Origin of the sequence: Martelella lutilitoris (genome assembly GCF_016598595.1) — a bacterium.
Classification (GTDB): domain Bacteria; phylum Pseudomonadota; class Alphaproteobacteria; order Rhizobiales; family Rhizobiaceae; genus Martelella; species Martelella lutilitoris_A.
The window spans coordinates 2,612,016-2,726,409 of the sequence record NZ_CP066786.1 but is presented as its reverse complement, the minus strand read 5'-3'; the positions used below and the strand labels follow the sequence as shown (position 1 = coordinate 2,726,409).

General features: G+C 63.6%; 106 protein-coding genes (2 of these 106 only partly in view). 57 read left to right on the top strand and 49 right to left on the bottom strand.

The genetic code is table 11. The features are described from left to right. From JET14_RS12915 to JET14_RS12775, 29 genes are all read left to right on the top strand, one after another. Positions 1-1,130, top strand: partial view of a DNA-packaging protein gene (locus JET14_RS12915; protein WP_200334030.1) — the 3' portion only. 196 nt of this gene lie to the left of the window's left edge; only the last 1,130 of its 1,326 coding nucleotides appear in the window; its start codon lies off the left edge, out of view; it ends in the stop codon at positions 1,128-1,130. Positions 1,131-1,214: 84 nt separating this feature from the next. Next, positions 1,215-1,532 (top strand): Dabb family protein, encoded by a 318-nt coding sequence (locus JET14_RS12910; protein WP_200334028.1) that lies wholly within the window; start codon positions 1,215-1,217, stop codon positions 1,530-1,532. Positions 1,533-1,612: 80 nt separating this feature from the next. Then, the gene (locus JET14_RS12905) at positions 1,613-2,770 is read left to right on the top strand and encodes a phage portal protein (protein ID WP_200334027.1); all 1,158 of its coding nucleotides are present in this window, start codon (positions 1,613-1,615) and stop codon (positions 2,768-2,770) included. A 30-nt stretch (positions 2,771-2,800) separates the two neighbouring features. Continuing rightward, complete coding sequence (locus JET14_RS12900) at positions 2,801-3,487, top strand: HK97 family phage prohead protease (RefSeq protein ID WP_200334026.1); 687 nt, start codon at positions 2,801-2,803, stop codon at positions 3,485-3,487. A 40-nt stretch (positions 3,488-3,527) separates the two neighbouring features. Next, positions 3,528-4,757, top strand: a complete 1,230-nt coding sequence (locus JET14_RS12895; protein WP_200338089.1) for a phage major capsid protein — start codon at positions 3,528-3,530, stop codon at positions 4,755-4,757. A gap of 75 nt (positions 4,758-4,832) precedes the next feature. After that, positions 4,833-5,399 (top strand): head-tail connector protein, encoded by a 567-nt coding sequence (locus tag JET14_RS12890; RefSeq protein ID WP_200334025.1) that lies wholly within the window; start codon positions 4,833-4,835, stop codon positions 5,397-5,399. Then, complete coding sequence (locus JET14_RS12885) at positions 5,399-5,728, top strand: phage head closure protein (protein ID WP_200334024.1); 330 nt, start codon at positions 5,399-5,401, stop codon at positions 5,726-5,728. Before JET14_RS12890 ends, JET14_RS12885 begins: the two co-directional genes overlap by 1 nt. Beyond that, positions 5,725-6,132, top strand: coding sequence for a DUF3168 domain-containing protein (locus tag JET14_RS12880; protein WP_200334023.1), 408 nt, complete (start codon positions 5,725-5,727; stop codon positions 6,130-6,132). Before JET14_RS12885 ends, JET14_RS12880 begins: the two co-directional genes overlap by 4 nt. A 34-nt stretch (positions 6,133-6,166) precedes the next feature. Next, positions 6,167-6,577 (top strand): phage major tail protein, TP901-1 family, encoded by a 411-nt coding sequence (locus tag JET14_RS12875; protein ID WP_200334022.1) that lies wholly within the window; start codon positions 6,167-6,169, stop codon positions 6,575-6,577. Continuing rightward, positions 6,574-6,954 carry a gene transfer agent family protein gene (locus JET14_RS12870; protein WP_200334021.1) on the top strand — a complete coding sequence of 127 codons (381 nt, stop codon included), beginning with the start codon at positions 6,574-6,576 and terminating at the stop codon, positions 6,952-6,954. Before JET14_RS12875 ends, JET14_RS12870 begins: the two co-directional genes overlap by 4 nt. Further along, on the top strand, positions 6,879-7,181 hold the full coding sequence (locus tag JET14_RS22965; RefSeq protein ID WP_200338088.1) for a rcc01693 family protein: 303 nt from the start codon (positions 6,879-6,881) through the stop codon (positions 7,179-7,181). Before JET14_RS12870 ends, JET14_RS22965 begins: the two co-directional genes overlap by 76 nt. Continuing rightward, entirely contained in the window at positions 7,181-7,759 is a 579-nt protein-coding gene (locus JET14_RS12860) for a phage tail tape measure protein (RefSeq protein WP_200334020.1), read from the top strand. Before JET14_RS22965 ends, JET14_RS12860 begins: the two co-directional genes overlap by 1 nt. A 10-nt stretch (positions 7,760-7,769) precedes the next feature. Then, on the top strand, positions 7,770-8,411 hold the full coding sequence (locus JET14_RS12855) for a DUF2460 domain-containing protein (protein WP_200334019.1): 642 nt from the start codon (positions 7,770-7,772) through the stop codon (positions 8,409-8,411). Further along, positions 8,408-9,298 (top strand): DUF2163 domain-containing protein, encoded by an 891-nt coding sequence (locus JET14_RS12850; RefSeq protein ID WP_200334018.1) that lies wholly within the window; start codon positions 8,408-8,410, stop codon positions 9,296-9,298. Before JET14_RS12855 ends, JET14_RS12850 begins: the two co-directional genes overlap by 4 nt. Further along, a complete protein-coding gene (locus JET14_RS12845; RefSeq protein ID WP_200334017.1) occupies positions 9,295-9,729 on the top strand; it encodes an NlpC/P60 family protein in 435 nt (144 codons plus the stop codon). Before JET14_RS12850 ends, JET14_RS12845 begins: the two co-directional genes overlap by 4 nt. A gap of 110 nt (positions 9,730-9,839) precedes the next feature. Then, positions 9,840-13,694: a baseplate multidomain protein megatron gene (locus JET14_RS12840; RefSeq protein WP_200334016.1), complete on the top strand. Its 3,855-nt coding sequence runs from the start codon at positions 9,840-9,842 to the stop codon at positions 13,692-13,694. A 16-nt stretch (positions 13,695-13,710) separates the two neighbouring features. Beyond that, entirely contained in the window at positions 13,711-13,920 is a 210-nt protein-coding gene (locus JET14_RS12835; RefSeq protein ID WP_024706489.1) for a hypothetical protein, read from the top strand. A 142-nt stretch (positions 13,921-14,062) separates the two neighbouring features. After that, positions 14,063-14,308, top strand: coding sequence for a hypothetical protein (locus JET14_RS12830; protein WP_246750653.1), 246 nt, complete (start codon positions 14,063-14,065; stop codon positions 14,306-14,308). A gap of 60 nt (positions 14,309-14,368) precedes the next feature. Next, on the top strand, positions 14,369-15,031 hold the full coding sequence (locus JET14_RS12825; protein WP_200334015.1) for a response regulator transcription factor: 663 nt from the start codon (positions 14,369-14,371) through the stop codon (positions 15,029-15,031). Then, positions 15,028-16,407, top strand: coding sequence for a sensor histidine kinase (locus JET14_RS12820; RefSeq protein WP_200334013.1), 1,380 nt, complete (start codon positions 15,028-15,030; stop codon positions 16,405-16,407). Before JET14_RS12825 ends, JET14_RS12820 begins: the two co-directional genes overlap by 4 nt. A 164-nt stretch (positions 16,408-16,571) precedes the next feature. Beyond that, complete coding sequence (locus JET14_RS12815; protein ID WP_246750308.1) at positions 16,572-16,982, top strand: hypothetical protein; 411 nt, start codon at positions 16,572-16,574, stop codon at positions 16,980-16,982. 106 nt (positions 16,983-17,088) lie between these two features. Beyond that, positions 17,089-18,225, top strand: coding sequence for a c-type cytochrome biogenesis protein CcmI (gene ccmI / locus JET14_RS12810; protein WP_200334011.1), 1,137 nt, complete (start codon positions 17,089-17,091; stop codon positions 18,223-18,225). Further along, positions 18,222-18,665 (top strand): cytochrome c maturation protein CcmE, encoded by a 444-nt coding sequence (ccmE, locus tag JET14_RS12805; RefSeq protein WP_200334009.1) that lies wholly within the window; start codon positions 18,222-18,224, stop codon positions 18,663-18,665. Before ccmI ends, ccmE begins: the two co-directional genes overlap by 4 nt. Next, positions 18,662-20,659, top strand: a complete 1,998-nt coding sequence (locus JET14_RS12800) for a heme lyase CcmF/NrfE family subunit (protein WP_200334007.1) — start codon at positions 18,662-18,664, stop codon at positions 20,657-20,659. Before ccmE ends, JET14_RS12800 begins: the two co-directional genes overlap by 4 nt. Next, on the top strand, positions 20,656-21,120 hold the full coding sequence (locus JET14_RS12795) for a cytochrome c-type biogenesis protein (protein WP_200334006.1): 465 nt from the start codon (positions 20,656-20,658) through the stop codon (positions 21,118-21,120). Before JET14_RS12800 ends, JET14_RS12795 begins: the two co-directional genes overlap by 4 nt. A 108-nt stretch (positions 21,121-21,228) precedes the next feature. After that, positions 21,229-22,767 carry a Do family serine endopeptidase gene (locus JET14_RS12790; protein ID WP_200334005.1) on the top strand — a complete coding sequence of 513 codons (1,539 nt, stop codon included), beginning with the start codon at positions 21,229-21,231 and terminating at the stop codon, positions 22,765-22,767. 146 nt (positions 22,768-22,913) lie between these two features. Next, positions 22,914-23,591: a response regulator transcription factor gene (locus tag JET14_RS12785; RefSeq protein ID WP_200338085.1), complete on the top strand. Its 678-nt coding sequence runs from the start codon at positions 22,914-22,916 to the stop codon at positions 23,589-23,591. Positions 23,592-23,710: 119 nt separating this feature from the next. Continuing rightward, entirely contained in the window at positions 23,711-25,135 is a 1,425-nt protein-coding gene (locus JET14_RS12780; protein ID WP_200334004.1) for a sensor histidine kinase, read from the top strand. A 76-nt stretch (positions 25,136-25,211) separates the two neighbouring features. After that, on the top strand, positions 25,212-28,181 hold the full coding sequence (locus tag JET14_RS12775) for a bifunctional [glutamine synthetase] adenylyltransferase/[glutamine synthetase]-adenylyl-L-tyrosine phosphorylase (RefSeq protein ID WP_200334003.1): 2,970 nt from the start codon (positions 25,212-25,214) through the stop codon (positions 28,179-28,181). 5 nt (positions 28,182-28,186) lie between these two features. On the opposite strand, the gene JET14_RS12770 is transcribed toward JET14_RS12775, so the two are convergent. After that, entirely contained in the window at positions 28,187-30,040 is a 1,854-nt protein-coding gene (locus tag JET14_RS12770) for a hypothetical protein (protein WP_200334002.1), read from the bottom strand. A gap of 226 nt (positions 30,041-30,266) precedes the next feature. Beyond that, positions 30,267-32,915 carry an aminopeptidase N gene (gene pepN, locus JET14_RS12765; RefSeq protein ID WP_200334000.1) on the bottom strand — a complete coding sequence of 883 codons (2,649 nt, stop codon included), beginning with the start codon at positions 32,913-32,915 and terminating at the stop codon, positions 30,267-30,269. Between the two features lie 188 nt (positions 32,916-33,103). Between pepN and JET14_RS12760 the strand changes: the two genes are divergently transcribed. Continuing rightward, positions 33,104-34,051 carry a DMT family transporter gene (locus JET14_RS12760; protein WP_200333998.1) on the top strand — a complete coding sequence of 316 codons (948 nt, stop codon included), beginning with the start codon at positions 33,104-33,106 and terminating at the stop codon, positions 34,049-34,051. A 5-nt stretch (positions 34,052-34,056) separates the two neighbouring features. On the opposite strand, the gene JET14_RS12755 is transcribed toward JET14_RS12760, so the two are convergent. Further along, positions 34,057-35,322: an MFS transporter gene (locus JET14_RS12755; RefSeq protein WP_200333996.1), complete on the bottom strand. Its 1,266-nt coding sequence runs from the start codon at positions 35,320-35,322 to the stop codon at positions 34,057-34,059. Between the two features lie 226 nt (positions 35,323-35,548). On the opposite strand from JET14_RS12755, the gene JET14_RS12750 reads away from it, so the two are divergent. Together JET14_RS12750 and JET14_RS12745 are read left to right on the top strand one after the other, a co-directional pair. Further along, positions 35,549-36,430 carry a hypothetical protein gene (locus tag JET14_RS12750; protein ID WP_200333994.1) on the top strand — a complete coding sequence of 294 codons (882 nt, stop codon included), beginning with the start codon at positions 35,549-35,551 and terminating at the stop codon, positions 36,428-36,430. Between the two features lie 187 nt (positions 36,431-36,617). Continuing rightward, a complete protein-coding gene (locus JET14_RS12745) occupies positions 36,618-37,895 on the top strand; it encodes a PAS domain-containing protein (RefSeq protein WP_200333993.1) in 1,278 nt (425 codons plus the stop codon). Positions 37,896-38,002: 107 nt separating this feature from the next. Here JET14_RS12745 and JET14_RS12740 read toward each other — a convergent pair whose 3' ends face one another. The 3 genes from JET14_RS12740 to JET14_RS12730 form a co-directional block, all read right to left on the bottom strand. Continuing rightward, positions 38,003-38,194 carry a hypothetical protein gene (locus tag JET14_RS12740; RefSeq protein WP_200333990.1) on the bottom strand — a complete coding sequence of 64 codons (192 nt, stop codon included), beginning with the start codon at positions 38,192-38,194 and terminating at the stop codon, positions 38,003-38,005. Positions 38,195-38,372: 178 nt separating this feature from the next. Next, positions 38,373-39,206 carry a uracil-DNA glycosylase gene (locus tag JET14_RS12735; RefSeq protein WP_200333988.1) on the bottom strand — a complete coding sequence of 278 codons (834 nt, stop codon included), beginning with the start codon at positions 39,204-39,206 and terminating at the stop codon, positions 38,373-38,375. A 49-nt stretch (positions 39,207-39,255) separates the two neighbouring features. Then, the gene (locus JET14_RS12730; RefSeq protein WP_200333986.1) at positions 39,256-40,044 is read right to left on the bottom strand and encodes an SDR family oxidoreductase; all 789 of its coding nucleotides are present in this window, start codon (positions 40,042-40,044) and stop codon (positions 39,256-39,258) included. Positions 40,045-40,325: 281 nt separating this feature from the next. Here JET14_RS12730 and JET14_RS12725 point away from each other — a divergent pair, with 281 nt between their 5' ends. Next, positions 40,326-41,984: an electron transfer flavoprotein-ubiquinone oxidoreductase gene (locus JET14_RS12725; RefSeq protein ID WP_200333984.1), complete on the top strand. Its 1,659-nt coding sequence runs from the start codon at positions 40,326-40,328 to the stop codon at positions 41,982-41,984. Between the two features lie 73 nt (positions 41,985-42,057). Further along, positions 42,058-42,963: a diacylglycerol/lipid kinase family protein gene (locus tag JET14_RS12720; RefSeq protein ID WP_200333982.1), complete on the top strand. Its 906-nt coding sequence runs from the start codon at positions 42,058-42,060 to the stop codon at positions 42,961-42,963. A gap of 244 nt (positions 42,964-43,207) precedes the next feature. On the opposite strand, the gene JET14_RS12715 is transcribed toward JET14_RS12720, so the two are convergent. Next, positions 43,208-44,704 carry an AMP nucleosidase gene (locus JET14_RS12715; protein WP_200333980.1) on the bottom strand — a complete coding sequence of 499 codons (1,497 nt, stop codon included), beginning with the start codon at positions 44,702-44,704 and terminating at the stop codon, positions 43,208-43,210. Positions 44,705-44,834: 130 nt separating this feature from the next. Here JET14_RS12715 and JET14_RS12710 point away from each other — a divergent pair, with 130 nt between their 5' ends. Beyond that, entirely contained in the window at positions 44,835-45,533 is a 699-nt protein-coding gene (locus tag JET14_RS12710) for a glutathione S-transferase N-terminal domain-containing protein (protein ID WP_200333978.1), read from the top strand. A 38-nt stretch (positions 45,534-45,571) separates the two neighbouring features. Here the strand turns inward: JET14_RS12710 and JET14_RS12705 are convergent, their stop codons facing one another. The 6 genes from JET14_RS12705 to JET14_RS12680 all read right to left on the bottom strand — a co-directional run bounded on the left by JET14_RS12705 (position 45,572) and on the right by JET14_RS12680 (position 53,461). Next, a complete protein-coding gene (locus tag JET14_RS12705; RefSeq protein ID WP_200333976.1) occupies positions 45,572-46,684 on the bottom strand; it encodes a pyridoxal phosphate-dependent aminotransferase in 1,113 nt (370 codons plus the stop codon). A gap of 137 nt (positions 46,685-46,821) precedes the next feature. After that, a complete protein-coding gene (locus JET14_RS12700; protein WP_152534493.1) occupies positions 46,822-46,965 on the bottom strand; it encodes a DUF1127 domain-containing protein in 144 nt (47 codons plus the stop codon). A gap of 280 nt (positions 46,966-47,245) precedes the next feature. Further along, a complete protein-coding gene (locus JET14_RS12695; protein ID WP_081725736.1) occupies positions 47,246-47,389 on the bottom strand; it encodes a DUF1127 domain-containing protein in 144 nt (47 codons plus the stop codon). Positions 47,390-48,019: 630 nt separating this feature from the next. Then, entirely contained in the window at positions 48,020-50,605 is a 2,586-nt protein-coding gene (locus JET14_RS12690) for a putative bifunctional diguanylate cyclase/phosphodiesterase (RefSeq protein WP_200333974.1), read from the bottom strand. A 262-nt stretch (positions 50,606-50,867) separates the two neighbouring features. Further along, positions 50,868-51,164, bottom strand: coding sequence for a hypothetical protein (locus JET14_RS12685; protein WP_200333972.1), 297 nt, complete (start codon positions 51,162-51,164; stop codon positions 50,868-50,870). Further along, complete coding sequence (locus tag JET14_RS12680) at positions 51,161-53,461, bottom strand: FdhF/YdeP family oxidoreductase (protein ID WP_200333971.1); 2,301 nt, start codon at positions 53,459-53,461, stop codon at positions 51,161-51,163. Before JET14_RS12680 ends, JET14_RS12685 begins: the two co-directional genes overlap by 4 nt. 249 nt (positions 53,462-53,710) lie before the next feature. On the opposite strand from JET14_RS12680, the gene mgtE reads away from it, so the two are divergent. Together mgtE and JET14_RS12670 are read left to right on the top strand one after the other, a co-directional pair. After that, positions 53,711-55,126 (top strand): magnesium transporter, encoded by a 1,416-nt coding sequence (gene mgtE, locus JET14_RS12675; protein WP_200333970.1) that lies wholly within the window; start codon positions 53,711-53,713, stop codon positions 55,124-55,126. Positions 55,127-55,173: 47 nt separating this feature from the next. After that, positions 55,174-55,566 carry a MerR family transcriptional regulator gene (locus JET14_RS12670; protein ID WP_200338084.1) on the top strand — a complete coding sequence of 131 codons (393 nt, stop codon included), beginning with the start codon at positions 55,174-55,176 and terminating at the stop codon, positions 55,564-55,566. Positions 55,567-55,583: 17 nt separating this feature from the next. On the opposite strand, the gene JET14_RS12665 is transcribed toward JET14_RS12670, so the two are convergent. Together JET14_RS12665 and JET14_RS12660 are read right to left on the bottom strand one after the other, a co-directional pair. After that, entirely contained in the window at positions 55,584-56,519 is a 936-nt protein-coding gene (locus JET14_RS12665) for a heparan-alpha-glucosaminide N-acetyltransferase (protein ID WP_200333969.1), read from the bottom strand. Next, complete coding sequence (locus JET14_RS12660) at positions 56,516-57,226, bottom strand: DUF599 domain-containing protein (protein WP_200333968.1); 711 nt, start codon at positions 57,224-57,226, stop codon at positions 56,516-56,518. Before JET14_RS12660 ends, JET14_RS12665 begins: the two co-directional genes overlap by 4 nt. A gap of 534 nt (positions 57,227-57,760) precedes the next feature. On the opposite strand from JET14_RS12660, the gene JET14_RS12655 reads away from it, so the two are divergent. Further along, the gene (locus tag JET14_RS12655; protein WP_200333967.1) at positions 57,761-59,173 is read left to right on the top strand and encodes an L-serine ammonia-lyase; all 1,413 of its coding nucleotides are present in this window, start codon (positions 57,761-57,763) and stop codon (positions 59,171-59,173) included. 56 nt (positions 59,174-59,229) lie between these two features. Continuing rightward, complete coding sequence (locus tag JET14_RS12650; protein WP_200333965.1) at positions 59,230-59,664, top strand: DUF1489 family protein; 435 nt, start codon at positions 59,230-59,232, stop codon at positions 59,662-59,664. Between the two features lie 293 nt (positions 59,665-59,957). Here JET14_RS12650 and JET14_RS12645 read toward each other — a convergent pair whose 3' ends face one another. The 4 genes from JET14_RS12645 to JET14_RS12630 all read right to left on the bottom strand — a co-directional run bounded on the left by JET14_RS12645 (position 59,958) and on the right by JET14_RS12630 (position 64,243). Continuing rightward, entirely contained in the window at positions 59,958-60,740 is a 783-nt protein-coding gene (locus JET14_RS12645) for an amino acid ABC transporter ATP-binding protein (protein WP_024707479.1), read from the bottom strand. 18 nt (positions 60,741-60,758) lie between these two features. Next, complete coding sequence (locus tag JET14_RS12640) at positions 60,759-61,913, bottom strand: amino acid ABC transporter permease (protein ID WP_200333963.1); 1,155 nt, start codon at positions 61,911-61,913, stop codon at positions 60,759-60,761. Between the two features lies 1 nt (position 61,914). Then, positions 61,915-63,108, bottom strand: a complete 1,194-nt coding sequence (locus JET14_RS12635) for an amino acid ABC transporter permease (RefSeq protein WP_200333961.1) — start codon at positions 63,106-63,108, stop codon at positions 61,915-61,917. A 106-nt stretch (positions 63,109-63,214) separates the two neighbouring features. Continuing rightward, the gene (locus JET14_RS12630) at positions 63,215-64,243 is read right to left on the bottom strand and encodes an amino acid ABC transporter substrate-binding protein (RefSeq protein WP_200333959.1); all 1,029 of its coding nucleotides are present in this window, start codon (positions 64,241-64,243) and stop codon (positions 63,215-63,217) included. Between the two features lie 368 nt (positions 64,244-64,611). Between JET14_RS12630 and JET14_RS12625 the strand changes: the two genes are divergently transcribed. Beyond that, positions 64,612-65,799: a cystathionine beta-lyase gene (locus JET14_RS12625; protein WP_200333957.1), complete on the top strand. Its 1,188-nt coding sequence runs from the start codon at positions 64,612-64,614 to the stop codon at positions 65,797-65,799. A 58-nt stretch (positions 65,800-65,857) separates the two neighbouring features. Here JET14_RS12625 and JET14_RS12620 read toward each other — a convergent pair whose 3' ends face one another. From JET14_RS12620 to JET14_RS12610, 3 genes are all read right to left on the bottom strand, one after another. Beyond that, a complete protein-coding gene (locus tag JET14_RS12620; RefSeq protein ID WP_200333956.1) occupies positions 65,858-66,538 on the bottom strand; it encodes an SH3 domain-containing protein in 681 nt (226 codons plus the stop codon). A 95-nt stretch (positions 66,539-66,633) separates the two neighbouring features. Continuing rightward, positions 66,634-67,803 (bottom strand): FAD-dependent monooxygenase, encoded by a 1,170-nt coding sequence (locus JET14_RS12615; RefSeq protein ID WP_200333955.1) that lies wholly within the window; start codon positions 67,801-67,803, stop codon positions 66,634-66,636. 58 nt (positions 67,804-67,861) lie between these two features. Next, on the bottom strand, positions 67,862-68,107 hold the full coding sequence (locus JET14_RS12610) for a zinc-finger domain-containing protein (RefSeq protein WP_200333954.1): 246 nt from the start codon (positions 68,105-68,107) through the stop codon (positions 67,862-67,864). Positions 68,108-68,254: 147 nt separating this feature from the next. On the opposite strand from JET14_RS12610, the gene JET14_RS12605 reads away from it, so the two are divergent. From JET14_RS12605 to JET14_RS12590, 4 genes are all read left to right on the top strand, one after another. Further along, positions 68,255-69,034, top strand: a complete 780-nt coding sequence (locus JET14_RS12605) for an alpha/beta fold hydrolase (RefSeq protein WP_200333953.1) — start codon at positions 68,255-68,257, stop codon at positions 69,032-69,034. A 121-nt stretch (positions 69,035-69,155) separates the two neighbouring features. Beyond that, positions 69,156-69,983 (top strand): serine O-acetyltransferase, encoded by an 828-nt coding sequence (cysE, locus tag JET14_RS12600; protein ID WP_200333952.1) that lies wholly within the window; start codon positions 69,156-69,158, stop codon positions 69,981-69,983. 99 nt (positions 69,984-70,082) lie between these two features. After that, a complete protein-coding gene (locus JET14_RS12595; protein WP_024707469.1) occupies positions 70,083-70,292 on the top strand; it encodes a DUF3126 family protein in 210 nt (69 codons plus the stop codon). A gap of 373 nt (positions 70,293-70,665) precedes the next feature. After that, positions 70,666-71,487, top strand: coding sequence for a sulfite exporter TauE/SafE family protein (locus JET14_RS12590; RefSeq protein ID WP_200333951.1), 822 nt, complete (start codon positions 70,666-70,668; stop codon positions 71,485-71,487). A gap of 4 nt (positions 71,488-71,491) precedes the next feature. On the opposite strand, the gene JET14_RS12585 is transcribed toward JET14_RS12590, so the two are convergent. Both JET14_RS12585 and JET14_RS12580 read right to left on the bottom strand, forming a co-directional pair. After that, a complete protein-coding gene (locus tag JET14_RS12585) occupies positions 71,492-72,202 on the bottom strand; it encodes a TIGR02281 family clan AA aspartic protease (protein ID WP_246750307.1) in 711 nt (236 codons plus the stop codon). A 67-nt stretch (positions 72,203-72,269) separates the two neighbouring features. Next, positions 72,270-73,049: an adenosylcobinamide-GDP ribazoletransferase gene (locus JET14_RS12580; RefSeq protein WP_200333948.1), complete on the bottom strand. Its 780-nt coding sequence runs from the start codon at positions 73,047-73,049 to the stop codon at positions 72,270-72,272. A 107-nt stretch (positions 73,050-73,156) separates the two neighbouring features. Between JET14_RS12580 and cobT the strand changes: the two genes are divergently transcribed. Next, positions 73,157-74,173, top strand: coding sequence for a nicotinate-nucleotide--dimethylbenzimidazole phosphoribosyltransferase (gene cobT / locus JET14_RS12575; protein ID WP_200333946.1), 1,017 nt, complete (start codon positions 73,157-73,159; stop codon positions 74,171-74,173). 125 nt (positions 74,174-74,298) lie between these two features. After that, positions 74,299-74,667 carry a diacylglycerol kinase gene (locus JET14_RS12570; RefSeq protein ID WP_200333944.1) on the top strand — a complete coding sequence of 123 codons (369 nt, stop codon included), beginning with the start codon at positions 74,299-74,301 and terminating at the stop codon, positions 74,665-74,667. An 11-nt stretch (positions 74,668-74,678) separates the two neighbouring features. Here JET14_RS12570 and JET14_RS12565 read toward each other — a convergent pair whose 3' ends face one another. Both JET14_RS12565 and JET14_RS12560 read right to left on the bottom strand, forming a co-directional pair. Further along, entirely contained in the window at positions 74,679-75,200 is a 522-nt protein-coding gene (locus JET14_RS12565; protein WP_200333942.1) for a GNAT family N-acetyltransferase, read from the bottom strand. Further along, the gene (locus JET14_RS12560; RefSeq protein WP_210342044.1) at positions 75,197-76,924 is read right to left on the bottom strand and encodes a sensor histidine kinase; all 1,728 of its coding nucleotides are present in this window, start codon (positions 76,922-76,924) and stop codon (positions 75,197-75,199) included. Before JET14_RS12560 ends, JET14_RS12565 begins: the two co-directional genes overlap by 4 nt. Positions 76,925-77,094: 170 nt before the next feature. Between JET14_RS12560 and JET14_RS12555 the strand changes: the two genes are divergently transcribed. The 4 genes from JET14_RS12555 (at position 77,095) to thrS (ending at position 81,190) form a co-directional block, all read left to right on the top strand. Next, positions 77,095-77,721 (top strand): uracil-DNA glycosylase family protein, encoded by a 627-nt coding sequence (locus tag JET14_RS12555; RefSeq protein WP_200333940.1) that lies wholly within the window; start codon positions 77,095-77,097, stop codon positions 77,719-77,721. A 64-nt stretch (positions 77,722-77,785) separates the two neighbouring features. Further along, on the top strand, positions 77,786-78,271 hold the full coding sequence (locus JET14_RS12550; RefSeq protein ID WP_200333939.1) for an Lrp/AsnC family transcriptional regulator: 486 nt from the start codon (positions 77,786-77,788) through the stop codon (positions 78,269-78,271). A gap of 113 nt (positions 78,272-78,384) precedes the next feature. Further along, entirely contained in the window at positions 78,385-79,068 is a 684-nt protein-coding gene (locus tag JET14_RS12545; protein ID WP_200333938.1) for an outer membrane protein, read from the top strand. Between the two features lie 148 nt (positions 79,069-79,216). Next, on the top strand, positions 79,217-81,190 hold the full coding sequence (thrS, locus tag JET14_RS12540) for a threonine--tRNA ligase (RefSeq protein ID WP_200333937.1): 1,974 nt from the start codon (positions 79,217-79,219) through the stop codon (positions 81,188-81,190). Between the two features lie 45 nt (positions 81,191-81,235). On the opposite strand, the gene JET14_RS12535 is transcribed toward thrS, so the two are convergent. From JET14_RS12535 to JET14_RS12525, 3 genes are all read right to left on the bottom strand, one after another. Next, entirely contained in the window at positions 81,236-82,036 is an 801-nt protein-coding gene (locus JET14_RS12535; RefSeq protein ID WP_200333936.1) for a glycosyltransferase family 25 protein, read from the bottom strand. A 113-nt stretch (positions 82,037-82,149) separates the two neighbouring features. Further along, positions 82,150-82,947: a glycosyltransferase family 25 protein gene (locus JET14_RS12530; protein WP_200333934.1), complete on the bottom strand. Its 798-nt coding sequence runs from the start codon at positions 82,945-82,947 to the stop codon at positions 82,150-82,152. Positions 82,948-82,975: 28 nt separating this feature from the next. Further along, positions 82,976-83,920 (bottom strand): hypothetical protein, encoded by a 945-nt coding sequence (locus tag JET14_RS12525; protein ID WP_200333932.1) that lies wholly within the window; start codon positions 83,918-83,920, stop codon positions 82,976-82,978. Positions 83,921-84,044: 124 nt separating this feature from the next. Between JET14_RS12525 and JET14_RS12520 the strand changes: the two genes are divergently transcribed. Then, complete coding sequence (locus tag JET14_RS12520) at positions 84,045-84,629, top strand: nitroreductase family protein (RefSeq protein ID WP_246750306.1); 585 nt, start codon at positions 84,045-84,047, stop codon at positions 84,627-84,629. Position 84,630: 1 nt separating this feature from the next. Further along, positions 84,631-85,233, top strand: coding sequence for a flavin reductase family protein (locus JET14_RS12515; protein ID WP_200333928.1), 603 nt, complete (start codon positions 84,631-84,633; stop codon positions 85,231-85,233). A 12-nt stretch (positions 85,234-85,245) separates the two neighbouring features. On the opposite strand, the gene JET14_RS12510 is transcribed toward JET14_RS12515, so the two are convergent. The 8 genes from JET14_RS12510 to parE all read right to left on the bottom strand — a co-directional run bounded on the left by JET14_RS12510 (position 85,246) and on the right by parE (position 94,569). Further along, positions 85,246-85,668: a hypothetical protein gene (locus tag JET14_RS12510; RefSeq protein ID WP_200333926.1), complete on the bottom strand. Its 423-nt coding sequence runs from the start codon at positions 85,666-85,668 to the stop codon at positions 85,246-85,248. Continuing rightward, positions 85,665-86,903: a cation:proton antiporter gene (locus JET14_RS12505; RefSeq protein ID WP_200333925.1), complete on the bottom strand. Its 1,239-nt coding sequence runs from the start codon at positions 86,901-86,903 to the stop codon at positions 85,665-85,667. Before JET14_RS12505 ends, JET14_RS12510 begins: the two co-directional genes overlap by 4 nt. Positions 86,904-86,985: 82 nt before the next feature. Further along, complete coding sequence (locus JET14_RS12500; protein WP_200333924.1) at positions 86,986-87,660, bottom strand: hypothetical protein; 675 nt, start codon at positions 87,658-87,660, stop codon at positions 86,986-86,988. Positions 87,661-87,814: 154 nt separating this feature from the next. Next, on the bottom strand, positions 87,815-88,381 hold the full coding sequence (locus JET14_RS12495) for an NADPH-dependent FMN reductase (RefSeq protein WP_200333923.1): 567 nt from the start codon (positions 88,379-88,381) through the stop codon (positions 87,815-87,817). Positions 88,382-88,644: 263 nt separating this feature from the next. Then, complete coding sequence (locus JET14_RS12490; protein WP_200333922.1) at positions 88,645-89,346, bottom strand: L,D-transpeptidase; 702 nt, start codon at positions 89,344-89,346, stop codon at positions 88,645-88,647. A gap of 163 nt (positions 89,347-89,509) precedes the next feature. Next, complete coding sequence (locus JET14_RS12485) at positions 89,510-91,183, bottom strand: alpha/beta hydrolase (RefSeq protein ID WP_200338083.1); 1,674 nt, start codon at positions 91,181-91,183, stop codon at positions 89,510-89,512. A gap of 42 nt (positions 91,184-91,225) precedes the next feature. Beyond that, positions 91,226-92,167 carry a patatin-like phospholipase family protein gene (locus JET14_RS12480; protein ID WP_200333921.1) on the bottom strand — a complete coding sequence of 314 codons (942 nt, stop codon included), beginning with the start codon at positions 92,165-92,167 and terminating at the stop codon, positions 91,226-91,228. Positions 92,168-92,511: 344 nt separating this feature from the next. Further along, positions 92,512-94,569 (bottom strand): DNA topoisomerase IV subunit B, encoded by a 2,058-nt coding sequence (gene parE / locus JET14_RS12475; protein ID WP_200333920.1) that lies wholly within the window; start codon positions 94,567-94,569, stop codon positions 92,512-92,514. Positions 94,570-94,964: 395 nt separating this feature from the next. On the opposite strand from parE, the gene tpiA reads away from it, so the two are divergent. The 3 genes from tpiA to JET14_RS12460 all read left to right on the top strand — a co-directional run bounded on the left by tpiA (position 94,965) and on the right by JET14_RS12460 (position 98,322). Continuing rightward, on the top strand, positions 94,965-95,735 hold the full coding sequence (gene tpiA / locus JET14_RS12470; RefSeq protein ID WP_200333918.1) for a triose-phosphate isomerase: 771 nt from the start codon (positions 94,965-94,967) through the stop codon (positions 95,733-95,735). A gap of 309 nt (positions 95,736-96,044) precedes the next feature. After that, positions 96,045-96,500, top strand: coding sequence for a preprotein translocase subunit SecG (gene secG, locus JET14_RS12465; protein ID WP_200333916.1), 456 nt, complete (start codon positions 96,045-96,047; stop codon positions 96,498-96,500). A 190-nt stretch (positions 96,501-96,690) separates the two neighbouring features. Continuing rightward, positions 96,691-98,322, top strand: coding sequence for a CTP synthase (locus JET14_RS12460; protein ID WP_200333914.1), 1,632 nt, complete (start codon positions 96,691-96,693; stop codon positions 98,320-98,322). A 37-nt stretch (positions 98,323-98,359) separates the two neighbouring features. On the opposite strand, the gene JET14_RS12455 is transcribed toward JET14_RS12460, so the two are convergent. From JET14_RS12455 to JET14_RS12430, 6 genes are all read right to left on the bottom strand, one after another. Next, on the bottom strand, positions 98,360-100,891 hold the full coding sequence (locus JET14_RS12455) for a sensor domain-containing protein (RefSeq protein WP_200333912.1): 2,532 nt from the start codon (positions 100,889-100,891) through the stop codon (positions 98,360-98,362). A 277-nt stretch (positions 100,892-101,168) separates the two neighbouring features. Further along, entirely contained in the window at positions 101,169-101,720 is a 552-nt protein-coding gene (locus JET14_RS12450) for an RBBP9/YdeN family alpha/beta hydrolase (RefSeq protein WP_200333910.1), read from the bottom strand. Positions 101,721-101,803: 83 nt separating this feature from the next. Beyond that, positions 101,804-103,111, bottom strand: a complete 1,308-nt coding sequence (gene purB, locus JET14_RS12445) for an adenylosuccinate lyase (RefSeq protein WP_138749385.1) — start codon at positions 103,109-103,111, stop codon at positions 101,804-101,806. A 205-nt stretch (positions 103,112-103,316) separates the two neighbouring features. Beyond that, complete coding sequence (locus tag JET14_RS12440) at positions 103,317-104,036, bottom strand: DUF2259 domain-containing protein (protein WP_246750305.1); 720 nt, start codon at positions 104,034-104,036, stop codon at positions 103,317-103,319. A gap of 35 nt (positions 104,037-104,071) precedes the next feature. After that, positions 104,072-104,737 (bottom strand): ribulose-phosphate 3-epimerase, encoded by a 666-nt coding sequence (gene rpe / locus JET14_RS12435; protein WP_024707440.1) that lies wholly within the window; start codon positions 104,735-104,737, stop codon positions 104,072-104,074. Between the two features lie 75 nt (positions 104,738-104,812). Further along, entirely contained in the window at positions 104,813-105,892 is a 1,080-nt protein-coding gene (locus tag JET14_RS12430; protein ID WP_200333909.1) for an ABC transporter substrate-binding protein, read from the bottom strand. Positions 105,893-106,035: 143 nt separating this feature from the next. On the opposite strand from JET14_RS12430, the gene JET14_RS12425 reads away from it, so the two are divergent. Beyond that, entirely contained in the window at positions 106,036-106,527 is a 492-nt protein-coding gene (locus tag JET14_RS12425) for a flavin reductase family protein (RefSeq protein ID WP_200333908.1), read from the top strand. Between the two features lie 398 nt (positions 106,528-106,925). Here the strand turns inward: JET14_RS12425 and JET14_RS12420 are convergent, their stop codons facing one another. Together JET14_RS12420 and JET14_RS12415 are read right to left on the bottom strand one after the other, a co-directional pair. Continuing rightward, positions 106,926-108,365, bottom strand: a complete 1,440-nt coding sequence (locus JET14_RS12420; protein ID WP_200333907.1) for a DEAD/DEAH box helicase — start codon at positions 108,363-108,365, stop codon at positions 106,926-106,928. A 169-nt stretch (positions 108,366-108,534) separates the two neighbouring features. After that, positions 108,535-109,005 carry a peroxiredoxin gene (locus JET14_RS12415; protein ID WP_200333906.1) on the bottom strand — a complete coding sequence of 157 codons (471 nt, stop codon included), beginning with the start codon at positions 109,003-109,005 and terminating at the stop codon, positions 108,535-108,537. 153 nt (positions 109,006-109,158) lie between these two features. Between JET14_RS12415 and JET14_RS12410 the strand changes: the two genes are divergently transcribed. After that, positions 109,159-112,614 (top strand): DUF3971 domain-containing protein, encoded by a 3,456-nt coding sequence (locus JET14_RS12410; protein WP_200333905.1) that lies wholly within the window; start codon positions 109,159-109,161, stop codon positions 112,612-112,614. A 56-nt stretch (positions 112,615-112,670) separates the two neighbouring features. On the opposite strand, the gene JET14_RS12405 is transcribed toward JET14_RS12410, so the two are convergent. From JET14_RS12405 to pgsA, 4 genes are all read right to left on the bottom strand, one after another. Continuing rightward, the gene (locus tag JET14_RS12405) at positions 112,671-113,381 is read right to left on the bottom strand and encodes a DJ-1/PfpI family protein (protein WP_024707434.1); all 711 of its coding nucleotides are present in this window, start codon (positions 113,379-113,381) and stop codon (positions 112,671-112,673) included. Positions 113,382-113,494: 113 nt separating this feature from the next. Beyond that, positions 113,495-113,956 carry a molybdenum cofactor biosynthesis protein MoaE gene (locus tag JET14_RS12400; protein ID WP_200338081.1) on the bottom strand — a complete coding sequence of 154 codons (462 nt, stop codon included), beginning with the start codon at positions 113,954-113,956 and terminating at the stop codon, positions 113,495-113,497. A gap of 16 nt (positions 113,957-113,972) precedes the next feature. Continuing rightward, positions 113,973-114,227 (bottom strand): molybdopterin converting factor subunit 1, encoded by a 255-nt coding sequence (moaD, locus tag JET14_RS12395; protein ID WP_200333904.1) that lies wholly within the window; start codon positions 114,225-114,227, stop codon positions 113,973-113,975. Next, a protein-coding gene (pgsA, locus tag JET14_RS12390) for a CDP-diacylglycerol--glycerol-3-phosphate 3-phosphatidyltransferase (RefSeq protein WP_200333903.1) crosses the window boundary here: on the bottom strand, positions 114,224-114,394 show its 3' end. 426 nt of this gene lie beyond the right edge of the window; only the last 171 of its 597 coding nucleotides appear in the window; the start codon falls outside the window, past its right edge — the gene reads right to left on this strand; the stop codon is at positions 114,224-114,226. Before pgsA ends, moaD begins: the two co-directional genes overlap by 4 nt.

The following is a 114,394-nucleotide window of genomic DNA, read 5'->3' as shown; positions in this document are numbered from 1 at the left end:
GCGGTTCCGGCAAGACGCGGGCCGGCGCGGAATGGGTGCACGCACTGGCGCTTTCAGGCGGAGCGAAATGCGACCTGCGCATTGCCCTGGTGGCCGAGACGCTCGGGGATGCGCGCGAGGTGATGATCGACGGCGTCTCCGGCATCTGCCGGATCGCGCGGCGGATGGCGCCGGTGCTGGAGATCACCCGCCGCCGGCTGGTCTGGCCGAATGGCGCGGTGGCCTATCTTTTTTCCTCTGAAGATCCGGAGGCGCTGCGCGGGCCGCAATTCCACTTCGCCTGGTGCGACGAATTGGCGAAATGGCGTTATGGCCAGGAATGCTGGGACATGTTGCAGTTCGGCTTGAGGCTGGGCGCGCGGCCGCGCCAGATGGTGACGACGACGCCGCGCGCCGTACCGCTTTTGAAGAAGCTGATGGCGGAGAGCGACACGACGCTGACGCGGATTTCGACGGCGGACAATCATGCCAATCTGGCTCCGGGTTTCCTGAAGACGCTCGCAAGCCGCTATGGCGGCACGCGTCTCGGCCGGCAGGAACTCGAAGGGGAAATGATCGAGGACCGCGAGGACGGTTTGTGGCGGCGGGGAGAGCTTGAGACTGTCGTCTCCCGCAACGCGATGGCAACCGGGCGTATCGTGGTTGCCGTCGATCCGCCTTCCGGTTCCGGCCGCCGTTCGGTCTGCGGCATCGTGGTCGCGGGCGGCATGGAAAACGGCGGCGCGCTGGTACTGGCCGACTGCTCGGTCGAGGGCGGCACGCCGGCCGAGTGGGCCCGCGCCGTTGTCGAGGCCTATCGTCGGTTTGATGCCGACCGCGTGGTTGCGGAGATCAATCAGGGCGGCGACATGGTGACGGCGATGCTGAAAAGCGTCGATGAGCGCCTGCCGGTGTCAACGGTGAGGGCGCGGCGCGGCAAGTTTCTGCGCGCCGAGCCGGTTGCCGCGCTTTATGAGCAGGGCAGGGTGCGCCATGCGGGGCATTTTGCCCGGCTTGTCGACCAGATGTGCGATTTCGGGCCGGACGGACTTTCCGGCGGCCGCTCGCCGGACCGGCTCGACGCGCTGGTGTGGGCGCTGACGGCGCTGCTTCTGGAGGGCGACGGCGTGCCGCGCGTGCGGGGCGTATGAAAGGCCATTGGCGCTTGCACCGCACAATGGCCCATGCTAGCCGAATGCCGCAACCGGCCTTTCAGGGCGCAACGAGGTTTTCGCATGATCAGACATATCGTTTTCTTCTCGGTGCCCGAGGGCGGCGACGCCGATCAGATCGAGGCCGGCCTTTCGATCCTGACGGAAAACCCGCATGCGACGCTTCTGGAGATCGGCCGCAACACGCGCAGCGATCTTTATGACGAGAAGGTCGATTTCGTCGTCTATGGCGAGTTCGAGGACGAGGCGGCGCTTGCTGCCTATCGCGAACACCCGCTCTACAAGAAGTCGACGGCGCTTGTCCGTCCACTCCGCGAGATGCGCATTGCCGCCGATTACGACACGGCAAAGGCCGTGCGGCATGCGCGTCCGACGGACTGATGTCCGATCTGCATTCCGACTGACAGGCCTCGGTTTTCCGGGGCCTTTTTCGTTTCAAAGCAAGAATAAGGGGAGGCGGCATGAAAATGCCCTTTCATCTGCCGGGCAGGCGCCCGGCCGAGCCCGTCGGCGTGCCCGACAAAAAGGCGGCGACGATGCTCTCCGCCATCGCCTTCAGCGGCGAGGCGCGCTGGTCCGGCCGGTCCTATGCCGCCCTTGCCCGCGAGGGGTTCATGAGGAACCCGGTGGCCCACCGCGCCGTGCGTCTGATCGCGGAAGCCGCAAGCGCCATGCCCTGGCAATTGTTCGACAACGGCACGCTCGTTTCCGATCACCCGCTTCTGTCGCTTCTGAAGCGTCCGAACCGGCGCATGTGCGGCGCGGATTTTCTGGAGGCGCTGTTCGGCGTGCTCCTGCTTTCGGGCAACGCCTATATCGAACCCATCATACTGGGTGAGGATTTGCGCGAGCTGCACCTGCTGCGGCCGGACCGCGTCCGCGTGATCGAGGGCCGCGACGGTTGGCCGGAGGCCTATGAATATCGCGCCGGAAACCATGTGACCCGTTTCGCGGCGGAGGGCAAAGGGCTGACGCTGCTGCATATGCGGCTGTTCCACCCGCTCGACGACCACACGGGGTTTTCGCCGCTTGCCGCCGCGCAGATGGCGCTCGACCTGCACAACGCCGCTTCCGTCTGGAACAAGGCGCTGCTCGACAATTCGGCAAGGCCTTCGGGCGCGCTGGTCTATCAGCCGAGGGATGGCGGCAATCTGACCGAGGAACAGTATGAGCGGCTGAAACAGGAGCTGGAGGAAGGCTATGCGGGCCCGGTGCGCGCCGGCCGACCGTTGCTTCTGGAGGGCGGGCTCGACTGGAAGGCAATGGGGCTGACGCCGCGCGACATGGATTTCACCGAGGCGCGCAATGGTGCTGCCCGCGACATTGCGCTTTCCATCGGCGTGCCGCCGATGATGCTCGGGATTCCCGGCGACAATACCTATTCCAATTATCAGGAGGCCAACCGCGCCTTCTACCGGCTGACCGTCTTGCCGCTGATTGCCCGCACGGCCGCTTCGCTGACGGCCTGGCTGGAGCCGGTTTACGGCGCTGGGCTGCAGCTCGAGCCGGATCTCGACCAGGTTCCGGCGCTTGCCGCCGAGCGCGATGCGCTCTGGGCGCGGGTCGGGGCTGCCGAATTCCTGACCGACGAAGAGAAGCGCGCGGCCGTGGGGTACTGACACATGCAAGAGCATTCAGGAGGAGCCGCGATGGGCGAGGGATCGATGCTGGCCGATGAACTGAAATATGCCGATCTGTCGCTGACAGACCTTGCCGGGGACGGCTCGTTTTCCGGCTATGCGAGCCTCTTCGGCGAGGTCGACCTGGGCAAGGACATGATCGAGCGCGGGGCGTTTTCACGCTCGCTGCAAAAGCGCGGCGCCGAGGGCGTGCGCATGCTCTTCCAGCACGATCCTTCCGAGCCGATCGGGGCCTGGCGCAGGATTCGCGAGGACGGGCGCGGCCTTTATGTCGAGGGCGTGCTTTCCCCGGACGTGGCGCGGGCCCGCGAGGTGCACGCGCTGATGAAATCCGGCGGCCTCGACGGACTTTCGATCGGCTTTCAGACCGTGCGCGCCAAGACGGATGCGAAGACCGGCGTGCGCCGGGTGCTGGAAGCGGACCTCTGGGAAATATCGATCGTCACCTTTCCGATGCTGCCGTCGGCACGCATTGCCAGCGTGAAGCAGGCCGGTGACGCATTTCCCACCATCCGGGAATTCGAGCGATGGCTGACGCGGGATGCCGGCCTTAGCCGAAAGGCGGCGCGCCGGCTTCTTGCCGGCGGCTACGAGGCGCTGGTCGGCGGGCGGGATGCGGCCGGCGGCGATGACGAGATGGACAACGAACGCCTGCTCGGCCTGCTTCGCCGGGCACGGCGGATGATGTCGTCCTGAAGTTTTTCAAAGAGAGGAATTCATCGTGACCGATGCGAAGATGAAAGCGGCGCCCGAGATCAAGAGCGCGCCCGCGAGTATTGCCGAGGCCTTCGAGGCCTTCATGTCGAGCTTCGAGGCGTTCAAGGACGCCAATGACCGAAGGCTGGGCGAGATCGAGAGCAAGATGGGCGAGGATGTGCTGACCCGCGAAAAGGTCGACCGCATCAACCGCGCCATGGATGCCCAGGCCCGCCAGCTCGACGAGATGCAGCTGAAGCGGGCGCGACCGGCGCTTGGACGCGGAACGGGCCTTGCGGCTGCCGAGCACAAACAGGCCTTCGAGAACTATATCCGCCGCGGCGACGACCACGGCCTTCGTGCGCTGGAGGCCAAGGCGATCTCGACGACCGAAAGCGACGGCGGCTATCTGGTGCCGGAGGAAACGGATACGGAAATCGGCCGCAGGCTTTCCGCCGTTTCGCCGATCCGCCGGCTGGCAACGGTGCGCCAGGTTTCCGGCGCGGTGCTGAAGAAGCCGTTCATCGCGTCCGGCTTCACCGCCGGCTGGGTCGGCGAGATCGCCGACCGCGACCAGACGGCAACGCCCGATATTTCCGAGCTGTCGTTCCCGACCATGGAGCTTTACGCCATGCCGGCGGCGAGTGCATCGCTGCTTGACGATGCGGCGGTTGATGTCGAGAACTGGATTGCCTCGGAGATCGACATCGCCTTTGCCGAGCAGGAGGGCGCGGCCTTCGTGAACGGCAATACAGCGAATACGCCCAAGGGGTTCCTGAGCTACGCGACGGTCGCCGACAACGCCTGGGAATGGGAGAAGATCGGCTATATCGCCACCGGCGTCGATGGCGGCTTCAAGGCGGCCGATCCCTCCGACACGCTGATCGAGACGATCTATGCGTTGAAGGCGGCCCACCGCCAGAACGCTCATTTCGTCATGAACCGGAAGACGCAAGGGACGATCCGCAAGTTCAAGGATGATGACGGCAATTATCTCTGGCAGCCGCCGGCGAGCCTCGGCCAGCCGGCCTCGCTGATGGGCTTTCCCGTGACCGAAGCGGAGGACATGCCCGATATCGGCGTTGATTCCATGTCGATCGCGTTCGGCGATTTCGCTGCCGGTTATCTGGTGGTCGATCGCGCCGGCGTGCGGATCCTGCGCGATCCCTATTCCGCCAAGCCCTATGTGCTGTTCTACACGACCAAGCGCGTCGGCGGTGGGGTTCAGAACTTCGAGGCGATCAAGCTGGTGAAGTTCGGCGACATGTGATCCGCCACGACGGGAGCAATGCGCGCCCCGGCAGTTTCTGCCGGGGTTTTTAAATGGCAGAAGGACGATTTCGCGATGAGCTATGCCCTGATCACGCCGGCCGCCGAAGAGCCGGTGACCCTTGCCGAGGCCAAGGCGTTTCTGCGTCTCGACGGCAGCCATGAGGATGCGCTTCTCGGCGACCTTATCGCCACGGCCCGCGACTATCTGGAGATGGTGAGCGGGCTTTCGCTTGTCACGCAAGAATGGCGGCTCTACCGCGATGACTGGCCGGCGAGCGGAATGGTGTCGCTTGCCCACGGGCCGGTGCAGTCGGTCGGGACGGTGACGGTCTATGACCGCGAGGGCGCTGCTTCGGCGGTGCCGCAGGATCAGGCGCGGCTGGACGGCCGCGCGCGTCCGGCCCGCTTCTATATGCCGGGACTTGCCGGCCGGAAGACGGGGCTCAACGGCATCGAGGTTGATTTCACGGCCGGTTTTGGTTCCGCGGCCGATGTGCCGGATGTCGCCAAACAGGCGATCCTGCGGCACGTCGCCCATATGTTTTCCTTTCGCGGCGTCATTGCCGCCGATCAGCAGCCCGCCGGCGCACCGGAGGGCTATGACCGGCTGATCGCGCCGCTGAAGGCCTGGAGGCTGTGATGGTGACGCTTGATCCCGGCGCCTTCTCCCACCGCCTTGACCTGATGACGCCTGTGGCGACGCCGGACGGACAGGGCGGCGCTACCATCACTTATGCGTTTCTCGCCCGGGCCTGGGCCAGGGTCGAGCCGCTTTCGGTCTCCTCCAGCGAAGAGGCCAATGGCGAAACCTTTCGGGTGACGCACGAAATCTGGCTTCGGGCGCGCGGCGATCTCGTGCCGGGCATGCGGTTGGTGCGGGGCGGGCGCATCTTCAGGCTCGCGGGCTTTCGCGATCCCGACGAGACGGGCCGCTACACCGTCTGCCGCTGCGAGGAGGAGAGGCCATGAGTTCGGCAGAAAACGCGCTCCTGAGCGCAATCCACGCGCAGCTTGCAAATGACGCCGCGCTGACGGTGCTGATCGGGCCGGATGCCATCTTCGATCGGTTGCTGAGCCGGCCGCAACTGCCGGCGATCGTCTTCGGCGAGTGCGAGACGCGCGACTATTCGACGGCAACCGAGGCCGGCTGCGAGCACCTTCTCACGCTCGAGATCTGGTCGGAGGCGCATGGACGCAAGGCGGTGCAGGCGATCGAGGCGCGGGTCAGGGCGCTGCTGCACGATGCGGCGCTTTCGCTCTCCGGCTTCGCTCTCGTCAGCCTGCTGCACCGCGCGAGCCGGGTGCGGCGGGTGGCGCGGACCGGCTATTTCCTTGCCGAGATGCGCTTTCGCGCCGTGACCGAGCCTGTTTGAGACAAATCCTTTTCGATTGACCACGGAGATCACGATGACAGCCCAGAAGGCAAAGGACCTGCTGCTGAAGCTGCATAACGGAGCCGCCTACGAGACGGTCGCCGGCCTCAGGTCGAAGGCGTTGCGCTTCAACGCCGAGACTGTGGATATAACCGATTCTGAAAGTGCGGGGCGCTGGCGCGAACTGCTTGGCGGTGCCGGTATTCAACGCGCCTCGCTGACGGCAAGCGGCATCTTCAAGGACGCGGCCTCCGATGAGACGGTGCGCGCGGCCTTTTTTGCCGGGGCGCTTGTGAGCACTGAGATCGTCATTCCCGGCTTCGGCACGCTCTCCGGCCCCTTCCAGTTCACCTCGCTCGAATATTCGGGCCAGCACAACGGCGAACTGCAGTTCGACGTCGCGCTGGAATCGGCCGGAGCGATCAGCTTTGGAGCGCTCTCGTGACGATCGGCGGAAAGGGCGGGCGCGCCAACCGTCATCGCGGCGAGGTGGAGGCGGTGATCGACGGAGAACGCCGCATTCTGTGCCTGACGCTCGGCGCGCTGGCGGAGCTCGAGACGGCGTTTTCGGCGGATGGCCTCGGCGACCTCGGCGGGCGTCTCGGGGCCGGACGTCTGCGGGCGAAGGACCTGATCGCCATCATCGGCGCCGGTCTTCGCGGCGGCGGCAACGCCATCGATGACGACGAGGTGGCGGCGATGAGCATGGAGGGCGGCGTGGCCGCCTATGCGAAACTGGTCGGCGAATTGCTGACCGTGACCTTTTCTGGAGGGGAGGCCGGGCGCGCGCCAGCGAGTGCGACACGGCCGGACCCTTCCTAGCCGCAGCGGCAGGTCCCGAACCTCCCGGCGCCGAGCCTTTCCCCTGGCGCTCGGCGCTGCATACGGGACTTTGCCTGCTGCGGCTGAAACCTGAGGACTTCTGGTCCCTGACGCCCGTCGAGTTTGCGGCCATGAGCGGCGCCTTCGCGCCGGCAGGACCTTATCCGACGCGCGCGGGGCTGGAAGAGATGATGATGCGCTATCCCGACGATGCGAGGAAAACGTGATGGAACCAGGCGACGATTATGCAGAGGCGGTGCACGGGGCGAGCGCGCTCTATGACGTGCTTGTCGACCTGGAAGCGCAGTCCGACCGGTTTTCGACAGCGATCACCGGCGCGCTCAAGGATGCGACGCTTTCCGGCAAGGGGCTGCAGAGCGTTCTCGGCGACCTCGGTCGGCGACTTTCGGAACTCGCGCTGAGCTCGGCGCTGAAGCCGCTTGAGAACGCGATCTCCGGCCAGATCGGCAATCTCGCCGATGGCCTGATCCAGGTCGTCGCCCATGCCAATGGCGGCGTGCCGGGCCGGATCACGCCCTTTGCCGATGGCGGCGTCGTTTCGCGCCCGACCTATTTTCCGATGAGCGGCGGGCTCGGGCTGATGGGCGAGGCCGGCAGCGAGGCGATCCTGCCGCTGAAACGCGGGCCGGACGGCGCGCTCGGCGTATCGGCATCCGGGGGCGGCGGCGGGCCGCAGATCGTCTTCAACGTCACGGCCCAGGACGCCGCGAGCTTCCAGAAAAGCCAGGGGCAGATTTCCGCGATGCTGGCAAGGGCGGTGCGCACCGGCCAGCGCAATCTTTGAAGGAGGCATGATGAGCGCGAGCTTTCACGAGGTGCGCTTTCCGCTGCGGCTGTCGCTTTCCGTCAGCGGCGGCCCGGTGCGGCGCACGGATATCGTCAGCCTGTCCAACGGACGGGAGAACCGCAACCAGCGCTGGCGGAATTCCAGGCGGTCCTATGATGCGGGCTCGGCCCTGCGTTCGGTTGCGGACCTTTACGAACTGACGGCGTTCTTCGAGGCGCGCGGCGGCGAGCTTTACGGCTTCCGCTTCCGCGATCCGGTGGATTTCAAGTCCTGCGGCCCTCTGGCCGACCCCGGACCGACGGACCAGCGGATCGCAAGCGGCGACGGATCCACGGCAACCTTTCAACTGGTCAAGACTTACGGCGATCCTGCGGCTTCGTTCGTCAGGACGATCGAAAAGCCCGTGGCGGGGTCTGTCCGGGTGTCCGTCGACGGCGTCGAGGTCCCCGGCTCCGACTTCTCCGTCGATACGACGACCGGCATCGTGACCTTTACAGCCGCCGCAATACCGGCTGCGGGAACGGAGATATTCGCCGGCTTCTCCTTCGATGTTCCGGTCCGCTTTTCGATCGACCGGATCGACATCAACATGAAGGCCTTCAATGCGGGGAGCGTGCCTTCGGTTCCGCTGACGGAGATCATGCCATGAGAACACTGGACGCGGCGCTCGCAGCCCATCTTGGGCAGGATGCGACAACGGTCTGCCACTGCTGGCGGCTGACGCTTCGGAACGGAAGCGTGCTTGGTTTTACCGAGCATGACCGGGATCTTGTGTTTGCGGCAACACAGTTTCAGGCGGCAAGCGGTTTTCTCTCCTCGGGCTTCGAGGCAGAAGAAGGGCTCGCCGCGAGCACCAACGAAGTCGTTGGCGGCTTTTCCAGTGACGCGATTTCCCAGGAGGCGCTGGCCCGGGGCGATTATGACGGCGCTCGGGTCGAGGTCTTTCTCGCCAACTGGCAGGCGCCCGAACAGCATCAGCAGCTTCAGGTTCTGGAGATTGGCGAGGTGTCGCGCGAAGGCGGCGGTTTCAAGGCCGAACTGCGTTCGCGCGCGCATCGCCTGTCGCAACCGCAGGGGCGCAGTTTCACGCGGCGCTGTGACGCGGTTTTCGGTGATGCCGCCTGCGGATTCGATCCCGACAGCGCCGGCTTTTTCGCCACGGGGACGGTTCTGGCCGTCGAAAGCGAAACCCGGCTGGTGATCGCCGGGACGGGCGCTTTCGCCGAGGGATATTTCGCCCACGGCACGGCGCGTCTCGAAAGCGGCGACCTTGCCGGCCGCAGCTTCGACATCGACGGGAATGCGCCCGTTGCCGCCGGCATGCGCGTCGATCTCTGGCTGCCGCTCGAGCATCTGCCCGAGACCGGCGATCAGGTGCGCCTGACGGCTGGGTGCGACAAGGCCTTCTCCACCTGCCGGACGAAATTCGGCAACCACCTGAATTTCCGTGGCTTTCCCCACGTGCCGGGCGCCGACTTTGCCTATTCCTACGTGAATGGCGAGAGCGCCCATGACGGGAGCCCGCTGTTCAAATGACGGTGACGGGAGACCGCGCCGTTGCCGAGGCCGAGAAATGGATCGGCACGCCCTACCGGCATCAGGCGGCAGAGATCGGCGTCGGCTGCGATTGCCTGGGGCTCGTTCGCGGCGTCTGGCGCGCACTTTACGGCGCGGCGCCGGGCATCGACATTCCCTATGCGCCGGACTGGGCCGAGCGCAGCGGAACCGAGCGGCTGCTCGAGGCGGCGACGCGCTATTGCGGACCGGCTCTCGGTCCCGATGAAATGTTGCCGGGCGATATCCTGCTTTTTCGCTGGCGTCGGCAGTATGCGGCCAAGCATGCCGGGATCCTCAGCGGGCCGGATCATTTCATCCACGCTTACGAGCAGGCGGGCGTTATCCGCTCCCCGCTCGTCCCCTCGTGGCGGCGCCGGATCGCCGGCGTCTTCCGCTTTCCCGCGCTTTAGCCGGAGGACATCGACCAGGGCCTCGCCTTGGCGCGGTCGTTGAAAATCCAAACACGCATATCGCGCCGGCGGCAAGCGGGCGCGCTGTTCTTCTCGTCGAGGTTCAACTCATGGCAACGATCCTATTTCAGGCGGCAGGCGCCGCATTTGGCAGCGTTCTCGGACCGTTCGGCGCCGTTGCCGGGCGGGCGCTGGGCGCGCTCGCCGGCGCGGCGGTCGACGGATCCATCTTCTCCGGCGGCCGCAGGGCAGCCGGCCGCCATTTGCCGACCGCCCGGGTTGGCGGCGCGGAGGAGGGCGTTGCCATTCCGCGCGTCTACGGCGCGTCGCGGGTGGGGGGAACGCTGATCTGGGCGACGCGATTCGAGGAAGACGTGGTCGAGGAGCGCGCCGGCGGCAAGGCGTCGGGCTCGACGCTCGAGAGCTTTGCTTATTACGGCAATTTCGCCTTCGGCATTTGCGAAGGCCCCGTCGCCGCGATCCGGCGGGTCTGGGCGGACGGGCGCGAGCTGGACCTGACCGGTATCGAGATGCGCTTCTATCCGGGCGATGACAGCCAGTTGCCCGATCCCCTGATCGAGGCCAAGCAGGGCGCCGGCAACGCGCCCGCCTATCGCGGGCTTTGCTATGTCGTCTTCGAACGCCTGCCGCTCGACGGATTCGGCAACCGCATCCCCGTGATCCAGTTCGAGGTGCTGAAGCCGACGGGTACACTCGAGAGCCGGGTGAAGGCCATCGCCATCATTCCCGGCGCGACCGAACACGGGCTCTGCCCTTATCCTGTCACAGAATCGCTCGGCCGCGGAAGCCAGCGGATCATGAACCGCAACACGCTCACCCGCGCGACCGACTGGGAAGCCTCGATCGACGAACTGACCGCGCTTTGCCCCAATCTGGAGCGCGTGGCCTTGGTCGTCACCTGGTTCGGCTCGGACCTGAGGGCGGGGGAGTGCCGCATTCTGCCGGGCGTGGAAACGCCGTTTCGGGCCGAGGAGAGCACGCCCTGGTCGGTTTCCGGCCTCAGGCGCGACGAGGCGCATGTGGTGAGCACGCATGAGGGCGGACCGGCCTATGGCGGCACGCCCAACGATGCCGGGCTGATGGCGGCGATCGCAGACCTGAAGGCGCGCGGGCTGAAGGTGTTTCTCTATCCCTTCATCATGATGGACGTGCCTGCGGCCAACGGCCTGCCCGACCCCTATGGCGGCGCGGAGCAGGCCATCTATCCCTGGCGCGGCCGGATCACCTGCCATCCCGCCAGAGGCGTTTCCGGCTCGAGCGACCGGACCGCGACCGCGAGGGCGCAGGTGGAGGCATTTCTCGGCACGGCCGAGCCGCATCACTTTACGCCGGGACCGACGGGTGTCACTTTTGCCGGCACGGATGCCGGATACCGGCGTCTCATCCTGCACTATGCGCATCTCGCCGCCGCTGCCGGAGGCGTGGATGGGGTCATCATCGGCTCGGAACTCAAGGGCCTGACCTCGATCCGCGACCAGAATGACGCCTTTCCCTTCGTCGAGGCGCTGATCGAGCTTGCGGGGGACGTGCGAAACATCCTCGGACCGGATACGGCTCTTACCTACGGCGCGGACTGGAGCGAGTATTTCGGTTTCCATCCGGACGATGGCAGCGGCAATATCTACTTCAACCTCGATCCGCTGTGGGCGAGCCCCGATATCACCGCTGTCGGCATCGACAACTACATGCCGTTGTCGGACTGGCGCGATGACGACCTTGCTTCGGAGAATCCTGACGGGTTCAAGAGCGCGACCGATCCGGCCGGACTTGAAGGGCAGATTGCGGCGGGCGAAGGATACGACTGGCACTATATCGACCAGGCGGACCGGGTAACGCGACGACGCACGCCGATCACCGACGGGCTTGCGGACAAGCCATGGGTCTACAGATACAAGGACCTTGCGGGCTGGTGGTCGAACAGGCATTTCGACCGGATCGGCGGCAGCGAGGCAATTGCGCCCACCGCCTGGGTTCCCATGGAAAAGCCGATCTGGTTCACCGAGCTCGGATGTCCGGCCGTCGATAAGGGAAGCTGCCAGCCGAATGTCTTTGCCGATCCGAAATCGGCGGAATCCGCCTATCCCCATTTCTCGAGCCGCCGGCGCTCCGACGACGAGCAGCGCCGCTTCCTGGAAGCGCATCTTGGGCATTGGTCGGGCGCCAGCGCGCCTGCCGGCATGGTCGATCCCGACCATATTTTCCTCTGGTGCTGGGACATCCGGCCCTATCCGGCCTTTCCGCAGAACGATGCGCTGTGGAGCGACGGCGCCAACTGGACGACGGGGCACTGGCTGAACGGCAGGCTGGGGGCGACCACGCTTGCCGACGCCGTGCGCGCGCTTCTTGCCGATCACGGTTTCAACGATTGCGACACGCGCCTGCTGAGCGGTGATCTGACAGGCTACCTGCAGGCCGATATCGATGCGGCGCGCGACCTGATCGAGCCGCTGCTCTCGCTCTATTCCGCGGACTGTATCGAAACGGCCGACGGCCTGGTGTTCCGTTCGCGCCAGCGCGCCAGTCTTTCGCCGCGCGTGATCGATATTGTTGCCGAGCGCGACGCCGATGCCGGTCCGTGGCGCGAGACGCGGCTTCACGGCAGCGATATACCGGGCGAGGCTGCCGTCACCTATTTCGATCCGGAGGCCGGTTACGCGCAGGCAAGCGCCCGCGCGAGCCGCGCGACGACGGCCAGCGATCGGGTGCTCCGGTTCGCATTGCCGACGGTCCTTTCGGAAGCGACGGCGCTGGAGCGGGCCCTCGCGCTGCTGCGCGAAAGCCGTTGCGGAATGCGGACCCTGCAGATTGACCTGTCGCCGCAGGAGCGCGCTCTGGAAATCGGCGATGTGTTCCGGCTCGAAGGCGGCCCGGCCGGACGCTTCATGGTGACGCGGCTTGAGGTCGCCGAGACGATCCGGCTGGAGGCGCGGTCGTTTTCACCTTCTGTCGGCACTGTCCCGGGCGCCGGCGAAAACGCGCGCCTTGCGCATGACGCCGCCTCGGAGGGTTTCTCGCCGAGGGTGATCTTTCTCGACCTTGCGCGCGACGCACCGGGACCGGCCGAGGATTTCGCCCGGGTCGCGGTCTTCTCCCGCCCCTTCCGCCGTGCGTTCGTGGCCTCCTCGTCGACGGATGAAGGTTATCAGCCCGGCGCGGTCATCGACAGGCCGGCGGCAACGGCGCGGCTTGCCGCCCCGCTTCAGCCCGGGGCGAGCGGGCGGTTCGACTTCACCCGCGCCCTCGTCGTCGATCTGGATTTCGGCGGTCTCGCATCGGCGACGAGAACGGCCGTGCTGAATGGCGAGAACCGCATTGCCGTGAGGGCCGTCAATGGCGTGTTCGAGATCATCGGCTTTCTGCGGGCCACGGAAATCTCGTCCGGGCGCTGGCGGCTGGAGGGCCTGTTGCGCGGTCTTCACGGAACCGAGGACGCCATGCTGGCGGGCGCGGAGACGGGCAATGACGCCGTCGTTCTCAACGCCTCCGTTGTCCCGGTCGGGCTTGGCAGCAGGCATGTGGGGCTATCGCGGAACTATGTCGTCGAAACCGCCAATGGCCAGGCCGATCCGCGCGCGCCCTATCAGTTTGCCGGGGGCATCAGGGCGGAGACGCCTCTGTCGCCGGTGCACCTGAAGGTTCGGCGTCTCGATTCCGGTGATCTGGCCTTCAGCTGGGTGCGGCGCTCCCGCCTCGACGCTGATGACTGGGCCGCTGCGGACATTCCGAAGGACGAGGACGCCGAAGCCTATCGCCTGGAGATTTTCGCCGGCGCAACCTTGCTGCGCAGCATCGAGACTGCCTTGCCGCAATGGCTCTATCCGGAGGTCGATCAGCTTGCCGATTTTGGTGCTTCGGCGACCCATTTTTCGCTCCGGCTTCGTCAACTGGGGCGGAAGGTACCGCTCGGCACGGCCCTCGTCCGCACATTTTCACTTGTAGTCTGAACAGAAAGGAAATCACATGGACAATACGAAGAAATGGTATCTTTCGAAAACGGTGTGGGGCGCGCTCCTCGCCATCGCCGCACCCCTCTTCCAGATGGGCGGCCTCTATCTGGACGACGGCACGCAAAGCGAGCTGGCCGCCTCCATTGCCACGCTCGCCGGCGCTTCCGGCGGGCTGGTCGCGCTTTTCGGCCGGATAGCGGCCAAGGGCACGCTGAGCCGCTGACGCACGGCGCGATAACCGGCTGCCGGGGCCAAGCGCTCCGGCAGCCGTGGGTTTTGCCTGCGTCTACGGGACTATTCATTTGCAGTTCAGCCAACTATTCTTATCAGAAAGAGCAAAGTGAATTTCTTTGGGAAACATTATGATGCGCAAGACAATGCTTGCATTGCGGATGGCGCCGGCCGCCGGCCTGCTCCTTGCCGCTCAGACCGGCGGCGCAATCGCTGCCGACTGCGCGGCTGCGGCGGCGGCGGTCGTCAGGAGCACCGGCGGAGAGTTGTTGTCCGCGGTGCCGACGCAGGACGGCAGCAGCTGCCAGGTGACCGTCATTATCCCCGCAAACAACGGAAATATGCCGCGCAAGATTACCCGAACCGTTCCCGCGAGCTGATCGTCCCGCGGCCCTTGCGCCTTGCCGAAGTCCCTGTCCGCAAACAGTGAGTTGACCGACATGCGTATCCTCCTCATCGAAGACGATGAAAACCTCAACCGGCAGCTTGCTCAGATGCTGAGGGAGGCCGACTACGTTGTCGATTGTGCCTATGACGGCGTCGAGGGGCATTTCCTCGGCGACACGGAACCCTATGATGCCGTGATTCTCGATATCGGCCTGCCGGCGCTGGACGGCGTGTCTATTCTGGAAAAATGGCGCGCCGCCGGGCGCAAGATGCCGGTCTTGATTCTCACGGCGCGCGATCGCTGGAGCGACAAGGTTGCCGGCATCGACGCCGGCGCCGACGACTATGTGACCAAACCCTTCCACATCGAGGAAGTGATGGCGCGCATCCGTGCGCTCATTCGGCGGGCGGCCGGACATGCGGCCAGTACGATCTCCTGCGGGCCGATCGCGCTTGACGTGAAGGCCTCCAAGGCGACGCTCAACGGAGAGTTGCTGCGCCTGACCTCGCATGAGTACAGGCTGCTGTCCTACCTGATGCACCACCAGGGCGAGGTCGTCTCGCGCACGGAACTGACCGAACATCTCTACGATCAGGACTTCGATCGGGATTCCAACACGATCGAGGTCTTCGTCGGACGTCTGCGCAAGAAGATCGGGCCGGAATGGATCGAGACGGTCCGCGGTCTCGGCTACCGCATGCAGGTGCCTGAATGAAATGGGCAAACTCCCTGACGCTGCGCTCCCTGGCGCTGACGACGGTCTGGTTTGTCATCGCGCTTCTGGTGATTGCGGTGGTGATTTCCGCGCTCTACAGAAATGCCGCCGAGCGCGGTTTCCGCCAGCTTCTGCAGGCCGAGATGTTCAATGTCGTCAACTCCGTGTCGATCGACGAGGACGGGGACCTGACCGGCGCGCCGCAGCTCGGCAACCTCAGCTACAAGCAACCGCAGACCGGCTGGTACTGGGTGGTCGATCCGCTTTATGACGACAATAGAGAAGCACTGCGCTCCCCCTCGCTCGGGGGGGAGGAACTGCCGCTCAAGCCGGTCAGCGAAGTGCCGTATGACGGCGACTTTCGGCGAACCTATGTCGTTCGCGACGACCATGACAACGAGTTGGCGGTGATCGAGACGGTGGTCGTGATGGACGATCAGAACCGGGCGACCCGGGTGCGCGTGTCGGGCAACCGCGATGCGGTGGACAATGACGTGCGCTGGTTCTCGCGCCGGCTCTATATCGCTCTCGCGCTCTTCGGCATCGCCAGCATTCTCCTGAACGGGTTGATCATTCTGTGGGCCCTGCGTCCGCTGGACAGGGCCCGCGCGGCGCTCAGCACCATTTCCGAACAGGGCGACGGCGAAATGAAAGGCGCCTTTCCCGTCGAAATCCAACCGCTCGCCGACGAAATCAATGCGCTTCTTCGCAATAACCGCACGATCGTCGAACGCGCGCGCATGCAGGTCGGCAATCTTGCCCATTCGCTGAAGACGCCGATTGCCGTGCTTTTGAACGAGGCGCAGGCCATGGGCGGGCAGGGCGGCAAGCTGATCGCGTCGCAGGTCGTGATGATGCAGGCGCAGGTCCAGGCCTATCTGAACCGGGCGCGGATTGCCGCGCAAACCGAATCGGTGCTGACGCGCTGTGAGGTGGAGCCCGTTCTGGAGCGCCTGGTCCGCGTGATGCGTCGACTGAACCCCGATACGCATTTTGTGCTCGCCTGCGCCCCGGGTCTTGTGCTGGCGGTAGAGCAGCAGGACATCGAGGAAGTGGTCGGCAACCTGCTTGAGAATGCCGCCCGTTTTGCCGAGGGCGAGGTTCGGGTGGACGTCCTGAGGATGGAGGGCGGTGCGGAAGCCGGAGAGTGGGCGGAAATCACGGTTGTCGACGATGGCCCGGGACTGACGCCCGAGGAGATCCGCAGGGCGATGAAACGCGGCCAGAGGCTTGACGAAAGCGGATCGGGTTCCGGGCTCGGCCTTTCCATCGTCGACGACATCGTGCAGGCTTATGGCGGCCGGTTCGAGTTGACGGGGCTTGAGGGAGCCGGACTTCACGCACGCATCGTGCTGCCGGCGAAACTCAAAAAATAGCCGTTCCGCTTGGCCGGGCGGTCGGTCCGGCGAAATCTGGCCATAATCTGTTTCTAGGTCCAAGGACGCATCAGTCCATGCTATGCCTTGCCCGCACCTTGGAGCCGCTTTGTCCCGCGCCGTGGGGCGGAACCAATTCATGACGTTCAGGGGGTCACAACATCGTGCAACGGATCATTCTGCTCGCCGCCGCCGCCATTGCGGTTTCGGGTTGCGCCACAACCGACACCGGGGTTCCCACCGGCGTGGCACCCGCGCCCGCATCCCGGCAAGCCGTTCCCGCTGTCGCTCTGGAAGGCGGACTGGTGGAGCGCGCGGGCGTCGCCCTTTCGCCTGCCGACCGCGCGAAAGCCCTGCAGGCAGAACAATACGCGCTCGCCTCCGTTCCCGCAGGCGAAACGGTCACCTGGCAGGGGCGGGATGCCACGGGCAGCGTGACCGCGGCCAGTCCCTATCAGGTAGGGGACCAGAACTGCCGGCAATACACGCAGCGCGTGAACATCGATGGCCGGGAATATGTCGGACGCGGCGCTGCCTGTCGCGGCGAAGACGGGCTGTGGGCGCTGCTGAATTAGCCGCGTCCCTCGCGCTCTTCCCTGCTGCGACCTTTTGCGGCAGATTGCGCCGATAAAGCTTTAGTGTGTTGGCTAATGTCCGGCGGTAGCGTACGAAGACATCGTTATGATTTTCGCCATTCCAGCCCTTGTCGTCTTCCTGGCCGCGGCCTTCGCGGTCGCCCTGCCGCTGCTGCGCAAACCCGCAGGCGGGGGCGAAGGGCCGGTTGCCGGCCAGTCCGCCGTCTATCGCGATCAATTGCGCGAGATCGAGCGCGAAAAAGCCGAAGGGTTGCTCAGCGACAAGGAATACGAAGCGGCGCGGGCCGAGATCGGTCGACGCCTCCTGGCTGTTTCCGACAAGGGGAACACTGCTCCAGAGCGCAGCGCCGGCCGCCGCGCGACGGCCTGGGGGACGGCTGCCGCGATCCTGGTTCTGATGGTCGGGTCGGCTTTGCTCTATCCCGTTCTCGGCACGCCGGGCGCGCCGGACCAGCCGCTTGCCGCGCGCGTGAATGCCGACGAACCCGACCTTGCCGTGTTGGTGGCGCGCGTGGAGCAGCATCTTGCGGAAAACCCCGAGGACGGACGCGGGTGGGATGTGATCGCGCCGATCTATCTGCGCGAAGGCCGGTTCGAGGCGGCAGAGAACGCCTATGCCAATGCGATCCGCGTTTCGGGCGCGACCGCCGATCGGCTGGCCGGGCAGGGGGAAGCCATCGTCGCCATGGATGCGGGGATCGTGACGGACCAGGCGCTCGACCTTTTCCGCAAGGCGGAGGCGCTCGACCCCAATGAACTGCGGGCGCTGTACTTCATGGCGCTTGCCGCCGAGCAATCGGGAGACAGCGCCGTGGCGGCGGAGCGTTTCAGGCGTCTTGAGAACGCGCTGCCGGAAGGGTCGCCCTGGCGCGACATGGTTGACCGCCGGATCGCGGCCAACAGCGGCGGGCGTCCTGCCGACGGCGTGGTGCCGAACGGACCTGACGAAGAGGCGGTGGCGGCCGCGTCCGAGCTTTCCGATGAGGCGCGTGCCGACATGATCGACGGCATGGTCGCCGGTCTTGAGCAGAGGCTCGAAGACAATCCGGATGATATCGACGGCTGGATGCGTCTGATCCGATCCTATAGTGTTCTCGGAAACGAGGAAAAGGCGGTTTTGGCCCTCCGGCAGGCGATCGGTTACTTCGGAGGGGACAGCGCGCAGGGTGCAAGGCTTGAGGCCTTTGGAGCCTCGCTGCGGTTATCGGGAGCAGAGCGTTGAATCGCAAGCAGAAAAGGCTGACTGTCATCGCTGGAGGCGTCGGTTTCATTGCCGTCGCCGTGCTGCTGGTGCTGTTTGCGCTCAGCCGCAGCGTTTCCTATTTCTACATGCCGTCCGACCTTGCCGAAAAGCCGGTCGGCGAGGGGACCCGTATCAGGCTTGGCGGGCTGGTCGAGGAGGGGTCGATCAAGCGCGTGGAGAACTCCAATGTTCTTTTCACCGTGACGGATGGTTCCGGCGCGGTCGAGGTGCGGTATGCCGGCATCCTGCCTGATCTCTTTCGTGAAGGTCAGGGCGTGGTAACGGAGGGCCGTTTTGACGGCGACGGCGCGTTTCATGCCGACACGGTACTTGCCAAGCACGACGAAAACTACATGCCCAAGGAAGTCGCCGACCGCCTGAAGGAAGACGGGGTCTGGGAGGGGGAGGCGAGCCAGTGACGGTTGAACTCGGCCTGTTCTCGCTGATCCTTGCGCTCGCCGTTGCGCTGGCGACGTTCGTGGTGCCCGCAATCGGCGTCAGGCGCAACGACCCGCAACTGATGTCGGTCGCCGTGAGCGGAACGCTGACGCTGTTCGCCCTTGTGGCGACATCCTTCGGCGTTCTGATCCGCAGTCATCTGGTGTCCGATTTCTCCGTGCGCAATGTCTGGGAGAATTCGCACTCGCTGATGCCGCTGGTCTACAAGTTCTCCGGCGTCTGGGGCAATCACGAGGGATCGATGATGCTCTGGCTTTTGATCCTGACGCTGTTCAGCGCGCTTGTTGCCGCATTCAGCCGTAATCTGCCTGATGATCTCAGGGCCAATGTGCTCTCGATCCAGGCATTGATCGCGACGGCGTTCCTCTTTTTCATCCTGTTCACCTCGAACCCGTTCCTGCGGATATTTCCGGTGCCGGGAGAGGGGCAGGATCTCAATCCTATCCTGCAGGATTTCGGCCTCGCGATCCATCCGCCCTTGCTTTATCTCGGTTATGTCGGCTTCTCCGTGTGCTTTTCGTTTGCGGTCGCGGCGCTTATCAGCGGGCGGATCGACGCGGCCTGGGCACTGTGGGTCCGGCCGTGGGCGCTTCTGGCCTGGCTGTTCCTGACGGCCGGCATCGCGATGGGCTCCTACTGGGCCTATTACGAACTGGGCTGGGGCGGCTGGTGGTTCTGGGATCCGGTCGAAAATGCCTCCTTCATGCCTTGGCTTGCCGGCACAGCGCTGCTGCATTCCGCCCTGGTCATGGAAAAGCGCGAAGCGCTGAAGATCTGGACCGTGCTCCTGTCGATCCTGACCTTCTCGCTGTCGCTGCTCGGAACCTTTCTCGTCCGATCCGGCGTTCTCACCTCGGTGCACGCCTTCGCGACCGACCCGACGCGCGGCATCTTCATTCTCGCCATCCTTGCCTTCTTCGTCGGCGGCTCGCTGGCATTGTTCGCCTTTCGCGCACCGCTCCTGCGCGCCGGCGGCCTGTTTTCGCCGATTTCGCGCGAGGGGGCGCTGGTCTTCAACAATCTCATTTTGACGGTGGCTACGGGAACCGTGCTGACCGGCACGCTCTATCCGCTGGTTCTCGAAACGCTGACCGGCGACAAGATTTCCGTCGGCCCGCCCTTCTTCAACATGACCTTCGGCGTGTTGATGATCCCGCTTCTGCTCGCCGTTCCCTTTGGTCCGATGCTGTCGTGGAAAAGGGGTGACCTGAAGGCCGCGGGCGAGCGCCTGATGGTCGCCGCAGTTCTGGCGCTCGTTCTGGCTGCCGGTTTCATCTACTACCATTCCCGCGGCCCGGTTCTCGCGGGCCTTGTCATCGCGATCGCCTTCTTCCTGATGTTCGGCGCGGCAAGCGATCTCTGGTATCGCTCGGGTTTCGGCCGGATGCCGATGGCGCGGGCATGGCCGCGATTTGTCGGCCTTCCGCGTTCCGCCTTCGGCGCGGCGCTCGCCCATTTCGGCCTCGGCGTGACGGTTCTCGGCATCGTCGCGGTCTCGCTCTACGAGACCGAGGCGGTTCTGGAGATGACGCCCGGAATGAGCGTGGATGCCGGCGGCTACACGGTGACATTCGACGGCATCACACCCGTCAGGGGTCCCAACTATGTCGATGAACGGGGCGCGTTCACGATTGCCCGAGACGGCCGGCCTGTCACCGAAAGCTTTTCGGCCAAGCGGGTCTATCTCGCCAACAACATGCCGACGACCGAGGCCGGCATCTCAACCTTCGGTCTCAGCCAGCTCTATGTCTCGCTCGGAGATGAGCGCGCCGATGGCGCCTGGGTCGTCAGGGTGTGGTGGAAACCGTTCATCCTGTGTATCTGGCTCGGCGGCGTGGCCATGGCGCTTGGCGGCGTGGTTTCGCTGACCGACCGGCGACTACGCGTCGGCGCCCCCGCGCGCAGCCGCAGGCGCACGATGGACGCGGCCGCGCATGCGGGGGCTGCGGAATGAAGTTTGCCGCCCTTCTGGTCGTGGTTCTGCTCCTGGCGCCCCTGACAGCGGCCCAAGCCGTGACGCCTGACGAAGTGCTGGACGATCCGGCACTCGAAGCGCGGGCCCGCGAAATTTCCGCGGAACTGCGCTGCATGGTCTGCCAGAACCAGTCGATCGATGATTCGAATGCCGACCTCGCGCGTGACCTGAGGCTTCTGGTGCGTGACCGTCTTGTCGATGGCGACAGCAATGAGGAGGTCATCGACTATGTGGTCTCGCGCTACGGCGAATTCGTGCTGCTGAAGCCCCGCTTCTCGCCCAAGACATGGCTTTTGTGGGGCGCGCCGGCGCTGCTGGTCGTGATCGGCGGCATCGTGGTGTGGCGCCTTTCGAAGTCGCGTCGCGCGCCGGATCGCCCGCTTTCCCCAGCGGAGGAGGAGCGCCTCGAGCGGCTTCTCGCGGACGGCGACGACAATTAACAATCCGTCATTTTGTGGACAGATTGCTGTAAGGTCGCAACATTTATAGTGCCTTTATCCGATTTGAAGACATCTTCAGAAACGTCAATCAAGGAAAAGGTAGACCAGATGCTCGACCAGACTTCCGGATACAACAAGTTCAAGCCGATTCTGAAAGCCTCGGCGCTTGCCGGCGGCGTTGCCGCTGTGCTGTTTTCGGCAGGTGCGCCCCTGACCGTTCCCGAAGCCCTCGCCGACCCGGTTTATGTCGAGGCCCCCAAGGTGCCGGGCTTTGCCGACGTGGTTGAGGCGGTCTCGCCGGCCGTGGTCTCCGTGGTCGTTGAGAGCAACGTCCAGCCCGTTGCCCAGAATGATGGCTTCGGCTTCGGCTTTGGCGGACGCGGATTTGACAACCTGCCGGATGATCATCCCCTGAAGCGTTTCTTCAAGGATTTCGGCGCGCCCATGGAACCGCAGCAGCCGCCGAAGCCGCGCGGCGGCGGTCCGCGTCCGGTCGCTCAGGGGTCAGGCTTCTTCGTGTCCGGGGACGGCTATCTCGTCACCAACAATCACGTCGTGCGCGAAGGCGACAGTTTCTCCGTTCTGATGGATGACGGGACCGAATATGAGGCCAAGCTCGTGGGCACTGATCCGCGCACCGATCTCGCCGTCCTGAAGGTCGATGCCGACCGCGATTTCACCTATGTGAATTTCGCCGATGATTCCAAGCTGCGCGTCGGCGATTGGGTCGTGGCCGTGGGCAACCCCTTCGGCCTTGGCGGCACGGTGACCTCGGGCATCGTCTCCGCGCTCGGCCGAGACATCGCCTCCGGCCCCTATGACGACTACATCCAGGTGGACGCAGCCGTCAACCACGGCAATTCCGGCGGTCCGACCTTCGATCTCAACGGCGAAGTGGTCGGCATCAACACCGCGATCTTCTCGCCGTCCGGCGGTAATGTCGGCATCGCCTTTGCCATCCCCTCGCATCTGGCCCAGGACGTGGTCAATGATCTGATCGATGACGGCGCGGTCGAGCGCGGCTGGCTCGGCGTGCGCATTCAGCCCGTCACCGAAGATATCGCCGATGCGATCGGTCTGGCAAAACCGGAAGGCGCGATGATCTCCGAGCCGACCTCCGACAGTCCCGGCGCCGAAGCCGGGCTCAGGCAGGGCGATGTGATCACCGCGGTCAACGGCGAGGTCATCGAGGACGCGCGTTCGCTCTCCCGGATGATCGGCATGATGGAGCCGGGCGACAAGGTTGAGCTTTCCGTCTGGCGCGACGGCAAGTCGCAGACGGTCGACGTCACGCTCGGTGCATTCCCGACCGAGGACCAATTGGCGGCCGCCGAAGGTATGAGCGCGCCCGCCGAGAGCTCGCTGATGACCCGGATGGGGATCGAGGTCGTTCCGTCCGATGACGGCAAGGGCGTCACGGTCACCGTCGTCAATCCCGATTCGGATGCCGCTCAGAAGGGGCTTGCCGAAGGGCAGAAGATCCTGAGCGTCAACAACAAGGAAGTCGGCTCTGCCCAGGACATCCTTGATCAGGTCGAAGAGGCGGCGAACAACGGACGCAAGCAGGCGCTTTTCCAGGTCGAGACCGAAAACGGCAGCATGTTCACTGCTCTGCCGACCGGTAGCGAGAACCAGGATGCCGGTTGATCGGCGCTGAAGGAATGGTGGGGGCGCATGGGCAAGACCCATGCGCCCCTTTGTCTTGCCGCCCTTTCGGAGGAGCCAAAATGTCTGTCGATGAACCCCTCAAGACTGCTTGTAACGAAGATCGCAATGGCGATACTGTCGCCGCCATGCGCATTCTGGTTATTGAAGACGATCTTGAGGCCGCCGCCTATCTGACCAAGGCCTTTCGCGAGGCCGGCATCACCTGCGAACATGCGGGCGATGGCGAGAGCGGCTTGTTCATGGCGAGCGAGAACGAATATGACGTGCTGGTCGTGGACCGCATGCTGCCGCGCCGTGACGGGCTCTCGGTGATTTCGGCGCTGCGTGCGCGCGGCGTGCACACGCCGGTGCTGATCCTCTCGGCACTGGGGCAGGTGGACGATCGCGTGACGGGGCTTAGAGCCGGCGGGGATGACTATCTGCCCAAGCCTTATGCCTTCAGCGAGCTTCTGGCCCGCGTCGAGGTTCTCGGCCGGCGCAAGGGCGCCCCCGACCAGGACGTCGTCTACCGGGTTGGCGATCTGGAACTCGATCGCCTGTCGCACGAGGTGCGCAGGGCCGGTCGCGAGATCACGCTGCAGCCGCGCGAATACCGCCTCCTCGAATATCTGATGAAGAATGCCGGGCAGGTGGTCACCCGCACGATGCTGCTTGAGAATGTGTGGGACTATCATTTCGATCCGCAGACCAATGTGATCGACGTGCATGTCTCGCGTCTGCGTTCCAAGATCGAGAAGGATTTCGACAAGCCGCTTCTGAAGACGATCCGCGGCTCCGGCTACATGATCAAATCCGATGCCTAGGGCATGTCGGCGTTTCCGTGAATCGCGAACATGCTCTCTAACCTTTTGTCTTTTCGCGCATCCGGACGGAAAACCGGTCTCCGCTTTTCCTGGACGCGCTCCAACAGCGATCGCAACCGATGAGAGAACGCCTGCGGCTCCTGTTCAAATCCACCGCCGTCCGTCTTTCGGCCGTCTATATCCTTCTGTTCGGCCTGTGCGCGGCGGTGATGGTGTTTTACGTCACCGCGGTCTCAGAGGATCTCGTCGTGCGGCAGACCAGGGCCTCGCTTGAACCCGAGGTTACCCAACTCGATCTCGCTTTCGAGAGCGGCGGCATCCGGCGCGTCTTCAACATCATCGAGCGACGCGCGCGCCAGCCCGGCGCCAATCTCTATGTCATTGCCAGCCCGCAGGGGGAAATTCTCGCCAGCAATGTCGCCTCGCTGCAGCCGGGCGTATTGAACCGGCTCGGCTGGATCGAGCCGCCCTTCCGCTATGAGGGCTTTGCCGAAAACAATGGCGGGACGCATCAAAATCTTGCCGCCGGTTATGTCATCGAGCTCGACAATGGCATCAGGCTGCTGATCGGTCGCGACCTCGGCGATCCCGAACGGCTGCATATCGTTGTCCGGCAGGCGTTGCTGCTCGCGCTCATCATCATGGGCGTCGGCGCGCTGGTGATCTGGTTCGCGATCGGGCGCAATGCGCTGAAGCGCATGGACCGGATGTCGAGCGCAAGCGGCAAGATCATGGCCGGCGATCTCTCCCAACGTCTTCCCGTCACCGGCTCCGGCGATGAATTCGACCGGCTTTCCAACTCCCTCAACCTCATGCTCGACCGTATCGTGCGGCTGAACGAGGGCCTGCGCCAAGTTTCCGACAATATTGCCCATGACCTGAAGACGCCATTGACCCGCCTGCGCAACAAGGCAGCAGATGCGGCAGCGACGGAGAACCCCGATGACCGGCGTCTGGCCCTGGACGGCATCATCGCCGAATCGGACCAACTGATCCGGACCTTCAATGCGCTGTTGATGATTTCCCGCGTCGAAGCGGGCGCCGTTGCCGCCGAGATGTCGGTCGTCAACCTTTCGGCGATTGTCGAGGACAGCGCCGAGCTTTACGGCCCGGTTGCCGAGGAGGCCGGTCTTGCGCTCGACTGCTCCATCGAAAGCGATATCTCCGTCAACGGCAATCGCGAACTGATCGGCCAGGCGATCTTCAATCTTCTCGACAATGCCATCAAATATTCCGAGGGCTGCGGGCAGTCGATCCACCTTTCGCTGAAGCGGGAAGGGCGTCAGGCCGTGTTCGTGGTGGCCGACAACGGACCCGGCATTCCGCCTTCGCGCATGGACGACGTCAAACAACGCTTCTTCCGGCTCGATGAGAGCCGGTCGAAGCCCGGAACCGGGCTCGGCCTGTCGCTGGTGGATGCCGTTGCCTCGATGCATGGCGGCGCGTTTTCGCTTGTTGAGGCCGGGAGCCTTGTCGAGGGGTACTCCGGTCTTGCGGCAGTGCTGCGCTTTGCGATCGTCAGCGAAAAGGGCAGCGCCAGCTGAATTCTCTTCTCCCTCTTTTGCTTTGAGCCTGCCGCCGGCGATGTTAAGGCAGTGCAAACGGCATTCGGAGGAAAAGATGAGCGATCAGGCAGCCGGAACATTGCGCGACATGGCGAAAGAGCCGATTTTTCCGCTCAACGACGAACTGGCGCAGTCTGCCTTTGATGAGATGGCGGCGGCCGTCGAAAAGAGCGGACTTCCTGCTTTCCTTGCAGATCGTGACGACCGGCTGACGCGCTTCCTCGCTGCGGCCTTTTCGCTTTCGCCATTTTTGTTCGACAGCTTCCGCGCCCATCCCGAACTGCTTTCCCGCATCGATGAACCGTTCCTGCCGCAGATTGAGGCCGATATCGAGAGGGCGCGCGCCGCCTGGCGGGATGGGGAGGGCAAGGTCAGCGACAGTGACATCATGCTGCGCCTGCGCCAGGCCAAGCGCAGGGTCGCATTCCTCACGGCGCTTGCCGATCTTGCCGGGATGATCGCGCCGGAAAAAACCACGGCTCTGCTGAGCGACTTCGCCGGCGCTGCTGTTGCCGCGACGGTGGATCATTTGCTGGCATCGGCCGCCGGGGAGGGCAAGCTCGTCCTTGAGAATCCCGAGAGCCCCTCGCATCAATCGGGCATGGTCGTGCTCGGCATGGGCAAGCTCGGCGCCTGCGAACTGAACTATTCCTCCGACATCGATATCGTCGTCTTCTTCGAGCCGGAAGCGAAGATCTTCACCGACAAGGACGACCCGCGCTCGCTCGTGCCCCGGCTGATGCGCCGTCTCATCCGTATCCTGCAGGAGCGCACCGGCGACGGCTATGTCTTCCGCACCGATCTTCGACTGAGGCCGGATCCGGGGTCGACGGCGCTGGCGATTCCGGTCGAGGCGGCGCTTCTCTATTATGAGAGCCGCGGCCAGAACTGGGAGCGTGCCGCCTTCATCAAGGCGCGGCCGATTGCCGGCGACCTTGCGGCGGGCGAAGCTTTCCTCGCCGAAATGGTCCCGTTCATCTTCCGCAAATATCTCGACTATGCGGCAATCGCCGATATCCATTCGATCAAGCGGCAGATCCATGCCCACAAGGGCTTCGGCCTGGTCGCGGTCCACGGCCACAACGTCAAGCTTGGCCGCGGCGGCATTCGCGAGATCGAGTTCTTCGTCCAGACCCAGCAACTGATTGCGGGCGGACGCATGCCTGAACTTAGATGCCGCAGGACGGTCGATGCGCTGGAGGCGTTGCGGGAGGCGCGCTGGATCGACAAGGCCACCGCCGATGAATTGGCAGAGGCCTATTGGTTCCTGCGTGATGTCGAGCACCGCATCCAGATGGTGCGCGACGAGCAGAGCCATGTCCTGCCGGAGGACGATGCCGAACTTCTGAGAATCGCCCGGATGAGCGGATTTGAAACCACGGAGGCGTTTTCCGGCGCGTTGCTGAAGGCGCTGAAGACGGTCGAGCGGCGCTATGCCCGCCTGTTCGAGCGGGAGGAGACGCTTTCGGGCGAGGCGGGCAACCTCGTCTTCACCGGCGAGGACGATGATCCGGGAACGCTGGAAACGCTGCGCAAGCTCGGCTTCGACCGGCCCGAGGACATCGCGCGCGTTGTCCGGACCTGGCATTACGGCCGCTACCGCGCGACGCAGACGACCAAGGCCCGTCAGCGGCTGACCGAGATCATGCCCGAATTGCTGAAAGCCTTCGGCGCAAGCCGCAGAGGCGATGAGGCGCTGCTGCGCTTCGACCGGTTTCTCTCCGGTCTGCCTGCCGGCGTCCAGCTTTTCTCGCTTCTCAAGAACAATCCGAACCTGATGCTGCTCATCGTCGAGGTGATGTCGGCAGCGCCGAGGCTCGCCGAGATCATCGCCGCGCGCGCCCATATCGTCGACGGCATGCTCGATCCCGCGCTGATGACGGAAATCCCGACCCGCGACTATCTTGCCGGCCGGCTTGAGGACTTCATGAGCGGCGTGGAGATCTACGAGGAGCGGCTTGACCGCCTCAGGATTTTTGCCGCCGAGCAGCGCTTTCTCATCGGCATCCGGCTGGTGACCGGTTCGATCAGCGGCTTTGCCGCCGGCCGCGCGCTGACGACGCTTGCGACTCTGGTGATCGACGAGGCGCTTCAGGGCGTGCTGGCGCAGATGGAAGAGGCGCATGGCACGGTCGACGGCCAGCGCGCCTGCGTTCTCGCCATGGGCAAGCTCGGCAGTTCGGAACTGACGGCGGGCTCCGATGTCGACGTGATCGTGCTTTACGATTGCGACGACCCGCTTGCCATGTCGTCCGGCCCGAAACAGCTTGACGTGCCGCGCTATTTTGCCCGGGTCACCCAGCGCCTGGTCGCCGCCCTGAGTGCGCCGACTGCCGAGGGGGTGCTCTACGAGGTGGACATGCGGCTTCGCCCCTCCGGCAATGCCGGTCCGCTGGCGACGCGCCTTGCCGCTTTCGAGAAGTACCAGTTGAACGATGCCTGGACCTGGGAGCACATGGCGCTTTCGCGTGCTCACCCGCTCTGCGGCGACCCGTCGCTGATGGCTGACACCGGGGCCGTGATCGATGCTATCCTGGGCCAGAAGCGCGATCACGGGAAACTTGCGCGCGACATTGCCGACATGCGCTCCCGCATCGAACGCGACAAGCCGGCAAAGAGCGCCTGGGACCTGAAGCTCATTCCCGGCGGGCTGATCGATATCGAATTCCTCGCCCAGTATTGTCATCTCGCCTGCCATGTGCCGCGCGGCGAAATCGGCGGCGCGGACGCGATGACCACGGACGATGTTCTGGCGCGTTTCGGCCCGGAGGTAATGGCTGCGGGTGACCTGGAGACCTGCCGCAAGGCGCTTGCGCTCTATACCGACATTGCCCAGCTGACCCGCGCCTGCCTGAATGAGGGTTTCGAACCCGAAACCGCGCCGTCGGGCCTTCTGGAACGCCTGTGCAAGCTCGCCGATTGCCCGGATGTCAGCGCCCTTGAGGCAAAGATCGCCGATCATGCACGCGACGTGCGGGTGATCTTCGAAAAGCTGCTTCCCTTTGCCGAGGACAAGGCGGACTAGACCGGTCAGCCGATCCTGCGCCTGATGACGGGTTCGTCGCCGGAGACCCCGGCAGCGGGCGCACGGGGCTTGCCCTCAAGCCGCCGGACCAGTGCCTGAAGCGCCTCGCCGCCGCTGTGGATATGGCGGGCATAGTCGTTGAGCTTGCCGCCGGGCGTCTTGTCCGTTTCGGCCATCATCAGTTCGGAAAAACCGAGCACGGACGTCAGCGCGGTGCGGATTTCGGCGGGGACGGAGGCATCGGCGAGAACGGTGTCCTGTCGGCGCGGCGCGGCCGCCTTCCCTTCGAGCGACCGCTCCAGCGATGCGCATTTCAGTTCCAGCTTGCGGCGGTCAAGCGCCATGGCGCTGACCTTTTCCCGCAGTCGTTCCTGCTCGGCCTGGAGCCGGGTCTGCTCCTGTCTGAAGCTGGTGATGTCGGTGCCGACCGTCAGTCGGGCGCCGTCTTCAATGGAGTGCTCGGAAATCCGCATCCACGCGCCGTGCGCCGTCCTGACCTCGGTCGCCGTGCCGCACGCACCGTGGTTGCGGCGAACGACGACGGCCTGTTCCTGGTTTTCCGCAGCAAGCGCATCCTGGCGCATGGCGCACGGGCTGTCATCAAGATCGTAGGCGGCCCTGAAGGCGGCATTGGCAAGGTCGAGACTTCCGTCCTTGCGCCACAGTGCCAGCGGCTGGGGCAGGGCATCAAAGGCAGCCTCGAGCATGCCGGCGCGTCCCGCGGCCGCCTCGACCGCCTTCTGGTGGCAGGATGCCTGACGGATGGCCGCGCCGGAAACGGATACGGTGTCGCCCCTGATCGCCGCATGGGCGCGAAGCGCGAACAGGCCGTAGCGTCCGTCCTGGCGGCGCAGGCGAAGATCGGCCTCTATCAATCCGTCATCCGTGGGGCGGAGTTTCCGGGAAAGCCCGCGCCGGTCATCGGGATGGACGAGAGCCAGGAGCCCGCGATAATCGATTTCTCGCGCCGTCTCGCCGAAGCCGAGGGCCGCGCAGGCCGAGCCGTCGAGACAGGCGCGGCGGCGCGCCGGGTCGAATGACCACAGTCCCGCCTCGCCGTTGGCGAGCATGACATCGCGCGCGCCGCGCTCGGCGGACATGACGCCGGTCGTCGCGTCGGCGCGGTTGATCTGGGTGTAGTAGGCGTAGACCACGACGAGCAGCAGCAGCGCCATGGCGGCAAACAGGGTGACGTTGAGATTGACCTCGGCGCGCCAGAAGGCATTCATCCGCTCCATCGCATGCAGCGCGATCACCATGCCGCCGTCATTGCCGACGAGCTGCATGGAGACCTGGTAGGGCGCGCCGTCGATCCGCGTCTCGACGACCTGTCCGCCGGTGCGCGGATGGTGGGCCGAGGTCAACTCGGGAAAGACGGAGGCGAGCGAGCGGCCGACAAGGTCGGCGCGCGCGGGAGTTGCGGCAAGCACGGCGCCGCTGGTGTCGATCATCACGAGATCGGTGTCCGGGTCGGTGGCGGACACCGCGGAAAGCGCCTGCAACCTGTCGTCGGCGGCGGCGGCATTCTCGGGGTCGAACAGCGCCGTCTCGTCCTCCAGCGCAACAAGCGCGATCGCCGAGGTCAGTTCTGTTGTCTGGCGAAGGGCATCTTCCATGCGGGTATGGCTGGAGATCAGGGAGAGCCCGCGCGCCAGGGCGACGCAGATGAGAAAGGCAATGATCAGATAGGGAATGGACTTCTTGAGAACGCTTTCGACCGCCGGCCTGTTGGCGGCGGCAAAAGCGCCAAGGCCCTGAAAACCGGCCTGTTCGCGGCCTGAAAATGTCTGGCTTGCAGTGAATCCGGAGCGCAGGTTCCCGTTCACTGCGGGGTCGTCCCACAGATCTGATCGTTTCATGTGCTTAAGTTCCCTCGTGCGATCCGCGAAACCGCCTTGCGAATCTACCCTAGTGAATCAAAGGTGATTCGGCTTGTCCAGCACCCTTCGGGAAGCTTTTGTTAACCATATATCAAATAAGGCTTTTTTGTGAATTGACGGCCGCCGCGAAAGCTGTCCGGCGCAGCTGCGGCGGCCGGTCCGTCCAAACGGAGGACTCGGATTGCGTGTCTTGGCAAGCGCTAATTCAGCCTTTCAACATGCGATCGACGATATCCCGCAGGTTGCGGGAGAGATCATCATGGCCGGCAATGCGCTCGATTGCCTTGCGGGCAAGCGCGCGCCGTTGCGGCTCAAGCGCCTCGAACGAGCGCATCGCCGTCATCAGCCGGGCCGTCAGCGTGGCATTGCGCTTGTCGGAGGTCAGGATGAAGTCGGCGAAGAAAGCATAGCCCGCGCCGTCGGGCCGGTTGAACCCGGTCGGATTGGACGAGGCGAAGGCTCCGATAAGGGCGCGCACCCGGTTGGGGTTGGTCCCGTCGAAGGCATCGTCACCCACCAGCGATGCGACGCGTTCAAGCGTCTGCGCACCCGGAACCGTCGCCAGCGTCGCGAACCATTTGTCGAGCACCAGCGGCTCGCGGGCAAAGCGGCGCCTGTAATCGGCAAGCGCATTTTCCGCCTCGCCGGAGCCTGAAAACTGGTGGGCCAGAACCCGCATGGCGGCCAGCATGTCCGTCATGTTGTCCGCCGCCTGATAGGCCCGGCTTGCGCGTTCGGGCGCCTTCTCTGCGGCCGAGGCGAGCGCGAGCGCCGCGTTGGCGAGCGCCCGTCTGCCCGCGCTTTCGGCATCGGGGCTGAAGGCGCTGCGCGTGCCCATGTCGGCCGTCAGGCGGATGAAGGTCTCGCGCCCGGCTTCGGCAATGGCCTCGAAAACCGCCTTTCGCGCCGTATGGATCGCGTCCGGGTCGACATTGTCGCCGATCTCGCGGCCGATATCGAGTTCGCTCGGCAGCGTCAGCGCCAGGGCGCGGAAAGCGGGTTCGAGCGTCTCGTCCTCCGCCGTGGCGACGAGAACCGCGCTCAAGCCTGCATCCGGCCTCACCGGCCGTCCGGCCCTGATCTCCTCCGTCGCCCTGACCAGCGCCTCGAGCGCCAATGCATTGACCGTATCCCAGCGGGCGACCAGATCGGTCTCGGCCTCGGCGATCCTGAGCCGGTCCTCGCGCGACTGGTCGAAGCGGACCCGCACCGGCGCGGAGAAATCGCGATTGACCGAAATGGCCGGGCGCGCGCCGACCCCTTCAAAGACGAAGGTCTGCTCGTCCTGCGTGAGTTCCAGAACGTCCTCGCGATGTGCCCCGCCGCTGATCGCCGACGGTTCCATGTCGTCGCCATTCGGGCCGATGAGGCCGACCCGCAGCGGGATGTGCAGCGGCTTCTTGACCCTCTCGCCGGGGGTAGGCGGCGTCTTCTGGCCGAGCGTAAGCTTCAGCTCGCCCTTCGCCTCGTCATAGAAACTGGCAACCGAGATCACCGGCGTTCCGGCTTGGTGGTACCAGAGCGAGAAATGCGCGAGATCGTGGCCGGTCGCATCCTCGAAGCATTTCAGGTAATCCTCGATCGTCACCGCGCCGCCGTCATGGCGCTCGAAAAACAGGTCGAGTCCCTTGCGGAAGCCATCCGGTCCCAGAAGCGTGGCGATCATGCGCGAGACCTCGGAGCCCTTCTCGTAGACAGTCGTCGTATAGAAATTGTCGATTTCGAGATATTCGGTCGGGCGCACCGGATGGGCGAGCGGCCCGCCGTCTTCCGGGAACTGGTGGGCGCGCAGAAACTTCACTTCCTCCACCCGCACGACCGGTCGCGAGCGCTCGTCGGCGGAGAATTCATGCTCGCGATAGACCGTCAGGCCTTCCTTGAGGCTCAGCTGGAACCAGTCGCGGCAGGTGATCCGGTTGCCGGTCCAGTTGTGGAAATATTCATGCGCCACCACGGCCTCGATCCGGGCGTAATCATCGTCGGTCGCCGTTTCCGGATCCGCCAGGATCAGCCGGTCATTGAAGATGTTGAGGCCCTTGTTCTCCATCGCGCCCATGTTGAAATCGGAGACGGCGACGATCATGAAGATGTCGAGGTCGTATTCGCGTCCGAAGCGCTCCTCGTCCCATTTCATCGCGCGCTTGAGCGAATCCATGGCATAGCCGGCGCGTCCGGCCTTTCCGTGCTCGACATAGATCCTGAGCGTGACCGCGCAGCCCGACATGGTCGTGAACCTGTCCTCGATCATCGCAAGGTCGCCGGCGACCAGCGCGAAGAGATAGGACGGCTTGGGGAAGGGGTCGTGCCACCTGGCCATGTGCCGGCCGTCATCGAGCTTGTGTTCCTCAACGAGATTGCCGTTCGACAGCAGGAGCGGGCAGGTCTTCTCGTCGGCGATGATGGTCACCGTGTAGACCGCCAGCACGTCGGGCCGGTCGTAGAAATAGGTGATGCGGCGAAAGCCCTCCGCCTCGCACTGGGTCGAGTAGACGCCGTTCGTCCGGTAGAGGCCGAGAAGCTGGCTGTTCGCGCTCGGATTGATGCGCGTCTTGATCGTCAGCGTGAAGGCGCCGTCCTCGGGCAGGTCGCGGATCGTCAGCCTGTCGGCGTCGCTGTCATAGCGCTCGGGGAGCAACGGCTTGCCGTCAAGCGCAAGGCCGGACAAGGCGAGTCCGTCGCCGTCGAAGATCAGCGGGGCGGAAGGGTCCGCGCCCGGCCGTCGGCGCATGCGGATCTGGCTCCCCACGGTTGTCATCGTCTCGCCGAGGTCGAACACCAGGTCGACGGTCTCGATGAGGAAATCGGTCGGCTGATAGTCCTTCAGGTAAACGGTCCGGTTCTTGTCCGCTCGCATGGGCTTCCTCTTCATATGGTTTCATTCGGCGCGGCCGATCGATGCACAACAAAGCGCCCGGGGCGGAAAAATGCAAATGCTTCGCCGGATTTTCATGAAATCTGTACAGGCATGCGGGAACTGGCGTAAGGAGGATGGAACATACGCGGCTCTTGCCGCCGACAACCCTTGACCAGAATGCCCCGTTCATGCCCTTCGAAACCAATGCCAACCCGTTGCGCGGCATCGTCCTCAAACTGTCCTCGATCCTTGCCTTCCTCGGCATGCAGACCTGCATCAAGCTTGCGGGCGAGGGGATCGCGCCGGGGCAGGTGACGTTTTACCGCTCCCTGTTCGGCATCGTTCCCATCATCGTCTATCTTGCCTGGCGGCATGAACTGAAAGGCGCTTACAAGACGAAACGCCCGGTCGGCCATTTCCTGCGCTCGCTGATCGGCATTACCTCGATGGGCATGGGGTTTTACGGGCTGATGCACCTGCCGTTGCCCGAGGTGATCGCCCTCGGCTATGCCCTGCCGCTGCTTTCCGTCGTCTTCGCCGCCCTGCTTCTGGGCGAGGTCGTGCGCATCTATCGCTGGTCGGCCGTTGGCGTCGGGCTGTTCGGGGTGATGATCATCTCCTGGCCCAAGCTGACGCTTTTTCGCGAGGGCGGGATCGGCTCGGAGGAGGCGCTCGCCGTTGTTCTCGTCCTTGCAGGCGCGGCGCTCGGCGCTCTGGCGATGATCCAGGTCCGCCGCCTGCTGGTGACCGAGAAGGGGCCCACGATCGTGCTCTATTTCTCGACCTTCGCAGCGCTGCTCTCGCTTGCGACGCTGCCCTTCGGCTGGGCCTCGCTCGGCTTCTGGCCGCTCGTCCTGCTCATTCTCTCGGGTCTCTTCGGCGGCGTCGGCCAGATCATGATGACCGAGAGCTATCGCTTCGCCGATGCTTCGACGATCGCGCCCTTCGACTACAGCTCGATCATTTTCGGCATCCTGATCTCGTTGTTCGTCTTCGGCGAAATACCAACGCTGAACACGATTGCCGGCTCCGTGTTCGTTGTCGGCGCCGGCATCTTCATCATCTATCGCGAGCACAGGCTGGGTCTCGAGCGGCGAAAGATCCGCCGCGTCTCCCCGTCGCAAAATCCGAGCTGAGCGGATTACTGCTCGCTCTGGGTCGGGTCGTATTCGGTTTCGTAATCCACCGCGATGCTGCCGGCAGGGTCCGTACCGCGCATCGGAACGGCAATTGCGTGGAAGTCGGCGCGCTCGTCCGGGGCGACCGTCGGATTGCCCTTCATCACGCGCCAGGCGGCATAGGCCGCGTAGATCGCGAACCCGATCGAAAGATAGAGCATCAGTCCGCGCGGACCGGCAAGCTCCATCGCGCCGCCTCCGATCAGGGGGCCGGCGACGGTGCCGAGGCCGTAGAGCACCATCAGCGAGCTCGAAATCGTCACATACTCGCTCGGATCGGCACGGTCATTGGCGTGGGCGACATTGAGCGCGTAGATCGGATAGAGCATCGAGCCGACGATGAAGGCCGAACCGTAGAGCAGGCGCGGCGTCTCGGGCGACATGAAGAACATGGCGGTCGCGGCGACGACGCCGATCACGCCGCAGGCGATCATCACATAGCGCCGGTCTGTCCGGTCGGAGATGCGGCCGATCGGGATCTGCCCGAGCGCGCCGCCGGCAAGCACGAAGGCGAGAAGCGTGGCGCCCTGGCCGGTGGTGAAGCCGCTCTGGGTGGTGTAGACGCCGCCGAGGCTCGCCCAGGTGCCGGACAGGATTCCGGCCAGGATCGCCCCGACCGCGGCGACGGGCGAGCGCAGGTAGAGCTTCTTCAGCCCGAACTGCACCTGGGCGATCGGCGCGGGCGACTGCGCGGTGGAAAGCGCCGTCGGGAGAATGGCGACCGCGAAGACGATGCCGCAGACGATGAACAGCGTCGTGCTGAGCGGATCGCCGAGCGGCACGAGATACTGACCGCCGATCGATCCGGCAAGCGTCACCATCATGTAGATCGAGAAGACCGAGCCGCGGGTCTCGTTCGTCACGCGTTCGTTCAGCCAGCTTTCGATCACCAGATAGCAGCCGGCGACCGCAAAACCGGAAATGGCGCGAAAGGCGATCCAGGCCCGCCAGTCGACCAGCAGCGCGCTTGCGAGGATCGAGGCCGTGAGCAGCGTGATCAGGGCGCCGAAGACGCGGACATGGCCGACCCGCAGCACCAGTTTCGGAGTGACGATGCACGATACCGTAAAGCCGACCGTATACCCTGTCGCGATCACCGAAATCAGGAACGACGACCAGCCTTCCGCCACCGAGCGCACCGGAATAAGGTAGTTCATGAGCCCGTAGCCGACCATCATCAGCATGGTCGAAAGCATCAGGGAGGTGATGGAGACGAGACTGGCAAACATGGTTTTCGCTCGCTGCGGTGTTTTCTGGGTGTCTCTGTTTCCGCCGGAAGCACGGCCGGTGCGGCGACTTGCGGCCCTATAGGGCGTTAGGAGCCGGCCCGCAACCGCTGCGAAGGCTTTTTTGCGTCTGTATTTTCGCGCGCCGATCAAGTAGGGTCGCGGCCGACATCACGGCTGGAGGCGGCGCAGTTTCCGGCACAACAGCGCCGACAACCATATAAGAACAATGCCGCTTTCTGCAGATACGATCGCGACGCACCCTTCCTTTCTCCCTTCACTTTCGCTTTACGGCGAGAGGCTCGCCGCCGTTTACCAGGAGAACCAGCGCCTGGGCGCCAATTTCGGCTCGCAGCGCCGCTGGCTGATATCCCAGGCCGCGCTCGCCCTTTACTGGGGCGGCGATGAAGGCCTGACCGTCAACGGCCTGATCGATGTGCTGAAGCCGTTCAAGGTCGCCAGTCCGAACACCATCCGCGACTATGTCGATGAATCGCTTGCCTATGGCTTCCTGCGCCCCGATCCCGCGCGCGCCAGCCTGAGACCGCGTTATTTCGAACCGACCCCGCCGGTCTACGCAGCCATCGGGCAATGGATCGCGGCAAACCTGTCGATGCTCGATGCACTTGATGCAAAGGGACGTGTGGCGGCATTTGCGGCGCGGCCGGAGATGATCCCTCTCATGCAGCCGCGTCTCGCCTTCGGCTGCCTCCGCGATGCCGCCTGGCGCGAACCGCCGCCGCGGGTCGCGCTTCTGCAGAAATCGATTTCGGGCGGCCTGGTGATGGACAACATCATCGTCATGGTCGGTCGCCAGCGGCCGCAAGAGGGACGCTATATGATCCCGGCCCTGAACGCCCGTGAAATGGCGAAGCGGATCCTTATCTCGCGCACCCACCTTCAGCGCATCCTGCGAAAAGTCGTCGATGTCGGCGCGATCGGCTGGAGCGGAAGGGCGTTTGAAAGCGCGATGTGGGTCGATGCCGCCTTCATAGGCGAATATTGCCGGTGGCAGGCCGTCAAATCGCATCACCTTGACGCGGCCTTTGCCTTCGCGATACGCGGCCCGGCCGACGGATCGCTCCCGTCCTTTTCAGACCATTTTTGGTAAAAAGCGAGCAGAGCATGGAACAAGCTCAAATCTGACTGGTTTTACGCTTTAAGATGCGATTTACCTCGCGGGCCTATCATGCTTGTCTTGGTGCCGGCATGCGGCGTGCCCGGCCAGCGTCGCGATGAAGTTTGGATTGGACCTGTCCCGGCGCTGAAACGCTCGACTGGACAAACGGATGCGAATGATGAATTCCGACTTGCCTCAGGCGGCTGACACGCGACCCGTGGTTGACACGCTCAACCGCGCGCCCGAATGCATTTTGCTGGTCGACCCCTTCGGAACGATCGAAATCGCCAACGACGCCGCCCTCGCGCTGCTGCGGGCGGAGGAGGGCGATGTCTGCGGCACGGCACTGTCTTCCTGGTTTACGCCGGCGGCCGGCAAGGAGATCGACCGTGCGATGACGCGCGTGCTTTCCGATGAGCCGGGAAGCCGACTTGAGGAGGTTTTGGCGGAGTTCGCCGCCGGTCCGGAGGGGCGCTCCCAACTTTCCCTCGCACGCATGCGCCACCGTGATGCCGTGTGCGTGGTGATCGGTCGCCCGACCGCGCGGCAGGAGAGGCCGGACCGGGCAGTTGCCGAGCCGCGGGCGGGCGACGGAGCGCTTCATCGCGGGACGGAAAGCACGCCGCCGCAACGCACGGTTCGGCCGCAGGCGCAGCCCGCGCCGGCGCGGCCGAGCGATTTCGGGCAGACAGGCGGCCCCATGCCCTGGAGCACAGGACGCAGCCGTTCGGAGAAAGCGCCGGCGCGGCCGCCCCGCATCATCGCCAACGGGTTTCTTCGTGCCTCCGCGCCGGAGGAAAAGCCTGTCGATGACCTGAAGGAGGCCCGCTTCAGCAGGGCTTCGCCCGATGCGGCCGCGCCTTCTACCGGGGGCCAGGAGCGGCAGGCCAGAAACGCTGACAGCGCTAACAGGCCCGCAGACCCTGCCGCTGCGCCGATTTTTGCCTCTCCGTCCTTGCATCGCGATATCTATGCGGAGTTCGAATCCGCGCGCGACCGCAGGGAGCGCGAGCAGGACATACCGTTGATCTCTCCGGCAAAGTGTCTGCTGGAAGCGCTTCAGCGTCATCGCGGCGAAGCGGTGGCGGAAAGCGTCATGCTGAGCACGTCGATCGATGATGGCGGGCTCGGCTATCCGCTTGACGAGGATCTGCTGACGAAGCTGTTCTCGCACCTCGTCGAGCGGCTGATTGCGGTCTCGCCGCCCTATTGTGACGCAAGGGTCTCGCTTGAACCGTCGGCAGGTGACGGGTTCCGAGCCGAGTTTTCGGATATCGGCAGGGGGCTTAGCGAGAGCGAGCTCGAGGCGGTTTTCAAGCAGCCTGAACTGACCATGGGGATTTCGCATACCTGTCTTGTCGAGGCGCAGGAAGCAGCATCCAGACTCGGCCTCAAATTCTCGATCCGCACCGCCGTCGAGAGCGGCACGACGGTCGAGATCACCTTCATCGATTGACTGCCTGAAACGCAAGAAGCCGGAACGCAAGTCCCGGCTTCTGCATCAATTCACCAATTTTCGTATCTGCCCTTGTCGCGGGCAGCTGCGGCTTTCCCGTCGCCCGATCAGGCGCCGAGGGCCCGCATTGCCGGACGGCGCGTGCTGGCATCGTGATGGCCAAGCGCCTTGGCAAAGCCCTTGGCGATCGCGCGGTCGATGCCCCGCTGGCCGTGATAGCCGTTGGTCGAGCGTCCGAGTTCGAGAGAAAAGCGCGTGTTCTGCATAAGGGTTGCGTCCATGTCCTGTACGTATCTCATTGCCTTGGTTCCGTTGGTCCTCCCAAGACATGTCCCCTTATCCATGAAACGGCCGGCGCCGGCAATGGTCCCGGCCGTAGGGCAGCCATGCGCCAGATGCATGTCGGCGTTAACGTTCCGGAAACTGAGTAATTTTCGGGCAGAGTGAAGCGCGGCGCGGCGGCAGGGAGAAAACGGATCAGCCGAGGCGTGAGCGGAAGAGGAGAAGGTCGTGCCAGGCGGGCTTCTTGTTGGCCGGAGCGGCGAGCAGCTCTGTCGGGGAAAAGGTGACGAGCGCCTCGACCGCATGGCTGTCGACATTGACGGGATGCCATTCGCCGCGCAGGTTGAACACCGTCTTGTCGGCATCGATCAGCATGCGGCTGGCGAAATTGCCGAGCACCAGGAGATGGCGCGGTTCGGCAAGGGCGATCTGGCGCTTCAGGAAGGGCCGGCAAATGTCCACCTCCGACTGGGTGGGGCTGCGGTCGCCGGGCGTGCGCCAGGGGAGGGCTGTGGTGACGGCGACGTCGTCACGCGAAAGGCCGATCGCGGCGAGCATGCGCTCGAAAAGACTGCCCGCGCGGCCTGCAAGCGGTTCGCCGTTGCGGTCATCGTCACCGGTCGGAAAACCGCAGATCGCCAGGATGCCGCTTTCCGGCATGGCGTCGAGCGTGATCGTGGAGCGGGCGTTGTGCTTCAGATTGCAGCCCGAAAACCCTTCCAGAACCGTCTTGAGCTCGCCGAGCGAACGGGCACTTTCAGCCGCGAACTGCGCATCGGAGACGGCCTTGTCGTCCGGAATGGTCGTCGTGCCGATGGCAGGACGCGCGGCGGCGGCGCGCGCGGCGGACGCGGAGTGTTGCTCTTTCCGCTCTTCTCTCGCCGGGCGCGTCTGCGGGGGCGCGGGCGTTTCGGCGCGCGCCGTCAGGTCGACGGCTTCGTCCTCCAGAAACACGTCCACCCCGGCATCGGCGTAAAAATGCAGAAGGGCGGCCGCCTCGCGTGCTGTCAGATCCGTTGCGGACATCATGGGCAGGCTCCAGAAGGCGGCCGTCCGGCCGCCCGGCCATGTGTTGAACTCAGATCGCGTGCGTCGCGCCGCCATCGCAGCGGATCAGGCTTCCGGTCAGGTAGCTGGCCTGCCTTGAACACAGAAAGGCGGCGATGCTGGCGAATTCCTCGACCCGGCCCAGCCTTCCGGCCGGGATCGTCGACAGCGTCGCCTTGCGCACCTCGGCAAGGCTCCTGCCCGAGCGCTCGGCATTTGCGTGGTCGAGCTCGTCGATCCGGTCGGTATGGATGCGTCCCGGCAGAAGCATATTCGCGGTAATGCCCGAGGACGCGACCTCGCTGGAAAGCGTCTTGTTCCATCCCACCAGCGCCGAGCGCAGCGTGTTGGAGAGCGCGAGGTTCGGGATCGGCTCGACGACGCCGCTCGAGGCGACGGTGACGATCCGGCCCCATCCCTTTTCCTTCATCTGTGGCACGAGCGCGTTGGTGAGCGTGATGATCGGGGCGACCATGGAGCGGAAGAAGCCGTCGAGTTTTTCCGGGCTCATTTCGGCGACGGTTCCGGGCGTCGGGCCGCCGGAATTGTTCACGAGAATGTCGGCTCCGCCGAGCTTTGCCTTGATGGCCGACAGCAGGTCCTCGACGAAGCTTTCCGCGGCGATATCGGCCACGACGTAATCGGCCTTGCCGGGCGTCGTCTCGTTGATCACCTTGCAGTTGGTCGCCAGCCGGTCTTCGGTGCGCCCGCAGAGAAGAACATGCGCGCCTTCCCTTGCCAGCGCCTCGGCGATGCCGGCGCCCAGTCCGCGCGACGATGCGAGCACGACGGCCTTCTTGTCGGCAATACCAAAATCCATGAAAAAAACTCCCCTGGCCGCGACCGGCCGACGCTTTGAAAAAATGAACGGCGGAAATTGGCTTTCACCATAGACGCCCGCCATGTCGTCAATCAATCATTATCGGACGTATGCGCGGGCGTGCCGCATGCCCCGCCTGTGGAAACCTGCTCCGGACCACGCAGCGCGTGCCCTTGCCTGGGCGCTTTCAATTTTTCTGCAACCTCTCTAGAAATAAAAGCTGGAGTTGCTAGACCACAGGCCTCGCCGATATCGGGGGATGCGGCAATGGAAGGGAAGACATGGCTGAAGAACTGCCGGAACGTGAAAGCATGGAATTCGATGTGGTGATCGTCGGGGCCGGTCCATCCGGTCTTGCCGCCGCCATTCGGCTGAAGCAGCGCAACGAGGACTTGAGCGTCGTCGTGCTGGAGAAGGGCGCCGAGGTCGGCGCCCATATACTCTCGGGCGCCGTCGTCGATCCTGCCGGCATTGATGCCCTTCTGCCCGGCTGGCGGGAGGAGGAGGGCCATCCCTTCAGGACCGAGGTGACGCGCGACCGCTTTCTGCTGCTTGGGCCGGCCGGTTCGATCACACTGCCGAATTTCGTGATGCCGCCGCTGATGAACAATCACGGCAATTTTATCGTATCGCTCGGCAATGTCTGTCGATGGCTGGCCGAAAAGGCCGAGGCGCTGGGCGTGGAAATCTATCCCGGATTTGCCGCGGCCGAAGTGCTTTATGATGACGCCGGCGCGGTCATCGGCGTCGCCACCGGCGACATGGGCGTGGAGCGCGACGGCACGCCCGGCCCGAACTTTACCCGCGGCATGGCGCTTCTCGGAAAATACGTGCTGATCGGCGAGGGCGTGCGCGGTTCGCTTGCCAAGCAACTGATCGCCAAATTCGGACTCGATGAGGGCCGCGAGCCGCAGAAATACGGCATCGGCCTGAAGGAATTGTGGGAAGTCACTCCCGAGCAAAGCAAGCCGGGCCTCGTCCAGCATTCCTTCGGCTGGCCGCTCGACGCCAGAACCGGCGGCGGCTCCTTCCTCTACCATCTGGAAGATAACCAGGTGGCCGTCGGCTTCGTGCTGCACCTGAATTACAAGAACCCCTATCTCTCGCCCTTCGAGGAGTTCCAGCGCTTCAAGACCCATCCGGCGATCGCGTCGACCTTTGAGGGGGCAAAGCGCATCTCCTATGGCGCACGGGCGATCTCCGAGGGCGGCTATCAGTCCGTTCCGAAGCTTTCCTTCCCCGGCGGGGCGCTGATCGGCTGTTCGGCGGGCTTCGTCAACGTTCCGCGCATCAAGGGGTCTCACAATGCGGTGCTCTCCGGCATGCTCGCCGCCGAACGCGTGGCGGATGCGCTTGCCGCGGGCCGCGAACACGACGAGATCGCCGAGATCGAGGCGGACTGGCGCGACGGCGCCATTGGCCGTGACCTGAAGAAGGTCCGCAACGTCAAGCCGCTGTGGTCGAAGCTCGGGACCTATGCCGGCATCGCGCTCGGCGGTCTCGACATGTGGACCAACACGCTGTTCGGCTTCTCCTTTTTCGGCACGATGAAGCACGGCAAGACCGACGCCGCGTCGCTGGAGCCGGCAGCCAAGCACAAGCCGATCGACTATCCGAAACCCGATGGCGTCCTGACCTTCGACCGTCTGTCCTCGGTGTTCCTGTCCAACACCAATCACGAGGAGGACCAGCCGGTCCATCTGAAGGTCAAGGATATGGCGCTGCAGAAGCGTTCCGAGTACGAGATCTATGCGGGTCCTTCCGGCCGCTACTGTCCGGCCGGCGTTTATGAATGGGTCGAGGAGGACGGCACGGAAAAATTCGTGATCAACGCCCAGAACTGCGTGCACTGCAAGACCTGCGACATCAAGGACCCGAACCAGAACATCACCTGGGTCCCGCCGCAGGGCGGCGAAGGACCGGTTTACCCGAATATGTGACCGTTCCCGGGCGGGCGGAACCGGCGGCCGCCTTGATCCGTTTCTGGCCAGTCAACAGTCTCAAGGACAAGCAATGCGTCTGAAAGGTATTTTCAACCGCGACGGCGGTACGTTCAAGACCACCGACATGGACGCATTCTCGGGCCTTGCCGCCAATATCTTCCGCGATGCCGGGCATGAGTTCGAATGCGCGGTGGTCGGTGGCGGCGAAATTGCCGATGTGATCCACAAGACGGTCGATGCCGAAGGCTTCGACGGCATGATCGTCGGCGGCGGCGACGGAACGATCTCGCTTGCGGCCGGCGCCATGTACGGCACGGACAAGCTTCTCGGCGTCGTGCCGGCCGGCACCATGAACCTCTTTGCCCGCAGCCTCGGCCTGCCGCTCGATATCGAGGAGGCCTTGATGATGCTGGCCGGCGGCAAGCCTGCCCATGTGGACGTGCCGACGATGAATGGCAGGCCGTTCATTCATCAGTTCTCCGCCGGTCTTCACGCGACAATGATCCGCAATCGCGAACAACTCGACTACGATTCGCGGTTCGGCAAGATTTCCGCCAGCACGCGCGCCTGGATCGATACGCTGCGCGCGATACCGGAAATCAGTCTCAGCTATGAATGCGCCGAGGCGAGCGGTGAGGGGAAATTCGCCCTTGTCGGCGTCGCCAACAACCGTATTCACGGCAATGCCAGCCTGTTCACCGACCGGCCCCAGGGCGGAAAGCTCGCCTTTTATCTGCTGAAGGCAGAGGAGTTTGATTCGGTGCTCGGCTTCGCCCTCGACTATTTCTCCGGGCGGATCGAGGACAGCGAGAACACCACCGTGATCGAGACGGAAAAGCTGACGCTCGATTTCCATTCAAAGGGCATCGACCAGTCGTTTGACGGCGACCCGATCGAGGAAGTGCGCCATGCCGTACTCGAGCAGCACCCGCGCTCGCTGCCGGTGATCGTGCCGGCCAACAGCCGCCTAGTGTGACGACCTTACTGGAAGGCCGTCAGTTTGTTGACAAAACGCGCGTCACCCTCATTCGTCAGGCTCGGGCCTGTCCCGAGCATCTAAACACGCATCACCGCGACAAGTGTTTCGAAGGGAAAATTTCTTTAAATACAATATTTTGCGTAATACGAATACCGCCCGTGCAGAACCGTGGTTAGATCCTCGGGTCAAGCCCGAGGATGACGTCCGTAAAAAGGATGGCTTTATCAGCAGCCTGAGGGCCTTACTGGAAGGCCGTCTCGTAGAAGCTTCTCAATTTGCGTGAATGCAGCCGTTCCGGCGGCATGGCGGCGAGTTTCTGCACCGCCTTGATGCCGATATGGAGATGCTGGCGCACCTGGGTGGTGTAGAAGGCAGTGGCCATGCCGGGCAGTTTCAGTTCGCCGTGCAGAGGCCGGTCCGAAACGCAGAGAAGCGTGCCGTAGGGCACGCGGAAGCGGAAGCCGTTGGCGGCGATCGTCGCCGATTCCATGTCGAGCGCGATGGCGCGCGACTGCGACAGGCGTTTCACCGGCCCGCTCTGGTGCGAGAGTTCCCAGTTGCGGTTGTCGATGGTGGCGACGGTGCCGGTGCGCATTACCCGTTTCAGTTCGTAACCCTTGAGGCCCGTCACCTCGCCGACGGCCTCCTCGAGCGCCTGCTGCACCTCGGCGAGCGCCGGGATCGGCACCCAGACGGGCAGGTCGTCGTCCAGCACATGGTCCTCGCGCACATAGGCATGGGCAAGCACATAGTCGCCGAGCTTCTGGCTGTTTCTGAGCCCCGCGCAATGGCCGAGCATCAGCCAGGCATGCGGCCGCAGCACGGCGATATGGTCGGTGATGGTCTTGGCGTTCGAAGGGCCGACGCCGATATTGACCATGGAGATGCCGGAATTGTCGGCGCGCTTCAGGTGGTAGGCCGGCATTTGCGGCATGCGCACGCCGGTATGGCCGCCCTCCGGCTCCACTTCGCCCGGCAGCGTGACATTGTTGCCGGGCTCGACGAAGGCGCTGTAGCCTTCCCCGCCCCTGGCCATCACCTCCCGGGCGTAGGCGCAGAATTCATCGACATAGAACTGGTAGTTGGTAAACAACACGAAATTCTGGAAATGCGCCGAACTGGTCGCCGTGTAGTGGCTGAGCCGCGCCAGCGAATAGTCGATGCGCTGGGCGGTAAACGGCGCAAGCGGCTGCGGTTCTCCCGGTTCCGGTTCATAGTCGCCGTTGGCGATCTGGTCGTCGGTGGTGTTGAGGTCAGGCGTGTCGAAGATGTCACGCAGTGGCACGTCGGCAAGCGCGGCGAGATCCGCCTCCACATGGGTGTTCTCGCCGAAGGCGAAATGCAGCGGTATGGGCGTATCGGACTCTTCGACCGTCACCGGAACGCCGTGGTTCCTGATCAGCAGGCCGAGCTGCTCGATCAGGTAATCGGCAAACAGGACCGGGTGGCTGATGGTGGTTGCATATTCGCCAGGCGTCGCCACATGGCCGAATGAGAGGCGCGAATCGGTGAGCCCGTAGCTGCCGGTCTCGATGCTGACCCTCGGATAGCAGGCGCGGTACCGGCCCTCGATCGGCGCGCCGCCGGCGAGCGCGATGAAGGCGTCGATGATGAAGCGGGTATTGCGCTTGTAGAGCGCCTGCAGGGCCTTCACAGCTTCGCCGGGGTCCGTGAAGCTCTGCGGCTCGACAGGATCGGGCGAAATGATCTTTGCTGTCAAAGCTTCGTTCTCGTGCATGGCGACCCTCGTGATGGCGGAAAACGGTCTGATCGCGAACAGGACCGCGCCACTCCGCTCTTTTTTGCGTTCGAAATCGATCTATATCGAAGGGATCAGTGTTTTGCGACACGCGAGAGGATGATTTTTCATGACCGCACCGATCGAGCTTTTCTACTGGCCGACGCCCAACGGCTACAAGATCACAATATACCTGGAGGAAGCCGGCGTTCCCTATAACGTCAATTACGTGAACATCGGCAAGGGCGATCAGTTCAAGCCGGAATTCCTGAAGATCTCGCCCAATAACCGCATGCCGGCGATCGTCGATCCGCAAGGGCCGGGCGGCAAGCCGATTTCGGTGTTCGAATCCGGCGCGATCCTTCAGTATCTCGGCCGCAAGTACAAAAAGTTCTATCCCGAGACCGAGCGTGAACGGGTGGCCGTCGAGGAATGGCTGTTCTGGCAGGTCGGCGGGCTGGGGCCGATGGCGGGCCAGGCGCATCACTTCCGCAATTACGCGCCGGAAAAGATCGCCTACGGCATCGACCGCTACACCAACGAGGTCAACCGGCTCTACGGCGTCATGAACACGCGGCTGGGCGAGGCGGACTATCTCGGCGGCGCCTATTCGATCGCCGACATGGCCTCGGTCGGCTGGGTTCGCTCGCATGAGGCGCAGGGACAGAACCTCGACGATTTTCCCAATCTGAAGCGCTGGTACGAGGCGGTGATGGCGCGACCGGCGGTCAAGGCCGGCATCGCCGTGGGGCAGGAGGAGCGCGAAAAGATGAACCTGGCATCGGACAAGGACGCCCAGTCCGTGCTCTTCGGCCAGAAGGCGCGGTAGGGACGAAGCCGGGAAGCCGGATGCTTCGGGCGTCCGGCTCAGCCAAGCGCCTGGAGCACGGCCGGCAGTTCCTGCGCGAAGAGGTCCATGTCTTCGCCCGGGCCTGTCGAGACGCGGATGCAGCGGTCAAGCGGCGCAACGCCGGGCATCCGGATGAAGACGCCGCGCGCGCCGAGCGCATCGACGATCGCGCGCGCATAGGCGCCGTCCCTGCCGCAATCGATGGCGACGAAATTCGTCGCCGAAGGCAGCGGTTCCAGGCCATTGTCGCGCGCGATCCTGGCGATCTCGTCGCGCGATTCGCGGATGCGTCCGACAACGCTCTGCAGATAGGCCTGGTCGGCAAGCGCTGCCTCCGCAGCAACCAGCGTCAGGCGCGGCATGCCGAAATGGTTGCGGATCTTGTTGAAGGCGGAAATCGTCTCGGCCTCGCCGATGATATAGCCGGCGCGCGCGCCGGCGAGCCCGTAGGCCTTGGAAAAGGTGCGAAAGCGCATGACGTTCGGCCGGTCGAGAAGACGGTCGATCGCGGGAAAGGCTTCCGCCGGTCCACATTCGCAATAGGCCTCGTCCAGCACCATCATGCAGGTTTCCGGCAGGTCCTCGACGAAACGGATAACATCGTCCTCATGCCAGAAGCTGCCCATCGGATTATCGGGATTGGCGAAATAGACCATGGTCGCGTCATGGTCCTTCACCGCCGCCATCAGCGCATCAAGGTCTTCCCTGTCGCCCGCATAGGGCACGCTTACCCGTTTTCCGCCAAAGCCGTCGACATGGTAGTTGAAGGTCGGATAGGCGCCGAGCGAGGTGACGACGACCGTGCCAGGTGAAACCACCAGCCTGACGGCCATGCCCAGGAGCCCGTCGACGCCTTCGCCGATCATCAGGTTTTCCGGCTTGCAGCCATGGTGTTCGGCGAGGGCCTTGCGCAGCGACAGATGTTCGGAATCGGAATATTTCCAGATGTCGCCGGCGGCCTCGCGGATCGCCGCAAGCACGGATGGCGCGGGGCCGAAGCCGCTCTCATTCGCGCCGATCCGGGCGAGGATCGGGAAGTTGCGGGTGCGCTCCAGTGCTTCGGGTCCGACAAAGGGGACCGTGGATGGCAGTTCCTTGATCAGAGAGGTAAAGCGCGGAAATGCGGCCATGCTGTGCGTCGTCCGGTTGTTGGCAGAAGGGGCCCCAACATAATCGCTGCGTTTGGGAAGGCAAGCGCCGCGCCATCGGACAAAACGCGAAACGGCGCCATGCGGCGCCGTTGGCAGTTCAGTGCGAGGGGATGGTCTCAGCGGAATGCGCGGGCCGCGACGCGGTCGATGTCGCCCGGCAGCAGGCCGATATCCTTGAGTTCTGCGGCGGTAAGATTGCGCAGTTGGGCGCGCGTGCGGCGGTAGCTGAACCATTTCATGGTGAAGTCGAAGGGATGCATGGGTGTTTCCTCGAATATGTCCGGCAGCTTCGTGCTGCATTCATTTTGACCGGAAGAATACAAGGGAAACGGCGATGCGTCGTGTGCAGTTATTATGCAACTGCCATGCATTTGTGCATTAGGTTGCACAATACCGGAGCAGGTCGATCGCGATGCGTTGTTTTGAGGCATAAGCGTTTGACAAACGTCAGCGCGGCGGGATGGAAGCACGGCCTGCGCCAAAAAAAAGCCCCGCGCCGGAGAAGGCGTGGGGCTTTTGCAAGGTCGGGCAAGGCAACGCTTAGAATGCGGCCTTGCGGGCAACGCGACGGATATCGTCACGGTTGATGCCGAGGTCGGACAGTTCGCGCGCATTCATGCGGCCGAGTTCCGAAACGGTCTGGCGGTACTTGATCCAGTTATTGAACGAACGAGCCATGCTCATGTTTCTCTCTCCTGTTTTTGCGGCGCCCGTGTTTTGCGGCGCCTCAATTTCTGATGAACCGGATATAGGCCCTGCCGCCCGCCGCCGTCAGTGGGTTTGCGGTAAAGCCGCTATGCGTCTGCCGCATGGCGCCGCAGGAGAAGGGCCGCAAAGGCTGTTGTGAGGGCAGGAATAAGCGGCAAAAGTCGATACCTGTTGCGGGCACGGGCGCGCGTCCGGGAGGTGCCCGGCGACGGCGCGCAGTCGGTCTTGCAGGCACGGCGCTGAGAATAAGGGGGAGGTGTATGGGCAATGCGCAAAAAAATAACGCTCACCGGGGGAGGAGGATCCGGTGAGCGTCATTTGCGTTGGTCGACGACTGGGAGGAGGAGCGTCGTCAACCTATCGAAGCGCGCTGGGAGGAGGAGGAGTGCGCGGCTTCGAATTCCAACCCGGAAACCGGGCCAAGTGACTGAGCTTTTGTCAAATCGTTTTGATGTCCGCTCGTTCACTCTGTTGACCCTTATATACGCGCCCGGCCCCGAATTTTGCAGTGCCATCTCGACATATAAGGTATGCATTGCGTGCATGTCGACGCGCGGCGGCCGTTTCGGCTGCCGCATGACGGGCTTGCCGTCGCCCGTTTCCGGGTCATTCGAGGCCGCTGCGCGTGCGCATGAAGTCGATGAACTGGTCCTCATCCATGGGGCGCGAGAAATAATAGCCCTGCTGGAGGAAGCAGCCAAGCGCTTCCAGTTTCTTGTAGTGGGCCTTCGAGGTAACGCCCTCGCAAATGACGCCGATGTTGAAGGTCCGCGCGATACGCACGATGGTCTCGACGATCTGCAGACTTTCCTCCGAGCCGGTGATCGGGGCAATGAGCTGGCCGGCGATCTTCAGCCGGTCGGGACGCACCTGGTTGAGGCCCACGAGCGAGGCATAGCCCGAGCCGAAATCGTCGAGATCGATGCCGATGCCAAGTTTCCTGATGGCGTTGACGGTTTTGATCAGGGCGGTGTCCGGCCGGTCGAAGGGGATCGATTCGAGCAGTTCGAAGTGAACCGTGTCCGGCGGAAGGTTGATCGAAGCGAGCTGGTCGAGAAGCAACGGGTCGCGCAGGCGCTGGGAGGAGATGTTGACCGAGATGCCGGGCAGCGGCACGCCCGCCGCCTTGCTGCGTTCGATCACGGCGACCGCTTTCTGGAAGACGGTGTCATCGATCGCGTGCAGCAGCCCCAGCTGTTCGGCGACATCGAGGAAGGCTTTCGGCTCGAGCACGCCCCGGCGCGGATGCTGCCAGCGGGCGAGCGCCTCCACGCCGACGATCGTCGAGGTCCGGACATCGAAGATCGGCTGGTAGTGGGCGGTGATCTCGCCGTTCTCGACCGCCTCCTGAAGCTCGTCGGCCAGGCGCTTGAGGGCAAAGGTCTTCGCCATCAGGTTGCTGGTGTAGTTCACCGTGCGCCCGCGCCCGCGATTCTTGGCTTCGTACAGCGCCAGGTCCGCCTTGATCAGAAGATCCGAGGCCGTGTCGCTCGAATCCTCCGCGGTGGCGATGCCGAGACTGACGCCCAGCCGGCAGGAGCGCCCGTCAATGCGCAGCGGTTTCGAGAAGGCCGCCGTGACGGTGGCGGCGAAGTTCTCGACATCGCTCGTCGCCGGCATCAGGGCGACGAATTCGTCGCCGCCGGTGCGCGCCAGAAAATCGTCGGGGCCGAGATTTTTCATGAAGGTTTCGGCAGCGTAGCGCAGAACGTCGTCGCCGAAGAAATGTCCCATTGTGTCGTTGATGGTCTTGAACCCGTCAAGGTCGATCAAGACGATGTTCATGCCTTCCGGCATGGCGCCGCCGGCCTGGGCGGCAGCCAGCCGCTTCTCGAAATGGCGCCGGTTGGGAATGCCCGTCAGCGTATCCTGCAGGGCGATCTCTTCCATGCGTGCGCGGGCCTCCTCCAGCGCGACATTCTGTTCCTCCGCCCTGGCCTTGGCCTCCGCCAGCGCCTCCTGAAGCGCCTTGTCGGCCGAAACGTCCCAGTTCACGCCGACGAATTTGCGCTTGCCGTCGGCATCGCGATAGGCGTTGCCGGCGGAACGAATGGTCTTCTCCAGCCCGCCCGGCGTTATGATGCGGTATTCGGTCAGGAAACCCTTGTCGTTTTCGGCATCCTCCCAGCTGAAACGGCGGAAACGGGCCTGATCGTCCGGGTGCAGTCTGGCGCACCAGCTTTCGAATGTCTGCACATGGCTCTCTCCCTCAATGCCGTAGATTCGCAGAATCTGGTCGTCCCAGATCTGGACGTTTGTTTCCAGATCATGTTCCCACAGGCCGATATTGGAAGCGTTGAGGGCGACATCGAGATGGCGGGGCAGATTGTCGACCGCCATCATGCTTTTGCGGATGTTGACATTGTCCCTGAGACGCGCGCGAAACAGCAGGAGCAGGGCGATGAAGGGCGCAACAAAAGCAATGACGAGCAGGCCGGCGGCGAGCCGGAATGCCCGGCCCCAGTCGAACAGGCCATCCGAAAGGGCGCGCGGGGCCACGCTGATGGTCCAGGTCGCGTTGTCGACGCGGACATCCTCACGGATCGCGTCTTCGACGGCCAGGCCGCTTTCGCCGGCCGTGGCGAGTTCGTCGGGACCGGGGGTTGCCACGGTCCTGACGCTGAGCTGTGTCGTTTCCTCGAGTTCGAGAAGGCCGACAGCTTCGAGGATCGCCTCGAAACCGACGACGAGTTCCAGGTTGCCTGCATCGAAGGAATAGCGGTAGACGAGGACCCGCTCGCCGTTCGGAAGTTCGAAGGGACCGAAGATCTTGCGCTGATCGGCGCCGTCGTCCGGAACCGGAAGCGCTCGCATGGCGACAGACAGGTCCTGCGGCGAAACGCGGGTTGCGCCGTCGCGGTTGAGGATGACGGCCCGTGTCCAGGGCGCGGAAGACAGATAGGCGTTGACCGAGCTATCGTAGCCTTCAAGACCATCGTCATCAAAGGCCTCGGAAAGAGCCCGGCCGACATTGTCGGTCAGTTGCAACACCGATTTCAGCGCCTTTGCGAAGCCTTCGGCGCGCGCTTGCGCCTGTTCATGGCGTTCCTGGCGGATCGCATCGCGGATGGCAAGCCCGCCGAAAACCGTTCCCGCCGCCAGCGTCGCGAAGAACAGCACCGTCAGCGCCGCGTAGAGCCTGATCGTGGAACGCCTGTCGCGCGGGATCCTGGCGTTCTTCAGCAGCGCCATTCAGGAACCCGTAGAAAAGAAACGGCTCTCGATCGCATCGCAAGCTCCCCTGTTGCCTGTCTCGCCGCCATGCCTCCGCTCATCGAGATGTGAAGCCTGCCGCCGGCGTCGCACCTTGCCCGCGGTTGCCTGCCATGTCTTGCTGTCGTCACGTGCGGCACATCCGGTTTGATTTTCCGCCTTCTAATAGACTGTGATAGGAGCCGTGCACCCGATAGTCAAACAGCTTGGCGCAATGAGGGGCGCGGATCGGCCGAGGCGCTCAGCCAATGTCGCCTGCCATCTCCCGTGCGCGGCGTGTGGGGCGATAGAAGGTCCGCATCGTGCGGTCGTCGCGCCGCGTGATCTCGATCAGCGGCTCGGGGCCCGCAAGCATCGCCACGGCCCGCAGCACAAGGGCGTGCGCGACGTCAAGCGCGCGGGCGGCCGTGCGGCTGTCCTCCGCCTGGCCTGCAAGCAGAAGCGCGAGAACCGCAGCCGGCAGCCGCGCGCCGGACAATCGTTCGCTCCGGCCAAGCCTTTCGGCAAGCAAGGCGGCATCGCAGGGCGCATCGCTCATGCGGCGGCGGGCCCCTCAATCAGGCTCAGGCGCACGGGAACCGATTTCGATGTCGGCGTGCCGCTCATCTCGCCATAGCTCGAAAGCGGCACCAGCACGTTGAGCTCGGGGAAATAACCGGCGATACAGCCGCGCGGGATGTCATAGGGAATGATCTTGAAGCCTTCCGCCACGCGCGAAATGCCGTCTTCACCCGGTCCCGTGATCGTCACGCGCTGATGCGGCTTCGCGCCAAGCGCCTCGATATCGGTCGGGTTGACGAAGACGACCCGGCGTTCGCCATAGACTCCGCGATAGCGGTCGTCCATGCCGTAGACGGTTGTGTTGTACTGATCGTGGCTGCGCATGGTCTGCAGCACGAAGCGGTCCGGCGCGTCCTGCCGGTCCTGGCAGGCGGTCTTTTCGGGCAATGTGCCGGTGAAGAAGTTGGCGCGTCCGGTCGGCGTGTTCCAGCGGCGCTCGGCCGCCGCATTGCCGAGATCGAAGCCGCGCGGCCGGCGCACCCGCGCGTTGAAGTCGTCAAAGCCGGGAATCGTCTTCTCGATCAGGTCGCGAATCCTGTCATAGTCCTCGGCAAGCGCCGTCCAGTCGATGGTCGCCGAGCCGACGGTTCTTTCGGCAATCCCGGCGATGATGGCAATCTCGGAGCGCAGCTCTTGCCCTGCCGGCGGATTGATGCCCGCCGAGCCATGGACCATGCTCATCGAATCCTCAACGGTGACAAGTTGCGGCTCGCCCTTTGTATTGAGGTCGATCTCGGTGCGCCCGAGACAGGGCAGGAGATAGGCGTTTTCGCCCGGCATTGTGTGGCTTGCATTGAGTTTTGTGGCGATATGCACGGTCAGCCTCTGGCCGCGCAGCGCCTTTTCGATGAAGCCGCTGTCCGGCACGGCGCGGGCGAAGTTGCCGCCAAGCCCGATGAAGGCCTTCGAACGCCCGGAAATCATCGCGCCGATCGCCTCGATCGTGCTGTCGCCGTTTTCGCGCGGCGGCTTGAAGCCGAAATTTTTCTCAAGCGCATCGAGAAGGGAGGCCGGCGGCTTGTCGTTGATGCCCATGGTGCGGTCGCCCTGCACGTTCGAGTGGCCGCGCACCGGGCAGAGGCCGGCGCCGGGCCTGCCGATCTGGCCGCGCAGCATCATGAAGCTTGCGATTTCGCGGATCGTCGCCACCGAATGCCGGTGCTGCGTAATTCCCATGGCCCAGGTGCAGATCACGTTGTCCGCATCAAGATAGATCGCCGCCGCCTTCTCGATATCGTCGCGCGACAGGCCCGACTGATCCTCGATCGCCCCCCAGCCGGTGGCGTCGACCGCGGCGACATAGTCCTCGAATCCGTGGCAGTGCTCGCGGATGAAAACATCGTCCAGAACGCCCGTTCCGGTCTCGGCTCGCGCCTTGCGGTCAGCCGCCAGCACGGCCTTGGCCATGCCCCTGAAAGCGGCCATGTCGCCGCCGAGCCGCGGCTGGAAATAGTCGCTGGCGATCGGCGCGCTGCCGCCGAGCACCATTTCGCGCTTGCGCTGCGGGTCGGCGAAACGCTTCAGCCCGCGTTCCTTCAGCGTGTTGAAGGCAACGATCCGCGCGCCCCTTTCGGCGGCCCTGCGCAGGTCCCCCAGCATGCGCGGATGATTGGTGCCCGGGTTCTGCCCAACGACGAAGATCGCATCGGCCTTTTCGAAATCCTCAAGCCGGACCGTGCCCTTGCCGATGCCGATCGCCTGGGTCAGCGCCACGCCGGAGGCTTCGTGGCACATATTGGAACAGTCCGGCATGTTGTTGGTGCCGAAGATGCGGACGAACAGCTGGTAGAGAAAGGCCGCCTCGTTGCTGGCGCGCCCGGAGGTGTAGAACTGCGCCTCGTTCGGGCTTTCAAGCGCGTTCAGAACCGACGCAATGCCTGCAAAGGCATCGTCCCATGTGACCGGCTCATAATGGTCGGTTGCGCGGTTGTAGCGCATGGGATGGGTCAGGCGTCCGTGGTTTTCGAGGCTGTGGTCGTCGAGCCTTGAAAGTTCGCTGACCGACAGCCGCCCGAAAAGAGCCGGATCGGCCCGCCGTTCGGTTGCTTCCCAGGAAACGGCCTTCACCCCATTCTCGCAGAACTCGAAGGAAGAGCCGTGCTCGGGATCGCCCCAGGCGCAGCCGGGACAGTCGAAGCCGTCGGGCTGGTTCGCCTTTCTGAGCGCCTTCGCCCCGGACAGCGGCGCGCCGCTCGAGATGAGCGATCGGCCGGAGGCGATCAGGGCCTCCCAGCCGCCGGCTGCCTTGCGTTCGTCTCTGCTGCCGTGATCCATCTGATCTCCCTTCGGCGTTCCGCGCCACTGCCGGTCTGCGCCGTGCGCGGCAAAGCTTAACAAAAAACAGATTCGCCATTCAACAGATTGCTTCGTCGCGGGGCGCCGAAGAACACGATTTGGCTGCTATCGAGTGTCATCAAAAGGTTGCCCCGAAGCGATTTCCTTTCCGCCTGAAACGCACTAAGAGATGAGCGCGGGCGGAACCGCGCGTGAAGGGTAGCGTTGCTGACAGAAAGGTTTCCCAAGATGAGCCATCTGGATGAAGAAGTGCTGAAAGAGACCGAAGCGCGCGAGACGACCGATGATATCTATAACGAGGAAGGGTCGGTCAGCGCCGAATTCCTCGCCGGCGTCCAGCAGGCGATAGCCGAAGGCAATACCGACTATCTTCGCGAGGAAGTGGCGAACCTCCACGAATCCGAGCTCGGCGACGTCATCGAAGCGCTGGACTATGACAGCCGGCCCGAACTGGTGCGGCTTCTCGGCGACGAGTTCGATCTGACGGCGCTGACCGAGGTCGACGAGGCGATCCGCCTCGACATCATCGAATCGCTGCCCTCCGAACAGCTCGTCAGTGCGCTGAGCGCCCTCGATTCGGACGACGCGGTCTATATCCTCGAAGACCTCGAGGACGAAGAGCGCGAGAATATCCTCGCCAAGCTGCCCTTTACCGAACGGATCAGGCTGACGCGCTCGCTCGACTATCCGGAAAGCTCCGCCGGCCGGCGCATGCAGACGGAATTCGTGGCGGTGCCGCCGTTCTGGACCGTCGGCCAGACCATCGATTACATGCGCGAGGACGATGACCTGCCTGATTCCTTTTCGCAGATCTTCGTCGTCGATCCGACCTTCCGACTGCTCGGCGCCGTCGATCTCGACAGCATCCTGCGCACCAAGCGCCAGGTGAAGATCGAGACGATCATGCGCGAGACCAACCACCCGATCGATGCCGAACTCGACCAGGAAGAGGCTGCTCAGGTCTTCGAACAGTACGACCTCCTCTCCGCCGCCGTCGTCGACAATAACGGGCGGCTTGTCGGCGTGCTGACCATCGACGATGTCGTCGACGTGATCCACGAGGAAGCGGATGAGGACATCAAGCGCCTCGGCGGCGTCGGCGACGAGGAGCTCTCCGACAATGTCGTCAGGGCGGTGCGCTCGCGTTTCGGCTGGCTGCTGATCAACATGGGCACGGCGTTCATGTCCGCGAGCGTTATCGGTCTCTTCGACGAATCGATCGGCCAGATGATCGCCCTTGCCGTGCTGATGCCCGTGGTCGCCTCCATGGGCGGCAATGCCGGCACCCAGACGATGACGGTGACGGTGCGCGCGCTCGCCACCCGCGACCTCGATATCTACAACGCGGCGCGGATCATCCGCAGGGAGGCCGGCGTCGGCCTGTTCAACGGCGTCGTCTTCGCCCTGCTCATCGCGTTAGTTGCGGGTTACTGGTTTGATAACCCGCAACTCGGCGGGGTTGTGGCCGCCGCCATGATTATCAACATGTTTGCCGCTGCCATGGCCGGCATTCTGATTCCGCTTTTTCTTGACCGGGCCGGCGCCGATCCCGCCATATCCTCGTCGGTTTTCGTCACCACGACCACCGATGTCATCGGCTTTTTCTCATTCTTGGGAATTGCGACCTGGTGGTTTAACATCTAGTTTCAAAAACGTTTTCCAGACCAAACAAAAAATAAAAGTCGGGGCGCATTGTGCAGAAGAGATTTTATTCGATTACAGAACTTACGCGCGAATTCGGGGTTTCCACCCGGACGCTCAGATTCTACGAGGACGAGGGCCTGCTCCAGCCCGAGCGACGCGGGCGCACGCGGCTCTACAGCGAAAAGGAGCGTGTGCTGATCAAGGAGATCCTGCGCAGCCGTCGCATCGGGCTGACGCTTGCTGAAATCAGGGACATGCAGAATCTGTTCCATCGCCCGCCGACCGAGATCGACCAGCTGAAGCAGACCATGCATGAAATCAAGACGCGACGCGACGATCTGCGCCAGAAGCGCCGCGACATTGACGAGATGATGGGTGAACTCGACATCGCCGAGGAAACGTGCCTGGCGCGTCTTGCCGAAATCGGCGTCGGCACCTGATCTCCTTCCACCAGGGCCTATCTTATGCTGCACGACATGGCGATCCGCCCGAGCGCGACCGCATCCTTGTCGCCGGTCCGGTTTTGCATCAGCGGGGCCAGCAATCCCTCCTGTTCCAGCGCCTCGAGCGTGCAGGCGCAGTAGGAGCGGCAAAAGTCCGCCTCGTCCGTCTGTACGCAGGTTGCCTGGCAGGCTGACAGATAGGCCGGCGCGGGGTTTGGCGGCGCCACCAGCGTTGCGGCATAGACGAGGCCGTAGAGGACCGGCTGGTGAACGAGGTAGAAGATCAGGCTGTGGCGGCCGAGAAAGGTCAGCGGGTTTTCCTGCGCCGGCAGCTGTTTTTGCCGCCTCAGCCAGGACAGCGTGAGCTTTGAGGCGGCGAACCCGGCGAGGAAGGGCGCGATCCACGGTAGCAGCGGCACATAGTCGCTCGACGGGTAGGGATGGGCGGCCATGCCGATCCAGGCGAGATAGCGCGGGTCGAGCGCGTCGAAGCGGATCAGATGCGGCGCGAGCAGGGCCAGCGCGGCGACGACGAGGGTGATGACGGCCGGCACCTTGCGGAACAGGAGACCGATCACCGAGGCGACCGCGATGATGTGGAGAATGCCGAAATAGATGATCGCGTTCGGCGTGGCGAAGAACGAGACCGCCGTGATCGCAAGGCTGGCCGCCGCCAGGATGGCGAGGCGTTTCAGGAAGGATCGCGGTCTCAGGGAAGCGCCATGCGCCATCCACAGGCTGTAGCCCGCGAGGAACAGGAAGCTTGCTGCGTCGAGATGGGCAAAGATCGCCCAGCCGCCGCGGGTTGAAAGACCGGGGGAGACATAGCCGAAGAAGTCGAGATCCCAGACAAAATGATAGATCGCCATGGCGATCAGCGCGGTGCCGCGCGCCGCGTCGATCAGGTGGATGCGCCGGCCCTTCGTCGCGGGGCTCGTCTTCTCGGTCATGGCCGCTCTTCGCTTTCGTTTTGGGTGGCTTCCAGGATGGTCCGGCGTGCATCGGAGAAATACTGTCGCCGCGTCAGAATCATGAATACGAAGGCCGTAGTCGCCATGAACACATAGGGCCCGAGAAACCAGCCGAGATAGCCGATCGACAGGAAAATCGCCCTCAGCCCCGTGTTGAAATGGCGCGCGGCGATGATGTTGACCTCGGCAATCTGTTCGGCCATCCGCTCTGCGGCCTTTTCCCCGTTCGCGCCGTCGCGCATCGGCAGCGCGCCGAACAGAATGGTGTTGTAGTTGAACAGGCGATAGGACCAGCCGAACTTGAAGAAGGAATAGCCGAAGATCGCGGCGAGCCCGCCGGCCTTCATCTCGAAGGCCGCGCGGGTCGAGGGGATCAGGCCCGGCAGGTCCTCGAACAGCATCTGCGCCCGGTCGGCCTCGCCCATCAGCGCGAAACAGCCGCCGATGGCGAAGATCGAGGTCGAGGCGAAGAAGGCGGTGCCGTTCTGCAGGCCGGAGAGGATCTGCGTGTCGATCATCCTCAGATCGCGCGAAAGCGCCGTCTTCATCCAGCGCCTGCGGTGGATCATCATGGCCGAGGTGAGGCTTTTGCGCTGGATCAGCCCGAAGCGCCCGCTGACAAGGCCGTCAAAGACGAACCAGCAGAGAAGAAAAAAACAGAGTGCGAGAATATCGATGCCCGTCATGAAATCCGGCCTTCGGTCGATGCGTTTTTCCGGCGCGCCCAAGGGCTTGGCGAGAGGCCCTCGGACGCGACAACCTTGTTGTGTCGGCAGCGCGGGGGCTTTGCAAGCGGCGATTTTCGAAAATTCTCCGCATCCCCCATTGCAGTTTGTGTGACAGTTTAATAAAGCGATAACCATCGGTGCGCATCCTCCCAATAGGCGCACTGGGGTCAAGACAATCGGAGCTATTATGGAAGACACCGCGCACAAGTCATGCTGGGGTGTAACCCTGCGGGCTGTTATCGGTTTTGGTGCTGTTCTCGGACTTGCGTATCTCGTCATCGCTGTCTGAGCAGCCTTCGAACTTTCCGTAAAAAACGACGGCGTTCCTCCTGGAGGTCGCCGTCGTTTTCGTTTGCGGCCCGGTTTTTCTCTTCCAGATTGATTTCTGCCGCGATCAGGTGCGACCATGTCGGTGTGGCGCGCGCGAACCCGCCGCCCGTGCTGCCAGATGACAGCAAGGAACGCAGCATTTATGGCAATGGAGAGACCGGAATGTTTCTATCGGTTTTCGAGGTGTTCAAGATCGGCATCGGGCCGTCGAGCTCGCACACCATGGGGCCGATGTCGGCGGCAAACCGCTTTCTTGCTCTCCTGGCCTCCAGCGCCTGGCCGCGCCCGGCGGGCGCCGTGGTTTCCCGTCTTCGCGTCAGCCTGCATGGGTCGCTCGCCTTCACCGGCGTCGGCCACGCCACCGATCGCGCCGTCATCCTCGGCCTTGCCGGCGAACGGCCGGATAGGGTGGACCCGGACCGGATGGACGCGATCATCGCCGATATCCGGCAGAAGGGCGCCGTCAATCCGCTGGGCCACCCGTCTTACGTGTTCGATTGCGAGGAAGATGTGATCTTCAACCGCAAGGAGCCGCTGCCGGGCCACGCGAACGGCATGACCTTCTACGCGCTCAATGCCGACGGCGCGATCCTCTTGCGCCAGGTCTATTATTCCGTCGGCGGCGGCTTCGTGCTGACCGATACGGAGCTGACCGCCTGGAAGGATGAGAAGGACTTTCCCGCGGGCGAGAGCGACAAGGAGAATATCCCCTTTCCCTTCCGCTCCGCCGCCGAAATGCTGGAGATGGCGAAACGCTCCGGGCTGACGATTGCCGCGATGAAGCGCGCCAACGAGGAAGCGCGGATGTCGCGGGGCGACCTCGATGCCGGTCTCGACGCGCTGTGGGATGCGATGGATGGCTGCATCAATCGGGGCCTCAAGGGCGAGGGCGTGCTGCCGGGCGGGCTGAAAGTCCGCCGCCGCGCGGGCCAGCTCTATGACAAGCTGTCGAAGGCGAAGCTTTCCAACCAGTTCGATCCGCTGATGGCCAATGACTGGCTTTCCATGTTCGCCATGGCCGTCAACGAGGAGAATGCGGCGGGCGGACGCGTGGTCACCGCGCCCACCAACGGCGCGGCCGGCGTCGTGCCGGCGACGCTGCGCTATTTCCGCGAGTTCCAGAACACGGGCGGGAAGGAGGCGACGCGCGACTTCCTGCTGACGGCGGCGGCCATCGGCGGCATCATCAAAACCAATGCGTCCATTTCCGGGGCCGAGGTCGGCTGTCAGGGCGAAGTGGGCTCGGCCTCGGCCATGGCGGCGGCAGGGCTTGCCGCGGTCATGGGCGGCACGCCGGAACAGGTGGAAAACGCCGCCGAGATCGCCCTCGAACACCACCTCGGCATGACCTGCGATCCGATCGCCGGCCTCGTTCAGGTGCCCTGTATCGAGCGCAATGCGCTGGGCGCGGTGAAGGCGGTGACGGCCGCTTCGCTGGCGCTCAAGGGCGACGGGAGCCATTTCGTGCCGCTCGACAACTGCATCGAGACCATGCGCCAGACCGGCAACGACATGCACGAGAAATACAAGGAGACCTCCACCGGCGGGCTTGCCGTCAATATGGTGGATTGCTGATTTTTTCACGCCGTCAAAACCTTGACGATAACCCTCCGGCGCGCTTCATAGGGGGAATGAGCCTTCATATCCTGAAACTATGCGTCGGCGCGACCGGCATTGATGATCTGCGCGGCTGGGTGTCGGAGCGGTCCATGGCGGCGATCGCCGCGGGCCTTGAGCCGCACACCGTCCACACCACGCGGATGACGCCGAAGCGGCGTGACGAAATCCTGGACGGCGGGTCGCTCTACTGGGTCATCAACGGCCAGATCCGCGCGCGCCAGGCCCTTCTCGACATCACCAACCACACGGACGGGCAGGGGATCCAGCGTTGCGACCTCGTGCTTGCCCCGCAGGTGGTCGATACCGTGCCCGTGCCGCGCAAGCCGTTCCAGGGCTGGCGTTACCTGAAGGCGGAAGACGCCCCGCGCGACCTCGATTTCGGCGAGGGCGGCGAGGACATGCCGGAGGAGCTTCGCGCGGAACTGGCGGAACTGGGGCTTCTCTAAGCCGGCGATAGACAACCGGGTTGCGGAGTCCGCCTTCAGACTGCTGACAGACCTCCCACCCAATCCGGGTCATCCTCGGGCTTGACCCGAGGATCCAGTCCGCCCGATAAAAGGCTGAAGAAGACTATTGAGATCAATGCGTTAGATTGCCTGGATGCTCGGATCAAGTCCGAGCATGACGCTTGAGGGGCGGTCGAATGAGATCACGACCACTGCCTTTTTAGGCTTTGTCGCCACCAAAAAAGCGGGCCGCCAAGCCCGCCTTTTCCATCTCGCTCTGCTGTCGTCTCGCCTCAGTGCAAAATCTGGCTCAGGAACAGCTTGGTGCGCTCGTGCTGCGGGTTGTCGAAGAATTCGTGCGGCGAATTCTGTTCGACGATCTGGCCCTGGTCCATGAAGATCACGCGGTTGGCGACCTGGCGGGCGAAGCCCATTTCATGGGTCACGCACAGCATGGTCATGCCTTCCTCGGCAAGGCCGACCATGGTGTCGAGCACTTCCTTGATCATTTCCGGGTCGAGCGCCGAGGTCGGTTCGTCGAACAGCATGATCTTCGGGCTCATGCACAGCGAGCGGGCGATCGCCACGCGCTGCTGCTGGCCGCCGGAAAGCTGGCCCGGATATTTGTCCGCCTGCTCGGGAATTTTCACCCGGGTCAGGTAGTGCATCGCGATTTCCTCCGCCTCCTTCTTCGGCATCTTGCGCACCCAGATCGGCGCCAGCGTGCAGTTCTCCAGGATCGTCAGATGCGGGAAGAGGTTGAAGTGCTGGAACACCATGCCGACCTCGCGACGGATCTCGTCGATCTTCTTCAGGTCGTCGGTCAGCTCGATATCATCGACGATGATATTGCCCTTCTGATGCTCTTCCAGCCGGTTGATGCAGCGGATCATCGTCGACTTGCCGGAGCCTGACGGCCCGGCAATGACGATGCGCTCGCCCTTCATCACCCTCAGGTTGATGTCGCGCAGGACGTGGAAATCGCCGTACCACTTGTTGACGTTGATCATGTCGATCGCGACTTCGGTTTCCGAGACGATCATATGGGATGTGTCTACAGTCTCTGTAGTCGTCATGTCAGTGTCCTCAAAAAGCTAACTTCTGTGTCCGGTGTCCAGGTGGCGTTCCATGAAGTTGGAATAGCGCGACATGCCGAAGCAGAAGACCCAGAAAACGAAACCGGCGAACAAGAGGCCGGTGATCGGGGTAACGGGCGAGGCCCAGGTGGAGTCGGTGAAGTTGAACTTGATGATGCCGAGCAGATCGAACATGCCGATGATCGAGACCAGCGAGGTGTCCTTGAAGATCGAGATGAACTGGTTGACGATCGACGGAATGACCAGCTTGATGGCCTGCGGCAGAATGACCAGCCGCGTTGTCTGCCAGTAGCCCAGGCCAAGCGATGCCGCGCCCTCGAACTGGCCCTTGGGCATCGCCTGCAGGCCGCCTCGGATCACCTCGGCCATATAGGCGGAGATGAACAGCGACACGCCGACGATCGCGCGCAGGAACTTGTTGATCGTCATGCCTTCGGGCAGGAACAGCGGCAGCATCACGCTCGCCATGAACAGGATCGTGATCAGCGGCACGCCGCGCACCACTTCGATGAACATGATGCAGAGCGTGCGAACCACCGGCAGCCTCGAACGCCGGCCAAGCGCCAGCAGGATGCCGAACGGCAGCGATACCGCGATCGCGAAATAGGACAGGATCAGCGTCACCATCAGCCCGCCCCAATCCGAGGTATCGACAACCGGAAGGCCGAAAACGCCGCCATACAGGATGAAGAAGGAGACGAAGGGCAACGCCAGGAACAGCAGAAACGCGTTCCATGCCTTGTACGGCGCCTTCGGCATCAGCATCGGGATCAGCAGGATGGTGAATACCGCGCCGACGAGAATCGGGCGCCAGAGTTCGGCGTCCGGATACCGGCCGAATATGATCTGATCCATCTTGTTGCCGATGAAGGCCCAGCAGGCCCCGCTCCATCCGTCAGGCTTGACGCCGCCCTGGGCGATGGTGGCGCAGGCCGCGCGATCGGTCCCGGTCCAGGCGGCGTTGATGAACAGCCATTCGACGATGGGCGGGACGGCCCAGACCAGAAAGATAATGGCAATGACGGTGAGGACCGCATCCTTGGGGGTGGCGAAAAGGTTGGACCTCAGCCACTGGATTGCGGTGCCTTCTTTCTTCGGCGCAGGCTGCTGCGCCTGCATTTCCTTTCGGACATAAGCCACATCTTGCGCCATCTTATCTCTCCACCAGGGCCATCTTGGCATTGAACCAGTTCATGAAGATCGATGTCAGGATTGACAGGGTGAGATAGATGATCATCCAGATCGTCACGACCTCGACAGCCTGTCCGGTCTGGTTGAGGACCGTTTTGCCGACGGCGACGATATCGGCGTAGCCGATCGCGACGGCGAGCGACGAGTTCTTGGTCAGGCTCAGATATTCGGATGTCAGCGGCGGAATGATGATCCGCATCGCCTGGGGCACGACGATGAGCCGGGTGACCTTGCGCGGATGCAGGCCGAGGGCCGATGCGGCCTCCGTCTGGCCCTTGGCAACGCCCAGAATGCCGCCGCGGATCGTCTCCGCCATGAAGGCTGCGGTATAGAGCGAGAGCGCCAGATAGAGCGACATGAATTCCGGTCCGATCACGGCGCCGCCTGCAAGGTTGAAGCGGCCCTTGACCGGGATGTCAAAGGTGATGGGCATGCCGGCGGCGAAATAGGCGCCAAGCGGCAGCAGGATCAGGATGGCGATGGCGGTTCTGACAACCGGAAACTGCTGGCCGGTTGCCATCTGGCGGCGCTTGGCCCAGGTGGCAATGCCGATGACGGCGGCAATCGCCACAACCAGTGCGGCGGCCATCAGCCAGGAACCGGGCCCGAAGATCGGGGTGGGAAAGGCCAGACCGCGATTGTTGAGATAGATGTCGAACGGCAGGGCGAGCGAGTCGCGCGCCGCAGGCAGCAATGACAGAACGCCGGTGTAGAAGAAGAAGATGACGAGCAGTGGCGGAATATTGCGGAATATCTCGACATAGATCTCGCTTAGTCTTGCGATCAGCCAGTTCGAGGAAAGCCGTCCGATCCCCACAATAAAGCCGACGATTGTCGCGGTGATGATGCCCGCCACCGAGACGATGACCGTATTGATGATGCCGACGACAAGCGCCCGGCCATAGGTCATGTCGTTGTTGTAGGCGATCGGCGTCTGCGCGATGTCGAAGCCGGCGCGACTGTCGAGAAAGCTGAAACCGGATGCGATGCCGGCGTTCTGAAGGTTCGTGATGGTGTTGTCTGCGACCCACCAGACAAATCCGACGACCAGAATGACCGTCACCAACTGGTAGACGAAACCTCTGACGGCGGGACTGTATAGAAGTGCGGCAACCCGCGACTCCCCAAAGGAAGCGTTGCTTGTCGTGTCAGCCATGTGTTCCCCGGTTACCGGAAAATTGTTGCCCGAAAGGGTTCTTGTTCTTGTCGGCGCATGGCGGGTTTCCGCCATGCGCCCGTTTTCAGATTGTCAACAACTTGCCTTAGCGGATCGGCGGACCGTACTGCAGGCCGCCATCGGTCCACAGGGCGTTCAGGCCGCGATCGATCTTCAGCGGGCTTCCCGCGCCGACGGTCTTGTCGAAGACTTCGCCGTAATTGCCGACGAGCTTGACGACGTTGTAGGCCCACTTCTCGTCGAGACCGAGGTCGGCGCCGAGCTTGCTGTCGGTTTCAGTGCCGAGAAGGCGCTTGATCCCCGGGTTGTCGGAGGTCTCGACCATTTCGTCGATGTTTTCCGAAGTGATGCCGAATTCTTCGGCATTCAGCATCGCGAAATGAACCCACGATACGATATCGCCCCACTGGTCATCGCCCTGGCGGACCGCCGGCCCGAGCGGCTCTTTCGAGATGATCTCCGGCAGGATCACGTAGTTGTCCGGATCGGTGAGCGTCAGGCGGATCGCGTAAAGGCCCGACTGGTCGGTGGTGTAGACGTCGCAACGGCCCTGGTTGAAGGCGTTGTTGACGTCCTCGAGCTGTTCGTAAACAACCGGGTTGTAGTCCATGCCGTTGGCCGAGAAGTAGTCGGCGAGGTTGAGCTCGGTGGTGGTGCCGGACTGCACGCAAACGGCGGCGCCGGAAAGCTCCTTGGCCGACGAGACGCCGAGATCCTTCGGCACCATGAAGCCCTGGCCGTCATAATAGTTGACGGTGCGGAAATCGAGGCCGAGCGAGGTGTCGCGCGACAGCGTCCAGGTCGTGTTGCGGCTCAGCACGTCGACTTCGCCGGACTGCAGCGCCGGGAAACGGTCGGTGGCCGTCAGGGCCACGAAATTCACCTTGTCCGGGTCGCCGAAGATGGCGGCGGCGATGGCCCGGCAATATTCGACGTCCAGACCGGACCAGTTCCCCTCGTTGTCGGGCGCGGAAAAGCCTTGCAGGCCTGTGCTGACGCCGCAAGTCAGACTTCCCTTTGACTTCACGTCGTCAAGTGTCGCGGCCGCGGCGCCCTGGGCGCCAAGACCCAAGACCACTGCGCCGACCGCGGCAGACAGAATCGTCTTTTTCATTTTCCCAACCTTTGTTTATCGTTAAAACTTGAAGTTGTCCCTTTGGCCGTAGCCTACGGTCAAGCAGCGACAACTGCCCGCAAACCCCTCGGTGCGAGCCTGAGTATCTCAGTCGTAATTTTCCAGATGGTCAATACTCGCCTCCGAAAAATGGTCTGATTTTGTGAAAAACGTCCGTTTTCGTTCAAAAAATGGGCAAGGCGGCAAATTATGGGCAATTTTATGCTGGTAATTCGGGCAGGGTTTCCTTTCATTAGTCTAATCCTTTAGTCGTAATTTGGTTTTCCTCTTTGCGGCTTGACCGGCCGGAAACGACGATTCAAAACAGGCGCGCGACTGCACCGTCCTCAACTCAGCGGAACATGATCATGGCTTTTCAAAAGACCGCCGGCAAAAAGGCCGGAGACAACACCATTCTCGCTCACACGGGCCATGATCCGGGATCGTTCCACGGTTTCGTCAATCCGCCGGTCGTGCATGCATCCACGGTGCTGTTTCCGGATGCGAAAACGGCTGTCGGCGGTTCGCAGAAATACACCTACGGAACCCATGGCACGCCGACGACCGACGCGCTCTGCGCGGCGCTGAACGAGATCGAGAACGCCGCCGGGACGCTGCTTTACCCATCCGGCCTCGCCTCGATCACCATGCCCTGGCTTGCCTTTCTTGCGCCAGGAGACCACATCCTGATCGTCGATTCGGTCTATGATCCGGCGCGCCGCTTCGCCGACAACGTCCTGACCCGCATGGGGGTCGAGGTTGATTATTACCACCCCGCTCTGGGCCTCGAGGTCGAGAAGATGTTCAGGCCCAATACCCGCATCTTCCACACCGAAGCGCCGGGTTCGAACACGTTCGAGATGCAGGATATCCGGGCGCTGTCGGAGCTCGCCCATGCCAGGGGCGCGATCGTCTCGATGGACAATACCTGGGCGACGCCGCTCTATTTCAAACCGCTCGATTTCGGCGTCGACCTCTCGCTCAACGCCGCCACGAAATACCCCTCCGGCCATTCCGATGTTCTGATGGGAACCGCGTCGGCCAACGCGCGCTGTTTCAGGCAGTTGGAGGAGCATTACACCTGGACCGGCATGTGCGCCGCGCCCGATGACAGCTACCAGATCCTGCGCGGTCTGCGCACCATGGGCGTCAGGCTGGCCCATCACCAGAAAAGCGCGCTTGCGGTGGCGCTCTGGCTGGAGGAACGGCCGGAGGTCTCCCGCGTTCTTCACCCCGCCCTGCCGTCCTTTCCCGGCCACGATATCTGGAAGCGTGATTTCACCGGCGCCAGCGGTCTGTTTTCCTTCGTGCTGAAGGCGGAGGAGGGCGCGTTCAGGGCGCGCCAGCACGCCTTCCTCGATGCGCTCGACATTTTCGGGATCGGCTATTCCTGGGGCGGCTACGAATCGCTCGCCGTGCCGGTGAACCTGTCGAACCGCACGGTCTGCACCGCGCCGCAGGACGGCCCGGTCATTCGCCTGCATATCGGGCTGGAAGATGTCGAGGACCTGAAGGCGGATCTGGAAAAGGGTCTGGCCGCCGCGGCCGCGACTTAGGACTGTTTACGGCAAAAAAAAAGCCGGCGGCCCGGGAAGGGCGGCCGGCTTGCCTGTTTCAGCGGCGGTCGAAGCGTCTTTCGCCAAAGTGGCGTTCGCCGGGTCGCATCGCGGGGCCGGGCCGCACGGGTCCCGGGCCATAATAGGGCGGGCGCACACCGGGCGGCGGACGGTGCGGCGGCGGCGGTGCTGCATGCGGTGGCGGCCGGCGCGGCGGTGGTGCACCCCAGCCCGGACGGTAACCGGGCGGCGCGCGCCATCCGGGCGGCGGTCCGCCCCATCCCGGCGGTGCGCGCCAGCCGGGCGGCGGCAGGTAAGGCCTCGGCGGCGGCGGCGGCGGGTAGCGGTTCCAGGTCCCGTACCAGGGATAGCCGCGATAGTAATTGTTCCAGTAGGACTGGGAGAAGGCGGTGATCGCGATGCCGGTGGCAAAGGCTATTCCCGGCGTCAGCACCTGGCGTTGACCCTGATAGGTCACTTTCATGTAGCGCGCGGCAAGCCATCCGCGATAGCTGGCGTAGGACACGTCGCACCAGCTGTAGTCGGCAAGGCAGCCATTATTGGCGATCGCCGCGCCCGCCGGCACGACGGTGACCACCGGATAGGAGGTTGACGGGCCGGCACGCAGGTTGACGCTGGTCGTCGCATAAGCGTTGACCGACTGGGCCTCGGCCTGAACGGCGAAAAGCGTCGCGGCGAGTGCGAGGCCGGTTGAGGTTATGAAGGCGCGGAATTTCATGTTTCTGCTCCCCGTTGGGCGATGAGAACCAGTCTAGACCAGCAGGGCTGAAACGGGGATGAACGAAATGTCGCGCCTCTCGGCGCGCACCGGTCTCAGATCCGGTCGAGCCCGTAAGCGTGATAGCCATAGAGCCAGTCAAGTTCGCCGGCGAGCGTCTCGGGAGAACGCAGTTTCAGCACGATATCGCGGCCGATTCTGATCGGACCTGACGCGTGATAGGCGAACTTGTTGAAGCTGGTGCGCTTGCGCAGCGCCGCAAGGCGCGGCTTGCGATGGGCGACGAAGGCCTCGAAGGCCTGGGGTGCTTCCATGCCGGCGAGGAAGGCGGCCAATTCGAAACCGTCCTCGATTGCCATCGCCGCCCCTTGCGCGGAAAACGGCATCAGCGCGTGGGCGGCATCGCCGATCACGATTGTGTCGCTGCCGTTGTGCCAGTTGCCTTCGCCCGCCTCGTAAAGTGGCCAGAAGGTTGGCTTGTCGGCGGAAAACAGCCGGGTCAGCTCCGGGTTCCAGCCCTTGAAGTGGCGTTCCAGCGCCATTTTCCAGCTGCTGTCGACCTCGGTGTGCCAGGCTTCCCCGGCGCTTGCGCCGGCGGCGATGGCGACGAGGTTGAAGCCGCCGACATCGCGCAGCGGATAGGCGACGAGGTGGGCCATCGGCCCCATGAAAGCGGTCACGCTGTCGCGCTCGAGAAAACCGGGCGCGTCTTCGGAAGAGAGGACGAAACGCCAGGCGATGTTGCCGGAAAAGCGCGCTTCCGGCGCCCCCTTGATCTGCCGTCGGCTGTGCGACCACACACCATCGGCGCAGATGATGACATCGGCGGGTTTTTCCGTTCTGCCGGAAAGCGTTGCCCTGTTTGCCTTGTCGATGCGGGCGCCGAGCCTGAGGGTTGCGAGCGGTTCATCCGCGACGGCGTGTTTGAGCGCCGACTGCAGCGTCGCGCGGTGCAGCGTGCCATAGGGCGCGCCCCAGCGCTTGCGCGCTTCGCCGACGGGAACGTGCGCGAGCTCCTTCAGGGTCAGGCCCGAGGCCAGCGCCACTTTCTTCGGCTCCCGCCACTGGCCCTCGAGCCGGCCGAGAACGCCGATCTTCGCCAGGCAGCGCGAGGCATTGGGAGAAATCTGCAGGCCGGCGCCGACTTCGGCGAGCGCGTCCGCCTGCTCGAAGATCTCGCTGGAAATGCCGTGCCGGGCAAGCGCCAGAGCGGCCGTCAGTCCGGAAATGCCGGCGCCGACAATGGCTGCGTGTGAAATCGTCATCTTCTCCTCCCGACCCGTCGCCGCGCCATGACGAGACTGGCGCTAACCGAGGGCTAGGTCAGGCGGCGTCGACGCGGTAGGCGCAGCCGGGCGGGTTGGTCTCTTCGCCGTGAAGGGCCGGCGAGAACTTGTAGAGCGTCGAGCAATAGGAACAGACCGCCTCCTCGTCATCGCCCATGTCGATGAAGATATGCGGATGGTCGAACGGTGCGGATGCGCCGACGCACATGAATTCCTTGACGCCGATCTCGATGGTCCTGTGTCCTTCGTCATTCTTGAAATGGGCGATCGCGTGGCCAGCCATAATTGTCTCCGGTTCCTTGAGCTTTCGGCCCGGACACTATAACTCTTCGCGGCAAATGTGTAGTACCCGAATTGCGATGGCGGGCGGTTTTGAACCACCCTTTTGCCGGGGCCTTTCGGGCAGAAGTCGACAATGGAGACGGCCGCGATGAACCTCAACCTTCCGCAGTTCAGATCGTTTGAACATGACGGGCTCGAACTCGCCTTTTTCGATGAGGGCGCGGGCGCGCCGGTGCTGCTGATCCACGGCTTTGCCTCGACGGCGGCGGTCAACTGGGTGCATCCGGGCTGGCTGAAAACGCTTGGCGATGCCGGCTACCGGGTGATCGCGATCGACAATCGCGGCCACGGCCAAAGCGACAAGCCGCATGACCCCGAGGTCTATTATCCGGCGCTGATGGCCGGCGACGCTGCCGCGCTGCTCGAGCATCTCGGGCTCGAGAGCGCCCATGTGATGGGCTATTCCATGGGCGCGCGGATTTCGGCCTATCTGGCGCTCGCCCATCCGCAAAAGGTGCGCTCGCTCGTTTTCGGCGGTCTCGGCATCGGCCTTTGCGACGGGGTGGGCGACTGGGACGCGATCGCGGCGGCCCTGAGGGCGCCCTCGCTCGATGACGTTGCCGACGAGAAGGGCCGCATGTTCCGCGCCTTTGCCGACCAGACGAAGAGCGACCGCCTGGCCCTTGCCGCCTGCATCGAGACCTCCCGCCAGAACATTGCGCGCGGGGAGATCGGAAAGATCGCCGCGCCGACGCTGATCGGCGTCGGCACCAAGGACGATCTGGCGGGCTCGCCGCAGACGCTGGCAGGGCAGATGCAGAACGCCATCGCGCTCGATATTCCCAACCGCGACCACATGCTGGCCGTCGGCGACAAGGTGTTCAAGAAGGCCGTTCTGGAATTCCTCGCGCGCGAGGCCGGCGACTGACACGGAAATCTGACCGCGGGCGCATTTGTAATCGGCTCGCAGTGAATCTATATTTGCGCCGGAACAGAAGCGACTTCGTTGGAAGGACAGGCGCACGGCGCCCGAACCACAGGAGGCCACGATGGCCGCACATCCCGACAAGACCGGTCACGAGACCAGCCTGAAGGCCGTCGATCCGATCTGGGCGAGCCTCAGGGCCGAGGCGGAATACGCGCTTGAGAAGGACCCGATCCTCGCCGCCTTTCTCTATTCGACGATCCTGAACCACACATCGCTCGAGGATTGCGTCGTCTACCGTATCTGCGAGCGGCTCGATCATCCGGACGTGCAGGCGATCCTGCTGCGCCAGACCTTTGACGAGATGCGGCGCGACTGGCCCGAATGGGGCGATATCCTCCGGGTCGATATCCAGGCCGTCTATGACCGCGACCCCGCCTGCACCCGCTTCATGGAACCGGTGCTCTATTTCAAGGGGTTTCACGCAATCCAGACCCACAGGCTGGCGCACTGGCTGTGGCAGAAGGGGCGGCAGGATTTCGCGCTCTACCTGCAGAGTCGGTCGTCCAGCGTGTTCCAGACCGATATCAATCCGGCCGCCAGGATGGGCAAGGGCATCTTCCTCGACCACGCGACCGGCCTTGTCGTCGGCATGACGGCCACGATCGGCGACGATGTCTCGATCCTTCAGGGCGTGACGCTCGGCGGCACGGGCAAGGAAAGCGGCGACCGCCACCCGAAGATCGGCGACAGCGTGCTGATCGGCGCCGGCGCCAAGGTGCTCGGCAACATCACCGTCGGCCATTGCTCGCGGATTGCCGCCGGCTCCGTGGTGTTGAAGCCGGTGCCGGCCAATTCGACGGTTGCGGGCGTGCCGGCAAAGGTGATCGGTACGGCGGGCTGCTCCGACCCCGCCCGTTCAATGGACCAGCTGATCGGTTCGGAAGACTGACAGCCTGACCTTGAAAAACCATCGGCCCGCGCATTTGCATTCTCGGCCCTTGCGTGTCACAAGCGCGCCAACACTTGAAGACCAGACGGAGTTCATCCCTTGAAGCCAGACGAAATCAAAAAGCTCGACTCCTATTTCAAGCGCATGTTCGGGCCGCTCTTTGCCGTGCGCGCGCGTCCGCGCAAGGACGATTCCTGCGAGGTTTACCGCGAGGACGAATTCATCGGCGTCATCTATCTCGACGACGAGGACGGCGACCGTTCCTTCAATTTCTCCATGGCGATCCTCGACGTCGATCTCGAGCCCTGATCGCAGGGCATATTCGTGACAGGAACCGGCCGTTCGAAGCGGCCGGTTTTTTTGTGGCGTCTTCGCAGTGCGGACAAAAAAGCCGGCCCATGAGGGCCGGCAAAGGAAAAAAGCGAAAAAGCTTTGGTGATCGGAAACCGTCTTGAACAGAAAAACTGAACATGCGCGGGCGCAATATCGTGAGCTGATGAAATCCAGTCCGAGGGATACCGCCGCGAAAAAAGCTGCGCCGTGCATCCCCGTTTGCCCTGGCCACGAGATAGTGTAAGAAGATCACGTTTTGATGACACATCGCCAATGATAATCCGACATTCAAGAACCTTCTGACTGCGCTTTGCCGACTGCGCCCGGAAGGAGCGTGAGGGGACTACGCATGCCGCCGATTTCCGAAATCCTGCAACTCGTCGTTCTGCTGGCGGTGGCCGGCTGCGTCGCCGGTTTCCTGGCCGGCCTCTTCGGCATTGGCGGCGGCGCCGTGCTGGTGCCGGTCTTCTATCAAGCCTTCGCGCTTGCCGGCGTGGACGAGGGCGTGCGCATGAAGCTCTGCGTCGGAACCTCGCTTGCCATCATCATTCCAACCTCGCTGCGTTCCTTCCAGTCGCATTACAGGCGCGGCACGGTGGACATGAAGCTGCTGAGGCAATGGATCATCGCCGTGCCCTTCGGCGCCATCGTCTCGGCCATGGTGATCGCCTATGCGCCGGGCGACGTGCTGCGCGCGGCCTTCGCCGTGATCACGCTGCTGATCGGCCTGAAGATGCTCTATCCGAGGGCCTCGAAATGGCGGCTCGGCGAGGACCTGCCGAAGAACCCCGTTCTGTTCGGCTGCGGCTGGCTGATCGGGCTTTTGTCCGGGCTGATCGGCATCGGCGGCGGAACGCTCAACAACACCTTCATGACGCTCTACAACCGGTCGATGCTGCAGGCAGTGGCGACGTCGGCGGGGGTCGGCGTGCTGATCTCGATCCCGAGTTTTGTCGGCAACGTCATTGGCGGTTGGGGCCATCCCGGGCTTCCGGTTCTGTCCACCGGCTATGTCAACTGGATTGCCGTGGCGCTGATCATTCCGATCACGCTCCTGATCGCGCCGGTCGGCGCGCGCGCCGCCCATGCGGTTTCCGACCGGGTGCTGACGGCGGGTTTCGGCATTTTCCTGCTGACGATCTCCGCCCGCTTCTTCATCTCGTTCTTTTGAACGCTCAATCGGTGAGGCGCAGTTCCTCGGCGCGCATGTCGACCGAGCTCAGCGTGCCGAGAAAGCTCATGCCGAGCAGGCTTTGAGACAGAAGACCCTCGCCGGCCACCATGGCGCGGACATTGCGGCGCGTGATCGGGCCGACCGCGACCTCATCGAGTGTGACGGGCGCGGCCATCGCCGTGCCGTTGGCGGTGGAGACCATCGCCGTGAAACTCAGCGCGTCCGCATCGAGGCCGATCCGTTTCGCATCCTCTGTCGTCAGCGTCACCCGGCTTGCGCCGGTGTCGACCAGCATTGGCAGGCTGATGCCGTCGACTTCGACATTCGCGGTGAAATGTCCGTCGCGCCTCTTGCCGATGACCACCTGTTCGCGGCCGTCAACCATGGTCGTCGTCATCGACATGCCGGGTACGAGGCCGCCGAAGAGGCGGGCGCCGACCTCCCGGAAATCATGGCGGAAGATATAGGCGGCGGAAATGACCAGCAGGATCGCCGCCCAGATCAGCAGCGACTGGAACACATGGCCGAAATTGCGCTGTCCCTGCAGCATGCCGGCGGCGACCAGAACCAGCAGCGGCGCGAGCCAGAGCGCGGAGGCGAACTCGTCGTTGGCAAGGCCAAGCGTGGTGCCGTCGCCGCCGGTGACCATCAGCATGATCATCCCCACTGCGACGATTGCGATCAGGATCCAGAACAGGCGCAAGGCGGTCACTCCCTCTTTGCAGGCGAAAGGCGCGCACTGAGGCCCGCGCCGTGGCATCGTGACCGGATATCGGGTTTCAGACGCAAATGGCAAGGGCGACGAGGAAGACGGTCTCGCTGATCCGCGCTGTGGCGCCGAGCGTATCGCCCGTGCAGCCGCCGAGACGGCGGGCGACGAACAGGCTGAAACCGAGGGCGGCGGCCGCGCCGCAGACGAGGGCGGCAAGCGCGGGCCACACCGTCTCGGTCGCGAGGGCCGAAAGGCCGATGATGACGCCGCCGCCGAGAACCGCGCACAGTGCCGACTGTTTTCCGGGGCGACCGAGTGCGGACGCTGCTCCGTCGGTGCGCGCTGACGGAAGGGCGCTCCATTGACAGACCATGGCGGCGCGCCCGCCTGCCGCTCCGGCGATGAGGAAAAGCGCTGCATTCCACGAACCCTCTGCAACCAGGACCGCAAGTGCGACGGCCTGCAACAGGATTGAGAGGATAAGGGCGATCGTACCGTAGGCTCCGGTGCTGCTGTCCTTCATGATCGCCAGCGCGGCCGCGCGGTCCTGTCCGCCGAAAAGGCCGTCAAAGGAATCGGCGAGACCGTCCTCGTGAAGCGCGCCGGTGACCACGAGGCTGACCGCGATTGCGATCAGCGCCGCCAGCAAAGGCCCGGCGCCGAGCATGGTCAGGGACGGCAAAACAAGGGCAGGCAACAGGGCTGCGAGGACGGCGGCAAGGGGAAAGGCCCACGCCGCGCGCGCGCCGTCCGGCGGAACGGTTTGCATTTGCGCCGGAATGGGATATCTCGTCAGGAAACCGGTTGCCACGGCGAGGTCTTTCGCCAGGCTCGTCAGTCGCGTCATGGTGGCACTTTCGTCAATGTGTGCGTTATAGGTGTGGACTATGGCAGATCGAGACAACCTTGGATAGCCGGTTTATGCTTGTAATAGTAAAAAAGGACTTACTCTAGATGGAAGCCGCCGGACAGCCCTTCGATGATTTCCGTGCTCTGCTGGAGGCTCTCCCGGGGGCCGATACGCCGGCCCTTGCAGCGGCTCGCAAACGTAACTCTGTTCTGACCAAACCCGAAGGCGCGCTCGGGCGTCTGGAAGAGATCGCCATGTGGCTTGCCGCCTGGAGCGGTCGTCCCCCGGCGGTGAACCGGCCAATGGTCGCCGTCTTCGCCGGCAATCACGGCATTGCGGCCAAAGGCATCACGCCCTATCCGGCAACCGTGACGCAGCAGATGGTGGGCAATTTCGAGAAGGGCGGCGCGGCGATCAACCAGATCTGCGCCTCGGTCGACCTCAGCCTCAAGATCTTCGATCTGGCGCTCGACTATCCGACCGGCGACATTACCGTGGAGCCCGCGCTTTCCGAGCGTGATTGCGCGGCGACCATGGCCTACGGCATGGAGGCGGTCGCCGGCGGGGTGGACCTGCTCTGCCTCGGCGAAATGGGCATTGGCAACACCGCGATTGCCGCGGCGCTCTGCCTCGGGCTTTACGGCGGCTCGGCCGGAGACTGGGTCGGTCCGGGCACGGGCGCGGAAGGCGAGATGCTGGAGCGCAAGATCGCCGCCGTCGAACAGGCCGTCGCCTTGCACAAGGACCATCTTTCCGATCCGCTGGAACTGCTGCGCAGGCTCGGCGGCCGCGAATTCGCGGCGATCGCCGGAGCCATCATCGCCGCGCGGATGCAGAAGGTGCCGGTGTTGCTCGACGGCTATGCCGTGACCGCCGCCGCCGCCGTGCTGAAAGCCGCCAATCCCTCGGCGCTCGATCACTGCATGATCGCCCATGTCTCGGCCGAGCCGGGGCATCTGAAACTGATCCAGAAGCTTGGCAAGACGCCGCTTCTGGCGCTCGGCATGCGTCTCGGCGAGGGAACGGGCGCGGCGCTCGCCGCAAGCCTGGTGAAATCGGCGGCGGCCTGCCACACCGGCATGGCGACCTTCGAGGAGGCGGGCGTTTCCGGGCGGGGCTGACGCGACCTTGGCGCCGGGCGATGTTTGTGACGGTAATTCCCGTGCGTCGTCAAAGGCTTGTCGCGCAGCTGTAACATGCCGGTGGCAGGGTGCGCCGACTTGGTCTTGAGCCGGAAGGAGACGGAATGGCCGAACCGCCGATCGAGAAGCAAAAGGGCATTCGCCATCTGTTCGCCGCCGGCGGCTATTCCTGGCAGGGCTTCCTGCGGCTGCTCAAGGAAGAGGCTTTTCGTCATGAACTGATCGGCTTCGGCATCGGCCTTGGCATATTTGCCCTTGTCGGTGCGAGCGGCCTTGAGTTCATGATCTTCGTGATCCTGATGTTCGCACTGTTTGCCGCCGAGGCGCTGAACACGGCCGTCGAGGAGATCATCGACCGGGTTTCGCCGGAACGCTCGGTCGAAGGCAAGCACGCCAAGGATCTCGGCTCCTTCGCCACCTTCTGCCTGATCTGCTGCAATGTCATCTACGCCGTCTATGTCGTGTTCTTCTAGAGCGCCGTCCGTCATGGGCGGGGGTGGCGATAGACGAGCGTCGCAGGATGGGGGCGCTGCGCCGTTTCGTCGAGGCTTGCGCCCAGTCGTTCGGCGAGCCTGATGGAGCGGCGGTTTTCCGGATCGATATAGCTGACGAAGCTTTGCTCCTCGCGCGCGGCAAAACCCCATTGCAGCATGGCAGCGGCGGCCTCCAGCGCATAGCCATGGCCCTCGGCGGCCTCGTAGAGAAACCAGCCAAGCTCCAGTTCGGGAAACAGCGGACCCTTGCACAGTGCGACCTGGCCGAGAACGGCGGCGTTGTCTTTGTCTTCGAGCATCAACGCGCCGTGGCCGAAGAGCTGCCATTGCGCGACATCGTTGCAGAAAAACGGCCAGGCTGTCTCGTCCGTGTGCGGGCCGCCCATGAATTGCGCGCGCGACGAGGCGAGAAAGGCAAGGTAGGCCGGCCAGTCGGCGAAGCGCGGCGCGCGCAGACGCAGTCGGCTCGTTTCAAGCGTGGGAATGACGGTCATGGCTGTGGTCGCGTTCATGCGGCATTGGCGGGCTTGAGTCGGTCCGTTTCGCGTTCGCGGTCCAGCGCCTCCATGATGTCCGCCTCCAGCCGGGCCTCGAGGGCGAGATCGGCGTCGGACGGGCGGCCGGCATCGTCGTTGGCGACCTTGCGGGCACGTCGTCTGAGGGCGGCTGCCAGCCGGTCGCGGCCGCTGCGGCCTTTCACCGTGCGGACGCTCTCCTCGGCCTCGATCTCGATGCTCTCCGGGATGAACGGCATATGGCGCTCCGCCGACAGCGGCAGGGCAATGTCGTCCGTGCTGAGGCTTGCCGCCGGCAGGTCCGCCACGCGGGCTTCGGGCAGTTCGATGCTTGCAAGCGTGCCCCGGCCCGGCGCGGACTTGAGCACGAGCGCGCCCTGGTGTGCCTCGATCAACTGCCGGACGATCGAGAGACCAAGGCCGAAGCCTTCGACATGGTCCGCCGCCCGGCCGCGCGAGAAGGCGTCCGTAGCTGCCGCAAGCGCCTCCTCGTCCATGCCGCAGCCGTAATCGCGCACGCTCAGATACTGCCCGCCCTCGGCCGTGTTGCCGGCCGAGACCAGAATGTCGGAGCCTTCGGGCGAGAACTTGATGGCGTTCGACAACAGGTTGATCAGCATCTGCTTGACGGCGCGGCCATCGGCTATGACCGGGGCGAGCCGCCCCCCGGCGTCGCAGTGAATCGAGATCGCCCGCGAGGCGGCCTCGGGTCCGACCATTGCCATCGAGGCATCGATGACATCGACCAGATAGACGGGCTGTTCGGTGAGCCGGTAGCCGCCGGCCTCCAGCCGGGAGAGATCGAGCACGCTGTCGATCATGTCGAGAAGATGGGTTCCGGAACTGTGGATGTCGGAGGCATATTCCTTGTAATAGGGGTTTTTCAGCGGGCCCATCATCTCTTCCTTCATGATTTCGGAAAAGCCGATGATGGCGTTGAGCGGCGTGCGCAGATCATGCGACATGGCCGCCAGAAAGGCCGCCTTGGCCTTGTTGGCGTCCTCGGCGGTCCGGGCCGCGTCTTCCGCCTTTTCCAGGCTTTCGGCAAGCTGACGGTTCAGCGCGTCCTTTTCGCCTTCCTTCGTCTGCAGCGCCCGGTCGCCTGCGCCGAGCTGATGGCTGAAATAGGCGATGAACACCATGACGACAGCCAGGGTCGCCGCAAGGCCGATGTCGAAAGGATCCCTGCCGAGATAGGCGATCGCGCCGAACGCTATCACGGCCGGCATGAAGACGTGCCAGGTCGTCTTCGGCAGTGAAACCGCGCCGAGCGCCAGCAGCGAGAGCGCGATGATCGCCATCGCCCCTTTGAAGAAGGGGAAGGCCGCGCCGGTACAGGCGCTGCAGTCGAGAAGCGCGGTCAGCGCCCATGCGCTGCCGGCCAGCCAGTAGGCGCCGATCACGCGGTTGTTCCATTTGGCAAGCGTTTCGGCATCCTTGCCCTCGCGCGCGGCGTTTCGGATGACGGCAAAGGCGACGCCGTGCAGGACGAGCGCCGTCAGCGCCCAGAGAGCAAAGACCATGTCCCTGCCGATATAGAGAAAGCCGACCGCGGCGATGACCAGCAGGATCGCAATGGCGGGAATGCCCTTCTCTATGACGGAAAGCGCGTGACGAAAGGCGTCGACCGTCAGCGTGGCCGATGTCGTTTCGGAAGCGGACGGGGCGGGCCCGGTCTCCGTGTCCTGAGGATCATGACGCTGTGTCGTGTCGCGTTTCATGTGGGCCTCGCTGAGGTTCGCCATCGCAAATCGTGGTTGTCGCTGTTAATGAACCTACGAACGAATTGTTAAGAAATACCTTCCGTAAAGGATTTGTTAGCCGTGTTTTTTAATCCGGTCGTAATCTTTGCCGCATTCGCCAACCCTTCCGCAGGCCCCCGGAGCGCCTGATGAGCGATACGGAAAGGCTTTCGCGCGCGATCCCGGCCTGCCGCATCTGCCGGGACTGTCCGGTAGGCGGGGCGGAGCGCCGGCTGCCGCATGAACCGCGTCCCGTTGCCGTCCTGTCGGCGCGCGCGCGGATCCTGATCGCCGGCCAGGCGCCGGGCCTGCGCGTGCACGAGACCGGCATTCCCTTCAACGATCGCTCGGGCGACCGGCTGCGCGACTGGATGGGGATCGGCCGCGAGGCATTCTACGATCGCTCCCGCTTTGCCATCCTGCCGATGGGCTTCTGCTTTCCGGGCTATGACGCAAAGGGCAGCGATCTGCCGCCGCGCAGGGAATGCGCGCCTGAATGGCGGGAAGAGGCCATGGCGGCGATGCCGCAGATCGAACTGGTTCTGGCGATCGGCATGTATGCGCAGAAATGGCATATGGGGAAGATGAGCCGCAAGACGCTGACCGAGACCGTCCGCAATTGGCGCGACAGCTTCCTTGCCAACCGCGCGCCGCGCATCCTGCCGCTGCCGCATCCCAGCTGGCGCAACACGGGCTGGCTGAAGAAGAACCCATGGTTCGAGGACGAGGTGCTGCCGGAACTGAAAAAGGCGGTCCGGCTATACGGCGGCGGCTGAAAATCGCTCTTTCTTTCGGCGGTATTTTTGCTATAACAGCAAAAATTTTTTACGGAGAGCGGAAATGGACCGTCTGGATAGAAAGATTTTGCGCCTTCTTCAGGAGGACTCGACGCTGGCCGTTGCCGATATCGGCAAGAAGGTCGGGCTTTCCACCACGCCCTGCTGGCGCCGCATCCAGAAGATGGAGGAAGAGGGCGTGATCAGGCGGCGCGTGGCGCTGCTCGATCCGGAAAAGGTCAACGCCAATGTCACGGTCTTCGTCGCCATCCGCACCAATTCCCACTCGGTCGAATGGCTGAAGCGGTTTTCCGAGGTCATCGGCGACTTCCCCGAAGTGCTCGAGTTTTACCGCATGAGCGGCGACGTCGATTACCTGCTGCGGGTCGTGGTGCCGGATATCGCCGCCTATGACGCCTTCTACAAGCGACTGATCGCCAAGATCGAGATCCGCGACGTTTCTTCGTCCTTCGCCATGGAGCAGATCAAGTTCTCGACCGAACTGCCGCTCGACTATATGGTGGTGGAGCCGTCCAGGACCGGAGACTGAGCCCGCCGGACTGCGCGGCACCAAGTAGAAGTTGCGCTCTTCCCGGTGATGTGACCATTTGTTAAGCATTCGCTGTTAAACAGTCATAAAGCATAATTCGTGAGGATTGCGTTATGACGAGAGCAGTTGCGACGGCCTTTCTGGTCGTCCTGGCCGGGGGGCCGTCACTGGCGGCGGACCTTGCGGTCACGGCGCCGGCGCCGGTCTATCAGGAAGTCTATGTCGAGGAAGAGGAATTGCCGTGGGACGGCCCCTATCTCGGCCTCAGGGGCGGGTATGACTGGACACAGGTCCGCGGCACGATTTCGGGCGCGTCCGGCAGTTCCTCGTGGTCCAACGGTATTGCGGGACCGATCGTCGGCGCCTTCGCCGGCTATAATTTCCAGTTCGACAACAATCTCGTGGCCGGCGCCGAGGTCGACGGCGACTATACCTTTGATATGAGCCAGTATGTTGCCGGCGGCGTCTCGCGCAACCACGGCATCAACTGGGGCGGATCCTTGAGGGGCCGCATCGGCTACTCCCTCGGCAACGCGCTGATCTACGGCACGGCCGGCGCCGCGGTCGCGAACTTCTATCTCGGCACGGGCTCAAAGCGCCCGCATGAGGTGATCTACGGCTACACGGTCGGCGCCGGCGTCGACTATGCCTTTACGGAGAATGTCTTCGCCCGGCTTGAATATCGCTACACCGGCTATCCGAGCGCCGATTTCTCCCGCTATTTCGGCAAGGGCAACACGGCGGATCAGGAGACGTCCTCGAACACCGTCACCGCAGGTCTTGGTGTTAAATTCTAGCGATCTTCCTTCGGCGGCGACGATCAGACGGCCTTGCGGCTTTACGCAGGGCCGTTTTTTTACTATTGAGCGGCCTCGTTGAACTGGCCGTGCAGGACGGCCTTTCGTCCACCCGCATTCGTTGGCGGGACTGGTTTAAGGAGAAGATATGTCTGATCAGATTTCCCTCGTTTTCCCCGATGGCTCCAAGCGCGACTACGCCGCCGGCACGACCGGCCGGGATGTTGCCGAGTCAATCTCCAAATCCCTCGCCAAGAAAGCCGTCGCCATTGCCCTTGACGGCGCGTTGCGCGATCTCGCCGATCCGGTCGAGGACGGCCGCATCGAGATCGTCACCCGTACCGATGACCGCGCGCTGGAGCTGATCCGCCACGACTGCGCCCATGTGATGGCCGAGGCCGTGCAGGAATTGTGGCCGGGAACGCAGGTGACCATCGGTCCGGTGATCGAGAATGGATTCTACTACGATTTCGCCCGCGAAACGCCCTTCACGCCCGACGATCTTCCGAAGATCGAGAAGAAGATGAAGGAGATCATCAAGCGCAACGCCCCCTTCACCAAGGAGGTCTGGTCGCGCGAGAAGGCGAAGCAGGTCTTCGCCGAAAAGGGCGAGGTCTACAAGGTCGAGCTCGTTGACGCGATTCCCGAAGACCAGGACGTCAAGATCTATTCCCAGGGCGACTGGTTCGACCTTTGCCGCGGCCCGCACATGACCTCCACCGGCCAGATCGGCGACGCCTTCAAGCTGATGAAGGTGGCCGGCGCCTATTGGCGCGGCGACAGCAACAACCCGATGCTGACCCGCATCTACGGCACGGCCTGGGCGGAGAAGCAGCAGCTCGATGCCTATCTCAACTTTCTTGAGGAGGCTGAAAAGCGCGACCATCGCCGACTCGGCCGCGAGATGGACCTGTTCCATTTCCAGGAAGAAGGCCCGGGCGTCGTGTTCTGGCATTCCAAGGGCTGGCGCATGTTCCAGTCGCTGACCTCCTATATGCGACGCCGTCTCGAGGGCGAGTATGAGGAAGTCAACGCGCCGCAGGTGCTCGATACCGCGCTGTGGCGGACGTCCGGCCACTGGGAATGGTACCGCGAGAACATGTTCGCGGTCGCCTGCGCCGACGAGGAAGCCGAGGACAAGCGCGTCTTCGCGCTGAAGCCGATGAACTGCCCCGGCCATGTCCAGCTGTTCAAGCACGGTCTGAAGTCCTATCGCGAACTGCCGATCCGCTATGCGGAATTCGGCGTCGTGCATCGCTATGAGCCATCGGGCGCGATGCACGGGCTGATGCGCGTGCGCGGATTCACCCAGGACGATGCCCACGTCTTTTGCACCGAGGAACAGCTTGCCGAGGAATGCCTGAAGATCAATGACCTGATCCTGTCGGTCTACGAGGATTTCGGCTTCAAGGAAATCGTCGTCAAGCTTTCCACCCGGCCGGAAAAACGCGTCGGCTCGGATGAGAACTGGGATCACGCCGAGGCGATCATGACCGAGGTGCTGAAGACCATCGAGCAACAGTCGGGCGGGCGCATCAAGACCGGCATCCTGCCGGGCGAGGGCGCCTTCTACGGTCCGAAGTTCGAATATACGCTGAAGGACGCGATCGGGCGGGAATGGCAGTGCGGCACCACCCAGGTGGACTTCAACCTGCCGGAACGCTTCGGCGCGTTTTATATCGACTCGACCTCGGAGAAGAAGCAACCGGTGATGATCCACCGCGCCATCTGCGGTTCGCTGGAACGTTTCCTCGGCATCCTGATCGAGAACCATGCCGGCCATATGCCGCTGTGGTTCGCCCCGCAGCAGGTGGTGGTCGCGACCATCACCTCCGAGGCGGACGACTATGGTCGCAAGGTCGCCGAGAAGCTGCGCGCCGCCGGGCTTACGGTCGGGACCGACTTCCGCAACGAGAAGATCAACTACAAGGTCCGCGAACATTCGCTGGCCAAGGTGCCGGTCATTCTCGTCTGCGGCATGCGCGAGGCGGAAGAGGAAGCGGTCAATATCCGCCGCCTCGGCTCGCGCGACCAGCAGTCGATGGCGCTCGCCGATGCGATTGACATGCTGACCGACGAGGCAACGCCGCCGGACCTTAAGCGCAAGCGCGCTCTGGCGTAAGGGAAAACAGGACGGCGCGGTCTTTTGGTCGCGCCGTTTTGTCTTTCAGGGTCGGTATTCGACGATCGCGGCGCGGCGGCGGCCGATGACGGCCGAAACCTTGCGAGCGATCACGGCGATTCTGTCCCGCGTTCTGTTCAGCGCGATTTCCGCTGCCGAGCGGCCGTAGGATTTGCGCTTGCCGCGCTCCTCAATCGACGTCGTGACATCTTCCGCGCCGGCGCCGCCGGCGACGTAGCGGTTCTGCACGCAAAGGGCGGGCACGACCTGCATCACGGAAAGATCGTTGCGGATGCCAGCCCTCGGATCGAACAGGGCCGCGTCGACCGGAACGAACAGCTTTTCGCTGCGGGCCAGCATCGTCTCGGCGCCCTGCCGGGTGATGACATAACCGGCGGAGCCGATATGGCAGCCGACGAGGCGCTTGACCGCATGATCGCCGAGCATGACCTCTGTCTTGTGCGCCAGTTCCGCCGGCTTCATGCTGGTCTCGATCTTGACGATGTCGACGTTGGCGGGAAGCCGGCTTGCGAGGCCGTCAAGCACGGCGCGGGTCGCCGCGCTGATCTCGACATCATCCTCGAAAATGGCGGCGGCCGGCGCGCCGCTTTCCACAAGCGCGCTCCAGGCGCGGCGGTGGCTGAGGTAGCAGCCGATTTCCCCGCGCGTCATCTCCCGGCTGAAGGGGGCGGGAAAGGCCGAAAGCCGGGCGGCCTCGTCATCGCCGAGCAGACGGGCATCGCTTGCCGCAAGCCGGGCGAAGTCCAGCCCACGCGCCGCCATGATGGCCGTGATCGCGGCGAGGCGCTCGGTATCCCGGTCGAGGTTGATGACGAATGTGAGCAAGGGCTGGCTTTCATGGACAAGGGGAACGACCGCTTCCGGTCGTCGGCTATATAGCGGAACTCCGGCCGGTGGGAACAGGGAAAACAACGTCGTCGCGCCGGAAGCCTCTATGCTCACCGGAAGGCGACGATGCGTTTGCGATAGCCGCGCAGAGCATTGCGCGCCTTGAGATAGAAAGCCCTTGACCGGTCGAGAAGGCGATACCGAAGCTGCGCCAACCGATTTTCGCCGTAAGACTTCCTGCCGCTCGGGACATTATGCGACGGAAATCCGGCTCGGTCGACATTGGTGCGCTCCGCAATATCGTCCTGGATGCAGATCGCCGGTTCCAGCTGATAGACAATCGGCCGGCTTTCGACGGCGACCTGCGGGCTGAACATCATCGCATCGACGCCGACGGCAAGCTTGCGGCTGTTGGCCAGCAGCTTCTCGGCGCCCTTGCGGGTAACGATGTAGCCCGCCGCGCCATGATGGCGTCCGGTCAATCGCACCAGCTTCCGGCCGAGAACCGCGCTTTCGGCTTTTTCCGGCAGCGGGACTTTCTGCAGGCAGGTTTCGAGCTTCACGATATCCGCATCATCCGGTATCCACGGCTCCGGCGCATCGAACAGCCTGTCGATATCCTCCCCGAGATGCACATCGTCCTCGAAGATGGCAGCGAGTGCGGCATCGGTTTCCAGAAACCGTTCCCAGGCATGAACATGGCTGAGATAGCAGCCGACCTGCGAAGGACTGAGATCGAAGCTTCCGGCTGCCGGAAAGGCGAGGCGTTCGGACCGTTCGACGTCCGTCATCTTGCGCCCATCGACGGCCGCAAGTCGTTCGAAGGCGAGGCCTTTGGCGGCGAAGACAGCGGTTGCGTGCGCGAGGCGATCGCGGTCGTCTTCGAGGTTGAGCAGGTAGATTTTCATGGTCGGCTAGTCTCGCTTCGGTCCGGTTTCAATCCACGCTTTCGTCCGGCAGGTCGGCCTTGTCCTCGTCAAGCAGCAGCTCGACCTGCGTCGACTGGCCCGGCGCAACGGTGAAATTCTTCTCGTAGACGGTGTCCTTGTTGCGGGCGATCGCGGTGTATTCGCCCTCCGCCAGGATCATCGAGGGAAAGGCGCTGCGGCTCTCGGTCAGCACATCGCCGGAGGCGCCGAGCACGGTCCAGAGCGTGTCGGCAAGCGCCTCGCCGCCCTTTTCGGCGGCAAGCGTGAGCGTGACGGTGGCGGCATGCTGCTTCAGCGTCGCCTCGGTGATCTCGCCGGCCCTGACCTTGAGCCGGGCGTGGGCCTCGGCGTTGAGATCGCCGTAATAGGAGATGACCTCGTAGGTTCCGGCGCGCAGCCGCAGGATCGTCTCCGGCTTGACGTTTTCGATGACGAGTTCGCGTTTTTCACCCCGGTCCTCATAGATGGTGAACCGGAGCAGGTCGGGGTCGGCGCGGCTGTGATCGCCGAGCGTGGCGTTGAGCACGAGGCCGCCGGCCTCGAGCACCAGGGAGACGTCCACCTTGTCCTCGCCGGTGCGCGGAACCGAGATCTTGCGGGTGGTCGAAGCGCGCCCGAAGGCGCAGTTGACGAAATACTCGCCGGCGGGCAGTTCGATCGACTTGCTGCCGCCTTCGGCGGAAGCCACCAGTTCCAGGCGGCCGTTGCTGTCGGGAACCGATTTGAACACGCGCCAGGTCAGTCCCTCGCGCATCACCGCGCCATCCTTCGTCAGGCGCGCCTCGAAGGAGACCGTCCGCTTGACGCCGGGCTCCTGCGTGCCGCGCATCAGCGAGAACGGGTCTTCGCCGGCGCTCTGTCCCGCGGCCGGCAGGGCGGAGAGCATCAGGAGGCTGAAGAGGGCGGCAGTAAGCCGCAGGGGGAGCGTTCGGTAATGAGCAAAGAGAGACATGTTTCTCGCCGGTTGACTTGCGGTGCGCAAGCGTTCACTGCAAATTCGTAAAAAGCGTTTTGGCCTGATTATCGTGGCCTTTTCAAGGGCAAGGGCCGCTGTTTTCGAACCAATGAGGTTTGCGTTGAACGAGAAGAATGAAGCCGTCGTCGAATTTCTGAAAACCCGCCGGTCCACGCCGGTGCTGCAGCTTGCAGAACCCGGACCCTCCCGCGCCGAGCTTGAGCAGATCCTGACGATCGCCGCGCGGGTGCCCGATCACGGCAAGCTCGCGCCCTGGCGTTTCATCGTCTATGCCGGCACGGCGCGCGCCGAGGTCGGCGAGGCGCTTGCCGAGATAACCCTAGCCGACGATGCAACGGCCTCGGCCGAACGCCTCAAGCTCGAACGCGAACGGCTGACGCGCGCGCCGCTGGTCGTCGGCGTCATCAGCCGCGCCGCGGTTCATCCGAAAATTCCCGAATGGGAGCAGGTCATGTCTGCGGGCGCCGCCTGCTACAATCTGGTCGCTGCGGCCAATGCCTTCGGCTACGGCGCCACCTGGCTCAGCGAGTGGTATGCCTTCGACGAGCGCGCCTTTCCGGCACTCGGCGTCAAAGCGGGCGAGCGCGTGGCCGGCTTCGTCCATATCGGCACGCGCAGCGAGGCGCCTTTCGAGCGCGTCCGGCCGGAGCTCGCCGATGTCGTGACCTGGCGCGGGGATCTCTGAGATGTTCTACACCACCGACAGGAACGCGCACGGCCTGCCGCACGATCCGTTCAAGGCGATCGTCTCGCCGCGGCCGATCGGCTGGATCGGCTCGCGCAGCGGCAGGGGCGAGGACAATCTCGCGCCCTATTCCTTCTTCAACGCCGTCTCTTCGGTTCCGCCGGTGGTGATGTTCTCCTCCGACACGGTCAAGGACAGCCTGCGCAACGTCGACGAGACCGGCGTCTTCACCGTCAATCTCGTGAGCCGGGATCTCGCCGAAAAGATGAATGCCACGTCGGCCTCGCTGGAACGCGGCGCGAGCGAATTCGAGGCGGCCGGGCTCACCCCGGTCACCGGCCGGCTGGTCGATGCGCCTTATGTTGGCGAGGCCTATGCTGTGCTGGAGTGCCGGATGACGGCAATCATGGCGCCGCCGACGCTTGAGGGCGCGGTCACGCAAAGCCGCATGGTCTTCGGCCAGGTCGTCGCGGTCCACATCAGGGACGAGGCGCTGACCCCCGAGGGCCGCCTCGACATGGCCAAGGTCCGGCCGCTCGCGCGCCTCGGCTATCGCGACTATTGCGACGGCGGCGACGTGTTCGAGATGGTGAGACCCGGCTGAGACGCCGATCCGTCATTCGGAAAAATGCGTGCGGCAGGTGGTGAAGAGATAGCTCGCCGACCAGGTGAGCAGCATGAAACCGCCGAGCGACAGGCTCATCTCCAGAATTCGCATCGGCCCGTGAAGCGCGATCCCGGTCTGGCCGAGCGTGGTGAAGGCCATGCCGGCGAAATAGACGTAGTCGGCAGGGCTGCCGGCGAATGATCCGCCGAAGGCCGCGGGCCAGAGCGTCTTGTGGACCAGAACGAACAACCCGGCCCACAGCGCCACCTCGACGAGATGGATGATCGCGAGCTGACCGAAGACCCAGACCGGCAGGCCGCGATGCGACCGCACCGCGCCCGGAACCGTCCGCGTCGCCGCCATCAGCAGCGTGTGGTGCAGCGCCGCCGTTGCGAGAAGCGCTGCCAGACCGATTGCCACTGCCGTAATCATTCTGTCCTCTTCCTGTGTTGCTTCATGCCGATGATGGCGGTGATGCCGTGGACCAGGATCGATCCGGCAACGACGGTGCTGACCGCGTGCCAGACGAAGGGGTCTCCTGTGCGCTCCAGACTGTCCATGGCGTAGAAGATCGCGGCGATGCCGACGGGGCCGAACCAGCCGACAAAGGCAAGGTCCGCGCCGGTGAGCTTCCTCTTCAACAGTGGCTGCAGGGCGAAGACGACCGGAAGGCGACGGAACAGAAGGATGGCGATCGGAAAGAGGACAGCGAGAACGCCGAGCTTGCCCCATCCCTCCCAGGGAATGACGAGGCCGAAGATGACGAAGGCCGGAAGGTCCATGACCTTGCTGATGGTCTCGTGGGTCTTTTCCTCCTCGATCGCATCGTGGCGGTTGACTGAAAAACAGAAAGCCCCGCCCGCGGCAAAAGCCGTCAGGATGCCATCGGCGCCGATCAGCCGTCCCGCCGCCAGGGCGGCGATTGCCAGCGCGATGGTGATCGCATGGTAGGAGTGCACCTCGGCCAGCTGGTAACGGTCCGAGATCTCCAGCAGTTTCGCGACCAGCCAGCCGATGACGAGGCCGGCGGCAATGGCAAGCGCCACATCCATCAGCAGGGTTTCGACGAGCCAGTCGCCAAGCAGCGATGGTCCCTCGCTTTCGCGGGTGAGGGCCATCAGCGGCAGCATGACGAAGAGATAGCCGAGGCCGTCATTGGCACCCGATTCGAGCGAAAGCATGCCCCTGATCTTTTCCGGCAGCAGCCGCTCGGCGACCGGGCCGGAGACGATGGCGCTGGCGGTCACCGGGTCGGTCGGGGTGATTGCCGCGCCGATCAGGGCGAGCACGGCCAGACCCGGTTCGAAGGCGAGGCCGAGCGTGGCCCAGGAGACGAGCGTGGAAGCGGCCCACATGCCGGCCATGCCGAGGGTCAGCATGATGGAGACCGGACCGAACATGGTGCGCCAGACGTGAGGCGGAACCCGAATGGCGATGCCGACAACGCTGATGGCGATGGTGAAACGGGCCACTTCGCGCACGATGACTTCCTGATGCGGCCAGGCTTCGGGCGTGATCCAGCCCGAAACGGCGGGCCCGGCGACGATGCCGGCCGCCATGGCAATGAGGGGCATGGAGATGAGGGAGTTCTGGATGCGGGCCGAAAGCGCGCCGAGCACGATGACGACCAGCGCTGAGAGCCCGACTACATGGAAGACTTCGGTCATGGTATCCGGCGGGATGTTTCATGGAAAGGGTTCTGCCGGTTCAACCGCTCCACGCCGGAATTGTTCCCCGTCGGAATGCCTCTCAGGCCGCGCCGAAGGCGTTCTTGATGATGCCGATATGGTCCGGGTTTTCGGTCAGCTTGCCGGCAAAGCCCGTGCGCGCGGCATGGTGGCACGAGCTCTCGAATGCCTCTGCCGGAGAACGTGCCGCCGAAAAATCGATGGCCGGCACGCCGAGATTGCGCGCGGCGAGCATGGTCGCGACGGCGCCCTGACGGGCAATCTCGCCGTCTGCCGGCTCCAGCGCGTCTCCGTCATAGCCGAGCGCGATCAGGCGGCGGTGCCTGTGGAGAAAATGGCGGGCATTCAGGAGCCCGCCGCCATTGTCGCCGATCATGGCGATCAGCGCGATCGAGCCTTCTTCCAACTCCTCGCGCGCCTCGACGACGCGCAGCAGGGTCTCGGCCATCTGGATGCGGGCGGCGCTTTCCACGCCGCGCAGGATGATGCCGTCGGGCGCGGCGCGGGCGGCGCGCGAAAAATCGTCGACATTATAGGCTTTTGATATCGGTTCGCAGATCAGGAAGATCGGCAGCGAAGGCAACACGCTCCTGAGCGACGCGATTCGCTCCTCAAGCCGTTCCTCGCCCTTGGCGGGAAGACACAGACAGTCGGGGCGGTTTGCCTGCGGATCGAAAGGAAGGGGGTCGTCTGACGCCATGCCGAGCAGCCAGACTTTCATGCGGCGAATGTCCATCGTCATTCCTCCAACCGGGTCTCCCACAGGAGGCAGGATGACCGAATGCGGGCCGCTTGGAAACGGCGTTCTGCGCCTTTCCACTTGTAATATGACAGTTTTGCGTCGCCCGCGCGCAAAAAAGCCGGGCAGGTATCCTGCCCGGCATCATCGATCAGGCGGACTTGCGCATTTCGGCCAGCGGGCCGGCCCATTTGTAGAGTTCGTCGAGCAGGCCGGTCGCGCCTGCCTTCATCTCGTCATTCGGCGTCAGCTTGCCGTCTTCGCCGAGGAATTTCGGGAAGAAGGGAATCGGCACGACCTGGGGAAGGGGGTGGGCGTTGAGGTTGACGATCAGCGTGCGCAGCTCCTGAGCGGCGCGCAGCCCGCCGGAGACGCCGCCATAGCTGACGACGCCGGCCGGCTTGTAGCCCCATTCCTTGTAGACCACCTGCAGCGCGTTCACGAGCGTTGCCGGGGCGAAGAAGTCATATTCCGGGGTCACGAAGATGAAGGCGTCGGCGGAAGCGACGCTCTCGCTCCACTTGCGGGTATGCTCATGCTCGTATTCCTGCAGCCGCGGATGCTTCGGCTCATCAAGGAAGGGCAGCTTGAAATCGTCGAGATCGACGACCTCGACTTCGAACTTGCCATGGTCGCGGGCGAAATCGCCGACCCATTTGGCAATAGACGGGCCGACCCGGCCCGGGCGGGTGCTGCCGATGATGATGTTGAGCTTCATGGAATTCTCCTGGCCGCGGCGCGAGGGACATGTCGTCTGCGCCAAATTACGAAAGAACAGACCGGAGGCAAGACGGCCCGCCGGTCTCAAATCAACACGTGAGGAAAATAGGGGGGTGAGATGAGCGAGGCAAGGGAGGGCAGAGATGAGACCAGGTCACACGCCGGTAACCGCAAGCGATCAAAAAACATTTGCGCCCCGCCGGAAGGCGAGGCGTGAGGCTTGGCTGACAAGGAGAGCTGGCCGGTTTCGACCGCTTCTCCTTACTGATAGACGACGATCGGGGTCGGGAGGTTGTTGACCCGGTTGTACAGGTCGATCACATCCTGGTTCAGCATGCGGATGCAGCCGGAGGAGACGGCCTTGCCGATCGAGGTCCAGTCCGGATTGCCGTGGACGCGGTAGAGCGTGTCCTTGCCGTTTTCGAAGATGTAGAGCGCGCGCGCGCCGAGCGGGTTCATCAGGCCCGGCTCCATGCCGCCGTTCTCGTTGGAGTATTTCTCAAGCTTCGGGTCGCGCTCGATCATCTCCTTCGGGGGGAACCATTTCGGCCATTCCTGCTTCCACTTGATCACGCCGTTGCCGCCCCAGGAGAAGCCGGCGCGGCCGATGCCGACGCCGTAGCGCATGGCCATGCCATTCTCGCCGACGAGGTAAAGGAAGCGGTTCGGCGTATCGACGACGACCGTGCCGGGCGCTTCGCCGGTCGGATCCCGCACTTCCTGGCGGTAGTAGAGCGGGTCGATCTGACGCCACGGAACGGCCGGGATCATGTAACCATTGTCCTCCAGCGGACCGTACATCGCGTCGAGCTCCGCCGCGGTGTAGGGCGTGCCGCCGATCAGCGGTTCCGCCGGGGCCACGGGCTGGGCCGGGTACTGGCTCACGCAGCCGGTGAGGATTGCGGTGGTCGAAACGGCGCCGAGAAGGAAGGTGCGGCGCGCCATCGTCTTGTCAACGAGCATTCAAGCCTCTTGATCATTGGAAAAGTCTAGTCCTAAACGGCTTTTAGCCGAGCGCGTTCCACCTTGATAGCGTCACCCGGTCACAATTGCGCCATCGGGTTGCTTGGCCGGGCAGGTGTGACCGAAAACACGCAGTTTTGCCGCGCCTGCTCCTGCCGGGGCCTTATTCCACCGCGCAGCCGGTATCCCTGCCGAGATTGCAGATGTCCTTCAGCGCCTGGGTGCGGACCGGGCTCCAGTCATCGGGATTGGAAACGGCGACCCAGGCGTCGATATAGTCACGCGCAAGGTAATTGTGCCCGAAGCCTGCCGGAAGCGCCTTTGACAACGCCATGTCGAGGGCAAGCTGGAACTGGGTCACCACCGGCACGAAGCGCAGGTAGGGCGAGACGTCGGGCGCCGGTTTCTCCTTCATCCATTCCGGCTCGCGGAAGCCGGAATTCGGCTCGAAAAATACAATGGGATCAGAGGCGTATTGGAGAAAGTTTATTCTGATTCGACCCCACGCGTCACCGCTCTGCGAAGGCTTGCGGAACTGCGAGGAGAAGCGGACGACCGCGCCGTCATCGACAATCGGCAGGACATAGGGCGTGCCCTCGTTGCGCGCCGAAACCGTCTGGCGCCACAGATAGGACGGGAAGGGCGGGCCAGCCCAGACAGCGCCCGCCACGGGCTGGTCCAGCATCTGGAAAACGTTGAAGGAATGCATCGACGACCAGGCGCCGAGGCTGATGCCGTGCATGTAAAGCTCCGGGCGGCTGTCCTCCGGCAGCGTGAGCCAGTGGTGGTAGACGGCATTCATGGTCGCGGTCGCCTGCTCGAGGCCCGTGTCGGTCTCGAAGATCAGCGCCAGCGGCGACTGAAGGAAGGAGTACTGCACCGCGACCGTCGCAACATCGCCGTTCTGCATGAATTCCAGCGTGTCATGGGCGCCGGGGTCGAGCCAGCCGGTGCCGGTGGGACTGGCGATCAGCAGGATCTTGCGGTCGAATGCGCCGAGCCGGATCAGTTCCTGCAGCGCGATTTCGGCTCTTTCCTTCGGGTCTTCGTCCTGCGAACGGCCGACATAGACGCGGATCGGGCGTTCGGCGGGAACGCCGCTGAAGGCCTCAATGTCCGCCGCCGAGGGCGCGCCGGTGACGAAGTTGCGCCCGGGCTGCCCCATCGCCTCCCAGCTGACGAGCGATTCGCGGCTGCCGGGAATGAAGGCGTCCGTCGGCGCGGGCGGCGCGGTTTCGAACAGGTCCTGCGCCGTCTCATAGGTCTCGTCCAGGAACTCGATGGCCGACGGCAGGACCCAGTCGCGCGAGGCGACGAAGATGACGAGCAGCACGATCACCAGACCGAGCAGATTGGCCGCGCGCGGCGGAATGACCCGGTAGAGCCGGCGCCGGAGCGCGTCGAATGCGGACTGGAACAGCGCGCCGATCACGAACAGGACGGCAAAGGTCACAAGTCCGATGACGAGAATGGCCAGCACCGCGCCGCCTTCCAGAAGCTCCATGTTGACGCGCGAGCGCACGGAATTCTGCCATTCGGTCCACATCGACAGGCAGAAGACGAGCAGGACAAGCGAGGCCGCAAGAACAATGGCGCGGCCGACGAGCCGCCAGGTGCCGCGCGGCTCGGGGATCTGCAGCGCGCGCCAGAGCGCCAGCAGAAACCGGCCGATCATGTAGCCAAGCGCCATCACCAGGCCGGCCAGCACGCCCTGCAGCGGCCAGCCGCGCGGAATGAGCGACGGTGTCAGCGAAGCGGCGAAAAACACCAAGCCCAGAGAAAGGGCAAAAATGCTGATGCTGTACCAGCGCCGGCCTTGGCGATCATCCTGTTCCATCTCGTTCAACCCGTCTCTCTGTTCTTTGTTATAATTATTTGTTTAATTGAATATTTTTTCAATTCGGCGTTTGAAGGCGTCCTGATCGGAACCCGCGGCGGCGAGAATGTCCTCGACCTCGAAGAAATCCATCGGATTGAAGCCGCCGACCGCCGGTTCGATGAAGATGTCGGGACGCGCGCATTTCACCTTCTCGGCGACGATCGAGCGCTGGGTGATGCTGAAGGAGCCGGCCCAGGTTTCGAACGAGCCCGGAATTTCGCCGGTGTCCTCGACATCGGTTCCGGTCACGTCGATTGCGACGGTGAAGTAGCGGGCCTTGTCGAGGAGATCGAAGGGCGTCGGATTGACGAAGCCGCCGTCGATCAGCACCCGCCCGTCGCGGCGGACGGGCGTCAGAAGCACGGGCAGGCAGGAGGAGGCGGCAATTGCCGAGAGAAGCGGTCCCTCGCGCATCACATATTCGTTCTGGCGATAGAAGTCGGTGGCGACGATGGTCAGCGGTATTTCGAGCCCGGCAAAATCCCGGGCCATGCCCTCGGGAAACAGTGCCGCGAACAGGATTTCGGGCTCCACGACGGCTGGCCGGAAGATGTTGATCAGCGACCCCCAGGTGTCGCCGGTATCGATCAGGAGCTTCTTCAGAAGGGACTGGCGGCGCGTGAACAGGTCAATGACATAGTCGCGAATCTCGCGGCCGCTCATGCCATCGCAATAGAGCGCGCCGAGGATCGAGCCCATCGAGGTGCCCGCGACTTCTTTCGGGCGAATGCCGAGCGTATCCAGGCTTTCCAGATAGGGGATATGGGCGAAGGCCTTCGCCGCGCCGCCGCCAAGGGCGAGCGCAAGCCCTTCTTTCTCGCGTGAATCGTCCTCGGCGATGTCGGCCATGGCGGGATCCTTTGACAGCGGCGCTTGCGCCCGGGCGGATCCGGCCATCAGACCGGCGCCTGCGGCAAGCAGGAAGTTACGACGTTGGACCATGGCTCTTTCCGTTTGAAGGCGCTTGTGCGGACTATAATTTGCCCGGGTTTGGCAGGCAAGCAAAGGTGCCAATGACGGGTATTCACCGTTAATCCTCTGCATGAACTTCAGCCTAGTGATGTGAAGTTAACCATATAAGTTGATGAAATTTATGTGAAAAAATATTCTATCGCAGATTTTGACCTTGGCTCGTCGTCTTCATGCTCATGAGGCAAGAGCATGAAACGAACGCAGCGCGGACAAACCTGCTTCGCGGAGTTGCGGCGATCTCGTCTTGGGGTGGGAGGCATGGCCTGAACGCCACCGGCGGCCCGTCAAAGCCGATCGGCTCCTGGCGGGATGCGCTAGATATCCAGGTTCTCCGCGAAGGCTGCGTTTTCCTGGATGAAGCGGAAACGGGCGTCGGCCTTGGTGCCCATCAGGTCGTCGACGGCGGTCTTGGTGCCCTCGAAGTCAACCGCGTCGATATCGACCCTCAGCAGCATGCGCTTCTTCGGGTCCATCGTGGTTTCCTTCAACTGGGCGGGCAGCATTTCGCCAAGACCCTTGAACCGGCTGATCTCGACCTTGCCGCGCCCGGTGAAATAGCTCTCCATCAGCTCGGCGCGGTGAGCGTCATCACGGGCATAGGCCGTCTTGCCGCCCTGGGTGATCTTGTAGAGCGGCGGCACGGCCAGATAAAGGTGGCCCTGGCGGATCAGCTCCGGCATCTCCTTGTAGAAGAACGTGATCAGCAGCGAGGCAATGTGGGCGCCGTCGACGTCCGCATCGGTCATGATGATGATGCGCTCGTAGCGCAGGTCCTCTTCGCGGTATTTCGTCCGCGTGCCGCAGCCGAGCGCCTGGATCATGTCGGCGAGCAACTGGTTGGACGTGAACTTGTCGCGTCCGGCGCTCGCCACGTTCAGGATCTTGCCCCTGAGCGGCAGGATCGCCTGGTTGGTGCGGTTGCGCGCCTGCTTGGCCGAGCCGCCGGCCGAATCGCCCTCGACCAGAAACAGCTCCGCCCCTGCCGCCGTGTTCTGCGAACAGTCGGCAAGCTTGCCGGGAAGCCGCAGCTTCTTGACGGCGGACTTGCGGTTGACCTCGCGCTCCTTGCGCCGGCGAAGCCGTTCCTCGGAGCGTTCGATCACCCAGTCGAGAAGCTTTTCGGCTTCCATCGGATTGGCGGAGAGATAGAGGTCGAAGGGGTCGCGCAGCGCGTTCTCGACAATGCGCTGGGCCTCCACGGTTGCCAGCCTGTCCTTGGTCTGGCCGACAAATTCCGGCTCGCGGATGAAGACCGAGAGCATGCCGATCGCCGAGATCATCACGTCGTCGGTGGTGATCTGCGCGCCGCGCTTGTTGCCGATCATCTCGGCATAATTTTTCAGGCCCCGCATCAGCGCCTGGCGCAGACCCGCCTCATGCGTTCCGCCCTCGGGAGTGGGAACGGTATTGCAGTAGGAGTGAACGTCGGGATCGCCGCCATACCAGGAGACGGCCCATTCGACCGCGCCATGGCCGCCGGTCTTCTCCGTCTTGCCGGCGAAGATTTCACGGGTGACGGTGAAATCCTTGCCGATGGTGGCCGCCAGATAGTCCTTCAGCCCGCCGGGGAAGTGGAACACGGCCTTGTCCGGTACGTCGTCATTGCCTTCCACCAGTGATGGGTCGCAGGACCAGCGGATCTCCACGCCGCCGAAGAGATAGGCCTTGGAGCGGGCCATGCGCATGACGCGGGCCGGATCGAATTTCGCCCGCGGTCCGAAGATCTCGGCGTCGGGGTGAAAGCGCACGCGCGTGCCGCGACGGTTCTGGATCGGTCCAAGGTCCTGTAGTTCGCCCTGCGGCACGCCGCGCGAGAAGGCCAGCCGGTAAAGACGCCGCTCGCGGGCGACTTCCACTTCCAGCATGTCGGACAGCGCGTTGACCACGGAAACGCCGACGCCGTGCAGGCCGCCGGAGGTCTCGTAGGCCTTGCCGTCGAACTTGCCGCCGGCATGAAGCTTGGTCATGATCACTTCGAGCGTCGACTTGCCCGGCACCTGGGGATGGTTCTCCACCGGTATGCCCCGGCCATTATCCGTGACGGTCAGCACGCCTTCGGCGTCGAGATGCACCTCGATGAAATCCGCATGGCCGGCAACGGCCTCGTCCATCGAGTTGTCGATGACTTCGGCGAAGAGATGGTGCAGCGCCTTGTCGTCGGTTCCGCCGATATACATGCCCGGCCGCATGCGCACCGGCTCCAGCCCTTCCAGCACGCGGATCGAGGACGCGCCGTAGTCTCCGTCGGCCGCCTTGATGCCTGCGGCCGGCTTTCCGGCTGCCTTGCGGGCGGGGCGCGGCGCCGCCTCGTCATCGGCTGGCTTCTTGCTGTTGCCCGAAAGATCGGCGAAGAGGTCTTTGCTGTTATCCATAAGGTCCGGCAGAATGTTGAGGTTGGTTTGCATGCGCCTTATAGGCGAATCAGTGCTCTATTCTGGCAAAGAATGGGCCGTTAGGCGATGCCGTGCCAAATTGTCGCAGTCCGGCTGTGGATGAAGGCGCGGCGGCATGGCAAAAGGGCTGCGGCCAAGGGGCGGTCCGTGCGGGACGATTCGATTTAAGCGGGCGTCAAACCGATTAGGCGGCGGTTGCAGCCACAAGTTTCTCGGCCCTGTTCCAGCGGTTTGTTCTGGGACAAGACGGCGATGTTCAGGCCGGCGCATGAGGAGAGCCGGCATCGCGGCATTTGCGCCCCGGCTTCGAATAGGGGAAGAAGGAGCGATAAGCCACGTTGGCTGACGCAAGACAGATTGGGAGAAAAAGACAGATGACATCCGAGATCCGACCGCTGGTCGCCGGGAACTGGAAGATGAACGGCACCCGGGCATCGCTTGACCAGATCAGGGCGATCGCCCACGGCGTCAGCGGACCCCTGTCGCGGAAAGTGGATGCGCTGATCTGCCCGCCTGCGACGCTGCTCTATGTGGCAACCACGCTGACGGTGGACACCAGGCTCCTGATCGGCGCGCAGGATTGCCACCAGAAGGCGCGCACCGGCGCGCATACGGGCGACATCTCGGCGGAGATGATCCGCGACTGTTTCGCCACCCACGTCATTGTCGGCCATTCCGAGCGGCGCAAGGAGCACAGGGAAAACAACAAGGTCGTCTCGACCAAGGCACGGGCCGCCTATGACCAGGGACTAACGGCGATCGTCTGCATTGGCGAGACGCGGTCGGAGCACGCGGCCGGGCGCACCATGGACGTGCTGCACCGCCAGCTCTTCGAAAGCATGCCGGACGATGCCACGGGCGACAACACGATCATCGCCTATGAGCCCGTCTGGGCGATCGGCACGGGCCAGACGCCCGGTCCAGAGCAGGTGGCGGACGTTCACGCGGCCATGCGGCGCGATCTCATCGAACGCTTCGGCGACGCCGGCGAGCGCTTCCGCCTGCTCTATGGCGGGTCGGTGAAGCCCGGCAATGCCAAGGAACTGATGAGCGTGCCGCACGTGAACGGCGCCCTGATCGGCGGGGCAAGCCTGAAGGCTGCGGACTTCCTCTCGATATACCATGCCTATGAGGATATTCTGTAGGGCCGTTCTTTGAGCGTAGGTTTCATCCATCCTTCCAACATGCTGGAATAAAACCGGAATAGTGGCTTTCGGTCCGGATTTTCGGGTGATGTTCGCGTGCCTGGCGGCATGGCGCGGCACGGCGGCGGACGGGGTCCGGCACGGCTTGCGGCGAGCCTGCCAGGGGCAAAGCCGCAATCGGGCCGTCGCGGCTTTGCCGGGCAGGCATGAAAAAGGGGTTGGATTGACAGCGCGCCTCATGTAGAGAAACGCCAGATATTCTTGGATTGCCCCGTTTGCACCTCGCGGGCGGGGCCGGATTGGACATTCATGCAGACGGTACTGATCGTAATTCACCTGATAATCGTCGTTGCGCTTGCCGGTGTGATCCTCATTCAGAGGTCGGAAGGCGGCGGGCTCGGCATCGGCGGCGGATCCGGCTTCATGACGGCGCGCGGAACGGCGAATGCGCTGACCCGCACGACCGCCATCCTCGCAACGCTGTTCTTCATCACATCGCTCGGTCTGGGCATCCTGGCCCGCTACCAGGGCAATCCGTCGGACATTCTCGACCGGATCGAACAGAATGCCGAGAGCGACGGACAGGGCATCCTGAACCAGCTTGGCGGCTCGATCACCACCGAGACACCCGCAGCGGGCAATGCCGGCGGTTCGGCCGTGCCGACCACCGGTGATAGCGCGGCGCCGGCCAGCGACGGCCAGCAGCCCGCGGTTTCGACGCCGGCGGCGGATTCGAACGCGACGGGCGTTCCCACCGGCGACTGATCGCCGAAAATCTGAAAAATCTATCCGGCGGAAGACAATCGTCCGCCGGATTTTCTTTGGGCCCAACCTTGCGCCGCCGCAGACGCTGAGCGCACGGAGGGGCATTCTTGTGGCAATGAACCGGCTGCCGGCGCTTTTTTATGGAAAGCCTCTGGCAGAATCGGCCAGGAAACGGTATCGGAATAAGCCCATGGCGCGATATATCTTCATCACCGGCGGCGTGGTTTCCTCACTTGGAAAAGGGATCGCCGCAGCAGCACTGGGTGCTTTGTTGCAGTCACGGGGTTACCGGGTCCGTCTGCGCAAGCTCGACCCTTATCTCAACGTCGACCCCGGCACGATGAGCCCGACCCAGCACGGCGAGGTCTTCGTCACCGATGACGGGGCGGAGACCGATCTCGACCTCGGTCATTACGAGCGCTTTACCGGCCGCTCTGCAACCAAGACCGACAACATCACCACGGGTCGCATCTACAAGAACATTCTCGACAAGGAGCGGCGCGGCGACTATCTCGGCGCCACCGTCCAGGTCATTCCGCATGTCACCAACGAGATCAAGGAATTCGTTCTCGAGGGCAATGACGACTTCGATTTCGTGCTCTGCGAGATCGGCGGCACGGTGGGCGACATCGAGGCGATGCCCTTCATGGAGGCGATCCGCCAGCTCGGCAATGACCTGCCGCGCGGCAACGCCGTCTATGTCCATCTCACGCTGATGCCCTATATCCCGGCCGCCGGCGAACTGAAGACCAAGCCGACCCAGCATTCGGTCAAGGAGCTTCAGGCGCTCGGCATCCATCCGGATATTCTTCTGGTGCGCGCCGACCGGGAGATTCCCGAAGCCGAGCGGCGCAAGCTGTCGCTGTTCTGCAATGTGCGTTCGTCCGCCGTCATCCAGGCGCTGGACGTCTCCAACATCTACGACGTGCCGCTTGCCTATCACCGCGAGGGACTGGACGACGAAGTGCTGCACGCCTTCGGCATCGATCCCGCGCCGGTGCCGCGCATGGATGCGTGGAAGAACGTCTGCGAGCGCATCCGCACGCCGGAAGGCGAGGTGACGATCGCCGTCGTCGGCAAATATACCGGCCTCAAGGATGCCTATAAATCGCTGATCGAGGCGCTTACCCATGGCGGCATCGCCAACAGGGTGAAGGTCAATCTGGAATGGATCGAGTCGGAGATTTTCGAGAAGGAGGATCCTTCCCCCTATCTGGAAAAGGTCCACGGCATTCTCGTGCCGGGCGGCTTCGGCGAGCGCGGCTCCGAGGGCAAGATCCAGGCGGCCCGCTTTGCCCGCACCCACAAGGTGCCCTATTTCGGCATCTGCTTCGGCATGCAGATGGCCGTCATCGAGGCGGCGCGCAACCTGGCCGGCATCAAGGATGCGTCTTCCACGGAGTTCGACCGCAACGCCAGTGAGCCCGTCGTCGGCCTGATGACCGAATGGGTCAAGGGCAATACGCTGGAAAAGCGCAGCGACCGCGACGATCTCGGCGGCACGATGCGGCTCGGCGCCTACAAGGCACATCTGGGCGCGGACACCAGGATCGCCGAGATCTACGGCACGACGGAGATTTCCGAGCGTCACCGCCACCGCTACGAGGTCAATTTCGGCTATCGTGAAAAGCTCGAGGCCTGCGGCCTCGTGTTTTCCGGCACCTCGCCGGACGGCGTCCTGCCGGAGACGATCGAATATGCCGATCATCCCTGGTTCATCGGCGTGCAGTATCACCCCGAGCTGAAGAGCCGCCCGCTGGAGCCGCATCCGCTGTTCTCCAGCTTCATCGCGGCCGCTCTCGAGCAAAGCCGTCTCGTGTGAGAGACGGGCGCTTTCGCGCCTTTCGCCTGAGCCTGTCTCAGGCGGAAGCTTCGGCCATCTTCCGGCGCAGCAGCATTTCCATCGCGTCTGCCGGCATCGGCCGGGCGAGCCAGTAGCCCTGAAGCGCGTCGCAGCCAAGTTCCGTCAGGATCCGGGCATGTTGCCGCGTTTCAACGCCTTCTGCTATCACTTTGATATTCAAGGTTTTTCCGATATCGACGATCGACTTCACAATGGCCCGCTGGTCATATGAGCGGGGCAGCGGCATAACCAGTTCGCGCGCGATCTTCAGACCGTTCGGCGCGACCTTGAGCAGCCCGGTGATCGACGTGTAGCCGGTGCCGAAATCATCGACGTCGATATTGATGCCGAGCCGCCGGATCTGTTTCAGATTGTAGGCGCTGACATCGTCCTGCTGGTCGAGGAAGATCGATTCCAGCAGTTCGAAGGTGAGGGTGCCGGCCGGAAGCTCGGTGCGCTGCAACTCCGGCACCAGCGCCGGGTCGCTGAGCCGGTGCGGGGACAGGTTGAGCGACAGGCGCGGCGGCGCGAGCCCGTCTTCCCGCCAGCGGCGGTGATCCTCGAGCGCCTGCGAGAGAATGCTGGCGTCGATCATGTTCATGATGTTGAGCGACTGGGCAAGCGGGATGAAGCTTGACGGTTCGCTGAAGGAGCCGTCGGCCTGCCGCCAGCGTGCGAGCGTTTCGATGCCCCGGATATCAAGGGTCTCGGCGTCATACTGCGGCTGGTAGAACGGCACAAACTCGCTCTGGTCGATTGCCTGCATCAATCGGTCGGAAGGCTTGCGGTCGACCGCGTCGGAGAATCGGATGCCCGGAGTGTAGAATGCGATCTGGCCGGCGCCCTTTGACTTGGCCTGCTTCAGCGCGTGATCGCTGTCTCTGAGCATGGCGGCGGCGCCGCCGGCCCCTTCGCTCTCAAGCGTGGCGATGCCGATGCTGGCGGAAAGCCGGACGCGACCGTCATCGAGCACGACCGGCTTGGCGAGTTCGAGCTGGATTCGTTTCGCGGTCTGTTCAAGCCTGTCGCAGCCGCCGTCATAGCTGATGATCATGGCGAATTCGTCGCCGCCCATGCGGGCAACGAAGTCATTGTGCTTCGACAGGTCGAGTAGGGTCTGCGCCGAGTGGCTGAGCACGCGGTCGCCGGCGCCGTGGCCGTAGGCGCTGTTGATCCCCTTGAAGTCGTCGATATCGATCTGGAGCAGCCCGACATTGACATCGGATGCGGCGGCGATGGACACCCGGCGCTCCAGTTCGTCCTCAAGAAAGCGCCGGTTGGGCAGGGCGGTCAGGTAATCGTGCAGCGCGGCATACTCGATGTCGGACTTGGCGCGGTCGAGTTCGAAATTGCGCGCCTCGGCGAGCTGCTTTGCGGTCACCAGATCCTGCCGGAGGCGCACTTCCTCCGTCACGTCCCAGTTGATGCCGACAATCGTTTCCTGGCCGTCTTCGCCGATGTGAAGGCGCACGAGATGGCGGATATGGCGCAGCGACCCGTCATTCTCGCGGTGGATGCGGAACTCGGAGGAAGCCGGAGCGCCGCCGGGGGCCAGTCCGGTGGAGCCGGCGGCCGCCCGCTTCAGGTCTTCGGGGTGAACGAGGTCGAAAACGCGCTGGATGTCGAAACTCTCCGGCTGGTCGTCAAACCCGTAGATCTCGCAGATGCGGGAGTCGGCATAAACGGTGCCGGTCGCACGGTCGTGCTCGAAAACGCCGATTCGTGAGGTGGTGAGCGCCATTTCCAGGCGCTGGCGCGTATGGGCGAGCAAGGCTTCGGCATCCTTGCGGTCTGTCACGTCCTGATCGGTTCCGATGATGCGGGAAGGCCGGTTGTCGGGAAAATACTCCACCGCATCGCCCCGGCACTCGATCCATATCCAGTGGCCGTCGCAATGGCGCTCGCGATATTCGAAATTCATATATTTGAGGTCGCCGGCCTTCTGGCGCTCTATGGCGTGGGCGACGAAATCGCGGTCGTCGGGATGAACCAGCTGCAGCCATTGCTCTGTGCTGGCGAAAGGGGTGGCGCCGGTCGAGGCGTAGCCGCGCATGGCCCGCCATGTCTGGGAGTAGAAGTATTCCTGTCTGCGGTAGTCGTGATCCCACACGCCGAGGCCGGAACTGACAAGCGCGTAGTTCCAGCGCCGCGCGCGTTCGCTCTCCAGCAATTCGTGGCTTTTCTGGGTGTGGATATCGATGAAATAGAAAAGCGCACGTCGCCGCGCGCCTGTTTCATTTACCGGAAGGACGGTCGCCGCAACAAGCATCCATCGCCAGGGCCCGTCCGGACGCCGACCGATGCGCATCTCGCATTTCTGCTCCCGTCCGGAAACGCCGGAGGTCGGGCCGACAAGATTGCGCAAAAGCGGATGGTCGTCTGCGTGTATCCACTCCAGAATGGAGCGGCCCTGCGCCTTCGTTCCGGGCGCGAGCGTTTCGAAGTTCGCGTTGGTTGCGGTGATTGTCTGGCCATCGAGTTCCACGACCGCGACCGCCATGGGCGATTGCTCGAGTACTGCGAAGGCCAGTTCGGCCTCCCCTGACAAAAATGAACTCCTCGTTTCCCTCGCCAAACGGTCATCCTTTCGGGGATAACGGGCATTCGATACGGTTTGTTCCGCTTTTCGAATGGATCGAGCCGCCACAACCCGGTCCGCGCTCCGTCATGTCAATACTGCCCGCCGGGCACGAGAATTTACGTGCTCCAGAGGTGTTAGTGTGATGAATGAAGGGAGAATGTCAATTCTATCCATTAGCTGAGGATGATATTAGGGTTAGCGCAAGGCTGCCGTGATCCGCGCCGCAGCGCTTTCAACCGCACCTTCAGCGCAGGCCGGAGACGAAACGGCCGAACATCAGCGTGCCTTCCGGCCAGGGGCCGAAGCCGGCTTCGTCATTGATGTGTCCCGCCTCGCCGATGTCGTAGAAATCCGCGCCCCAGGCGCCTGCGATGTCGCGCGCGGGCTCGAAGCGGCCGAAGGGGTCGTTGCGGCTGGCAATCACGATCGTGGGGAAGGGCAGCGGTTCGCGCGGATAGGGGCCGAAGGTCATCATGTGTTTTGGCCGCACGGAGGGATTGTCGACCTCGGGCGGCGCGACGAAGAAGGCTCCGGCTATCCGGTTCCTGAAATCCGGAAGGGCCTGGACGACGGTCGGAATGCCAAGCGAATGGGCGACGAGCACCACCGGCCGCTCCGCGCGGTTGACCTCCTCGGCAAGGCGCGCCGTCCAGTCCGCGCGCTCCGGCTTCGACCAGGCTTCCTGCTCCACGCGCCGCGCAGTCGAGAGCTTGCGCTCCCAACGGCTCTGCCAGTGGTCGGGACCGGCATTCTTGTAGCCGGGAACAATCAGGATTTCGGTTTCGGAAATCTTCATGGCGCTTCACATGACATTTCAGGGGCGCAGCTCCCGGAAAAAAAACCGGACGCTGCGGATCGTTCTGCAGGTAACGGCGACGCTCAGCTTTCGCCGAAGACGCGCTGAAAAATCGTGTCGGCATGCTTGGTGTGGTAGCCGAGGTCGAATTTCTCGCGGATCTGCTCTTCCGACAGGGCGTCGGTCACCTCCTTGTCGGCGAGCAGTTCCTCGAGGAAGTCCTTGCCTTCCTCCCACACCTTCATGGCGTTGCGCTGGACCAGACGATAGGCATCCTCGCGCGAGACGCCGGCCTGGGTGAGCGCCAGGAGAACGCGCTGCGAATGCACCAGGCCGCGGAACTTGTTGAGATTGTCCATCATGTGGTCGGGATAGACCAGAAGCTTGTCGATCACGCCCGTCAGCCGCGCCAGGGCGAAATCGAGCGTTACCGTGGCGTCGGGTCCGATCATCCGCTCGACGGAGGAATGGGAGATATCGCGCTCGTGCCAGAGGGCGACATTTTCCATGGCCGGCAATGCATAGCCGCGCACCATGCGGGCAAGGCCGGTCAGGTTTTCCGTCAGCACCGGGTTGCGCTTGTGGGGCATGGCGGACGAGCCCTTCTGGCCCGGCGAGAAATACTCCTCCGCCTCCAGCACTTCCGTGCGCTGCAGGTGGCGGATCTCGGTCGCCAGCCGCTCGACCGAAGAAGCGATGACGCCGAGCGTGGCGAAGAACATCGCGTGACGGTCGCGCGGAATGACCTGGGTGGAGACCGGCTCGGCCTTCAGCCCCATGGCCTCTGCGACGTGTTCTTCCACGCGCGGGTCGATATTGGCAAAGGTGCCGACAGCGCCGGAAATGGCGCAGGTGGCGATTTCCGCGCGCGCGGCGACAAGGCGCGCCCGGCAGCGGTCGAATTCGGCATAGGCCTGGGCAAGCTTGATGCCGAAGGTTGTCGGCTCGGCGTGGATGCCGTGCGAGCGGCCGATGGTGACCGTGTCCTTATGCTCGAAGGCGCGGCGCTTCAGCGCGGCGAGCAGGCCGTCGAGATCGGCGAGCAGCAGGTCGCTTGCGCGCGTCAGCTGGACGTTAAAGCAGGTATCGAGCACGTCCGAGGAGGTCATGCCCTGATGGACGAAGCGGGCATCCGGGCCGACGATTTCCGCCAGATGGGTGAGGAAGGCGATGACGTCATGCTTGGTCACGGCCTCGATCTCGTCGATGCGCGCGACGTCGAAGGTCGCGGCGTTGCCCTTTTCCCAGATCGTCTCGGCGGCGCTCTTCGGGATCACACCGATCTCGGCCAGCGCGGTGCAGGCATGGGCCTCGATCTCGAACCAGATGCGGAACTTGGTTTCCGGCGACCAGATGTCTGTCATTTGCGGGCGGGAGTAGCGCGGTATCATCGGGGCAGGGATCCTTCTTAACGTCGTGCCGGCTGGAGTTTCGGGCCTGACACGCCCTGGAGCGGTTCAGCTTTTCACGGCAATGCTGAACCGCACTATCTTTTGTCATGCCGCATTTTCGCGGACGTCAGGTGTATCCACCTGATTGCGAAATGCTCTAGATCATTTTTGCCGCAAAGGAAACGGCGCGCGCCTAGAAACAGCCTCAGGGCCTGAAGGGAACGGCGATCCAGCGGCCGTCCGGTCCCTCGAAGCCATGCGAGAGCACGGTGACCAGCGCGACGTGGACGGCACCTGCCCCGCCGCCGCCATAGGTCATCACGCCGCCGAGCCGGTAATCCGTCGGGCAGTTCCGGCTCGTGGGGATACGGCTGTCCTCGTGGATCGTGCGGGTTTCGCCCTCCGGATCGGTATAGGCAAGGCGAAAGCCTTGCGCATCCGGCGTGACCGCCGCGCAGGCCGAAATGGGATCGAGCGCGAACGTCTCAAGCGAAAGCGTTCCGACCGGCGAAAGGTTAGGGTGCGCGCGATAGCGGATCGTCTGGCTGTCACCCGCGACCTCTTCGGTGACCGGATTGAAGGCTGCGAGCCAGCCGGGATGGGCAAGCAGGTTGTATTCCTGGATCAGCGGCAGGGCCTCGCCGACGGCAAGGCCGCGCACGGAACTGATCGTCGCGTTTTCGTCCTCCTCCCGCACGCGGTAAGGGGTCTCGTCGAGAAAGGCGTCGCGTTCGGTATCGATGAAGAAGATGTTGGAATAAGGGAAGCCGGAGCCGTCTTCCACGCCGAATTCCTCGAAGGCGAAGACGCCGCCATCATCTGAAAAGCCGAGCGGGGTGAAGGTCGCGAAATCGCCGGCCTCGGCCATCGGCGCCGAAAGCCCGATGGCGGCGGCCAGCATGGTCAGCGGCATGAAACGGGGCATTGTCTTTCTCCTGTTGGTCGCCTCCGGTCGTTGCTTCATTCTTCTCCCGCGCGCAGAGCCTCGATCGGGGCGCGATAGCTGCCGTTTTCCGCCTTGCCGAAGATCGCCGAACCGGCGACGAGCGCGTTGGCGCCCGCCTTGGTCACGGCGCCGACCGTGTCAGGCGCGATTCCGCCGTCGACTTCGAGATCGATCGGCCGGTCGCCGATCAGCGCATTGGCCTGCTCGATCTTGCGCAAGGTGGCGGGAATGAATTTCTGGCCGCCGAAGCCCGGATTGACGGTCATGATCAGGATCAGGTCGAGATCGTCGATCACGTGTTCGATCATCGAGACCGGCGTTGCCGGATTGAGCGCCACGCCCGCCTTCTTGCCGAGATTGCGGATGGTCTGCAGCGAGCGGTGCAGGTGCGGACCGGCCTCCTGGTGAACGGTGATGATGTCGCAGCCGGCCTTGGCGAAGGCTTCGATATAGGGATCGGCGGGCGCAATCATCAGATGGCAGTCGAAGATCGCATCCGTGTGGGGGCGCAGCGCCTTCACCACCGGCGGGCCGAAGGTGATATTGGGCACGAAATGGCCATCCATGATATCGAGATGGACCCAGTCGGCGCCGTCATCGACGACGGCCTTGACCTCCGGGCCAAGATTGGAAAAGTCGGCCGACAGGATGGACGGCGCGATACGGAGCGGACGTTTCACTTGCTTGTTCCTCAATGCGGGGCCCGAAGGCCATTTTCTCACGTCTTGCCGGCTCTCAGGCGATGCCGGCCGGCCTTACTCACGCGCGCTGTCGAAGACGGGAACGAATTCGCCGTTCTGCCAGCGCAGCAGAAAGAACGGGTTGTCGGCCAGCTCGTGCTGCTCGGTGAAGCGCACAGGGCCGATCGCTGTGTCGAAGGTATTGTTCACGAGAACTTCGTCAATCCCGCCGTCTGCCCGGGCGGCGGCAAGCGCCTGCCCTGCGACCTGAACGGCGGCCGCGCCCGGCACGACATAGCCTTCCGGCACGATATCGGCGGCGATGGCCGCATCGGCGATCTCGGCGGCCGGCGGCAGCGCGCCATAGTCAGGCAGGGCGATCGCCAGCGTGCCGTTTTCGAGCGGCGGGCTGGATTCCATCGCGCGCAGGCCGTCATCGCCAAGCAGCGTCAGCGCAACGCCCTGTTCGCGCGCGTCCCGGCCGATAATGGCGACATCGCCGCGCGTGCCGCCGACCAGAACCCGCGTGGCGCCTGCCTGGGCAAGGCGGCGCACAAGCGACAATTGCTGCTGCTGGGCCGGGCGGAACGTGTCGGTGAAGACCGGTTCGAGCCCGCGCGCCTCGATTTCGTTGCGCACGGCGTTGACGAGTTCCCGGTAGTAGATCGTGCCGTCATCGACAAGGGCGACCGGCTGGTCGACCCATTCGGTCATGATCAGCGCGACGATCGCGTCCACCTGGTCCTGCCGGTTCGGCGCCAGGCGGAAAAGCGGCCAGCCGTTGGCAAGCGCATCGGTCATCAGCGGCAGCGACCGGACGGAGACGGTGATGGCGGGAATGCCGGCCTCGGCGAGGACGGGCAGGGCAGTGCGCAAGGTCTCGCTGCAGAAGAAGCCGACAGCAATCCCGACGCCCGCGTCTTCGAGCGCCTCCGCAACAGATGCGCCGTTGTTTCCTTCGCAGTCTTCGTCGATGACGGTCAGGTCGATGTCCAGATTGCGCGCGGCAAGCCCGGCACCGTCGAGCATCTGTGCGCCGAGCACGGCATAGTCGCCGTTCAGCGGCGCCACGACGCCGACCTGTTGGGCATTTGCGGGCGCGGCGGCGCTGACGATCAGCGCGGCAAGGACAAGGCAGGCCTTAAAAGATCTCATGATGGCAGGTCTGTTTCTCACTCAGGCGCGTTAACGGAGTCATACCCCTTGCCAGAGTGAGGGGCAACGCCGTAAGTACCCGGACCAAGAGATGAAGGGACGGTTTTTGTCTATTTCACCACACCAGCGGTATCGCTCTCGCCATGCATGATGATCAGCCCTTTACCCGTGCCTATCGCGATGCGATGGCCCGCTTCGCCGGCCATGTCCAGATCGTGACCACAGCGCATGACGGCGCGCTGCGCGGCGTGACGGCGACGGCCTGCTGCTCGGTTTCCGATGCGCCGCCAACGGTGCTTGCCTGCGTCAACCGGCTGAACGCAAAGAACATGGTCTTTCTCGAAAGCGGTAATTTCGCGGTCAACACGCTCGGCGCCCGCCATAAGCCGCTTGCCGATGCCTTTTCCGGGCTTGGCGGCCTTTCCGCGCAAGAGCGATTCGCAAGGGGCGCGTGGGATTTCGGCGGCTCCGGCGCGCCGGTTCTGGAGGACGCGCTCGCCAGTTTCGACTGCCGCCTCGTCGAGGCGAAGGAGGTGTCGACCCACTGGATCCTCATCGGGGAGGTCGTCAGGACGCAGTGCGGCGAAGATGACGAGGCGCTGATGTATTACCGCCGCGCATACCGGACTCTTTGACCGTCATCAAATTGTCTAAAAAATAGGCTTGACCAAAAAAGAAGCGTGATATAAGAATATTTGCATATTGCAAGATTATTACGAAACTTTGATGAATCTCTTTTGAATGAAGGTGAATTCACTCAATTCCTACTGAATTCTTATCAAACGAACCGTTTTCCTGCACAATTAGAGCCGCGCTTCACTCCCAGGAAGTGCGGCTCTTTCTCGTTTGGCATGCCTGTTTTGCTAAGAGCGCCGTGCGTCCATTCGGACGTAAAAAGGACGCCCTAACCTATTGAATCTACGCATCGGCCCGAAAATCGATTCCGATTTTCGGGCCGATGCGCTAGGCATTTCATGCGGGCTGCGGCACGCGCGGCAAAGCGGGGCGATTGGGATCAATCACCCAGACTTTCTCAGTTTTTTGCGCCGATCAGCATGAATGCGGGAATATCGTCGCCGAAGCCGACGGGCGTCGGCTCGTCGTCCCGGTCGCGGCGGCGCGAGCGCTTCCGGTCGTCATTGGCGGGCCTGCCGCCGGCGGGTTTGGCATTCGCCGCATTGGCCGGCCTTGCGGCGTGGTTGTCCTGCTGCGGCGCAGCCTTCGGCTCGGACCTGGGCAGCGCCTTGGCCTCGCTTTTGCCGTCGGCGGCGGACGTCTGCTTCCTGGCTCCGCGGCGCGCGCGCGGCGCCGGCTTTTCGTCGGTTTCCGCATCGGCGTGAGAAGAGGGCGGGCCGTCCACCCAGTCGATCTTCCGGTCGATCAGTTTCTCGATCGCGTCGACGAACTTGGCATCCTTCGCCGTGGCGATGGTAAAGGCCTTGCCCTTGCGGCCGGCGCGTCCGGTGCGGCCGATGCGATGCACATAGTCTTCCGCATGGATCGGAACGTCATAGTTGAACACGTGGCTGACATCGGGAATGTCGAGCCCGCGGGCCGCGACGTCCGAGGCCACCAGCAGCGGCAGCTTCCCGTCTCGGAAATTCTGCAGGATCGTGGTGCGCGAATGCTGGTCCATGTCGCCGTGCAGCGCGCCGCAGGCATATTCGTGGCGCTGCAGCGAACGCAGCAGGTCGGCGACCGATTTCTTGCGGTTGCAGAAGATGATCGCGTTCTTCAGGTCGTCCTGCTGGTCGATGATCGCGCGCAGAGTCTCGCGCTTCTCGTAGTCCTTCGCCTTCGAGGCGACGAGCTTCTGCTCCACCGTCGCGGCCGTGGAGGAGGGCGGCGCGACTTCGATGCGGGCCGGGTTCTGCAGGAACCGGTCGGCAAGCTTCTGGATCTCGGCCGGCATTGTGGCCGAGAAGAACAGGGTCTGGCGCGTGAACGGAATGAGCTTGGCGATCCGCTCGATATCGGGAATGAAGCCCATGTCGAGCATGCGGTCGGCCTCGTCGATGACGAAAATCTCGACGCCGGTCATCAAAAGCTTGCCGCGCTCGGTATGGTCGAGCAGGCGTCCGGGCGTGGCGATCAGCACATCGGCGCCGCGTTCGATCTTGCGGTCCTGTTCGTCAAAGGAGACGCCGCCGATCAGGAGCGCGACGTTGAGCTTGTGTTTCTTGCCGTATTTCTCGAAATTTTCCGCAACCTGCGCCGCGAGTTCGCGCGTCGGCTCGAGGATCAGCGTGCGCGGCATGCGGGCGCGGGCGCGGCCGCGCTCCAGAAGCGTCAGCATGGGCAGCACGAAAGAGGCGGTCTTGCCGGTGCCGGTCTGGGCGATGCCGCAAACGTCGCGGCGGGTCAGTGCGTGCGGTATCGCGCCCGCCTGGATGGGCGTCGGTTCGCTGTAACCGGCCTCGGTTACGGCGGAAAGTACTTTGGGGCTGAGCCCAAGATCTGAAAATGAGGTCAAAGGGAAACGTGTTCCGTGTTGTCGTTGACAAATAGACGGATCCTTGGCCGCCTTCGCGTTTACGAGGGCGGGATAGTACCAAACCGCGCGAGAGTCAAGAAAAGCCCGGAAGCATGGGGGCTCGCGGGCTCTTTTCGCGTCGCTTTTCGGGCAGTGTCCGGGGCTGGCCTCAGCCTTCTCCCCCGACTTCGGCAAGTACGGCCTCGGCATGGCCGTCGACCTTGACCTTGCGCCATATCTTTTTGAGAACGCCGTCCGGCCCGATCAGGAAGGTGGAGCGTTCGATGCCCATGAATTTGCGGCCATACATGCTCTTTTCCTTCCACACGCCATAGGCCTTGGCGACGCTGTGGTCCTCGTCGGAGCCGAGCAGCACGGCAAGGTCATGCTTCTTCGCGAAGCGGGCGTGGCTTTGAAGCGTATCGGGCGAAACGCCGATAACGACCGCGCCCGCCTTCTCGAATTCGTCGGCGAGGGCGGTGAAGGCGACGGCCTCGACCGTGCAGCCCTTGGTGTCATCCTTCGGATAGAAATAAAGCACAAGCCACTTGCCCTTCGCATCGGCAGCTGAGAAAACCTGCCCTTCGGCAACCGGCAGGGTAAAATCAGGGGCCTTTTCGCCCTCTTTCACGTCGCTCATCTCCAAACACTCCTCGTTCATACCATGTTCAAGTCGAATTCCGGATATATGGCCTTGGGCAAACGCTGTTCGCGCTGATTGTCTGCTTGCCAGCCATGCGCGTCATCATGATTATCATACCCGTGTCTGAGGGGATTCGCGCCGGATATCTCCTTGATCACGAATATAGTATTCGTCGGGGCGGATTTGAAAGACAGGAACGATAGAGAGACCTACATTCGCGGTGAGCGCACGCGGTTCAACCGTCGCGAGCGCATCGCGCTTCATCGTTTGCCCTCCGCCCAGACGCATGATCCGCATATCGTCCATACGCGCCCGCACCACCGGTTTTCTCACGCCTGCGCGCGGCTGTTCCTGTTTTTCGTGCTCGGTCTCGCCATCCTCTTCGCGGCGATCTTCTACATCATCGAAAGCGGGTCGCTTGACCGGTTCCTTGCGGAGAAGGCCAACGAGCAGATCCGCACCGCCATGCCGGACGGCTATCACGCCCGCATCGATGCGGCGGCGTTGCGCGTCGGCTCCGGCCTGTCGCTCAGGCTTAATGTCAGCGGCGTGAACCTGATCGGGCCCGGCGAGAAACAGATCGCCTCAATCGGCGTGCTGAGCTTCGCCGTCGACCCGATGAGCCTGGCGCGCGGGCAGATCTCGGTCAACGCGGTGCAGGCGGACAATATCGACGTCGATTCGTCCGCCTTGCCCTCGACGGGAACCTTCAGGCTGACCGACCATCGCGTCGACAGCCTCCCGATCCTGGTGGAGCAGATATTCACCCAGACCGATTTCGCCAGGGGTATCCTCAGCGCCGCGGAAACGCAGACGATCCAGCTCAGCGACATCCAGTTTCCCGTCGGCAGCGCCTCGCCCGGCAAGACCGTCTCCGTCGATATCCGCGAGGTCAACCTGAACCTCCTGCCGGACGGCGTTTTGCGGGTCGACGGCGCGGTCTCTCTCGACGGCACGACGACGGGTTTCACGCTCGAGGCGCTCGCCGATCGCGGCCGCACCAGAAGTCTTCAGGCCGAGGTCAGCAATGTCAGGCTGACGCCGTTCCTGCTGCAGGAAAACGATGACGGCGAGGCAATGATGGGCGTCGAGGGCACGGCCGACATGGCGATCGCCCTGACACGCGCCGCGCCCGGCGGACTGCCGGAGGTGATGGCGGAATTCGATGTTGCGAAGGGGCGCTTCGTTGCCGATTCCATTGCGCGCGCCTTTTCCGATGCGCGGCTCAACCTCACCTATGACACGGCGAAACAATCGCTCGAACTGACGGATTCCTCGATCGAGTTCGACGGCAGCCGTTTTCCCTTCACCGCCGGCATCATGGATATAGACCGCTTCCGGCCCGGCGCGGAGCAGCCCGGCTACGCGCTCGACATTCTGGTGCGCGGCGGGCGGTTCAAATCGCGCGAGCCCGGGCTGCCGCCGCTGATCTTTGACGCAAAATTCACCGGCGAATACCAGACGGACAATCCGCGCCTGCTTCTCGACAATATCGCCGTGAGTTCGCCGCAGGGCATCATGGCCGCCTCTTTCAAGGCCGTGTTCGGCAACGCGACTTCGCCGGAGCTTTCCTTCGGCGCACGCATCGAGCGCATGGACACCGAGGCGGTCAAGCAGCTCTGGCCCTTCTGGATCGCGCGCAAGCCGCGCGAATGGGTCAGCCGCAACCTGCATGGCGGCGTTGTGACCGACGGCGATATCGCCGTCTATCTTCCCGCCGGGCGGATCGAGGGGCAGGGCATTCCCGTCAACCTCGACGAGACCGAGCTCAAGATCGCCTTCGATATCGACGATACCCGCATCACGCTCAACGATCAGTTTCCCGACGTGAACCGCAGCGATGCGCGGGTGGAGATCAATGGCGGCAGCGTCGATGTCGAGATCGAGGAAGGAACGCTCAACATCGCCAAGGGCAGGACCATCCGGCTTGCCGAAGGCACCTTTGCGATAGCCGACACCTATGCAAAGCCGCTGACGGGAGAAGTGGACGTGATGCTCGCCGGCAGCATCGGCGATCTCGTTGAACTTGCCGCCGCACCGCCGATCAACGCGCTCAAGGGCATGGATTTCGCGCCCGACGATTTCGCCGGTAACGCCGAGGTCAATGTCAAGGCGCGGTTCCCGCTGGACGAACCGGGACCGCTGCCGCCGACCTGGAGCGTTGTCGCCGATATCAGCGAAGGGAAATTGGCAAAGCCGGTCAGCGGCTATGCGGTCGCCGACCTTGCGGGTCTTCTGGAGATTGTCCCCGACCGGCTCGCCTTCGAGGGAAGCGGCAGCGCCGACGGCGTGCCGCTGGATATCGAATGGGCCGAGCCGCTCGGACCGGAATCGGCCGCGGAATCCGTGCTTTGGCTTGCCGCCGACCTCGACGATGCCGAGCGCGAGAAACTGGCGCCGGGTCTCGGCAGCTATGTCGACGGGCCCATCTCGATGACCGTTGAAAACGAGCCAGAGGGCAGCCGGATCACGCTCGACCTCAACAAGACGGTGCTTTCCCTGCCGTGGTTGGGCTGGCAGAAGGCGAGCGGCGTTCCGGCGACGCTCTCCTTCCGGGTGGACACCGAAAGCAAAGACGGGCTGACGGTTCTCGAGGATCTGACGCTCTCCGGCAGCGGGCTCGCCGCGCACGGCAGCGTGACCCTCGACAAGGACGGTCTCCTGTCGACGACGCTGACCCATGTCGCGCTGAGCGAGGGCGACGACGTCAACATCGCCATCCAGCGCGAACAGAACGGCCTCGATGTCGTCGTGACAGGCCGAAGCTTCATGGCGAGCCCGATTCTCGGTCATCTCAGTTCGGCAGGGGACGACAGCGGCTCGTCCGACGATAATGGCAACGCCCGCGTTCATTTCGATTTCGCCCGCGTTACCGGCGAGGGCGGCCGGCAGCTTTCTTCCGTCTCCGGCGATCTTCTGGTCAGAAAGGGCGATCTCGCGACCGGGACCCTTTCGGCGACGACGGCCACGGGCCAGCCGTTGACGCTGAAACTCGGCAATGACGGCGGCGCCAAGACCGTCTCGCTCTCCACGTCGGGAACCGGGGCGCTGCTGCGTTTCCTCGGCGTCTATCAGAAAATGTCCGGCGGCACGCTCGACCTGAACCTGACGGAGACCGCGACCGGCTGGCACGGCATGCTCGACCTTGCCGAATTCCGTCTGATCAACGACCAGCAGCTGAAGCAGCTTCTGTCCTCGCCGGCCGCTGCCAACGGCAAAAGCCTGAATGCGGCCTATCGCAACCAGCTGAACGAAAGCGAGCAGCGCTTTCAGCGCGCCCAGGCGGTGATCGATGTTTCCGACGGCGTGCTGCAGGTTTCCGACGCATTCGTGCGCGGTGACCAGGTGGGCGCGACCTTCAAGGGCGTGGTGCGCGATGCCGCCGGCAATATCGACATGACCGGCACCTTCATGCCCGCCTACGGCCTCAACCGGATCTTCGCCGAGATTCCGATTTTCGGCCCGCTGCTCGGCAATGGCAACGACAAGGGCCTGTTCGGCATCACCTTCAAGCTGACGGGCAAGACGACGGACCCCGATCTCGTGGTCAATCCGCTGTCCGCCATCGCGCCCGGCGTCTTCCGCAAGATTTTCGAGTTTCAGTAGCGGCGGGCCTCACCGGGGCGGCGGGGAACGGCGCATGCCGATCCCTTTTTTCGGGCTCAGCCGCTCTTCTTGCTGTTCAGCCGCTCGGCGGCGCGTTCGCTGGCGGAACGGCGGCTGGAGAGGAACATGTGCAGGCGGGCGCGCACGCTGTCGAGGATTTCCGGCGGCGCGGTCTTCGGCGTGCCGCAGCGATAGGGCGGCTCGGGGTCGTATTCCATCTGCAGCTGAATCTGCTGGGCCGTGGTCCTGTCCATCAGGTTCTCGACCACGCGCAGCGCGAAATCGATGCCCGAGGTCACGCCGGCGCCGGTGATCCGGTTGCGGTCCATGACGACGCGCTCTTCCACCGGGATGGCGCCGAACAGCGACAGCTGGTCGATCGACGACCAGTGCGAGGTGGCCCTGTAGCCCTTCAGAAGCCCGGCGGCTCCAAGCACCAGAGAGCCGGTGCACACCGATGTGACCAGCTTGCAGCCGGGCGCGATGCGGCGCAGGAAGTTCAGCGTTTCGTCGTCATCCATCAGGGCGATCTGGCCGGGCCCGCCCGGAACGCAGATGATGTCGAGCTTCTGGCATTGCCCGAAGGTCGTGTTCGGCAGGATGCGCATGCCCCGGTCGACGATCACGGGATCGAGGTTCTTCCAAAGGAACTTGATCTCGGTGCCCGGCATCCGGTTCAGGACGTCTGCGGGCCCGAAAAGGTCAAGCTGCGTGAGGCCCGGATACATGATGAAGCCCACGGTAAGCGAGTCGGAACTGGAAGGCATGTTGTCCTCGTTCAGTGGTGAAGCCGCAAGGCCAAATCGATTGAAATTTCAAACAAGAATAGGCCGTCCGGGTCGTTCGACAAGCGCTATCTTAAGGCCGGCTCATGTCTCTTTTATTGCCAGTCCTCGCGGGCGGAAAGATCGGCCGCGCGCGCCTCGACCCAGCCATTGTCGCCGCCGCCCTTAAGATGCTCCTTTTTCCAGAAGGGAGCGTCGGTCTTCAGGAAGTCCATGACGAAGGCGGCGCCGTCGAAGGCGGCCTGCCGGTGGGGGGCGGCCGCAATTACCAGCACGATGTTTTCCCCGGGGCTGATCCGGCCGTAGCGGTGGATCGCGGTCAGGCCGAGAAGTCCGAAGCGGGCGATGGCGGTCTTGGCGATGCGGGTGATCTCGCTTTCGGCCATGCCGGGATAATGCTCGAGTTCAAGCGCGTCCAGCCGTCCGTTCTCGTCTCGGCAAAGCCCGGTGAAGCTGACGAGCGCGCCGATATCCGCGCGGCCCCTGCCAAGCGCCGCCTGCTCGGCGGCGATGTCGAAATCGTCCGCCTGGATGCGGATATCGGGGGCGACGGCCATGGCCTCTGTCATGGCCTCAGCCCCCGGTCATCGGCGGAAAAAGGGCGATCTCGCGGACGCCTTCAAGCGGAGCGTCATGCTCGGCATGCACCCGGTCGAGCGCCACGCGGATAACGTCAGGTTCCACAAGAGCGCTCTCGTAGCCTTCGCCGCGGCCCTTGAGAAAGGTCAGCAGGCCGGCGACGTCCGTCACCGCGTCCGGCAGGGAAATCTCTTCCTCGGCCACGCCGATCCGTTCGCGCACCCAGGCGAAATAGATGAGTCTTGTCATTTCTCAGCCTCTACAACATGTTTCAGCCCGGCCCGGAAATAGTCGTAGCCGGTGTACATCGTCAGAATCGCCGCGATCCACAACAGCACGATGCCGAGATTGGTGGTGTAGGGGAAGATCGTGTCACCGGCAGGGCCGGCAAGCAGAAGCCCGATCGCGATCATCTG

Bases quoted from the DNA above. Each gene is read 5' to 3' on its own strand.
- JET14_RS12615 (WP_200333955.1), bottom strand. From the start codon at position 67,803: ATGACGATTTCACACGCAGCCATTGTCGGCGCCGGCATTTCCGGACTG.
- JET14_RS12880 (WP_200334023.1), top strand. From the start codon at position 5,725: ATGAGTTCGGCAGAAAACGCGCTCCTGAGCGCAATCCACGCGCAGCTT.
- mgtE (WP_200333970.1), top strand. From the start codon at position 53,711: ATGAGCCATCTGGATGAAGAAGTGCTGAAAGAGACCGAAGCGCGCGAG.
- JET14_RS12740 (WP_200333990.1), bottom strand. From the start codon at position 38,194: ATGAGATACGTACAGGACATGGACGCAACCCTTATGCAGAACACGCGC.
- JET14_RS12610 (WP_200333954.1), bottom strand. From the start codon at position 68,107: ATGGCTGGCCACGCGATCGCCCATTTCAAGAATGACGAAGGACACAGG.
- JET14_RS12760 (WP_200333998.1), top strand. From the start codon at position 33,104: ATGCCCTTCGAAACCAATGCCAACCCGTTGCGCGGCATCGTCCTCAAA.
- JET14_RS12730 (WP_200333986.1), bottom strand. From the start codon at position 40,044: ATGGATTTTGGTATTGCCGACAAGAAGGCCGTCGTGCTCGCATCGTCG.
- JET14_RS12835 (WP_024706489.1), top strand. From the start codon at position 13,711: ATGGACAATACGAAGAAATGGTATCTTTCGAAAACGGTGTGGGGCGCG.
- JET14_RS12860 (WP_200334020.1), top strand. From the start codon at position 7,181: ATGGAACCAGGCGACGATTATGCAGAGGCGGTGCACGGGGCGAGCGCG.
- JET14_RS12660 (WP_200333968.1), bottom strand. From the start codon at position 57,226: ATGACGGGCATCGATATTCTCGCACTCTGTTTTTTTCTTCTCTGCTGG.
- cysE (WP_200333952.1), top strand. From the start codon at position 69,156: ATGGCCGCACATCCCGACAAGACCGGTCACGAGACCAGCCTGAAGGCC.
- secG (WP_200333916.1), top strand. From the start codon at position 96,045: ATGCAGACGGTACTGATCGTAATTCACCTGATAATCGTCGTTGCGCTT.
- JET14_RS12560 (WP_210342044.1), bottom strand. From the start codon at position 76,924: ATGAAACGCGACACGACACAGCGTCATGATCCTCAGGACACGGAGACC.
- JET14_RS12665 (WP_200333969.1), bottom strand. From the start codon at position 56,519: ATGACCGAGAAGACGAGCCCCGCGACGAAGGGCCGGCGCATCCACCTG.
- cobT (WP_200333946.1), top strand. From the start codon at position 73,157: ATGGAAGCCGCCGGACAGCCCTTCGATGATTTCCGTGCTCTGCTGGAG.
- JET14_RS12635 (WP_200333961.1), bottom strand. From the start codon at position 63,108: ATGGCTGACACGACAAGCAACGCTTCCTTTGGGGAGTCGCGGGTTGCC.
- JET14_RS12545 (WP_200333938.1), top strand. From the start codon at position 78,385: ATGACGAGAGCAGTTGCGACGGCCTTTCTGGTCGTCCTGGCCGGGGGG.
- tpiA (WP_200333918.1), top strand. From the start codon at position 94,965: ATGACATCCGAGATCCGACCGCTGGTCGCCGGGAACTGGAAGATGAAC.
- JET14_RS12725 (WP_200333984.1), top strand. From the start codon at position 40,326: ATGGCTGAAGAACTGCCGGAACGTGAAAGCATGGAATTCGATGTGGTG.
- JET14_RS12505 (WP_200333925.1), bottom strand. From the start codon at position 86,903: ATGACCGAAGTCTTCCATGTAGTCGGGCTCTCAGCGCTGGTCGTCATC.
- JET14_RS12890 (WP_200334025.1), top strand. From the start codon at position 4,833: ATGAGCTATGCCCTGATCACGCCGGCCGCCGAAGAGCCGGTGACCCTT.
- JET14_RS12875 (WP_200334022.1), top strand. From the start codon at position 6,167: ATGACAGCCCAGAAGGCAAAGGACCTGCTGCTGAAGCTGCATAACGGA.
- JET14_RS12840 (WP_200334016.1), top strand. From the start codon at position 9,840: ATGGCAACGATCCTATTTCAGGCGGCAGGCGCCGCATTTGGCAGCGTT.
- JET14_RS12425 (WP_200333908.1), top strand. From the start codon at position 106,036: ATGCATGATGATCAGCCCTTTACCCGTGCCTATCGCGATGCGATGGCC.
- JET14_RS12690 (WP_200333974.1), bottom strand. From the start codon at position 50,605: ATGGCGCTGCTGAAGAACGCCAGGATCCCGCGCGACAGGCGTTCCACG.
- JET14_RS12745 (WP_200333993.1), top strand. From the start codon at position 36,618: ATGAATTCCGACTTGCCTCAGGCGGCTGACACGCGACCCGTGGTTGAC.
- JET14_RS12900 (WP_200334026.1), top strand. From the start codon at position 2,801: ATGGGCGAGGGATCGATGCTGGCCGATGAACTGAAATATGCCGATCTG.
- JET14_RS12645 (WP_024707479.1), bottom strand. From the start codon at position 60,740: ATGACGACTACAGAGACTGTAGACACATCCCATATGATCGTCTCGGAA.
- JET14_RS12855 (WP_200334019.1), top strand. From the start codon at position 7,770: ATGAGCGCGAGCTTTCACGAGGTGCGCTTTCCGCTGCGGCTGTCGCTT.
- JET14_RS12905 (WP_200334027.1), top strand. From the start codon at position 1,613: ATGAAAATGCCCTTTCATCTGCCGGGCAGGCGCCCGGCCGAGCCCGTC.
- JET14_RS12710 (WP_200333978.1), top strand. From the start codon at position 44,835: ATGACCGCACCGATCGAGCTTTTCTACTGGCCGACGCCCAACGGCTAC.
- JET14_RS12790 (WP_200334005.1), top strand. From the start codon at position 21,229: ATGCTCGACCAGACTTCCGGATACAACAAGTTCAAGCCGATTCTGAAA.
- JET14_RS12655 (WP_200333967.1), top strand. From the start codon at position 57,761: ATGTTTCTATCGGTTTTCGAGGTGTTCAAGATCGGCATCGGGCCGTCG.
- JET14_RS12400 (WP_200338081.1), bottom strand. From the start codon at position 113,956: ATGGCCGTCGCCCCCGATATCCGCATCCAGGCGGACGATTTCGACATC.
- JET14_RS12430 (WP_200333909.1), bottom strand. From the start codon at position 105,892: ATGAGATCTTTTAAGGCCTGCCTTGTCCTTGCCGCGCTGATCGTCAGC.
- JET14_RS12630 (WP_200333959.1), bottom strand. From the start codon at position 64,243: ATGAAAAAGACGATTCTGTCTGCCGCGGTCGGCGCAGTGGTCTTGGGT.
- JET14_RS12620 (WP_200333956.1), bottom strand. From the start codon at position 66,538: ATGAAATTCCGCGCCTTCATAACCTCAACCGGCCTCGCACTCGCCGCG.
- JET14_RS12845 (WP_200334017.1), top strand. From the start codon at position 9,295: ATGACGGTGACGGGAGACCGCGCCGTTGCCGAGGCCGAGAAATGGATC.
- JET14_RS12485 (WP_200338083.1), bottom strand. From the start codon at position 91,183: ATGGAACAGGATGATCGCCAAGGCCGGCGCTGGTACAGCATCAGCATT.
- JET14_RS12515 (WP_200333928.1), top strand. From the start codon at position 84,631: ATGTTCTACACCACCGACAGGAACGCGCACGGCCTGCCGCACGATCCG.
- JET14_RS12750 (WP_200333994.1), top strand. From the start codon at position 35,549: ATGCCGCTTTCTGCAGATACGATCGCGACGCACCCTTCCTTTCTCCCT.
- JET14_RS12530 (WP_200333934.1), bottom strand. From the start codon at position 82,947: ATGAAAATCTACCTGCTCAACCTCGAAGACGACCGCGATCGCCTCGCG.
- JET14_RS12885 (WP_200334024.1), top strand. From the start codon at position 5,399: ATGGTGACGCTTGATCCCGGCGCCTTCTCCCACCGCCTTGACCTGATG.
- JET14_RS12550 (WP_200333939.1), top strand. From the start codon at position 77,786: ATGGACCGTCTGGATAGAAAGATTTTGCGCCTTCTTCAGGAGGACTCG.
- JET14_RS12680 (WP_200333971.1), bottom strand. From the start codon at position 53,461: ATGGATCACGGCAGCAGAGACGAACGCAAGGCAGCCGGCGGCTGGGAG.
- JET14_RS12570 (WP_200333944.1), top strand. From the start codon at position 74,299: ATGGCCGAACCGCCGATCGAGAAGCAAAAGGGCATTCGCCATCTGTTC.
- moaD (WP_200333904.1), bottom strand. From the start codon at position 114,227: ATGACAAGACTCATCTATTTCGCCTGGGTGCGCGAACGGATCGGCGTG.
- JET14_RS12825 (WP_200334015.1), top strand. From the start codon at position 14,369: ATGCGTATCCTCCTCATCGAAGACGATGAAAACCTCAACCGGCAGCTT.
- JET14_RS12735 (WP_200333988.1), bottom strand. From the start codon at position 39,206: ATGATGTCCGCAACGGATCTGACAGCACGCGAGGCGGCCGCCCTTCTG.
- JET14_RS12780 (WP_200334004.1), top strand. From the start codon at position 23,711: ATGAGAGAACGCCTGCGGCTCCTGTTCAAATCCACCGCCGTCCGTCTT.
- JET14_RS12405 (WP_024707434.1), bottom strand. From the start codon at position 113,381: ATGCCTTCCAGTTCCGACTCGCTTACCGTGGGCTTCATCATGTATCCG.
- JET14_RS12910 (WP_200334028.1), top strand. From the start codon at position 1,215: ATGATCAGACATATCGTTTTCTTCTCGGTGCCCGAGGGCGGCGACGCC.
- JET14_RS12685 (WP_200333972.1), bottom strand. From the start codon at position 51,164: ATGAGCGATGCGCCCTGCGATGCCGCCTTGCTTGCCGAAAGGCTTGGC.
- JET14_RS12700 (WP_152534493.1), bottom strand. From the start codon at position 46,965: ATGCATCCCTTCGACTTCACCATGAAATGGTTCAGCTACCGCCGCACG.
- JET14_RS12480 (WP_200333921.1), bottom strand. From the start codon at position 92,167: ATGGTCCAACGTCGTAACTTCCTGCTTGCCGCAGGCGCCGGTCTGATG.
- JET14_RS12495 (WP_200333923.1), bottom strand. From the start codon at position 88,381: ATGAAGCTCAACATCATCATCGGCAGCACCCGCCCGGGCCGGGTCGGC.
- JET14_RS12605 (WP_200333953.1), top strand. From the start codon at position 68,255: ATGAACCTCAACCTTCCGCAGTTCAGATCGTTTGAACATGACGGGCTC.
- JET14_RS12555 (WP_200333940.1), top strand. From the start codon at position 77,095: ATGAGCGATACGGAAAGGCTTTCGCGCGCGATCCCGGCCTGCCGCATC.
- JET14_RS12715 (WP_200333980.1), bottom strand. From the start codon at position 44,704: ATGCACGAGAACGAAGCTTTGACAGCAAAGATCATTTCGCCCGATCCT.
- JET14_RS12625 (WP_200333957.1), top strand. From the start codon at position 64,612: ATGGCTTTTCAAAAGACCGCCGGCAAAAAGGCCGGAGACAACACCATT.
- pepN (WP_200334000.1), bottom strand. From the start codon at position 32,915: ATGCGAGCGGACAAGAACCGGACCGTTTACCTGAAGGACTATCAGCCG.
- JET14_RS12830 (WP_246750653.1), top strand. From the start codon at position 14,063: ATGCGCAAGACAATGCTTGCATTGCGGATGGCGCCGGCCGCCGGCCTG.
- JET14_RS12580 (WP_200333948.1), bottom strand. From the start codon at position 73,049: ATGACGCGACTGACGAGCCTGGCGAAAGACCTCGCCGTGGCAACCGGT.
- JET14_RS12490 (WP_200333922.1), bottom strand. From the start codon at position 89,346: ATGCTCGTTGACAAGACGATGGCGCGCCGCACCTTCCTTCTCGGCGCC.
- JET14_RS12650 (WP_200333965.1), top strand. From the start codon at position 59,230: ATGAGCCTTCATATCCTGAAACTATGCGTCGGCGCGACCGGCATTGAT.
- JET14_RS12705 (WP_200333976.1), bottom strand. From the start codon at position 46,684: ATGGCCGCATTTCCGCGCTTTACCTCTCTGATCAAGGAACTGCCATCC.
- JET14_RS12755 (WP_200333996.1), bottom strand. From the start codon at position 35,322: ATGTTTGCCAGTCTCGTCTCCATCACCTCCCTGATGCTTTCGACCATG.
- JET14_RS12720 (WP_200333982.1), top strand. From the start codon at position 42,058: ATGCGTCTGAAAGGTATTTTCAACCGCGACGGCGGTACGTTCAAGACC.
- JET14_RS12895 (WP_200338089.1), top strand. From the start codon at position 3,528: ATGAAAGCGGCGCCCGAGATCAAGAGCGCGCCCGCGAGTATTGCCGAG.
- JET14_RS12795 (WP_200334006.1), top strand. From the start codon at position 20,656: ATGAAGTTTGCCGCCCTTCTGGTCGTGGTTCTGCTCCTGGCGCCCCTG.
- JET14_RS12460 (WP_200333914.1), top strand. From the start codon at position 96,691: ATGGCGCGATATATCTTCATCACCGGCGGCGTGGTTTCCTCACTTGGA.
- JET14_RS12640 (WP_200333963.1), bottom strand. From the start codon at position 61,913: ATGGCGCAAGATGTGGCTTATGTCCGAAAGGAAATGCAGGCGCAGCAG.
- JET14_RS12695 (WP_081725736.1), bottom strand. From the start codon at position 47,389: ATGAGCATGGCTCGTTCGTTCAATAACTGGATCAAGTACCGCCAGACC.
- JET14_RS12770 (WP_200334002.1), bottom strand. From the start codon at position 30,040: ATGAAACGATCAGATCTGTGGGACGACCCCGCAGTGAACGGGAACCTG.
- JET14_RS12820 (WP_200334013.1), top strand. From the start codon at position 15,028: ATGAAATGGGCAAACTCCCTGACGCTGCGCTCCCTGGCGCTGACGACG.
- JET14_RS12590 (WP_200333951.1), top strand. From the start codon at position 70,666: ATGCCGCCGATTTCCGAAATCCTGCAACTCGTCGTTCTGCTGGCGGTG.
- JET14_RS12510 (WP_200333926.1), bottom strand. From the start codon at position 85,668: ATGATTACGGCAGTGGCAATCGGTCTGGCAGCGCTTCTCGCAACGGCG.
- thrS (WP_200333937.1), top strand. From the start codon at position 79,217: ATGTCTGATCAGATTTCCCTCGTTTTCCCCGATGGCTCCAAGCGCGAC.
- purB (WP_138749385.1), bottom strand. From the start codon at position 103,111: ATGATACCGCGCTACTCCCGCCCGCAAATGACAGACATCTGGTCGCCG.
- JET14_RS12565 (WP_200333942.1), bottom strand. From the start codon at position 75,200: ATGAACGCGACCACAGCCATGACCGTCATTCCCACGCTTGAAACGAGC.
- parE (WP_200333920.1), bottom strand. From the start codon at position 94,569: ATGGATAACAGCAAAGACCTCTTCGCCGATCTTTCGGGCAACAGCAAG.
- JET14_RS12440 (WP_246750305.1), bottom strand. From the start codon at position 104,036: ATGCCCCGTTTCATGCCGCTGACCATGCTGGCCGCCGCCATCGGGCTT.
- JET14_RS12500 (WP_200333924.1), bottom strand. From the start codon at position 87,660: ATGGACATTCGCCGCATGAAAGTCTGGCTGCTCGGCATGGCGTCAGAC.
- JET14_RS12525 (WP_200333932.1), bottom strand. From the start codon at position 83,920: ATGTCTCTCTTTGCTCATTACCGAACGCTCCCCCTGCGGCTTACTGCC.
- JET14_RS12775 (WP_200334003.1), top strand. From the start codon at position 25,212: ATGAGCGATCAGGCAGCCGGAACATTGCGCGACATGGCGAAAGAGCCG.
- JET14_RS12415 (WP_200333906.1), bottom strand. From the start codon at position 109,005: ATGAGCGACGTGAAAGAGGGCGAAAAGGCCCCTGATTTTACCCTGCCG.
- JET14_RS12785 (WP_200338085.1), top strand. From the start codon at position 22,914: ATGCGCATTCTGGTTATTGAAGACGATCTTGAGGCCGCCGCCTATCTG.
- JET14_RS12850 (WP_200334018.1), top strand. From the start codon at position 8,408: ATGAGAACACTGGACGCGGCGCTCGCAGCCCATCTTGGGCAGGATGCG.
- ccmI (WP_200334011.1), top strand. From the start codon at position 17,089: ATGATTTTCGCCATTCCAGCCCTTGTCGTCTTCCTGGCCGCGGCCTTC.
- JET14_RS12450 (WP_200333910.1), bottom strand. From the start codon at position 101,720: ATGAAGATTTCCGAAACCGAAATCCTGATTGTTCCCGGCTACAAGAAT.